This is a genomic window from Actinomadura sp. NAK00032 (assembly GCF_013364275.1).
Taxonomy (GTDB): domain Bacteria; phylum Actinomycetota; class Actinomycetes; order Streptosporangiales; family Streptosporangiaceae; genus Spirillospora.
The window spans coordinates 5,813,042-5,928,384 of record NZ_CP054932.1 but is presented as its reverse complement, the minus strand read 5'-3'; the positions used below and the strand labels follow the sequence as shown (position 1 = coordinate 5,928,384).

Annotated in this window: 88 protein-coding genes (1 of these 88 cut by a window edge); 46 read left to right on the top strand and 42 right to left on the bottom strand. The window is 73.2% G+C overall.

All coding sequences use genetic code 11. The features are described 5' to 3' along the window. Window positions 1-12 precede the first annotated feature (12 nt). On the top strand, window positions 13-1,407 hold the full coding sequence (locus HUT06_RS27530) for a CBS domain-containing protein (RefSeq protein ID WP_217711485.1): 1,395 nt from the start codon (window positions 13-15) through the stop codon (window positions 1,405-1,407). A gap of 88 nt (window positions 1,408-1,495) precedes the next feature. On the opposite strand, the gene HUT06_RS27525 is transcribed toward HUT06_RS27530, so the two are convergent. Together HUT06_RS27525 and HUT06_RS27520 are read right to left on the bottom strand one after the other, a co-directional pair. Next, window positions 1,496-3,130 carry a DNA methyltransferase gene (locus HUT06_RS27525; RefSeq protein ID WP_176198363.1) on the bottom strand — a complete coding sequence of 545 codons (1,635 nt, stop codon included), beginning with the start codon at window positions 3,128-3,130 and terminating at the stop codon, window positions 1,496-1,498. 374 nt (window positions 3,131-3,504) lie between these two features. Further along, entirely contained in the window at window positions 3,505-3,876 is a 372-nt protein-coding gene (locus HUT06_RS27520; RefSeq protein WP_176198362.1) for a helix-turn-helix domain-containing protein, read from the bottom strand. 76 nt (window positions 3,877-3,952) lie between these two features. On the opposite strand from HUT06_RS27520, the gene HUT06_RS27515 reads away from it, so the two are divergent. The 5 genes from HUT06_RS27515 to HUT06_RS27495 all read left to right on the top strand — a co-directional run bounded on the left by HUT06_RS27515 (window position 3,953) and on the right by HUT06_RS27495 (window position 9,019). Further along, window positions 3,953-4,363, top strand: coding sequence for a RidA family protein (locus HUT06_RS27515; RefSeq protein ID WP_176198361.1), 411 nt, complete (start codon window positions 3,953-3,955; stop codon window positions 4,361-4,363). Between the two features lie 148 nt (window positions 4,364-4,511). Then, window positions 4,512-6,596 (top strand): McrB family protein, encoded by a 2,085-nt coding sequence (locus HUT06_RS27510; protein ID WP_176198360.1) that lies wholly within the window; start codon window positions 4,512-4,514, stop codon window positions 6,594-6,596. After that, complete coding sequence (locus tag HUT06_RS27505) at window positions 6,593-7,825, top strand: McrC family protein (protein ID WP_176198359.1); 1,233 nt, start codon at window positions 6,593-6,595, stop codon at window positions 7,823-7,825. Before HUT06_RS27510 ends, HUT06_RS27505 begins: the two co-directional genes overlap by 4 nt. A gap of 202 nt (window positions 7,826-8,027) precedes the next feature. Further along, window positions 8,028-8,453, top strand: a complete 426-nt coding sequence (locus tag HUT06_RS27500) for an ATP-binding protein (protein ID WP_176198358.1) — start codon at window positions 8,028-8,030, stop codon at window positions 8,451-8,453. Beyond that, window positions 8,450-9,019, top strand: coding sequence for a hypothetical protein (locus tag HUT06_RS27495; protein WP_176198357.1), 570 nt, complete (start codon window positions 8,450-8,452; stop codon window positions 9,017-9,019). Before HUT06_RS27500 ends, HUT06_RS27495 begins: the two co-directional genes overlap by 4 nt. 109 nt (window positions 9,020-9,128) lie before the next feature. Here HUT06_RS27495 and HUT06_RS27490 read toward each other — a convergent pair whose 3' ends face one another. From HUT06_RS27490 to HUT06_RS27455, 8 genes are all read right to left on the bottom strand, one after another. Next, entirely contained in the window at window positions 9,129-10,190 is a 1,062-nt protein-coding gene (locus tag HUT06_RS27490) for a zinc-binding dehydrogenase (protein ID WP_217711484.1), read from the bottom strand. Between the two features lie 139 nt (window positions 10,191-10,329). Continuing rightward, window positions 10,330-10,863, bottom strand: coding sequence for a hypothetical protein (locus tag HUT06_RS27485; protein WP_176198356.1), 534 nt, complete (start codon window positions 10,861-10,863; stop codon window positions 10,330-10,332). Window positions 10,864-11,186: 323 nt separating this feature from the next. Beyond that, window positions 11,187-12,956 (bottom strand): hypothetical protein, encoded by a 1,770-nt coding sequence (locus HUT06_RS27480; RefSeq protein WP_176198355.1) that lies wholly within the window; start codon window positions 12,954-12,956, stop codon window positions 11,187-11,189. A 724-nt stretch (window positions 12,957-13,680) separates the two neighbouring features. Then, window positions 13,681-14,538, bottom strand: a complete 858-nt coding sequence (locus HUT06_RS27475; protein ID WP_176198354.1) for a hypothetical protein — start codon at window positions 14,536-14,538, stop codon at window positions 13,681-13,683. Window positions 14,539-14,729: 191 nt separating this feature from the next. After that, complete coding sequence (locus HUT06_RS27470; protein WP_176198353.1) at window positions 14,730-15,530, bottom strand: hypothetical protein; 801 nt, start codon at window positions 15,528-15,530, stop codon at window positions 14,730-14,732. 1,057 nt (window positions 15,531-16,587) lie between these two features. After that, window positions 16,588-17,157 (bottom strand): snapalysin family zinc-dependent metalloprotease, encoded by a 570-nt coding sequence (locus HUT06_RS27465; RefSeq protein WP_176198352.1) that lies wholly within the window; start codon window positions 17,155-17,157, stop codon window positions 16,588-16,590. Window positions 17,158-17,188: 31 nt separating this feature from the next. Continuing rightward, window positions 17,189-17,911: a trypsin-like serine protease gene (locus HUT06_RS27460; RefSeq protein WP_176198351.1), complete on the bottom strand. Its 723-nt coding sequence runs from the start codon at window positions 17,909-17,911 to the stop codon at window positions 17,189-17,191. Between the two features lie 445 nt (window positions 17,912-18,356). Further along, window positions 18,357-19,328: an NAD(P)-dependent alcohol dehydrogenase gene (locus HUT06_RS27455; RefSeq protein ID WP_176198350.1), complete on the bottom strand. Its 972-nt coding sequence runs from the start codon at window positions 19,326-19,328 to the stop codon at window positions 18,357-18,359. Window positions 19,329-19,511: 183 nt separating this feature from the next. Here HUT06_RS27455 and HUT06_RS27450 point away from each other — a divergent pair, with 183 nt between their 5' ends. Together HUT06_RS27450 and HUT06_RS27445 are read left to right on the top strand one after the other, a co-directional pair. Further along, window positions 19,512-20,384, top strand: a complete 873-nt coding sequence (locus HUT06_RS27450) for a hypothetical protein (RefSeq protein WP_176198349.1) — start codon at window positions 19,512-19,514, stop codon at window positions 20,382-20,384. A 190-nt stretch (window positions 20,385-20,574) separates the two neighbouring features. Then, window positions 20,575-22,110, top strand: coding sequence for a sigma-70 family RNA polymerase sigma factor (locus HUT06_RS27445; RefSeq protein ID WP_217711483.1), 1,536 nt, complete (start codon window positions 20,575-20,577; stop codon window positions 22,108-22,110). Here HUT06_RS27445 and HUT06_RS44790 read toward each other — a convergent pair whose 3' ends face one another. Then, window positions 22,111-22,869: a CAP domain-containing protein gene (locus tag HUT06_RS44790; RefSeq protein WP_176198347.1), complete on the bottom strand. Its 759-nt coding sequence runs from the start codon at window positions 22,867-22,869 to the stop codon at window positions 22,111-22,113. It lies immediately after the preceding gene. A gap of 261 nt (window positions 22,870-23,130) precedes the next feature. Between HUT06_RS44790 and HUT06_RS27435 the strand changes: the two genes are divergently transcribed. After that, window positions 23,131-23,814, top strand: a complete 684-nt coding sequence (locus HUT06_RS27435) for an excalibur calcium-binding domain-containing protein (protein WP_217711482.1) — start codon at window positions 23,131-23,133, stop codon at window positions 23,812-23,814. Between the two features lie 500 nt (window positions 23,815-24,314). Further along, window positions 24,315-24,764, top strand: a complete 450-nt coding sequence (locus HUT06_RS27430) for a CBS domain-containing protein (RefSeq protein WP_205719076.1) — start codon at window positions 24,315-24,317, stop codon at window positions 24,762-24,764. Window positions 24,765-24,806: 42 nt separating this feature from the next. Here HUT06_RS27430 and HUT06_RS27425 read toward each other — a convergent pair whose 3' ends face one another. Both HUT06_RS27425 and HUT06_RS27420 read right to left on the bottom strand, forming a co-directional pair. Continuing rightward, entirely contained in the window at window positions 24,807-25,199 is a 393-nt protein-coding gene (locus HUT06_RS27425; protein ID WP_176198346.1) for a PPOX class F420-dependent oxidoreductase, read from the bottom strand. An 18-nt stretch (window positions 25,200-25,217) separates the two neighbouring features. Beyond that, window positions 25,218-25,712 carry an NUDIX domain-containing protein gene (locus HUT06_RS27420; protein WP_176198345.1) on the bottom strand — a complete coding sequence of 165 codons (495 nt, stop codon included), beginning with the start codon at window positions 25,710-25,712 and terminating at the stop codon, window positions 25,218-25,220. A 144-nt stretch (window positions 25,713-25,856) separates the two neighbouring features. On the opposite strand from HUT06_RS27420, the gene HUT06_RS27415 reads away from it, so the two are divergent. Further along, the gene (locus HUT06_RS27415; protein WP_254715806.1) at window positions 25,857-26,216 is read left to right on the top strand and encodes a PGPGW domain-containing protein; all 360 of its coding nucleotides are present in this window, start codon (window positions 25,857-25,859) and stop codon (window positions 26,214-26,216) included. 55 nt (window positions 26,217-26,271) lie between these two features. On the opposite strand, the gene HUT06_RS27410 is transcribed toward HUT06_RS27415, so the two are convergent. Continuing rightward, window positions 26,272-29,136 carry a DUF262 domain-containing protein gene (locus HUT06_RS27410; RefSeq protein ID WP_176198344.1) on the bottom strand — a complete coding sequence of 955 codons (2,865 nt, stop codon included), beginning with the start codon at window positions 29,134-29,136 and terminating at the stop codon, window positions 26,272-26,274. A 347-nt stretch (window positions 29,137-29,483) separates the two neighbouring features. Here HUT06_RS27410 and HUT06_RS27405 point away from each other — a divergent pair, with 347 nt between their 5' ends. The 5 genes from HUT06_RS27405 to HUT06_RS27385 all read left to right on the top strand — a co-directional run bounded on the left by HUT06_RS27405 (window position 29,484) and on the right by HUT06_RS27385 (window position 39,914). Beyond that, the gene (locus HUT06_RS27405) at window positions 29,484-35,396 is read left to right on the top strand and encodes a hypothetical protein (RefSeq protein ID WP_176198343.1); all 5,913 of its coding nucleotides are present in this window, start codon (window positions 29,484-29,486) and stop codon (window positions 35,394-35,396) included. Next, complete coding sequence (locus tag HUT06_RS27400; RefSeq protein ID WP_176198342.1) at window positions 35,393-37,399, top strand: MBL fold metallo-hydrolase; 2,007 nt, start codon at window positions 35,393-35,395, stop codon at window positions 37,397-37,399. The genes HUT06_RS27405 and HUT06_RS27400 overlap by 4 nt, the downstream gene beginning before the upstream one ends. Window positions 37,400-37,638: 239 nt before the next feature. Continuing rightward, window positions 37,639-38,415 (top strand): SGNH/GDSL hydrolase family protein, encoded by a 777-nt coding sequence (locus HUT06_RS27395; protein WP_254715413.1) that lies wholly within the window; start codon window positions 37,639-37,641, stop codon window positions 38,413-38,415. Between the two features lie 127 nt (window positions 38,416-38,542). Next, window positions 38,543-39,115 (top strand): TetR/AcrR family transcriptional regulator, encoded by a 573-nt coding sequence (locus tag HUT06_RS27390; RefSeq protein WP_176198340.1) that lies wholly within the window; start codon window positions 38,543-38,545, stop codon window positions 39,113-39,115. Further along, the gene (locus HUT06_RS27385) at window positions 39,105-39,914 is read left to right on the top strand and encodes an amidohydrolase family protein (RefSeq protein WP_176198339.1); all 810 of its coding nucleotides are present in this window, start codon (window positions 39,105-39,107) and stop codon (window positions 39,912-39,914) included. Before HUT06_RS27390 ends, HUT06_RS27385 begins: the two co-directional genes overlap by 11 nt. Before the next feature lie 18 nt (window positions 39,915-39,932). Here the strand turns inward: HUT06_RS27385 and HUT06_RS27380 are convergent, their stop codons facing one another. Next, on the bottom strand, window positions 39,933-40,952 hold the full coding sequence (locus HUT06_RS27380; RefSeq protein WP_176198338.1) for a lysylphosphatidylglycerol synthase domain-containing protein: 1,020 nt from the start codon (window positions 40,950-40,952) through the stop codon (window positions 39,933-39,935). Window positions 40,953-41,196: 244 nt separating this feature from the next. Here HUT06_RS27380 and cqsA point away from each other — a divergent pair, with 244 nt between their 5' ends. After that, window positions 41,197-42,348 carry an alpha-hydroxyketone-type quorum-sensing autoinducer synthase gene (gene cqsA / locus HUT06_RS27375; RefSeq protein WP_176198337.1) on the top strand — a complete coding sequence of 384 codons (1,152 nt, stop codon included), beginning with the start codon at window positions 41,197-41,199 and terminating at the stop codon, window positions 42,346-42,348. A gap of 4 nt (window positions 42,349-42,352) precedes the next feature. Here the strand turns inward: cqsA and HUT06_RS27370 are convergent, their stop codons facing one another. The 5 genes from HUT06_RS27370 to HUT06_RS27350 form a co-directional block, all read right to left on the bottom strand. Next, the gene (locus HUT06_RS27370) at window positions 42,353-43,210 is read right to left on the bottom strand and encodes an oxygenase MpaB family protein (protein WP_254715412.1); all 858 of its coding nucleotides are present in this window, start codon (window positions 43,208-43,210) and stop codon (window positions 42,353-42,355) included. A 357-nt stretch (window positions 43,211-43,567) separates the two neighbouring features. After that, window positions 43,568-44,758 (bottom strand): beta-ketoacyl synthase N-terminal-like domain-containing protein, encoded by a 1,191-nt coding sequence (locus tag HUT06_RS27365; RefSeq protein ID WP_176198335.1) that lies wholly within the window; start codon window positions 44,756-44,758, stop codon window positions 43,568-43,570. A gap of 99 nt (window positions 44,759-44,857) precedes the next feature. Further along, on the bottom strand, window positions 44,858-45,913 hold the full coding sequence (locus tag HUT06_RS27360) for a low specificity L-threonine aldolase (RefSeq protein WP_176198334.1): 1,056 nt from the start codon (window positions 45,911-45,913) through the stop codon (window positions 44,858-44,860). Window positions 45,914-45,950: 37 nt separating this feature from the next. Continuing rightward, the gene (locus tag HUT06_RS27355; protein ID WP_176198333.1) at window positions 45,951-46,517 is read right to left on the bottom strand and encodes a hypothetical protein; all 567 of its coding nucleotides are present in this window, start codon (window positions 46,515-46,517) and stop codon (window positions 45,951-45,953) included. Between the two features lie 78 nt (window positions 46,518-46,595). Further along, complete coding sequence (locus HUT06_RS27350) at window positions 46,596-46,772, bottom strand: hypothetical protein (protein WP_176198332.1); 177 nt, start codon at window positions 46,770-46,772, stop codon at window positions 46,596-46,598. Between the two features lie 306 nt (window positions 46,773-47,078). Between HUT06_RS27350 and HUT06_RS27345 the strand changes: the two genes are divergently transcribed. Continuing rightward, window positions 47,079-48,521, top strand: a complete 1,443-nt coding sequence (locus HUT06_RS27345; protein WP_254715411.1) for a helix-turn-helix domain-containing protein — start codon at window positions 47,079-47,081, stop codon at window positions 48,519-48,521. On the opposite strand, the gene HUT06_RS27340 is transcribed toward HUT06_RS27345, so the two are convergent. Continuing rightward, window positions 48,505-49,272, bottom strand: coding sequence for a histidine phosphatase family protein (locus HUT06_RS27340; protein ID WP_176198330.1), 768 nt, complete (start codon window positions 49,270-49,272; stop codon window positions 48,505-48,507). The genes HUT06_RS27345 and HUT06_RS27340 overlap by 17 nt on opposite strands. A gap of 97 nt (window positions 49,273-49,369) precedes the next feature. Here HUT06_RS27340 and HUT06_RS27335 point away from each other — a divergent pair, with 97 nt between their 5' ends. Both HUT06_RS27335 and HUT06_RS27330 read left to right on the top strand, forming a co-directional pair. After that, complete coding sequence (locus HUT06_RS27335; protein ID WP_176198329.1) at window positions 49,370-49,735, top strand: hypothetical protein; 366 nt, start codon at window positions 49,370-49,372, stop codon at window positions 49,733-49,735. Window positions 49,736-49,898: 163 nt separating this feature from the next. After that, window positions 49,899-50,306 carry a hypothetical protein gene (locus HUT06_RS27330; protein WP_176201650.1) on the top strand — a complete coding sequence of 136 codons (408 nt, stop codon included), beginning with the start codon at window positions 49,899-49,901 and terminating at the stop codon, window positions 50,304-50,306. Window positions 50,307-50,363: 57 nt separating this feature from the next. On the opposite strand, the gene HUT06_RS27325 is transcribed toward HUT06_RS27330, so the two are convergent. Then, on the bottom strand, window positions 50,364-50,951 hold the full coding sequence (locus tag HUT06_RS27325) for an NERD domain-containing protein (RefSeq protein ID WP_254715410.1): 588 nt from the start codon (window positions 50,949-50,951) through the stop codon (window positions 50,364-50,366). A 468-nt stretch (window positions 50,952-51,419) separates the two neighbouring features. On the opposite strand from HUT06_RS27325, the gene hrpB reads away from it, so the two are divergent. Beyond that, window positions 51,420-53,909, top strand: a complete 2,490-nt coding sequence (hrpB, locus tag HUT06_RS27320) for an ATP-dependent helicase HrpB (RefSeq protein ID WP_176198328.1) — start codon at window positions 51,420-51,422, stop codon at window positions 53,907-53,909. Here the strand turns inward: hrpB and HUT06_RS27315 are convergent. Continuing rightward, on the bottom strand, window positions 53,896-54,645 hold the full coding sequence (locus HUT06_RS27315) for a TetR/AcrR family transcriptional regulator (protein WP_176198327.1): 750 nt from the start codon (window positions 54,643-54,645) through the stop codon (window positions 53,896-53,898). The genes hrpB and HUT06_RS27315 overlap by 14 nt on opposite strands. A 93-nt stretch (window positions 54,646-54,738) precedes the next feature. Here HUT06_RS27315 and HUT06_RS27310 point away from each other — a divergent pair, with 93 nt between their 5' ends. Continuing rightward, complete coding sequence (locus tag HUT06_RS27310; protein WP_176198326.1) at window positions 54,739-55,743, top strand: ATP-binding cassette domain-containing protein; 1,005 nt, start codon at window positions 54,739-54,741, stop codon at window positions 55,741-55,743. Further along, window positions 55,740-56,534, top strand: a complete 795-nt coding sequence (locus HUT06_RS27305; protein WP_176198325.1) for an ABC transporter permease — start codon at window positions 55,740-55,742, stop codon at window positions 56,532-56,534. Before HUT06_RS27310 ends, HUT06_RS27305 begins: the two co-directional genes overlap by 4 nt. On the opposite strand, the gene HUT06_RS27300 is transcribed toward HUT06_RS27305, so the two are convergent. From HUT06_RS27300 to HUT06_RS27290, 3 genes are all read right to left on the bottom strand, one after another. Continuing rightward, window positions 56,531-57,235 (bottom strand): hypothetical protein, encoded by a 705-nt coding sequence (locus tag HUT06_RS27300; RefSeq protein ID WP_254715409.1) that lies wholly within the window; start codon window positions 57,233-57,235, stop codon window positions 56,531-56,533. The genes HUT06_RS27305 and HUT06_RS27300 overlap by 4 nt on opposite strands. A 72-nt stretch (window positions 57,236-57,307) precedes the next feature. Next, entirely contained in the window at window positions 57,308-58,030 is a 723-nt protein-coding gene (locus tag HUT06_RS27295; RefSeq protein ID WP_176198324.1) for an anti-sigma factor, read from the bottom strand. After that, complete coding sequence (locus HUT06_RS27290) at window positions 58,027-58,515, bottom strand: sigma-70 family RNA polymerase sigma factor (protein WP_217711826.1); 489 nt, start codon at window positions 58,513-58,515, stop codon at window positions 58,027-58,029. The genes HUT06_RS27295 and HUT06_RS27290 overlap by 4 nt, the downstream gene beginning before the upstream one ends. A gap of 428 nt (window positions 58,516-58,943) precedes the next feature. Between HUT06_RS27290 and HUT06_RS27285 the strand changes: the two genes are divergently transcribed. The 3 genes from HUT06_RS27285 (at window position 58,944) to HUT06_RS27275 (ending at window position 60,690) form a co-directional block, all read left to right on the top strand. Continuing rightward, complete coding sequence (locus HUT06_RS27285; protein ID WP_176198323.1) at window positions 58,944-59,645, top strand: hypothetical protein; 702 nt, start codon at window positions 58,944-58,946, stop codon at window positions 59,643-59,645. Between the two features lie 64 nt (window positions 59,646-59,709). Continuing rightward, complete coding sequence (locus HUT06_RS27280; protein ID WP_176198322.1) at window positions 59,710-60,135, top strand: PPOX class F420-dependent oxidoreductase; 426 nt, start codon at window positions 59,710-59,712, stop codon at window positions 60,133-60,135. Window positions 60,136-60,243: 108 nt separating this feature from the next. After that, window positions 60,244-60,690, top strand: coding sequence for an SRPBCC family protein (locus HUT06_RS27275; RefSeq protein WP_176198321.1), 447 nt, complete (start codon window positions 60,244-60,246; stop codon window positions 60,688-60,690). 156 nt (window positions 60,691-60,846) lie between these two features. On the opposite strand, the gene HUT06_RS27270 is transcribed toward HUT06_RS27275, so the two are convergent. From HUT06_RS27270 to HUT06_RS27235, 8 genes are all read right to left on the bottom strand, one after another. Beyond that, entirely contained in the window at window positions 60,847-63,318 is a 2,472-nt protein-coding gene (locus HUT06_RS27270) for a GMC oxidoreductase (RefSeq protein ID WP_254715408.1), read from the bottom strand. Between the two features lie 66 nt (window positions 63,319-63,384). Further along, entirely contained in the window at window positions 63,385-64,479 is a 1,095-nt protein-coding gene (locus tag HUT06_RS27265) for an alpha/beta hydrolase (protein ID WP_176198319.1), read from the bottom strand. 134 nt (window positions 64,480-64,613) lie between these two features. Next, window positions 64,614-67,547 carry a LuxR family transcriptional regulator gene (locus HUT06_RS27260; protein ID WP_176198318.1) on the bottom strand — a complete coding sequence of 978 codons (2,934 nt, stop codon included), beginning with the start codon at window positions 67,545-67,547 and terminating at the stop codon, window positions 64,614-64,616. Window positions 67,548-67,801: 254 nt separating this feature from the next. Then, a complete protein-coding gene (locus HUT06_RS27255) occupies window positions 67,802-69,235 on the bottom strand; it encodes a rhamnulokinase family protein (protein WP_176198317.1) in 1,434 nt (477 codons plus the stop codon). Continuing rightward, complete coding sequence (locus HUT06_RS27250) at window positions 69,232-69,852, bottom strand: lactate utilization protein C (RefSeq protein ID WP_176198316.1); 621 nt, start codon at window positions 69,850-69,852, stop codon at window positions 69,232-69,234. Before HUT06_RS27250 ends, HUT06_RS27255 begins: the two co-directional genes overlap by 4 nt. Next, the gene (locus HUT06_RS27245; protein WP_176198315.1) at window positions 69,849-71,303 is read right to left on the bottom strand and encodes a LutB/LldF family L-lactate oxidation iron-sulfur protein; all 1,455 of its coding nucleotides are present in this window, start codon (window positions 71,301-71,303) and stop codon (window positions 69,849-69,851) included. The genes HUT06_RS27250 and HUT06_RS27245 overlap by 4 nt, the downstream gene beginning before the upstream one ends. Beyond that, the gene (locus tag HUT06_RS27240; protein WP_176198314.1) at window positions 71,300-72,013 is read right to left on the bottom strand and encodes a (Fe-S)-binding protein; all 714 of its coding nucleotides are present in this window, start codon (window positions 72,011-72,013) and stop codon (window positions 71,300-71,302) included. Before HUT06_RS27240 ends, HUT06_RS27245 begins: the two co-directional genes overlap by 4 nt. Beyond that, window positions 72,010-73,071, bottom strand: a complete 1,062-nt coding sequence (locus tag HUT06_RS27235; protein WP_254715407.1) for a LacI family DNA-binding transcriptional regulator — start codon at window positions 73,069-73,071, stop codon at window positions 72,010-72,012. Before HUT06_RS27235 ends, HUT06_RS27240 begins: the two co-directional genes overlap by 4 nt. A 303-nt stretch (window positions 73,072-73,374) precedes the next feature. Between HUT06_RS27235 and HUT06_RS27230 the strand changes: the two genes are divergently transcribed. The 10 genes from HUT06_RS27230 (at window position 73,375) to HUT06_RS27185 (ending at window position 88,128) form a co-directional block, all read left to right on the top strand. Next, window positions 73,375-74,913, top strand: coding sequence for a sugar ABC transporter ATP-binding protein (locus HUT06_RS27230; protein ID WP_176198313.1), 1,539 nt, complete (start codon window positions 73,375-73,377; stop codon window positions 74,911-74,913). A 5-nt stretch (window positions 74,914-74,918) separates the two neighbouring features. Further along, window positions 74,919-76,028, top strand: a complete 1,110-nt coding sequence (locus HUT06_RS27225) for an ABC transporter permease (protein ID WP_176198312.1) — start codon at window positions 74,919-74,921, stop codon at window positions 76,026-76,028. After that, window positions 76,025-77,023, top strand: coding sequence for an ABC transporter permease (locus tag HUT06_RS27220; protein ID WP_176198311.1), 999 nt, complete (start codon window positions 76,025-76,027; stop codon window positions 77,021-77,023). Before HUT06_RS27225 ends, HUT06_RS27220 begins: the two co-directional genes overlap by 4 nt. A gap of 57 nt (window positions 77,024-77,080) precedes the next feature. Continuing rightward, window positions 77,081-78,166, top strand: coding sequence for a rhamnose ABC transporter substrate-binding protein (rhaS, locus tag HUT06_RS27215; protein ID WP_138634444.1), 1,086 nt, complete (start codon window positions 77,081-77,083; stop codon window positions 78,164-78,166). Window positions 78,167-78,223: 57 nt separating this feature from the next. After that, the gene (locus tag HUT06_RS27210) at window positions 78,224-78,553 is read left to right on the top strand and encodes an L-rhamnose mutarotase (RefSeq protein WP_176198310.1); all 330 of its coding nucleotides are present in this window, start codon (window positions 78,224-78,226) and stop codon (window positions 78,551-78,553) included. 10 nt (window positions 78,554-78,563) lie between these two features. Further along, window positions 78,564-79,730 (top strand): L-rhamnose isomerase, encoded by a 1,167-nt coding sequence (gene rhaI, locus HUT06_RS27205; protein WP_176198309.1) that lies wholly within the window; start codon window positions 78,564-78,566, stop codon window positions 79,728-79,730. Window positions 79,731-79,752: 22 nt separating this feature from the next. After that, a complete protein-coding gene (locus HUT06_RS27200; RefSeq protein ID WP_176198308.1) occupies window positions 79,753-81,804 on the top strand; it encodes a bifunctional aldolase/short-chain dehydrogenase in 2,052 nt (683 codons plus the stop codon). A gap of 135 nt (window positions 81,805-81,939) precedes the next feature. After that, entirely contained in the window at window positions 81,940-84,471 is a 2,532-nt protein-coding gene (locus HUT06_RS27195) for an alpha-L-rhamnosidase C-terminal domain-containing protein (protein ID WP_176198307.1), read from the top strand. A gap of 9 nt (window positions 84,472-84,480) precedes the next feature. Continuing rightward, on the top strand, window positions 84,481-86,691 hold the full coding sequence (locus HUT06_RS27190) for an alpha-L-rhamnosidase C-terminal domain-containing protein (RefSeq protein WP_176198306.1): 2,211 nt from the start codon (window positions 84,481-84,483) through the stop codon (window positions 86,689-86,691). 18 nt (window positions 86,692-86,709) lie between these two features. Next, window positions 86,710-88,128, top strand: coding sequence for an L-fucose/L-arabinose isomerase family protein (locus tag HUT06_RS27185; protein ID WP_176198305.1), 1,419 nt, complete (start codon window positions 86,710-86,712; stop codon window positions 88,126-88,128). Window positions 88,129-88,404: 276 nt separating this feature from the next. Here the strand turns inward: HUT06_RS27185 and HUT06_RS27180 are convergent, their stop codons facing one another. After that, complete coding sequence (locus HUT06_RS27180) at window positions 88,405-88,752, bottom strand: DUF1801 domain-containing protein (protein WP_176198304.1); 348 nt, start codon at window positions 88,750-88,752, stop codon at window positions 88,405-88,407. 137 nt (window positions 88,753-88,889) lie between these two features. Between HUT06_RS27180 and HUT06_RS27175 the strand changes: the two genes are divergently transcribed. From HUT06_RS27175 to HUT06_RS27155, 5 genes are all read left to right on the top strand, one after another. Next, the gene (locus HUT06_RS27175) at window positions 88,890-92,084 is read left to right on the top strand and encodes a family 78 glycoside hydrolase catalytic domain (RefSeq protein ID WP_176198303.1); all 3,195 of its coding nucleotides are present in this window, start codon (window positions 88,890-88,892) and stop codon (window positions 92,082-92,084) included. A gap of 5 nt (window positions 92,085-92,089) precedes the next feature. After that, window positions 92,090-95,254, top strand: a complete 3,165-nt coding sequence (locus HUT06_RS27170) for a family 78 glycoside hydrolase catalytic domain (protein WP_254715406.1) — start codon at window positions 92,090-92,092, stop codon at window positions 95,252-95,254. After that, on the top strand, window positions 95,255-98,212 hold the full coding sequence (locus HUT06_RS27165) for a glycosyl hydrolase (protein ID WP_176198301.1): 2,958 nt from the start codon (window positions 95,255-95,257) through the stop codon (window positions 98,210-98,212). Window positions 98,213-98,266: 54 nt separating this feature from the next. Further along, window positions 98,267-98,740: a MarR family winged helix-turn-helix transcriptional regulator gene (locus HUT06_RS27160; RefSeq protein WP_254715405.1), complete on the top strand. Its 474-nt coding sequence runs from the start codon at window positions 98,267-98,269 to the stop codon at window positions 98,738-98,740. Between the two features lie 107 nt (window positions 98,741-98,847). Continuing rightward, window positions 98,848-99,639: an aldo/keto reductase gene (locus HUT06_RS27155; RefSeq protein WP_254715805.1), complete on the top strand. Its 792-nt coding sequence runs from the start codon at window positions 98,848-98,850 to the stop codon at window positions 99,637-99,639. Here HUT06_RS27155 and HUT06_RS27150 read toward each other — a convergent pair. After that, complete coding sequence (locus tag HUT06_RS27150) at window positions 99,636-100,271, bottom strand: TetR/AcrR family transcriptional regulator (protein ID WP_176198299.1); 636 nt, start codon at window positions 100,269-100,271, stop codon at window positions 99,636-99,638. The genes HUT06_RS27155 and HUT06_RS27150 overlap by 4 nt on opposite strands. 105 nt (window positions 100,272-100,376) lie before the next feature. Between HUT06_RS27150 and HUT06_RS27145 the strand changes: the two genes are divergently transcribed. From HUT06_RS27145 to HUT06_RS27135, 3 genes are read left to right on the top strand one after another with little or no spacing between them, the layout of a single operon-like run. After that, window positions 100,377-101,732 (top strand): MFS transporter, encoded by a 1,356-nt coding sequence (locus tag HUT06_RS27145; protein ID WP_176198298.1) that lies wholly within the window; start codon window positions 100,377-100,379, stop codon window positions 101,730-101,732. Window positions 101,733-101,742: 10 nt separating this feature from the next. Continuing rightward, window positions 101,743-101,967 (top strand): hypothetical protein, encoded by a 225-nt coding sequence (locus HUT06_RS27140; RefSeq protein WP_176198297.1) that lies wholly within the window; start codon window positions 101,743-101,745, stop codon window positions 101,965-101,967. Between the two features lie 54 nt (window positions 101,968-102,021). Next, a complete protein-coding gene (locus HUT06_RS27135; RefSeq protein ID WP_176198296.1) occupies window positions 102,022-102,918 on the top strand; it encodes a ribokinase in 897 nt (298 codons plus the stop codon). Here the strand turns inward: HUT06_RS27135 and HUT06_RS27130 are convergent. Then, a complete protein-coding gene (locus tag HUT06_RS27130; protein WP_254715404.1) occupies window positions 102,915-103,298 on the bottom strand; it encodes a PH domain-containing protein in 384 nt (127 codons plus the stop codon). The two genes, HUT06_RS27135 and HUT06_RS27130, sit on opposite strands and share 4 nt — an antisense overlap. A 108-nt stretch (window positions 103,299-103,406) precedes the next feature. Here HUT06_RS27130 and HUT06_RS27125 point away from each other — a divergent pair, with 108 nt between their 5' ends. After that, window positions 103,407-104,336, top strand: a complete 930-nt coding sequence (locus HUT06_RS27125; RefSeq protein WP_176198294.1) for a Ppx/GppA phosphatase family protein — start codon at window positions 103,407-103,409, stop codon at window positions 104,334-104,336. 9 nt (window positions 104,337-104,345) lie between these two features. Here the strand turns inward: HUT06_RS27125 and HUT06_RS27120 are convergent, their stop codons facing one another. The 4 genes from HUT06_RS27120 to HUT06_RS27105 all read right to left on the bottom strand — a co-directional run bounded on the left by HUT06_RS27120 (window position 104,346) and on the right by HUT06_RS27105 (window position 112,113). After that, window positions 104,346-106,349 carry a protein kinase gene (locus HUT06_RS27120; protein WP_176198293.1) on the bottom strand — a complete coding sequence of 668 codons (2,004 nt, stop codon included), beginning with the start codon at window positions 106,347-106,349 and terminating at the stop codon, window positions 104,346-104,348. A gap of 124 nt (window positions 106,350-106,473) precedes the next feature. Beyond that, on the bottom strand, window positions 106,474-109,617 hold the full coding sequence (locus HUT06_RS27115) for an error-prone DNA polymerase (RefSeq protein ID WP_302931836.1): 3,144 nt from the start codon (window positions 109,615-109,617) through the stop codon (window positions 106,474-106,476). Window positions 109,618-109,789: 172 nt separating this feature from the next. After that, on the bottom strand, window positions 109,790-111,301 hold the full coding sequence (locus tag HUT06_RS27110) for a DNA polymerase Y family protein (RefSeq protein ID WP_176198291.1): 1,512 nt from the start codon (window positions 111,299-111,301) through the stop codon (window positions 109,790-109,792). Further along, window positions 111,298-112,113: a hypothetical protein gene (locus HUT06_RS27105; RefSeq protein WP_254715403.1), complete on the bottom strand. Its 816-nt coding sequence runs from the start codon at window positions 112,111-112,113 to the stop codon at window positions 111,298-111,300. Before HUT06_RS27105 ends, HUT06_RS27110 begins: the two co-directional genes overlap by 4 nt. A gap of 146 nt (window positions 112,114-112,259) precedes the next feature. On the opposite strand from HUT06_RS27105, the gene mtnA reads away from it, so the two are divergent. Next, on the top strand, window positions 112,260-113,288 hold the full coding sequence (gene mtnA, locus HUT06_RS27100) for an S-methyl-5-thioribose-1-phosphate isomerase (protein ID WP_176198290.1): 1,029 nt from the start codon (window positions 112,260-112,262) through the stop codon (window positions 113,286-113,288). On the opposite strand, the gene HUT06_RS27095 is transcribed toward mtnA, so the two are convergent. After that, window positions 113,278-115,343 carry the 3' portion of a M28 family peptidase gene (locus HUT06_RS27095; RefSeq protein WP_176198289.1) on the bottom strand. 115 nt of this gene lie beyond the right edge of the window, so 2,066 of the gene's 2,181 nt are visible here — the last part of the coding sequence; its start codon lies off the right edge, out of view — the gene reads right to left on this strand; its stop codon occupies window positions 113,278-113,280. The genes mtnA and HUT06_RS27095 overlap by 11 nt on opposite strands.

Here is a 115,343-nt window from a genome sequence, read left to right as displayed (position 1 = left end):
CGGAGGTTTGCAGTGTCTGAAGGCGCTAATTCCAGGTCCGAATATCTTCTTGACGGCCGGCGCGTCACGATCCCGGATCTCATCAAGAGAGGTCTCATCGAAGCTGGTACCCGCCTGCGATTCGATCGAGTCCGCCTTAATGAAACCCACTATGCCGAGATCTCCGCTGATGGCCAGATAGTGCTCCAAAACGGGCAGATCTTTAGGTCGCCCTCACGTGCGGCGGTCGTGGCGGCTGGCGTGAGCGCTATCGACGGGTGGCACGCCTGGGTGGTCGACTCATCGAATCGCTCCCTGGACTCCCTTCGTCAGAAACTCCTCGATGAGGTAGCCGCCGAGTCGCCTGCCGCGCAGCCTGTGGACGGGGACGAGTCGGGCGCGACCACCATTCCTGCTCTCCAGCGCAGGCACGAGTTCCTCAAAGATGCCCGCGCCAGAGCCGATAGCGGAGACCCCGTCGAGATCACGGTAAGAGATCTTCTCGCACTCTGGGGCGCCGCCGCCCGCGGCTATCGGATCAGCCAGCACATCGAAGCCGACCTCGCCAACCACGGGCTGGCCACCGTCCCAGGGTTTCGCAAGGTCACTGTCGATGCGACTGTCAAGCTGGAAGGCGTACCGGAGGAGGCCACCGATGAAGCCGCAGGCGCCGAATCCGCGCTCACGGAGGCGGACGACTCCGAGGAAGCCGGGATGGTGCTCACTGTTGGGAACCTCCCGTCGGCCCTCGGCGGGGTTGTGGCGGTGAAGCCTGAAGCGACCTTCGAGGAAGCCATCACCCTCATGCTCCTGAACGACTACTCACAGGTTGCGGTCATGAGCGGTCCGCGGAAACTGTGCGGGGCAGTGACCTGGAAATCAATCGCCCAGGCACGCCATGCCAGCCCTGCTGCAAGTTTCGCCGACGCGATCATCGAGGCCCAGGTAGCGCGCTATGACACAGAACTCATCGATATTCTCCAGACGCTGGAGGCGGCAGAGTTCGTTTTTGTTCGAGATGACAAGGACCTGATTTCGGGGATCGTCACCACGACCGATGTCGTGCGCGCTTACGGAGAGCTCGCCACTCCGTTTTTCCTGATCGGTGAGCTGGACCAGGCACTTCGGCGTGTCGTCGCGAAAACCTACAGTATCGAGGATGTCATCAAGCTCTGCGACCCCGACTCGACGCGAAGAATGACGTCCTATGACGATCTGTCCATGGGGGACTATCAGCGTGTGCTGGAGAATCCCGGCATGTGGGAGCAGCTCGGCTGGCCCCTGGATCGCCCTACCCTCGGCAAACGACTCAACGAGCTCCGTGAAATACGCAACGATGTCATGCACTTCAACCCCGATCCACTGCCCTTGGATGCCGTCGGAAAATTGCGCAACGCTTTGAAGCTTCTGCACGAGTACGGCGACTGAGGTTGACGGGCCACGTCGGCACTGCGATCGCCTGCCACCATGCGCATCTCAAGGTGCCGCCCGCTCGAGCTCCGATCGCAGTGACCGTCTACGCGCCCAGCATGAGCTGGTCCGGATTGGCGGGCCTGCGCTGTGCCTGGACGTACGGCAGCAGTACGGGCGGCAACTCGGGGCGCCTCCCCTGTAGCAGTTCCGGGACGGTGATGAGCTGAAGTTTGGGGTACGCCCGCCCATGCCGCTCGACCTCGAACAGACCGGAATGGTTGGCGGCGTCGAGCATGCCCTGCGTCGGCTGCTCCAGCGTGATCAGAACTCCGCCTGCCGCCTGGTGGTTGTGGACGGCGCCCATGAGGTCGCGGACCATGTGCGGCCCGAGCCGCTTTCCGCCCTTAACCGACACGAGAATTCGGTTGGTACCGCCCTTCCCGTCGATCGGGAACCTGATGATGCCGTCGAAGCCCCGGTCACCCACCTGCCGTTCGTTCGGCTGCGCATCGATCTGGGACACGGCCCAGCGCTCGAACTCGAAGGGCGACCGGTTCCAGAGAGCCTGCGCCGCCTCCACGTCCTTCGGGATGCCGTTCACCGTGAACTCGTTCATCACCGAGTTGCCGTAGACGCCTCTCAGGCGTTTCTCGATCAGGTCGACGGCCAGGTAGGTGATGTCGATCCCCATCCAGCGCCGACCCAGTTTCTGCGCGGCATCGATGGCCGTTCCGCACCCGCAGAAAGGGTCTAGGACGATGTCGCCCGGGTTGCTGCTGGACGTGATGATGCGCTCGAGCAGGGCTATCGGCTTCTGCGTCGGGTACCCCAGGCGTTCGGCCGCCTGCGAATTGATTGGTGGGATGTCGGCCCACACGTCGCCCAATGGTGCGCCGCGCAGTTCGTCCAGGTACCTCTTGTAGCGCGGAACACGCCCCGGCGCGGTCTGTACGATCAGGCCGTCATCGTACGCCCGCTGCATTCGGTCCCTTGTCCATCGCCATACTCGCGTGACACCGAGGAACTCGTAGGTCAGGTTCGGACGGTCAGGGTTCGGGCTCGTGATGTCCTTGAGTTCGTATCGCCGTCCATCGGCATCGCGGTGGCAGTACTTCGCGGCAGTCTTCGGCGGTAGGTTCTCTGGATCGTAGGGAATGAAGGCGGCATCGTCGTTCCATGTTGCCGACTCGCTTTTCCGGTAGGCCAGGATGACATCGTGGTTGGTGGGGAAGCGTCGGGTGAAGAGTCCTTTTGCGGACGTTCGGCACCAGACAAGCTCATTGCTAAACCTGGACGGGCCGAATATGGAGTCCAGGATCGTTTTGAGGTAATGGCTTGCCGTAGGGTCGCAGTGTAGGTACAGGGAGCCTGTCGGCTTGAGGACGCGATGGAGCTCCACCAGCCGGGCTGTCATCATCACCAGGTAGGCAAGGACATCATTCTCGCCGACGAGCCGGCGCATCGCATGGATGGCCTCCCCGACCCTGGGCGGGGCACCGCCGTTCACCAGTTCCAGATACGCCCGCTCACTTTCCTGGCTCCAGGCCCAGGTGTCGTCGAACGCCTCGATCTGCGCCTGCGATTCCTGGCCGCTCTTGTGTCGGAAGAGGACATTGTAAGAGCGGTTGGAGTTGAACGGCGGATCCAGGTAGACGAGATCGACGCAGCCTTCATCGAAATGCCGCCGGAGGATGTCGAGGTTGTCGCCGTAGTAGAGTTGGTTGCGCCAACCGCCCATGCAGTTCCCGCTCCTGCGGCCGGGAGCGATGCCGCACTAGACATGATGCTTACAGTGAGACCGTAGACACGGCCCACGTCTGTGAGTAGTGCCGTGCGGGTAATAGACGCCATCCCCGCCGTGTCCGCTATCGGACTCGGCTTTGGGAGGCGTTTTGTAACGTACGGTGATGCTGTGGTGATGGAGGGTGAAAGGCGCCTTCACCTGTCCTTCGCCCGCCCCACGCGCGTGTTCCATGGCCGCCTCAGGTGGTCGGGCGGATGCCCGCTGGCCTTCAGGGCCCTTCGATCACTGCGGAAGCCGGCCGCGCCTATACGGAACTACGTCCTCCCCATTGACGAGATCGGCCGGGCGATCTCGCAGGAGCTTCGAATTCAGCTTTCTGCATCCTCCTGGGCGTCGAAGGCGTCGCGGGCGCGTTCGATGGCCGCCATGTGCTCGGAGGCCCAAGCCTGCAGGACGTCGACGGGGTGGCGGAGGGTCTTGCCGAGCGGGGTGATCCGGTAGGTGATCGCGACCGGGCGGGTGGAGGTGACCTGGCGTTCGACGACGCCGTTGCGCTCCAGGCGCCGCAGAGTGGCGGTCAGCGACTTCTGGGTGACCGCGGGGATGGCCCGGCGGAGCTCGTTGAAGCGGCAGGGGCGCTCGCACAGTTCGCTCAGGACGCTGAGCGACCACTTGTCGAGGACCTGGTCGAGCAGCTCACGGTGCCCGGCCTCGATCTGGATCTCGCGGTCGGTATCCATGGTGAAACCTGGTTTCGTTGAAGTGTCCTTCTTGCACTAAGTATCTTAGTGATACCTAACGCAAGGAGGAAACCCCATGTCCGTCCAGTACCTCACTCCCGAAGGCATGCTGCGGCCCGCCCCCTACCACCACGTGGCCGTGGGCACCGGGACCCGCCACGTGCACGTCAGCGGACAGGTCGCCCGCCAGGCCGACAGCACCCCCGTGGCTCCCGGCGACCTGGCCGGGCAGGTCGCCCATGCCCTGCGCAACACCGCGACCGGCCTGGCGGGAGCGGGCGCGACGTTCGGCGACGTGCTGCGCCTGACCTTCTACGTCACGAACTGGAGCCCCGACAAGATCGGCGACTTCATGGCCGGCGTGGAGGCCGTCGCCGACGAGATCGGGCTGCGGCTGCCGATGCCCCCGGCGTCCCTCATCGGTGTCGACTCCCTCTTCGAGGAGGACGTCCTGGTCGAAGTCGAAGCCACCGCCCTCCTCGACTGACCCCGCCGCGGCCGGAGAAGCCGGTGCCCCGCCCGGAGGCGCCGCCCCCGCCGGCCACGGCCGCCGACGGTGCGGGGGCAGGACCGCGCGGGGGCCGGAAGCGGCGAATCCCCGGCGAGGCCGGCATGCGGCTGCGAACCTTGATCGGGTGACCGACCGTACCGATGCCGTCGCGGAGATGGCCTTCGCCGCCGTGCGAACCCTGGTGGCCCCCGACCCGTTCGCCCCCGACCCGTTCGCCCCTCCGGAGGGGTTCGGCACCACCGCGCTGTACGACCGGGTCTTAGCGGCGAATCCGGACCTGGAGACCCGTTGGCGTGCGCTGTCGGGCGACGAAGGCTGGGAAAGCGGCTCGAGTCTCCAGTTCCGGTTCGCGACCGTCAGGCTGCAGCGGGCCGGATACATGTACAGGCACGCCAAGAAATGGTGGGCGACCGGCCTCGGGCGCGCAGCCTTGCGCGAAGACCCCGACCCCGTGGCGTTCTACCGAAAAGCGCGCAGCGCCTACAACTACTGGAAGCGGAACAAGGTCCGGTTCCAAGCCGCGGTCGACTGCCTCGACGTCCTGCCGGACGGGGTGTGGGCATCGGTGGCGGACGTGGCGTCCGAGGCCGGCATCGAGACGGCCGCCCTGGTCGGGCTGCTTCGCGGCAACCGGCCGGAAGGCTGGCACCGGCTGCTCGCCGACGACGGAAGCCTGCCGCGCGAAGCGCACCTCACCGAGCGGGAACGGGAGGAATGGCTCCGGCTGCTGGACGACGACTCCGTCCCCCTGGTGGACGGCCCGGCCGGCGGCCGGGCCGACGCGCACCACCGGCTGCACGCCACCGAACTCCAGATCATGGCCATTCCGGACGGCGATGAGGAGGCACGGTCCCGCCGCGCGTGGCTGGTCCGGGCGCCGGACGAACTGATCCTCGACCTGTGGCTGGCCGAGGGAGTGTGCTCACTGCCGGCGTCCCGGCTGCGCGACCTGCCGCCCGGGGCGTCCCGCGAGGACGTCGAGGAAGCGGTGCGGGACGACTACTCCGATGTCGGCACGCAGGATCGGCGGCGGCTGACCACCGCGTTCCACGCCTTCCTCTCCCGCATGGGAGAGGACGACATCGTCGTCACCAACAACGGCAGCGACATCTACCTCGGGGAGATCGCGGGACTTCCGTCCTTCGTCAGCAGTGTGGGAGAGCGCGCCAATCTGCAGCGCGCCGTGGAATGGCGCAACACCGACCGGCCCATCGATTACGAGGACCTTCCCGACGAGTTCTCCGTCCTGGTCGGCAATCCCGACACCGAGATCGTCGAGCTGACCATGTTCGTGCCGGAACTCGAGAAGCTGCTCGGTGCGCACGTCGAAGTGGCCGAGCGGACGATGCGCGTCCCCGACGCGACCGACGATCTCGCAGCGAAGCTGCTCATCGGCCGGGACTGGCTGCAGGAGTGCGTCGAACTGCTCCGCGAGCGCCCGCAGCTCATCCTCTACGGGCCGCCCGGCACCGGGAAGACCCATCTGGCGCGGCGGCTCGCCCGTCACCTCACCTCCGGACGGCCGGAGTGCGTCCAGCTCGTCCAGTTCCATCCGGCCTACTCCTACGAGGACTTCTTCGAGGGGTACCGGCCGGCGAGGTCCGAGGACGGGACGATCTCGTTCGACCTCGTGCGCGGCCCCTTCCGGCGGCTGGTCAGCGCGGCGCTGGCCCACCCCGGACGCCCCTACGTCCTGATCATCGACGAGATCAACCGGGGCAACCTCGCGAAGATCTTCGGGGAACTGTACTTCCTGCTGGAGTACCGGGGCGAACCCGTCAACCTGCTCTACGGTACCGAGGACGACCAGGGATTCACGCTGCCGCGCAACGTCATCATCATCGGCACGATGAACACCGCCGACCGCTCCATCGCCCTCGTGGACGCGGCCATGCGGCGCCGCTTCTGGTTCGTCGAACTCCACCCGGACGAGCCGCCGACGAACGAGATCCTCCTGCGCTGGCTGCGGAGGGAAGGGCTGGGCGACGAGCCGGCGCGGCTGCTCGCGGAGCTGAACGGCCGCATCGACGACCGCGACTTCAAGATCGGCCCGTCCTACCTGATGCGGGAGAGCGCGGCCACCGAGGCCGGCCTCCAGCGGATCTGGCGGACGCAGATCCTGCCGCTCCTGGAGGAACACCACTACGGCGACGGCACCGACGTCCAAGCGAGGTACGGCCTGGACGCGCTGCGGCGGCGACTGACGTGACCGTCGTCCACCTGGGCGAGGGCGGCGCCTGGACGGAGTATGAACTCACGGCGGAGCAGGCGGCGATCCTGGCCGCCACCGACATGGTGCGTATCGCGCCCGGCCCCCGCGCCGGGCTCTGGAGACTGCGCGACAACGGCCTGGTCGGCGCCGCCCGGATCGGCCCCCCGCATGGCCAGGTGGAGATTCGCGTCCGGCCGAAGACGCCGATCGACCGCCTGTTCCACCTGCTCGGCTACGCGCGGAAGGCGCGCGGCTGGAGGCGGGAGGAGGTCGACGCCGGCGAGCGGACCGAGCTGCTGCCCGCGCTCGCCCACGCGTTCGCCCGGGCCGCCGAACGGGCCCTCGGCCAGGGCGTCCTCCTCGGCTACCGCGAGACGGAGGAGGCGCTGCCGGTGGTGCGCGGCCGCATCCGCGTCAAAGAGCAGATCCAGCGGCGCCACGGATTCCCGGTGCCGGTCGAGGTGCGCTACGACGACTACACCGTCGACATCCCCGAGAACCGGATCCTGCTCGCCGCGACTCACCGGCTGCTGCGCCTGCCGGGCGTCCCGCAGGGCACCCGCCGGCTGCTGCGCCACCTGCCGCTGCGGCTGGACGGCGTGGAACGGCTCGTTCCCGGGCGCCCGCCGCCGGCCTGGACACCGTCCCGGCTCAACAGCCGCTACCAGACCGCCCTGGGGATCGCCGACCTCGTGCTGCGCGGCGCGTCCTACGAACTCGCTGATGGTATCGCCGTCCGTGTGGACGGGCTGATGCTGGAGATGTGGCGGGTCTTCGAGGACTTCGTCTGCGTCGCCCTCGCCGAGGCGCTCCGACCGTACGGCGGGACGGTGAGGCTCCAGGACGAGCGCCACCATCTCGACCTCGCGCACCGGGTGCGGCTTCGCCCCGACCTCGTCCTCTCCACCGCCGAAGGCAGTCCTCTCGCGGTCGTGGACGTCAAGTACAAGACCGGGGACACGCCGCAGCAAGACCTCTACCAGATGCTCGCCTACTGCACGGCGATGAGGCTGAACCGCGCCTACTTGGTGTACGCGTCGAAAACCGAGACCCACAGCCACGTCGTCACCGGCACCGGGGGCGTTCAGATCGTGGAGACCGCGCTCGACCTGTCGGCGCCCCCCGAAGGTCTCCGGGGTCAGGTCACCGCGCTCGCCCGGCAGATCGTCGCGGACGGGCCGGACGGGCCGGACGGGCGGGGCACGACGGCCGCGGCCGCTCCATGACGGGGTCATCCGATGCGCGCACGCGAATATCGCGCGTGCGGGATTTGAGTCGGTGAGCTCCGTCCGTGCCGATCCACCGTGCAGGCCCCCGAGTGAGCCGATTTTGCGTGACCGTTAGGCGACTTCCTGTGACGATCGGTGTGCGGAGCAGGGGAGACCCGAGCGCTCCGCAACCTCCACGCCCATGATCAGGAGTGTTCCGATGTCTCTGACGATGCTTCCGGCGGTGCAGCCGGCGCCGCTGCGGTGGCGGCGTTCCTTCCCCGGCGGGCCCGAGCAGGCCCGCGACGTCCGCCGGTTCGTCGGCTGCCTTCTGGCCGGCTGCCCCTACCTCGACGACGTCCTGCTCGCCGCCGACGAACTCGTCGTGAACGCGCTGCGGCACACGAAGTCCGGTCAGGACGGTGGCTTCTTCACCGTCGAGATCGCCCAGGACGGCGGCCTCGTCGCCGTGTCGGTCACCGACCAGGGTGGGCCCGCCGAGCCCGCCGCCGTCGACGCCGGTGAACTCGCCGAGTCCGGACGCGGGCTGCGCACGATCGCCCTGACCGCCGCGACCTGGGGCTGGCACGGCAACGGCGAGGGCCGCACGGTCACCGCCGTCTTCACGGGGGAGTGGGCCGCGTGACCGAGCCCGCCTCCTGGACGCATGTCCGGGTCCAGCGGCGCGTCCACGCCGCGATGACCGCCGCGATGCGCGCGGACGTCCACGCCATCGACGCCGCTCTCGTCCAGCACGGGAGCGGGAGCCTTGATGCCCACAGCCGTGAGTTCCTGGGAGCGTCCCGCCGTCTCGTACTGGCCTGCACGGCTGCGCTGACCTGCGTCCTTTCGACACACCGCCCCGGCACCGATGCGCGCGGACGGGACATCTGCCACGGGTGCGGGACGCCCGGCTGCCGCACGCTGCAGGGGATCGCCGACGTTCTCACCGCCTACGCCGTCCGCCCAGGCCCGATCGACCGTGCCGAGGCGTGGCGCCGCGCCGACAACCATTTCGCGCACGGTGCCCGCCCTGTCCCGGTGATCGTCGAAGAGTTCCCGGACGGCTTCATAGCTCGCGCCGCGACCGCCGCCGACGGCCCCCGCCCGATTCTGATCGTCGACCGGCTCACCGGCGCCTTGAGCCGCTGGCCGTCCCTGCCCCACGACACCCTCGTCCGCGAATACGCCCGCCATCACGCCGGCCGTTGATCCAGGCACACCCGGCGGGACGCCGACTCGGCCGTCCGGACGGCCGGCAGCGGTCGGCCAACGCGTCCGGTCCGCGGCAGTAACCGTTGATCCCGCTCGTACCCGGATATCAAGGCAAGATCACGATCTTGCCGACGCGCGAGCCATGGCGGAACTCCTCCTGAGCCGCGTGGATGTCGCTGAGCGGGTACCTGGCGGCGATGCGCGGTCGCAGGGCGCCCGTGCGGGCCAGGCCCGCCAGTTCCGTGAAATGGGCACGGGTGTGCATCGAGGAGCCGATGAGGCTGAGGTTGTGCAGGTAGAGGCGACGCAGGTCGAACGAGACCACGGGCCCGGCGACCGCGCCGGCGATGACCCAGCGGGCACCGTCGCGCAGTGCGGGCAGCACCCGCTCGAGCCAGGGGCCGCCCGCCACGTCGGCGACGGCGTCCAACCCACCGGGTGCCGCCGCCCGCAGCCTGCCCTGCAGTTCAGCCGGATCAATGTCACGGGAGAGAGTGACTTCCGCGCCGGCGTCGCGCACCGCTTCGGCCTTGGAGCCGCTGGTCAAGGCCAGTACCCGCGCGCCACGCGCGGCCGCGAGCTGAACGAGGGCGAAGCCGACACCACCGGACGCGCCAGTGACGAACACCGTCTCACCCTTGTTGATGCGGGCGCGCTCCAGCATGCCCATCGCTGTGCCATAAGCCACGGGCAGCGCAGCGAGTTCTTCGTCGGACAGCGGTGAGTCGGTCATGTCGTGGAGCCGGACGGCGTCGACCGCCACATAGGTGGCGAAGCCTCCGTCCCCCTCGCTGCCGAGCAGACCGACCGGCATCGCGTCCTCGCCCTCATCGGCGTAGAACGCCGGATCGACCAGGACTCGACGCCCCACCCATCCGTCGGAGACACCGTCGCCGACCGCAGTGACCGTGCCGGCGATGTCCCCGCCCTGCACACGAGGGAAGTCCAGCGGGCCACGCCATCCGGCCTTCGCGTCCGGGCGGCCCGGCAGCCCGTAGGCACCTTCCCGCGTCCAGATATCGGTGTTGTTCAACGCTGCCGCAGCCACCCGAACGAGCACCTGACCTGGACCGATCTCTGGAAGCGGCCAGTCCTCTCGTACCTCCAGGGCGTCCGGCCCGCCGTGCCGGTGCAGAACAGCCGCGGTCATCAAAGAATCGTCGCCCATACGTCCTTCCTGGCTCACCACCACTTCCGGACGGGCTTCCCCGACCGCACCTGCGTAATCCCACCAGCGGGACGGGGCTACGAGCTGCAGACGAGGACGGTCGCCGCGCGGCCCGGGCCGAGCTGCTCGAAGGGCGGCTCTACGGGATCAGTGCGACCTGGTGTTCGTGGCCGGGGTCGATCACGACCTCTCCCTCCGCCAGCACGTCATGGCCGCGCACGGGTTCCCACGCTGCGGTGATCCCCCTGGAGGCCTCCAACGCCAGGAGCGATGTGAACACCGCGCGATCGCCCTCAGACCGGTAGACCAAAGCGTCGGGGAACTTCTCGCGCAATTGCTCCATGGAGCCGTCTTGCATCATGCGGAACAGTGGGAAATTAAAGTTCTGGAGTGACCTGATGGGTAGCAAGGGACCTTTTCTGTCGACGTACAAGAACACGTCCTCAGGGACGGCTTCGACGAGCTCCTCAAGGCGACTGATCCCCCAGCTTTGAAAGTTCTCCGACTCGAGGAAGTCCAATTGGAAGGGGCCTGTACGGCTTACGCCCAGCATGCGGAAGTCATTCAGATCCCAGATGAGCGGTTTCGAGTCACGGCGCACTGGGATGGTGAGCTGATCTGCGTCAAGGAGACGCGCGACTAGGTTGAGTCGGCGGCCTCTCAGTTTCACCATACTGCGCATCCATGCTCGGGCGCTCGACGTTACGTCTCTGGTGCGAACGTCGATGGAAGTCTCTTCCTCGAAGGCAGTTAGAAGATCCTCGGTGCCCGGCCGTAGTTCATGGCGAACCCCTTCGTCGGTCGGATAGGGAAGCCTGTGATCGAATCCATGAAACCTTATATCATCCGGGATTCCATCTGGAAAAGCCGTGCAAAAATATATCGTTCCTGCTCTCGGTAGGTCACTGGCCTCATGTGGATTCCAGTCGGGATCTGGAACCTTTTTCAACAGATTGCAAGAACTGCAGATGCTGGATGGCAAGATAATGCTTGTCATTATTTTCCTTTGAAATGCTTATCGATAAATTGTCCGATAGTTGCAGATATGGGGCGCGAGTGGGCGTTGAGGCGCCACTCTGCAAACCCTTCGGCGATCATCTCGCTCGCGTTCGTCGTGCCGTATTCGCCGAGTCCGGCGGCTAGTCGCTGCTGACCGAAGGGAACGCCGACTTGCAGTGAGAATTCGTCTACTGAAACTCCGACTTTCCTTAGTTCTCTGGCGAGCTCTTGGCAAAGTCTTGGGTCCGCCAATATCCGGTGGCCGATTTGGTGGCCAAATTCGTGATAGAAGGTTCCCCTGGCTGTCAGGCCCTTGGGTACCGACCACCCCTCCTCGGTTCTTTTGATCGCAACCGCGTCGGTGACGGCCTTGCTCATGAGGTTGGTCTGGTTTAAGTATATACCTTGTGGTCCTGGTCCACTGCCGTCGTTGATGGAGTGTGCCATGGTATTGGGTCCTGCGCTGGGGTTTGTTTTTCTCATTTCGTCGAGGCTTTGAACCTTGACGTTTTTCATGTCTCGAAAAATGGACGGGTAGTCGTTGGCTGCTCCCTCGAGGGCCTCAGTGATGCCGCGTGCATTCGCGGGATCGATCGGATGGCTGCTGAAATCGACTTTCACTCCGAACCTTGCGGCGATGCGTTGTGCTGCATCCTCGACGTTGCGCAGCGCCGAAAGTGCCTTCTCCGACAGCACCGGTGCGGCGGCTGATGCTCTCTCATCATCGAAATGCGAGCCCGGGTGGTCCGAATTGGAAGGTTGCCGTGGTGGGGCAGGATCGGCGCGGACCGCAGTCTCAAGATCGGGCTTCGTGCCTTTTCTAGCGGCGTTTCGAAGCGCGGCGCCGATCTTGGAGCCCACTCCGGCACCTGAACCGGTGCCCATGGTGGCAGCTGTGATCGCGATGCTCGGTGCGGTCTTGCCGAGCGCGTGTACGGGATCGCGCTTCCAATCCTCCCAGTTGACGATGGCCTTGGCGAACTCGCCAGGATGCTGGACGCCCAGGAAAAGTCCCTTGATCTGGCCGACGGGCCCGCGCTCCATCCAACTCTTACGGTTGATACCAAAGTAGAAGGGTGCGCTGAAGGGGTTTATGGCCAGCCCGCCAAGACCTATGTCTTTCGCGCCTTCCCACACACCTGGGAGGTAGCGGTGCGCGTAGGTGTCCCAGAGACTGCCGATCGCTTCCTTGACTCCGGGGGATTTCGGCAAGATTCCCTGAATCGTCTTGACGGCGGATTGAACAATTTGCTGCTGGTCTGTTTTGAGGAGCTCAGCCCTACGTCGGTCAACATCGGGTTTCAGTGCCCGTACATGGTTGGCGGAACGGGATATGGACCGTACCGGCGCAGTGCTCAATCCGAGGTCGGCCAGGATGCGTGACAGGGTCGCGGCTGCGTCGTTCCAGGACTCGGCCGCGCTGGATAACGCCCGGCCGAGTTGATCCAGGCCTGCCGGGGAGCCGCTGCGTTCGGCAGGCGAGCCGGGAGGGCGGCCGCGCGGAGGCCCGGGGATGTACGGCTCACCGATCCGAGGCGGAGGCCCGTCCTCGCCGGCGAGATGGTGGACGGCGTCGAATGCCGCGTAGAAGCCAGAGCGGGCGTCATCGTGGGCCCGGACGAGAGTCTGCTGAAGGCGTGTACCGGCCGGGCCGACCAATGCACCGCTCTGGAGCAGGGCGAATGCTTGTTTGAGCGCGGGCCCCCGCTCCTCGGCAAGTTGCTTGACGCGCGGCAGGCGGGCGGCCGCCAGGGAGGCACGCGTCATAGTGCCGCCCCCTCACCTCCGCGCGGAATGGTTCGGGGGCTCACGGCGCCCCGGCCTCTCGGTGCTGCTGTTCGACGCCCACGTGCTCAACCCTTCGCTGGCCGCCCGGATGGCATCCGAGTAGTCGCCGGTTCGTCGGCATGTTCCGGGACGTGCGGGGCCGACGCCTGCCATGCCGGTCCCTATTCAAGCGCGCACGTCCGGGCATTGCACGTCGCGATATTCGGCCCGCGCCGTCCGGTGCTCCGTATCTTTAGTCATCGCATCGATCACTCCCCTGCTTCGTTCAGTGCCGCGAGCAGCATGAAACGATGGTTACTTTGGCGAGGAGCTATCCAAGCGAGATGGCCATGACGCATGTGTCCGGGATCAGTTGATATGAGACCGCCTGTGGCGGCTCGCTGTCTTCCCTGCGGCAAGCAGGCTGCTTGCTAGACCGGACGTGCGCGGCGCCACGGCGGTGTGTGAAGCGGGGTGGCGCTACTGTTCGGGGAAGGCGTCTCTCGAATGGGAGTTGGTGTGAGGCCGCCGATCTGTTTGATCTGCAGGAAGTCCCCTCGGGACGGCCTTTCGTACGAGTCGTTCACGGCTGTGCGGTTCGAGATCGACGCCGAGGCGGAGGCCGTCCGGCGGGTATGGGAGCGGGAGGGGTGGACCGGCCAACCCGGCCAGGGGATGAGGGCGGTCGTCGCGCAGCCTGGCGCCCCGGTCTGATCGGTGAGCTCTACGGGACCAGCGTGACCTGGTGCTCGTGACCAGGGTCGATGATGACTTCTCCCTCCGCCAACACGTCTCGGCCACGCACTGACTCCCACGCCGTGGTGATCCCTCTGGAGGCCTCCAGCGCCAGGAGTGATGTGAAGACCGCGCGTTCCCCCTCAGGTCGGTAGACCAAGGATTCGGAGAACTCTTCGCGCAATTGTGCGGCGGAGCCATCCTGTATTATGCGGAACAAAGGAATATTGAAACTGTGGAGGGCTCGGACGGGGAAAAGGGGGCCTCGCTTGTCGACGTACAGCAGTACGTCTTCGGGAACGCCGGCGGCGAGTTCCTCGGGGGAGTAGGTCCGCCAGCCTTGAAAATCGTCTGACTCGGTGAAGTCGAGTTGGATTGGTCCAGTGGTGCTCACTCCGAGCATGCGGAAGTCGTCGAAAATCCAAATCGCCAGTGTGTCATCGCTGCGCACCGGAACGGTGAGTTGATCCGCGTCCAGCAGGAACGTGGCAAGTTCGAGCCGGCGTGCTCTCAATGCGGCCATCTGGCTCATCCAGGCTTGCACGGTCGACGTAACGTCTCTGGTCCGGACATCTATGGGAGTCTCCTCCTCGAAGGCGGTCAGAAGATCTGCCATGCCCGGCCGCAGTTCGTGGCGGATCCCGCCGTCGGTCGGGTAGGGGAGCCGGTGATCAAACCCATGAAAGCTGATATCATCGGGAATTTCGTCCGGGAAGGCGGCGCAAAAATTTATTGCTCCGGCTTTCAATGGATTGGTGATCTTATTTGGGTCCCAGTCGGGGTCCGGGACGCTCTTCAAAAGCTTGCAGGAATCGCAGATGCTGGTTGGGGGTATGATGGTGGTCATTACTTCCCCTTGAAGTGCTTGTCGATGGAACGATCTTTCGTCCGCGTCGTTCATGGCCGTGCGGTTCGAGATCGGCGCTGAGGAGGAGGCCGTCCGGCGCGTATGGGATCGGTAGGGCTGGACCGGCCAACCCGGCCAGGGGATGGGGGCGGTCGTCGCGCAGCCTGGCGCCCCGGTTTGATGGGTGAGTTCTACGGGACCAGTGTGACCTGGTGCTCGTGACCAGGGTCGATGACGACCTCTCCCTCCGCCAACGCGTCTCGGCCACGCACTGGTTCCCACGCCGTGGCGGCCCCCCTGGAGGCTTCCAGCGCCAGGAGCGATGTGAACACAGCGCGTTCGCCCTTAGGCCGGTAGACCAAGGAGTCTGGGAACATTTCGCGCAATTGCTCGGTGTGGCTTTCTCGCATCATGCGAAACAGTGGAATGTTGAAACTTTGGAGCGCATGGACGGGAAGCAGAGGGCCTCGTTTGTCGACGTACAGCAGCACGTCTCCGGAGGCACTTGCGGCGAGCCCCTCAAGGGTGCCGGACCGCCAGCCTTGAAAATCATCCGACTCGACGAAGTCAAGTTGGATGGGGCCTGTGCTGCTCACGCCGAGCATGCGGAAGTCATCGAACGTCCAGATCACCGGTGTCCCGTCACTGCGCACGGGAATGCTGAACTGTTCCGCGTCCAGGAGTAAATTGGCAAGTTCGAGTCGGCGGGCTCTGAGCGCGGCCATCTTGCCCATCCAGGTCCGGGCGCTCGATGTCACGTCTCTGGTTCGGACGTCGACGGTGTTGTCTAGCTCGAAGCCGGCAAGGATGTCCGCCTTACCTGGTCGCAGTTCATGTCGTATGCCACCGTCGGTGGGATAGGGGTAGCGGTGATCGAAACCGAAGTATCTGATGTCGTCGGGTATCTCATCGGGGAACGCTTCGCAGAAGTAGATCGAACCATCATCCGACGGGCTTCTGGGGTTGTCCTGATCCCAGTCCGGATCCGGCACCCACTTCAACCGGGTGCAGGAGTCGCAGATGCTCCACGGTGGTATTACTATTGACACTACTTCCCCTTGAAGTATTCGTCAATGAACCGCCCAATGGCCGTGGATATCGGGCGGGGATGCGGGCTGATTCGCCACTCCGCGAAGCCTTCGCTGATCATCTCGCTGGCATTTTTTTTGCCGTACATTCCCAGGCCCTCTCCAGTGCCTTTCTGTCATGTGGAACATCGTGCTGCAGCGATCCTTCGTCGATCGCGACCCCGATTTTCCTGAGTCTCTCAGCCACTCGGGCTCACGATGACGCGTTCCGGCTTCTACGCGGCGTTCGACGCTGTCCACCACCTCGCCGGCGAGGACGGGCTTCCGCCCCGGATCGTTGAGCCGTACATCCCCCGGCCTTCGCGAGGCCGACCTCCTGGCTCGTCCGCTGAACGCAGCGGCTTCCCACGGGGCTGGATCAGCTCGGCCGGGAGTTATCCGGTGCAGGCCGGTCGTGGGACGATGCTGCCGCAGCTCTGTCACACATCCTCGCCGACCTGGGATTGAGTACCACGGCAGCACCGAACGTCTCCCGTCCCGCAGGTCGCGTGAGGGCACTGGAACTCGACATTGACCGGGAGGTGTCTCTCGGAGGGGAGTTGGTGTGAGGCCGCCGGTTTGTTTGATCTGTAGGAAGTCTCCTCGGGACGGCCTTTCGTACGAGTCGTTCACGGCCGTGCGGTTCGGGATTGACGCCGAGGAGGAGGCCGTCCGGCGGGAATGGGATCGGGAGGGTTGGACCGGCCATCCTCCGGAAGTGGAGTGGTTCTGCCGCGAGCACACCGCGCTGGGCGAAGAGCATGCGCATCTGCATTGGCGTGCGGCCTTGACGCGTTTGCAGGCGCACCTGCGATAGGCCTGCATGGGTGGGCTGGCGATGGCACGTCGCGCAGACGGCGCTTGTGCGGCTTCGCTACGGAGACTCCTCCGGCGGTGGAAGCGCGGCGCGGCACCGTCACAGGGGTTGCCGGTGACGGTGCCGCGCCGGGGGTCGGCGTCCAGGGACGTCGCGGGAGAGCGGTCAGAAGACGAAGCAGTCCGGGTACGTTGCCTGCCGGGCGGCTGCCGCGCGCGCTGCGGGGACCCAGGAGCCCGCGTTGCGCGACACCTGTGCGGCTTCGGTCGCGTGCGGAGTGGTGCTCTGGCACGAGACCGGGGAGCTGTGGCCCGACATCAGGTAGTCGCAGCGTCCGTTGCGGTTGTCGGGCAGGCTGAGGGCGTGCCCGAGTTCGTGGGCGGCGATCCTGGGCGGGTAGAAGCCGTCGTTGACCGCTTCACGTCCCATGTAGATGACGGCCTGGCCGAAGCCGTACATGTAGGTGCGCGGCCAGCCGTTGTCGGCGTACACCTTGACGGTGGCCTGGCCTCCGGTCGCGGGGACGAGCCGGATCGCGGGCACGGCCGCGTTCCATGCGGCGGCGCCTTCGTCGACGGCCGCCCGGAACTCCTGGGCGCCGCCGGCGTCGTAGTAGATCGTCCGGACGGCGAGCGGGGCGGGGGCCGTGGCGGACGCGGGAGCGGCGGCCAGCGCGGGCACCAGGAACGCGAGCCCGAGGGTGGCGGCCAGCGCCGCCGTGATCTTACGGAACATGCGGGAACTCCTGCGGGGTGGGGGCGGAGGGTCAGCCGCCGATTTGCTGGTTGATCCAGGACAGGTACGGCGCGATGCCGGTGTAGAGGGTCGTGGTCGCGCACTCGCCGCGGTTGTCGCCGGGGCCGTGGGTCTCGCCGACGAGCGTCCAGTTGCCGCGCGATCCGACGACCGCCGGTCCGCCGGAGTCGCCGTGGCAGGCGGAGTGCGACCGGTCGCCCGACACGCAGACGTCGTTCGCGGTACCGCCGCCGGCCCAGCACTGGCCGCTCGGCAGGACGGTCAGGTCGATCTCCTGGAGGATGGTCGGGGTGCTGCAGTACGGCCAGCTCGTGCAGCCCCAGCCGAGCAGCCGCACCGGGGTGTTCGGCGCGGGGTTTGACTGCGCCATCGCGACCGGGGCCGCCTGGACCGGCGAGGACAGGTGCATCAGCGTGAGATCGGTGCCCGGCCTGGTGGTGCGCCGGTCGATCGACCGGAGCTCACCGCCGGAGTTCTTGTAGGTCGAGCCGATCCGGGCCTGCGACGCCGGGCCGCAATGGTTGGCCGTGACGATCCACTGGGACGCGACCAGGCTGCCGCCGCATCCGTTGCTCAGCGCCGCCATCCAGGAGTACGTCTCGGTGGCGTTGTGGCCGCCGATGATGGGCTGGCCGCCGCCGTCGGGAGGTCCGGCGGCGGACGCGGCGGTCGCGCCGCACATCGTGAGCGCGGCCGCGCACGCGACCAGCGCCGCTTGCATCAGTCTTCGCATGGTGGTTCTCCAATCTGGGGTTCGGGCCGCCGGCGGGCCTCTCCGGGCTCCGCGACCGGAGCAGGAGGCGCGGCGCCGGAACGGTCGGGTTGCCGGGAGTTGGAGCCGCTTCCCGTACTTCGGACGCAGTCGCGTCGCGCTATGGCGGTGCGAGGCGTGCACAGAGAATTCTCTGGCGGCGTGGATCGGGCTCCATGAGTGGCAAAGGAATTGCAGAACCGCATACCCTGGTGCATGCGGTTTCTCAATGATCCCTTCGCGGATGCCACATCTACCGGAGGGTAGTTGAGCGAACCATCTCGCTCTAGCGCATGAACGGTGTTAGATGTTCAATGTTGATTTCTAGACGCGTAGAAATCCGATGGCGCTCCGTGCCGCGATGTGCCTGGTCTTCAGGGGAGACGGCCCAGACCAGGGTTCAAGGAATGAATCGGTGGTCGGACTCTCAGGGGTGTGGTGCGACGTCGATGACGACGTTGCCGATCTTCTGACCTGTTTCGACGTATCGGTAGGCTTCGACGATCCGGTCCAGCGGGTATCGCCGGTCGATGACCGGGCTGAACTGCCCTGACTCCATCAGGCCGCGGATGTGCTCCACCATTTCCTTGTTCTGGGTGGGGGCGCCGAACTTCACTCTCCTGCCGCGGAACAGTGGCGTGAAGAGTGCCAGGGGAATGTTCTGCCACCCCGGCCCGAGGTCGGACGACATGTAGAGCCCGCCGGGTTTCAGCAGCCGGCGGCAGCGGCCGAACGTGCTCTTGCCGACCGCGTCGAGCACCAGGTCGTACCGCTGTTCGTCCGCGGTGAAGTCCTGGGCCGTGTAGTCGACGACCCGGTCGGGCCCCAGACCGCTTACCAGTTGCAGATTCGCCGTGTCGCAGACCGCGGTCACCGTGACGTTCATGCTTTTCAGCAGTTGTACCGCGGCCGAACCGATGGCGCCGGTCGCGCCGTAGACGAGGACGTCCTGTCCGGCTGTCGTCCGTGCCGTGCGGATCGCCGAAAGCGCGTAGTGGGCGCCTTCCGTTCCGGCGGCGGCCTCCCAGAACTCCGCGCCCGCGGGCATGGTCGTGATCATGCCGTCCTCCGGGACGGACAGGTACTCGGCGTGCGTCCCGAAGGCGCCCTCGTTGTACCCGAAGACCCGGTCGCCGGCGGCGAAGGACGCGACGCCGCCGCCGACCGCCTCGACCACTCCGGCGAACTCGGTCCCCAGGACCTTGCGGCGCGGCCGGGCGAGGCCGGTGAGCAGCCGCATGAAGAAGGGCCGGGCGGCGCGGTAGGCGCAGTCCGTCCGGTTCACCGTCGTCGCGTGCACCTTGACGAGGACGTCGCCGTCTCCGGCCGTGGGCTCGTCCAGTTCGGCGATCTGGACCACTTCGGGCGGGCCGTACCTGGCATGAACCGCTGCTTTCACAAATGCACCATAAGGCAGGTGTCCACTTTCTCACATGCGATCAGCCGAAACGGTGGTCGGGATGTGAATCCGGGGACGCCCGCCGCATTCGTCGGGGCGCCCGCTCGGACCATTCGGTTCGCGCGGCCCGCCGCCTCGGGCACCCTTGCGTCTCGTAACCGGAGGATCAATGCTGGGGAAGTGGTGACCGAGCCTCCCGCCTCAAATCCCGTGCTGTGGGAGAGATTCCTGCAGGTCCTTCGGGATGCGGCCGGTGCGGCGAAGGCCGCTGACCAGCCTCCCTCCGGCGCCTGCGGTGAAATGCGGATGCTGGTGCACCATGCGGAGTCGCTCACGAATGCCGACCCGGATCTCTTCCATCGGAGCGCGCTGGCGATAGGCGCGCACGACTGTGATCAGTGGCATGGCGTCTGGGCAGGGGTGTTCGGCGGCTGCAAAGTCTACGCCGACGTGATTCATGGCCGCCGGGACGACTGGGAGCGCGACGTCGGTGAATGGCTCGACCCTCAAGCGCGGTGGGATCCCTCGGATTCACCGCCGTCGGCCGTCCCGCCCTACGCGCCGCAGCCGCCGTATCTCCCGCCGTCTCCGGCCTCTTCGGCGGCGCCGGTGCAGCCTGTGCCCCATCCGTCGCAGCCCCAAGCCGGGAGCTGGCCTGCGGGCGCACACGACATTCTCGACCACGCGCTGCATATCGGCACGTACGTGGGTGCGGCGGCTGCGGGAGGAGTGATCGGCAATCGGGCGGACGCCGGTGTGGTCGCGGCCGTGAAGCGCCTGTTGCGCGCGATGCGCAGGCGGCTGCCCGGAGGGCGCGGCGCCGAACCGCCCCTGGGCAGGGAAGAGGCCATCGAATCCGCGTGCTCCGCCGTCTACGGCCGAGGCTATCTCGGTGGGACGTTCGTCGCCGTGCGCGCTGATCGGGAAGCGGACTGCTGGATCGTCCACTGCCGAGCCCTGCATCTGGAAACCGGCATGGAACTGATGAGGGTGAGGGTTCCGTTCGCTGACGCCGCGTCCCCCAGCATCCTGCTCGTGAATCGCGAGCCTGGATAGCCGTCCGGCTGGAAGGAACCGCGCCTGCCGGCTCCGCATGCCGACCGCGCCTGTCGGCCCGCCCGCCCGGCCATCGGCGGCGCGGCGCGTCCAGAGACGAGGCAGAATTGGCGGGTTTCCTGTTATCTCTGGTGGTTTCGGAGGTCTCCAGAGGGACCGGCGGCGACTCTCTGGAGGGCGAAGGATGCGTGTGGGCACGGATGTGGACGTGCTGGTCCGGGCGGCGCAGGACGGGGACGCCGGCGCCCGGGAGCAGCTGGTCGCCGACCATCTGCCGCTGCTCTACAACGTGGTCGGCTGGGCGCTCGGCGGCCATGCCGACGTGGACGACGTCGTCCAGGAGTCGGTGCTGCGCGCCCTCGGCGGGCTGGGCGGGCTGCGCGAGCCGGCGCGGTTCCGGTCGTGGCTGGTGTCCATCGCCATGAACCAGGTGCGCCGCCGCTGGTCGGCGCAGCGCGCCGGGACGCCGATGGATCCGCAGGCCATGGCCCAGGTGGCGGGTGCCGAGGACGACTTCGCGGGGCTGGCCGTCCTGCGGCTGGAGCTGTCGGAGCAGCGCCGCGAGATCGCCGAGGCGACGCGGTGGCTGGACGCGGGGGAGCGCGAACTCCTCGGGCTGTGGTGGCTGGAGGCGTCCGGGCATCTGACGCGGCGGGAGCTGGCGGACGGGCTCGGGGTGCCGGCGGCCCACGCGGCCGTGCGGGTGCAGCGGATGAAGAAGCAGCTGGCGACGTGCCGCGCCGTGGTGCGGGTGGTGAGCGGGCGGCGGTGCGGCGGGCTCGAGCCGGTCCTCGCCGAGTGGGACGGGCGGCCGTCCCCGCTGTGGCGCAAGCGGATCGCCAAGCACATCAGGGACTGCCGCTCCTGCACCGCCCGCCAGCGCGACCTCGCCCCGCCCGAGGCGCTGCTGGCGGGCCTGGTCATGGTGCCGATGCCCGCCGACTCCTCCCTGCACGCGGCGCTGGCCGGCGCCCAGTCCCTACTGGACGCCGCCAACACCGCAGCGGGCGTCGGTAACGCGGCCCCCGGCGCGAGCACGACCGGATCTGGCGCGGGCAGCGCCTCGTCCGGAGCGGGCGCTTCTTCGGCTGGTGCGGGGCACTCCTCCTCAGCGGCTGCGGTGAAGTCGTCTGGCGGCGCCGCGCGCTGGGTGGCGGGGGCGGCGGCGGCCGGTGTCGCCGCGGCGGTCGTCTACTGGGCACTGCCGGAACCGGACGGTCCCGCGCGTCCCGCGCCCGACGCCGCGGCCCCGGCGCCCGTCCGGCGGACGGCCCCGTCCACCCCGCCGCCCACGCCCGAGGCCGCGCCGGACAAGGCCCGGGTCACCCCGCGGCGCGCCCCCGCCACCGTCGAGCAGCGGGTCGTGACGCTCGTCAACGCCGAGCGGGCGGCGGCCGGGTGCCGCCCGCTGCGCGTCTCGCCGGCGCTGCACCGGGCGGCGCAGCGGCACTCCGCGGACATGGCGTCCCACCGCGTCCTCGACCACCGGGGCTCCGGCGGCGACGGGCCGTGGGAGCGGATCACCGCCGCCGGGTTCCGGTGGAACGCGTGGGCGGAGAACATCGCGCGCGGCCAGTCGGGCCCGCCCGCCGTCGTGGACACCTGGATGGGCAGCCCCGGCCACCGGGCCAACATCCTCAACTGCGGGTTCACGATGGTCGGGATCGGGCTCGTGCAGGGCTCCGGAGGCCCCTGGTGGACGCAGGTGTTCGCGACGCCCCGGTGATCAGCGGGAGGCGCCGAAGACCTGCGTCCAGTACGGTCCGCCCGATTTCACCACCCCCACGCCGATCTCGCGGAAGCCGCAGTTCAGGATGTTCGCGCGGTGCCCGGGGCTGTTCATCCAGGACTTCATGACGCTCGCCGGGGTCGGCTGGCCCTTGGCGATGTTCTCGCCATAGGTGGACCAGCGGTATCCGGCGGCGGTGATCCGGTCGCCGGGGCTCTTGCCGTCCGGGTTGGTGTGGTCGAAGAAGCCGCGCCGGGCCATGTCGGCCGAATGCCTCTGCGCCGCCGCGGCCAGCTTGCCGTTGGACGTCAGCGCCCGGCAGCCGTTCTTGGCGCGCTCCTTGTTCACCAGCGAGATGACCTGAGCCGCGGCGCCCCCGGCCGCCGGTGCGGACGGCGCCTTCGACCGGGCGGGCGGGGGCGCGGCCGGACGCGACCGTGTCGCGCGCGGCGTCGGCGTGCGCGGCCTGGCGGTCTTCCGGGTCTGCTTGGGACGGGCCGTCTCGCTCGGCGACGGCTCCGCGGCGTCGAGCGGGGCGGCCGGGGCGGACGAGGGGGACACCGAGGTGCCGTTCGCGGCGGGCGCGGCACCGGGGCCGCCGCCGAACGCGCCGCTCGCCATGCCGGCGATCCCGCCGATCACCAGCACCCCCGCCGCGCCCGCGGCCGTCCACGCCGCCGCACGCCCGGACACCGTCCGCTGCTGCCGCCGCCTCGGGCCCGGCCCGCCGGCCCTGGGGGGAAGGGGGTTGCTCATGGCGATGCCACGTCCTCTCTCGTCGGATGTCCGTAGATACGGTGCAGACCCCCGACAGGACGGGCGATAACAGAAAAATCAGAGTCGATCGCGAAATCTAGCCGCTCGTCCGCACGCTCCCGCGTCGTGCGAGCGAGGCCCGGCCGGCGAGATTTGGACGAGTATTGGCCTCGCTCTGCGTCCCCGCTGATATGGATATCGCCCCGTTTCGGGTGGAATGAACTGCGATGCGGCGGACCTCCGCAGAACGAAGGCCACGCCATGACCGCCGATTCCCGCCCACCCGCGAAGCGCTGGATCCTCGCGGCCCTCGCCGTGATGGCCACGATGCTGCTTCTCGCCGGCCTCACCTCCTCCTGCGGCGGCGAGACGCACCAGAGGACGTCGCAAGGCAGCCGAGGGTCAGCGCCGCCGTCCTCGACGGAGCCGCCGGACGAGGGCGGGCCGCCGTCCTCCGAGCGGCGGGGCGAAAGCGGCCTGGATCCGCGCTTCCGCACGTGCGCGGAGGCGAACGCCGCCGGGTACGGCCCGTACGTGAAGGGCACGGATCCCGAGTACGGCTGGTACCGGGACCGCGATCACGACGGCGTCGACTGCGAAGGCGACGCGGCCCGCACCCTTGACCCCCACTTCCAGACCTGCGCGGAGGCGAATGCCGCCGGGTACGGCCCGTACGTTAAGGGCACGGATCCCGAATACGGCTGGTATCAGGATCGCGATCACGACGGCGTCGACTGCGAGTTCGCGCACGGTGGCGGGCCGTCGAGCCCGGCTCCCGCCCCCTCGCCGACTGCGGAGCCGTCGACCTCCGAGGAGCCGTCCGCGCCGAGCGAGGAGCCATCGGACTCGGGGCCGAGCCTGGAGCCCGCCCCCAGTGAGGAGCCACCGACCTCGGAGCCGAGCGGCGAGCCGTCGGTGCCCGATTCCTCCGGTGGGCGGCCCTGACCCGAGCGGTGCTGAAAATCGAATGGCAGGCGCCGCTGCGCGCGAACGTCCAGAAGTTCCTGCTGCGCTCGGGCGGCTCCACCGGCGGCTTCAGAATCGCGAGCGGTAAGGCCGGTGACCTCGCCCAGTGGAGGGACTGGCGGACCCCCGCACTCTCGGACGGCCCGTCCACCCCACCGACCACCACGCCGCCGGCCAGTCAACGGAGTTCGGCTTCCAGGGGACGGCACCGGGCCGGGATGGCTGCCACCTGCTCCGCCGGGTGATTCCCGGGGGCCGGTGCGGAGAATCGGCGCCTCCGCACCGGGCCGGGATCATTCCCGCGATATCGGGAAGACTGATACCGACCTGCCGACGAGCGGCACGTTCCGGCCCGGTGCGAACCGGAACGACTGCGACATCTAAGGTCATATGGGAGGACGACGGACGGGGCCTCTTCCACCGGCGGTGGCGGGAGCCCGCGCGATTCTGGGGCGGCAGCAGTGAAGGTCAAAGAGATCATGACGAGCCCGGTGATCACCGTGGAGCGGGACGCGGCCGTGCCCGACGTCGCGGCCCTGCTGCGCGCCCGCCGGATCAGCGCCGTCCCCGTCGTCGACGGGCACGGCGCCGTCGTCGGCCTGGTCAGCGAGTACGACCTGCTGGCCCGCGAGGGGCGGACCGCCGCCGACGTGATGACCGCCGCCGTCATCAGCGTCACCGAGGACACCGATGTCGAGGAGGCCCGCCACCTGCTCCTGGAACGGCGCATCCGCCGCGTCCCGGTGCTGTCGGGCCGCGAACTCGTCGGCATCGTCGCCCGCTCGGACGTCATGGCGCTGCTGACCACCGAATGGGCGTGCGAGGTCTGCGGCGAGGTCGTCCGCGGCGAGCACGCGCCGCCCCGCTGCCCGAAGTGCCACGCCACCGCCGACAGGTTCGAGCTCCAGGAGCCCCTCCCGGGCGCCTGAGCCGCTCCGGGCGCCTGAGACGCCCATCGCCGCGGTGCCCGCTCACGGAATGGTGCGCTTGGCCATCCCCTCCGTGTCCGGGTCGATCCCCCAGGAGAAGACGACGCGCGGGTGGATGCGGATGACGTCGTCGCCGCCCTGCGGTCCTTCGGCGACCGCGGGCTCGGCGCGCCCCCGGATCTCCACGCCCCGCACCCGCCATGGCTGGACGGACGCCAGGTCGTCGACGACGAACGCCACCTGGTCGTTGTCGCGCAGGTTCCGGTACTTGCGGCTCTTGGCGAGGTGCCAGCCGCGGATGTCGATGGTGCCGGTCTCGGCGTTGTAGGCGAAACCGACCGGGTTGTTCTGCGGGTCGCCCTTGGGGCCCACGGTGGCGAGGCGGCCGAGCCGCTGCGTGGACAGGTATTCGCGTTCGATGTCGGTGAGGCTCATACCGTCCAGCCTGCGACCTCAACCGGGCTTGAGGTCAAGCGCCTCGATGACGTTCCGGAGCCGGGGCGACATCCGCTCCGGCAGTTCGTCCAGGGGGAACCAGCGCGCTTCGAGGATCTCCGCCGCGTCCAGCGCGAGCAGCCCGCCGACGACCCGCGCCTCGTAGTACGCCTCGACCCGGTGCCGGAAGCCGCTCGCCAGCCGCAGCGGAGGGCCGGCGACCTCGACCTCCAGCGCCGTCTCCTCCCGCACTTCCCGGACGACCCCGTCCTCCAGCCGCTCGCCGGCGTTGACGTACCCGCCGGGCAGGCCCCACGCCCGGTACGGCGGCCACAGCCGGTGCCGCAGCAGCAGGATCCGCCCCCGCTCGTCCCGGACGATCCCGCCCGCGTACACCAGGAACGTGTGGTGGCGGAACCGCGCGACGCGCCACTGCGTCCGCCCGCTGAGCCGCCGCCACACTGGCGCGGCCAGCGCCCCGAAACGCGCGCGCACACCGGACGGGATCTTCATTACCGAGATGCTAGCCGCCGCCGCGCGGGCCGCCGTCCCTCGGTGTGGTCCTCGTCACAAGCCGCCCCGGGCGGGATCTCGCGCGGCGCCGTCGTTCGTCGGACAACACAAGGACGTGCCCCGGGGGAGGACGCAGTGACGACCATGATGGAACGCCCAGCGCCGCAGAAGAAGCCCGCCGACGGCACGCCCGGCACGCCGGAGCAGGGCGCGACCGAGCAGGGCGCGGCCGAGCAGGGCGCGGCCGAGCGCGGTGCGGCCGCCCGCCGCGCGCCCGTCCGCCTGCTCCGCAAGGTGGCGGTGGCGATCGCCGGGGCCGCGCTGATCGTCGCGGGCGTCGTCATGCTCGTCCTGCCGGGCCCGGGCGTCGTCGCCATCCTCGCCGGCCTCGGCCTCCTCGGCACCGAGTTCCCGACGGCCCGCCGCATCAGCACCCGCCTGAACGGCTACGCCAAGACCGCCTGGCACAAGATCCGCGCAGCGGCCGCCCGCCCCAAGGCCTGATCAGCGGCCCGGCCGGGCCGGTCCGGGGGCCCGGCCCGCTCCGGGCGGCGCGGCGTCACGTCCTGTATCCGGACTCGGCGAGGCGGTGCGCGGCGCGGGCCCGCTCGTCGTCGGTGAAGAGCGCGGCGAAGCGCTCGTCGACGATGTGGGCCTCCACGGAGAGGTCCAGGCGGCCGCGCTCGTGGAGTGCGGTGAAGCCGTCCGAGATGTGCGGCGAGGCGATCAGGAGCTTGGCGGCCCCGACGCCGCCGTGCTCCGTCACCATGCTCAGGAACCCGGACGCGTTGTAGTCGGCCTCGGACTTCGTCAGGGCGTAGAGCAGCAGCATCGCACTGTGGAACTCGGCGGCGAGGTCCGCGCCGCCGTCCGCGCCGCCGTCCTCGGCGTCATCCGCCGGCTCGGGCGGACGGGCCGTGCCCACCTGGTCCATGAACCAGTCGAGCGTCTCGAGGAAGTGCCCGAGGCCGTCGCCCGCGAGGACCTTGATGGGGACGCTGGGCCGCTTGTCCAGGCGGTCCTCGGAGATGTCGACGCCGTCGATGCGGTTGAGGCGCCGCCGGAACTCCTCGCGGTGCGCGGTGTCGTCGAACGGCGGCCGTTTGGCGAGGTGCTGGAAGACGACCTCGATGGTGGCGCCGCGCGGGTAGAAGACGACGGGCCAGATCCAGCCGCGGGCGTCCGCGCGGTCCAGCCACGGGTAGCAGCTGGTGTCGGTCTTGCCGCCCCCGAAGTCGATGCTGCCGCCCTTGCCGATCCAGTGATCGAGGACCCGGGTCACCAGTTCGACGGCCTCGTCTCCGTGGACGGAGAGCTGGCCCTCGAATCGGCCGAGGAGTGCCTGCGAGTCCTCTTCCTCCTCGTCGGGGGCGTCCATGCCGATGAGCTTCGCCAGCTGCGTGCCGGTGAGCCGCTGGGTGGGGTCGGCGGCGCCGCCGTCGGAGAAGGTCACGCCTTCGGCCTCCAGGACGGCGCGGGGCGTGTCGGCGCGGTCGTCCTGCCAGCGGAACGACGGCGACACCGTCCCCTCGGACATGAGGACCCGGTGCGCGTTCTCCAACCCGGGGCGGGACGCCATGTAGCCGCCCACGCCGGCGGGATTGGAGCCGATGACGGCGGCCAGGTCGCCGAACGTCGTCCAGGAGCCGGTGGGGAGTTCGGCGAGCAGGCGCCGGAGCTGCACCCAGGTGCGGCGCTCGTCCTCAAGGTCGGACCCGCCGGGCAGCGGTGCCGGCCAGAGCGCGACGCAGCGCTCGGTCAGCCGCCCGGCGCGGGCCAGGATCTGCGCCTTGCCCCACCGGGGCTCGTCGGCGATCTCGCGGTTCATGTGCAGCGCGCTGGAGTCGAGGATCTCCTGCTTGCGCTGGAACGGGTGGTTGGACAGCTTCGAGTTGTCGCCCGTCAGGGTGAGGTTGCCGAGGGTGTGCAGCAGCTCGGCGTGCAGTTCGGCGGGGCCGTCCTCATCGGTCACCTCGGCGGACAGCAGGTCCAGCCAGTCCTGCGTGGCGGTCTGCGGCATGACGTGCTCGATCGTGAGCCTGGCCGCCGCGAAGTCGACCGGTTCGCTGGACCCGTGGCTCTGCTCCAGGCGCTTGAGGACGAAGAAGCGCTGGTTCGGGCGGCCGGACCAGTAGAACGGCCGCGTCCGGACGGCGGTGCGGAGCTGGTCGTCGGACGGCCAGTAGCGGCGCTCACCGGAGAGGTGGCGGTGCACGGCCTCGTCGATCGGCCGGTCCGCCTCCAGCTCCTTGGGCGCGCTGTTGAGGATCCGGTTCAGGTTGTTGGTGGGGATCCCGGCGATCATCCGCCGGACGAGGAAGCTCTCGACGTACGACAGGGCGCGGGCGACCTGCGCGGCGGTGGCCTTCCCGTGGTCGAGGAGGTCGAGCATGTGCAGCGTGATCGGGAAGGTGGTCTGCCCGCCCCATTCCTGCAGCCGCAGCAGGGCGGCGCGGAGCCCGGCGTCCCCTTCCCGGGCCGGCTCGATGACCCGCATGAGCAGCCGCCCGCGCCGGTACAGCTCCGCGATCTCCCCTTCCAGCGCGCTCTCGCCGCCCCGCTGGACGATCTCGCCGAGGCGCCGCTGCTGGGCCCGGTAGATCTCGCTCTGCCTGGCCCGGTGGTCGCCGCGGATCACCAGGTCGAGCCAGGCGAGCAGTTCCAGGTTGTCGGCGCCCAGCTCCCGCTGCATGGGCAGCCAGATCTTCGTGTACACGCGCTCGCCGATCGTCGGGAGCAGCATGAAGACGTAGTTGCGGAGCAGGTCGGTCTGGCTGAGCTTGACGCCGGTGTTGTTGAGCGACTCGAAGATCCGGTAGACGTTGTCGCCGTGCTCGGCGGTGATCTCCACGACGGACAGCCGGCCGCGCAGGACGGTCTCCAGCCGCTTGAGCGCCGCCACGTCGCCGTCGGGGTCGTAGTCGATGAGGGCCTGCCTGAAGAACCGGTACGCGGCCCCGATGCCGTCGCCGCCGCCGGCGCTCGCCCCGCTCTCCACGCAGGCGGCGAACGCCTCGCGGTCGGCCTGCGTCGGCAGCAGGCGGAAGTGCTCCGGCCCCTCGCGGTACTCGTTGACGAGGTACTGCTTGTGGACGCGCCCCGCCTCGCGGGGCGAGACGTCCTTGAGGCGGTCGCGCAGGGCGCAGCACGCGAGCATCAGCGTCGTCAGCCGCTGCTGCCCGTCCACGACCAGCCACCGCTGGATGTCGCCCGCCGACATCGCCCCCGGCGCGAGGACGACCGAGCCGATGAAATGCGCCGGCCGGTCCTCGCCGGCCGCGATGGTCTCCGCGTGCTCCAGGACGTCCGCCCACAGCCGCGCCCACTCCCGGTGCCCCCAACTGTAGGTCCGCTGGTACAGCGGAACCTGGAACTGCTTCTCGCCCTCGATGAGCTTGAAGAACGCGACTTCATGAGCCTGCATGGAGCGGACCTTCCCGAGGCGGCGGAGGCGCGGTGGGCCCGTGCGGCGCCCTGCGTGAACTCGATCAACGCGCACAGTAGCACCGATGGCGGGGACGGGAGAGCCGGTCGCAGGTTAAGGATGCGACAAAGTGGGATTTCTCGGCGTGTGGCCGTTACTGGCCGCGGGACCGCTGCGTGAGGTGCTCTCGCTGGTCGAGGGGGAGATGGCGGCGAACGGACAGTGTGATCGCCGTGAACTCAATCAACATGATCTTTGCGTTTTGATGATGTGCGCTTGAGGAGCGCGTTACCTTTGTCGTCGGGTGGTCGCACACGGTGAGTCGCACACGGTGAGAGGCGGACGACATGGGGCATGGGTCTCGGTGCGAAGGGTGCCACGAAGGGGCCGCGCCTTTCGGCGTTCTGGGCGAACTGGTCGGTGACCTGACCGGGCTCGAAGACGCGGCGCTGGCGGCGGTGTCGGCCGAGGACGTACGGGAGGTCCTGCGGCTCGTGCCGCCCGAGCTGCAGCGGGCCGTCCTCGACGTGGTGCGCCTCGGCGGGGCGAAGAAGATGCCCGCCGGGGCGCCCGAGCTGGTGCTGCGCACCATGCGCCATGGCGACCGGAGGCGCAGCGGCCGCCTGCGGGCCCTCCTCGGCGGAGTCTTCACGCAGGGCTTCCGGAACGCCGACGAGTTCGGCCGCGACGACTGCGTCGAGCTGCTCGGCGCGGCCACGGCGGGGGACGTGCTGGAGCGTGCTCCGGGGCTGCGCATCCTGCTGGCATGGGACGTCCCGGTCGCGTTCCTGCGCTGGGGGCTGGTGCGGGTCCTCGTGGAGGACCGTCCGCTCGCGGTGGTGGCGCTCGGCCTGCTGGCGGCCGAACCGGTGGAGCGGATGCCCGGAGCCCGGGACAAGTGGGACGCGCTCCGCGAGCAGCATCCCGGGCTGCCCGAACGGCCCGCCGATGTGCTGGAGCTGCGGGCCGTCGCCGCCGGGGAACTGGAGTCCGTGCCCGAGCCGGAGCAGCTCGCCGTCGAGCTGGACGAGCTGCGCGGACGGTTCGCGAGCGCGGCCGACGCGGCGGACCGCGTCGCCGGGCGGTTGCGGGACGGGCGGCGTCCCGAGGACGGCGATGTGGTGAGCGTCCAGCTCGTCGCCGCCGCCTTCGACGGGCTCGCCACGCGGCTCCTGCCGGACGGGCGGCCGGACGGGCTCGACGAGCTGGCGAGCGCGGTCCAGGCCGCGCTGGAGGCGGGCCGCAGGGACGGCCGGGTGAGCGCCCTGCGGCGCATCGAAGGTCCCGACACCGTGGCCGGCCTGCTGGCGGAGGTGCGGGAGTCCGCGGCCGGCGGCGGCGACGGGCTGGCGGCCTTCGCCGAGCTCATCGAGGCCTGCGCGGACGACCGGTCGCGCGCCCCCGCCCTGGCGAAGCGGGCGCGCGCGGCGCTGCCGGAGCGCTGGGTGGAGCTCGTCGACCGCGCGCTGATGGGGCAGCTCGCGATCGCGACCGAGGAGCCGCCGGCTCCATCCGCTCCGCCGGCTCCGCCCGCCCTGGTGGTGAACGCCGGCGAGCCCGACGGCCCTGAGGAGCCTGAGCCGTCCGCCCCGGTGGTGGTCGCCGGTGCGCCCGACGACCTTGAGCCGCCGGTCGTGCCCGCTCCCCGGCCGGCGCCCGAGACCGCGGCCGTCCGGGCGGACGATCCCGAGCTGACCGCCCTCGACGCGTACCTGGAAGGAGCGGTCGCCCCGCGGCCTGAGCCGTCCGGCACGCGGGTCAGGCGCCGCCGCGAGCAGGCGGCACCGCCGCCGGCCGAGCCCGAGGCGCCTCCGGAGCCCGGGCTCGCGGACGGGCTGGCCGAGGCCGAGGCCGCCGCGCTGCGCACCCGGCGGTTCGGGCTCGCGGGCTGGCTGCGCAAGGCGGCCGGGCGTCCGGACGCCGAGGTCGACGCCCGCCGGTGCGCGGCGCTCGCGCCGGAGATGGGGGTGTTCGCCGGGCCGCTGTCGGCCGAGTTCGCCGCCGCGGCCCGCGCGCTGGACGCCAAGGCGCTGGCTGACGACCCGGCGGGGGCGGTGCTGGCGTGGGCGGCGGCGATCAGGGCGGGCCTGGTGTATCCGGAGACGGCGCGGCTGACGGAGTCCCTGAACGTCGTGGTGTCGGGGCAGGCGGTCCTGCGGGAGTGCGGGGAGGCGTTCGCGCAGGCGGCGCGGTCCGGGGTGTACCTGAGCCCGGGCATGGACGGCTGGATCCGGGGTGCGGCGAGGCTCGCGCAGGCGCGCGAGGACGCGTCCAAGGAGGCGGCGCGGCTGCTGGAGGAGGCACCGCGCCGCACGATCAAGCTGGCCCGTGCGACGGAGGTGTGGAAGGCGCTGCTGCTGGCGGACGGGGAGATCCGCCGGCTGCTGCGGCCCGCCGCCGAGGACGACGCGGCGCGGGCGGACGAGGTGGCGGCCGAGGTGGTCCGGCTGCGCGGCGGCACGGCGATCGAGCGCCTCATCGAGGACACCGACCGCCGTGTCAACGGCCCGAAGAAGGGCAAGCCGATCATCGCGGGCGCGCGGCGGAAGCTGCACGAGCGGATCGACGACGCGGTCGGAGCCGCCGGGCGGTGGGCGGCGGCGGTGAAGGAGCACGAGGACGCCGCGTCCGGTGACCGCGACTGGCGGGCGGGGCCGCTGCGGCAGCTGCGGGACGCCGTCACGGGGCGGCGCGCGGAGGTCGGCGCGGCGCTGGCCGCGCTGGCGGGCACCGCGGGCGAGGAGGCCGTCGCCGCCGCCCGCCACCTGCTCGACGGCGCGTTCACCCTGCTGGACGGGGAGCGGCCGCCCGAGTCCGAGCCGCCGGCCGCGCGCGTCCTCAACCGGGACCTGCTGCCCGCCGCCGGCCTCACCCTGGACCCGCGCACCCTCCAGCCCACCGGCGACATCGCCCTGGCCGACCTCGTCTCCGTCGCGCACGCCGGCCCGCCCGACTGGACCGAGGTGTTCCAGGCGCGGGCCGCGCGGCTCGACCACGAGGGCACGGCGACGGTCGTGTCCGTCCTGGAGGCGGTCGACGCGCAGGCCGCCGCGCGGCTGCGGGCCCGCCGGGACGACCTGGTCCGGGACGCCCGCGCCGCCCGGGACCAGCGCGTCGAGCGGCTCCGCGACCTGATCGCGATGTCGCGGCGGGACGGGCTGCTCGGCGAGGGCGAGGAACGCGAGGCCGAGGAGGCGGTCCGGCTCCTCGGCGCGGCCGGCCGGAGCGACTTCGACCGGATCGGGCGCGAACTCGACGCGCTGCACGCCCGGCTGGAGAGCTGGTGCGAGACGAGCGTCCAGGCCGCACGCGAGCTGCTCGCCGAGGCGCGGGAGTCCGGAGACCTGCGCGCGGCGGACGTGCGGCGCGTCGAAGGCCACATCGAGAGCCGCGACCTGACGACCGCCCGCGAGTTCATCGCGCAGCTCAAGGCCGGCAAGCAGCTTCCAGAGAAGGCCGACAACCCCGACTTCGAACGCTTCTACCCGGCGTTCCCCGACGTCTTCCACCGGCACTCCCGGCAGACCGGGAAACGCGCCCGCAAGCAGGAGACCAGCGGGTACATCGAGGCGCTGAAGGACGCCCTGATCGCCGGGCGGGACGTCGCCGACCCGCAGCTGGAGGTCCTGCTGGCCGGCGCCGGCCTCGACATCCCGCCGATGCGCGAGGCGTCCCGCCGGGTGGCGGGGGAGGGGCTGCGCAAGTGGCTGAACCTGCGCGACGGCCGCAGCAAGACGCCGGGGAACCTGCGCTCGCTGATCGACGCGATCCTGAAGATGGTCGGGCTGGAGGGCACGCAGGGCGAGGCCGACCAGGGCCCGGACCGGATGTGGATCGTGCTCGACGGCGTCCGGCACGTCGGGTCGGTGGGCGGGGCGCTGCTGCCGGCGTTCGGGTCGCAGAAGAGCCCGTCCGGCGGGCGGCTGCGGCTGCTGCTGCACTGGGGGCGGCCCGGCCCGCAGCAGCTCGTCGACCTGCTGGGCGGGCAGCCCGAGGGCGAGACCGTGCTGGTGCTGTACTTCGGGGTCCTGTCGGCCGACGACCGCGCGCAGCTCGGGCAGGCCGCCCGCAAGCGGCCGGCGCCGGTCGCCGGCGTCCTGGACGACGCCGCGATCGGGTACCTGGCGTGCCGGCCGCAGGACTGGTCGGTCGCGGTCGCGCTGATGGCGCCGTTCACCGCCACCGACCCCTACGCGCCGATCGGCGGCGTCCCGGAGGAGATGTTCTACGGGCGGTCCGAGCAGCTGCGCCAGGTCACCGACCGGCGGGGCCCCTCGTTCGTGTTCGGCGGGCGGCAGCTCGGCAAGTCGGCGCTGCTGCGCAAGGCCGAGCGCGACCTGGCCGCCGACCCGAACCGGACGGTGATCTTCGAGACGATCCAGACGGTCGGGAAGGTCCGCTCGATGTCGCTGTGGCCGATCCTCGGCGACAAGCTCGCCAAGGCCGGCGTGGTGCGGGCCGGGCTGACCGGCCGCGACCAGGTGCTCGACGCGGTCCGCGCGTGGGCGGACGCCGACCGGAACCGGCAGCTGCTGATCCTGCTGGACGAGGCCGACGCCTTCCTCAACCGCGACGCCGAGCGGGGCCGCTTCGAGGACGTCACCGCGCTGCGCGCCCTGATGGAGGACACCGGCCGCCGCGTGAAGGTGGTGTGGGCGGGCCTGCACCAGACCGCGCGGTTCCACGGCCTGCCCAACCAGCCGCTCGCGCAGCTCGGCGAGCCGATCGCGGTCGGCCCGCTGGACCCCCAGGACGCGTTCGACCTGCTGGTGCGGCCGCTGGCCACGCTCGGGTTCACCTTCCCCGAGACGCTCGCCGCGCGGGTGATCGCCGAGGCCAACAACGCCCCGGCGCTCGTCCAGCTGTTCGCCGGGAAGCTGCTCGCGCTGCTGCGGGACGCCCCGCGCCCCCTCCCGTACACGGTCACCGCGCAGGACGTCGCCGAGGTGTGGCGCGACCAGAACCTGGTCGAGGGCTTCCAGCAGCGCTTCGACTACACCCTCACCCTCGACAAGCGGTACAAGGTCATCGCCTACACGGTGGCGCTGCACGCACTCGAAGGCGGCGCCGACGAGGCCCTCACCGTCCGGCAGCTGCGGGAGGAGTGCCGGTACTGGTGGGAGCGCGGGTTCGAGAACTGCAGCGGCGACGACTTCCGCAGCCTGCTCGCCGAGTGCGTCAACCTCGGCGTCCTCGGCGTGGACGAGGGCCGGTACCGGCTGCGCACCCCGCACGTGCTGCGGCTGCTCGGCGGCGTCCGGGAGATCGAGAGCGTCCTGGAGGGCGCCGCCGACTTCGACGGCCCGGACGAGTTCGACGCGCACTCCTACCGGATGCCGCACCTGGACGGGCCGGACCGGGCGCCGCTCAGCATCGGGCAGATCACCGGGCTGCTGCGGCCCGGGCGGCTGGTGCACGTGGTGGCCGGGTCGGCGGCGCTGCACGCCGAGCGGGTGGCGGCGTCGCTGCAGGCGATGCCGTCCGACCGGCCGGACCTGGAGATCCGGGTCGTCCGGCCGGGAGAGGGCACCTTCGACAGCGCGGTGCTGCGCGCCCGCCGCCACCCCGGCCACGACGTCATCGTCGTCGACCTGCACGTGGCGCGCGACGGCGAGCAGTTCGAGCGGCGGTTCGCCGAGGCGCGGCACGCCGTCGCCGACCCCGCCGGGGAGGGGACCCTGTCGGTCGTGCTCGTCGCCGGCCCCGCCTCCGCCGCCGGCTGGCTCCGGCACGCGGCCGACGACGACGTCGAACTGGTGCCGCTGCGGCGGTTCGACCCGCCCGCGATCCGGCAGTGGATGCTGGAGGACTCGCTCGGCTTCCCCGACGACGCCGGGCAGCGCGACCTCCTGCGCCGCACCGGCGGCTGGCCCACGCTCGTCGGACGGGTCGTGACCGCCCTCGGCGGACGCGACCGCGACCAGGCGATCGGCAATGTGCTGCGGCAGGTCCGCGCCCGGCCGGCGGCGTTCGTGGACGACACCGGCGTGCGCGCCGACCCGTGCCTCGCCGCCGCGTGGCACGTCCTCGTCGAGGCCGACGACCGCGGCACCGCCGCCGACCTCACCGCACTCCTCACCCTCTACGAGGAGGAGGAGACGCCGGGGCTCACCCCCGCCGACCGCCGCGAACACGGGTACGGCGGGACGGCCGACCTGGTGGAGGCACTGCGCGTGCTCGGCGCGCTGGAGCCCGTGGACGACGGGCTGGGCTGCGAGCCCGTCCTCGCCGACGCGACCAAGCGGGCGGCGGCCGGATGACCGCCCCCGAGCCCGCCATCACCGACGACGCGCTCATGGCGGTGCTGCGCGCGGTGGCGCGGGCGGTGCTGGAGCGGCCGTCCGCCGCCCGGCTCCCGTCCGACCCCGCCGCGCTGGTGGAGGAGCACACCCCGCTGCTGCTGGAGGCGGTCGAGCGGTTCCCGGCGCTGCGCCGCCGGGCCGCCGGGCACCTGACCGGCGCGGGCGACGAGGCGCGCGCGCTGGCCGCCGTCCTGCTGCATCCCGAGGACGGCGTCGTCCGGGCCGGGCTGGGCTGGATCAGGCGGCGCGACCGGGCCGCCCAGCGCGCCGGGCGGGAGGCCGAACGCGCGAGCCGGGACGCCGAGCGCGCCGCCCGCCGCATCGACCACCTCCGCGACCGCCTCAGGACCGAGCAGGGCCGGCTGGAGTACGCGCGGAGCGACCTGCGGGAGGCGTCCGAGCGGCTCGCGGCGACCCGGGAGGCGCTGGCCGAGCGGGCGGAGCAGGCGGAGGCCCTGGCTCTGCGCCTGGCGACCGAGCGCCACCGCTGGACGGACCGGCGCGCCCTCGCCGCCGCCCTCCTCGCCGTCCTCGAACGGTCCCCGGCCGGCCGCGGCGGCACGGTGCCGGGGGAGGCGCTCGGGTTCCTGCGCGACCTGGTGGATCCGGCGCCGCCGCCGGTCGCCGTCACCGCGGAACTGGACCTGCGCGTCGTCCCGCTCGGCGGCGACGACCACATCGGCGGGTCCTGCGTGCTCGTCGAGGCGGGCGGGACGCGGATCCTCGTCGACGCGGGGCTGCGGCCCGGCGACCGCGCCGGTCCGCCGCGCGACATCGGCCGCGCGCTCGACGGCCCGCTGGACGCGGTCATCGTCACGCACGCGCACAACGACCACTGCGGCTACGTGCCCGCCCTGGTCGCGCGGCGCCCGGGGCTGCGGGTGCTCGCGACGCCGGAGACCGCGGCGCTGATGCCGGTGATGTGGGCCGACACCGCCAAGGTGCTCGCGGCGCGGGAGCGCGGCCGGGCCCGGTGGGGCGACGGCGGCGACGTCCTCTACGGGGCGCCGGACGTCGAGGCGGCGTCCCGGCGCCGCGAGGAGCTGCCGTTCGGGGTGCCGCGCCGGATCGGCGCGCTGACCGCCGAGCTGTTCCCGGCCGGGCACATCCTGGGCGCGGCCGGGGTCGTGGTGCGCGCCGGCGACCGCCGCGTCGTCGTCACGGGCGACATCTCGGGGTTCCGGCAGGAGACGGTCGGCGGCTACGCCGTCCCCGAGTCCGCCCGGTCCGCCGACCTGCTCGTGCTGGAGTCGACCTGCTGCGCCGACGACCACGACGACCGGGACCTGCGGGCGAAGGAGCTGGTGCGGACGGTCGCCGAGGTCCACCGGGGCGGCGGCCGGGTGCTGGTCCCCGCGTTCGCGCTCGGCCGCGCCCAGGAGGTCGCGCTGACCCTGCGGCGGCACCTGCCGGAGGTGCCGGTGCGCGTGGACGGCATGGCCGCCGACCTGGCCGCGGTGTTCGCCTCCCTGGACCCGGCGCTGCGGGTGTTCGGGGGCACCGCCGCGGTCGCGGACCGGCCCGCCGAGCTGGACGCCTTCCGGACCGGCGTCGTCATCTCCACGTCGGGCATGCTGACCGGCGGCCCGGCCGTCCAGTGGGCGGCCCGGATCCTCCCCGAACCGGGCAGCGCGCTGCTCATCTCCGGCTACCAGGACGAGGAGTCGCCGGGCCGGGCGCTGCTGGACCTCGCGGAAAAGGGCGGCGTTTTCCCGCTGCTCGACCGCGGCCGCGAGATCACCGTTCCGGTGCGCGCCCGCGTCGGTGTGATCCGCCTTTCCGCGCACGCCGACCGCCGCGGCCTGCTCGACATCGCCGACGAGGTCGCCGCGCGCGAGGTCATGCTCGTCCACGGCGTCCCGGGACGGCAGCGGACGTTCGCCGAAACCCTCCGTGTCCACGGCGGACGTCCGGTCGCGACCGGCCCTTGGCGACCGGACGGCACGGCCGGGCGGAAGTGATTCCTGTGCTCGATGAGACGGCCGGGAAGCGCCGGATAATGGTCGTCACATGCTGGTCTTGTCGGCATGGAAATTTCGTGCTATCTCGGATTGCAACGGCGAATTCTGACAAACAGTGTTGATCAGTCTCAGGGCTTGGAAGAATGGCGGGCCGGGTATAAGGCGAACGGCATAATCCGTTACGACGCTCCGGAGTGCAGATGCGCCTCACCCGCCCCTGTCCGGCCGCTCTCGGTGCGGTGACACTCGCCGCCACATCACTGCTGTGGTCCGGTTCCGCCGCGGCGGCCGGGACCAGCTACGTCGCGCTCGGGGACTCCTACTCGTCCGGCACGGGGGCCGGGAACTACGATCCGGCGAGCGGATCGTGCAACCGCAGCGCCAACGCCTACCCGAACCTGTGGGCGGCGGCGCACTCGACGAGCTCGTTCAAGTTCGTGGCCTGCTCGGGGGCGACGACCGCGACCGTGGCGAGCGGGCAGCTCGGCGCGCTCAGCGCGTCGACGACGCTCGTCAGCGTCACCGCCGGCGGCAACGACGCCGGGTTCGCCGACGTCATGCAGACCTGCGTCCTGTCCTCGACCACGACCTGCCAGAACCGGGTGGCCCAGGCCGAGACCTACATGCGCGACACGCTGCCCGGCCGGCTCGACTCGCTGTACTCCAAGATCGACGCGAAGTCGCCGTCCGCGCGGGTGGTCGTGCTCGGCTACCCGCGCCTGTACAAGATCGTGAGCGTGTGCGCGGGGCTGAGCAACGCCAAGCGCACCGCGCTCAACGACGCCGCCGACACCCTCGACGGCGTCATCGCCAAGGCGGCGGCGCGCGCCGGGTTCACCTGGTCGGACGTCCGGGACGAGTTCGCCGGCCACGAGCTGTGCTCGGGCGACGACTGGCTCAACTCGGTGACGTTCCCGCTGGAGTCGTCCTACCACCCGACCGCGCTCGGCCACCGGCTCGGCTACCTGCCCGCGCTGACGGGCTCCGCGAGCCCGGCCCTGCAGCAGCAGGGCTGACCCGCCCTGCAACAGCAGGGCTGACCCGCCCTCGGCCCCGGCCGCACGCCCACCCCGGCGGCCGGGGCCGTCCGCTGCCCTCGTCCGCCGCCCAGAATGTTGTTCTGTTGTGGCAGAATAATGTTCTGTGAGTGAGGCGGGACGGGACAGGATCCTGCGGGCGGCGCTGGAGGCGTTCGGCCGCGACGGCGTCGCCGGCACGACGCTGAGCGCGCTGCGGGCGGCGAGCGGGGTCAGCGTCGGCAGCTTCTACCACCACTTCTCCGGCAAGGAGCAGGTGGCGGAGGCCCTGTTCGTCGAATGCGTCTCCCTGTACCAGGACGCGTTCCTCGACGAGTTGAAGGCGCATGCCGGCGCGCGCGGGGCGGTGACCGGTGTCGTGGCGTTCCATGTGCGGTGGTGCAGGGAGCATGCCGCCAGGGCCCGGTTCATGTTCACCGAACGGCCTGCGGCGAGTGACGCGCTGGCCGGGCGCAACCGCGCGTTCTACCGGGAGGTGCGCGCCTGGTGGCGCGTCCAGGCGCGCCATGGCGCGCTGATCGATGTGGACACCATGACCGCGTTCGTGCTGTGGCTCGGCCCCGCGCAGGAGCTGTGCCGGTTCTGGCTCAACGGGCAGGGCGCCGAGCCGGACGGCGGGCAGGTCGAGGTGCTGAGCGAGGCCGCATGGCGGTCGGTGGGGAGCAGCCGTGGTGATTGACGCGTGGATGCAGCACGGGACCGTGCGGTTCCTGCAGCACGAGATGCTGGACTCGCTGTGGCGGTGGCTGGGCCGCAAGCCCCCGGCGGAGGAGGTGCCCGTCGCGGAGACCGTCGCCGCCATGGACGCCGGGGGAGTGGACGCCGGCCTCATCAGCGCCTGGTACGGGCCGGAGGGCGACCTGGTGAGCAATGAGGAGGTCGCCTCGTTCGTCCGGCAGGCGCCCGGCCGGCTCATGGGCGTCGCGTCGGTGGACCTGCGCAAGCCCATGGAGGCCGTGCGGGAGCTGCGGCGGTGCGTGCGGGACCTCGGTTTCAAGGGCCTGCGCGTGGTGCCGTGGCTGTGGGAGGCGCCGCCCACCGACCGGCGCTACTACCCGCTGTTCGCCGAATGCGTGGAACTCGGCGTGCCCTTCTGCACGCAGGTCGGGCACACCGGGCCGCTGCGCCCGAGCGAGACGGGACGGCCGATCCCCTACATCGACCAGGTCGCGCTCGACTTCCCGGAGCTGGTCATCGTCGGCGGCCACATCGGCTACCCGTGGACGGAGGAGATGGTCGCGGTCTGCCGCAAGCATCCGAACGTCTACATCGACACGTCCGCGTACACGGTCCGCAGGTATCCGCCCGAGCTGGTGCGGTACATGGCGCAGGACCGGCACCACAAGGTCATGTTCGGCACCAACTACCCGATGATGACCGCGGAGCGGGCGCTGCGGGGCCTGGACGGCCTGGGCCTGGGCGAGGCGGCCCGGGAGGCGTTCCTGTCCGGCAACGCCGCGCGGGTCTTCCGCATTTAATGATCTACAACGTAAAGGTCACCGGCGGAGCGTCCGGCAGGCGAGCAGCCCCAGCGGCACCGGCGCCCAGAACGTGACCGCGCGGAACAGCAGCACGGCCTGCAGCGCCGGGCCGGCCTCGACGCCGAGCGCGGCCAGCGCGGCGACGAGCGCGGTCTCGGTGGGGCCGACGCCGCCGGGCAGCGGGACGGCCCCGCCGGCCGCGGCTCCCACCAGGTAGGCGGCGAGGAGGGGGAGGACGTCGCCGGGGCCCACCGCCGTGCCGGGGACGGCGAGGACGCTGAGCGCGAACGCGACCGCGAGGGCGAAGGTGGTCCCGGCGGACGCGGCCAGGGTGACCAGCAGGTCGCGCGGCCTGCGGCACAGGTCGGCGAACCCGGCGGCGGCCCGTCCGACGGCGGCGGACCGGGCGGCGCGGCGGCCCCACAGCAGCGCGGCGGGCAGCAGCACGCCGCCCGCGATGAGCAGCGGGACGGGCGGGACGAGGCCGGCGGCACGGGCGGCGTGCTCGCCCAGCGCGTCCAGCATCCGGCCGTTCCCGCCGCCGGCGGCGAGGACGGCGCCGAGCAGCAGCAGGTCGGCCGGGACGCCCGCCACCTGCAGGACGGCGACCGCGACCGCGGCGCGGGGGAGCGGCAGCCCGCGGCAGACGAGGTAGCGGGTGTTGACGGCGACGGCGCCGAGCCCGCCCGGGGTGACCCGGTTGGCGGCGGACGCGGTGAACTGGGCGAGCGTCGTGGCGACCAGCGGCAGCGGGCGGCCGGCGGCGCCGCGCAGCGCGACCGCGGAGCAGACGTAGTGCGCCAGGCACAGCAGGACGAGGGCGGGGAGGAACTCCCAGCGCATCTGGCCGAGCGCGGCGGCCGCGGGGCGCAGCGGGCCGAGGGCGGCCAGCAGTGCGGTGGCGAGGGCGGCCAGCAGGGCGCCGGCGATCGTCCAGCGGGCCCGGTGGACCCGCTGGAGGAGCGGAGGCGGTGCGGCGCCGGTGCGGAGGTCGGCGGCCACCGCGGGTTCGGCGCCGGCGGCGATCGTGGTCACACTCCAGTGATCGGTGATGGGAGTGACGGGCGTGCGACCTGCTGATACCCGGTGAAGCGAACGATATGGGACGTTTATCCGACAAGCCGGAGAAGTCATGTGAGTGCGGGGTGGGCGCCCGGCCGCGGTACGGCGTTTTCTCCGGCGGCACGCCGGAATTGGTCGCCATCCGAGATTCTTTTAACACTATGATTAGGACTCGCTACAGGACGTGACGATCATTTGACCGGGGAGTGTGACGACCATGACCAGCGCTCACCAGCGGCTGGGCGAACGCATCCGGGTGTTCCGGGGCACGCGGGGCGGCCGCCGGAGCGTCCCCGCGACGGCCCCCGGCGACCGCGCGATCATCCTGACCTGTAGCGACTACCTCGCCCTCGCCGAGCATCCGGCGATCACCGCGGCCATGATCGCCAGCCTGCGGGCGGCGGACGGCGCGGCGGCCGCGCCCGGCCCCTGCCTGCCCGACGACCATCCGCAGCTCGTCCTCGGCGCCCGGTTCGCCCGGCACCTGGGCGCGCGGGCGGGGGTGCTGTGCCCGTCCGGCTGGGCCGCCAACACCGGGCTGCTGCAGGTGGTCGCGGGCCCCGACGTCCCGGTCTACCTGGACGTCCTCGCGCACATGTCGCTGTGGGAGGGGGCGCGGGCGGCGGGCGCGGAGCTGGCCTACTTCCGCCACAACGACCTCGACCACCTGCGCCGCCGGATCGAGGTGGGCGGCTCCGGCGTGATCGCCGTGGACGCCGTCTACAGCACCGACGGCTCGGTGTGCCCGCTGCCCGGCCTGGTGGAGGTGGCCGACGAGCACGACTGCCTCCTGGTCGTGGACGAGTCGCACTCGCTCGGCACGCACGGGGAGCGGGGCGAGGGCCTGGTGGCCGCGTCGGGGCTCACCGGCCGCGTCGACTTCCGCACGGCGAGCCTGGCGAAGGCGCTCCCGGGGCGCGCCGGGCTGATCGCCTGCGACCGTCCCGGCTTCGCCGACTACTTCGCGCACACCGCGCTCCCGGCGGTGTTCAGCTCGACGCTGCTGCCGCACGACGTCGCGGGCCTGGCGGCGGCGCTGAAGGTGGTGCGGCGCGAGGGCCGCCGGCGCGACCGGCTCCGTACGGTCGCGGCCCGGCTGCGCGCCGGCCTGGCGGAACTCGGCTACACCCTGGTCGAGTCCGACTCGCAGATCATCGCGCTGGAGGCGGGCTCGGAGGCCGAGGCGACCCTGCTGCGGGACGCGCTGGTCCGCCGCGACATCTTCAGCGCGGCGCTGTTCCCGCCGGCGGCGTCGGTGGGCCGCACGCTGGTGCGGCTGTCCGCCCACGCCGGCCTGACGGACGGGGACGTCGGCCGCGTCCTGGCGGCGTGCGAGGAACTGCGCCCGCAGGTCGCCGCCGCCGTGTGACGGGTCACGCGGCGGGCCGGTACCGGTCCTCGCGGGTCTGCGCGCCGATGTAGCGGAGCATGCTGCGCAGGGCCCAGTGGTTGATGCCGCTCGGCATCATCCGGTAGCCCTGCCGGTTGGCCAGCGCGAGCGCGGCGAACCGGGCCTGGTCGAGCGCGGACCAGGGGACGGCGAACCGCTCCCGGACGAGCGGCGGCAGGCAGCCGAAGGTGATCAGGCGCAGCGGGCGCTCGATGACCATGCGTCCCGCACGGTCCAGGCGGGGCCCGCCGACCGGCAGGATCGTGATCGTCTCGGAGCCGTGCTTGGCGATCTCCAGGGCGCGGGCGGCGGCGGGCGTGAGTTCCAGCGTCCGGGCGCAGACGTGCCAGAACTTGGACTGGAACGCGGCGTAGTCGGCGGGGACGGGCCGCATGCTGACGCCGTACCGCGCGTACCAGGTGACGGTCTCGGCGTACATCTGCTCGTGGTCCTCGGCGGTGAGGGTGCCGGGGTGGAAGGTCTCGGCGGCCTTGAAGATCTCCCACGTGAAGGTGGCGTGCGCCCACCAGAACGTCTCGGGTTCGAGGGCGTGGTAGCGGCGGGCGTGCTCGTCGACGCCGCCGATGCCGCGGTGCAGGTCGCGGATGCCGCGGGCGCGGGTGACGCCGTCCGGCGCGAGGATCGTCGCCCAGATCTGCGGGACGGACCGGTGGATCCGGTCGAACGGGGCGTCGAAGAACGCGGAGTGCTCGCCGACGCCGGCGCCGATGCCGGGGTGCATGAGCTGCATCAGCCCGGCCGCGGCCCCCGGGAGCAGCGAGCGCAGATCGGCGGCGTGCCGCCAGAGCAGCGTCCCCGGCACCAGCGGCGCCCGCGCCACCGTCCGAGACGACCGAGCACGAGGCGGGGACGAGGCGGGCATGGCACCTCCAGGCCGGCGGCACTTGCCATGAGCATAGATTCACCGTGAGACAATGGTCAATATTTGTCGCACGTCCATGCCGCGATGACCCAGGGTCCCGGCCGCTCGGAATGAACCGCCTTTCGGAGCGGACCCCGGCCGCCGGAGCACGGGCAGGCACGCGGAGGGCGCTCCAGTGCCCGGAGCGGGCCTGCCCGACGACGCAGGCGACCGCAGCGACGCCGCGCACGTCCGTACCGGACGAGACGGACCGCAACGGCGGCGTGAGGATCGCCTGCGTCGTAACGGGGGTTCCAGGGGGTCGCCCCCCTGGACTCACACAGCGGGCTTGTAGACGGCCACGGCGCAGGCGCTGCCGAGGCCGATGTTGTGCTGGAGGGCGACGCGGGCGCCTTCGACCTGGCGCTTGTCGGCCTTGCCGCGCAGCTGCCAGGTCAGCTCGGCGCACTGGGCGAGGCCGGTGGCGCCGAGGGGGTGGCCCTTGGAGATGAGGCCGCCGGAGGGGTTGACGACCCACTTGCCGCCGTAGGTGGTGGCCTGGTCGTCGATGAGCTTGTGGCCCTCGCCGACCTCGGCCATGCCGAGGGCCTCGTAGGTGATGAGCTCGTTGGCGCTGAAGCAGTCGTGCAGTTCGATGACGTCGACGTCGTCGATGGAGACCTGCGCCTCGTCCATCGCCTTGCGGGCGGCGAGCCGGGAGACGCCGAACCCGACGACCTGGATGGAGGAGTGGTCCTCGAAGCTCTGCGGGGTGTCGGTGGCGATGTGGTGCCCGGCGATCTCGACGGCCTGGTCCCACAGGTCGTTGTCGTCCAGGAACCGCTCGCTGACGACGAGCGCGGCGCCGGCCCCGTCGGAGGTGGGGGAGCACTGCAGCTTGGTCAGCGGGTCGAAGATCATCGTGGCGTTCTTGACGTCGTCGAGCGAGTACTCGGTCTGGAACTGCGCGTAGGGGTTGTTGACCGAGTGCTTGTGGTTCTTCCAGCCGATCCACGCGTAGTGGTCGGGGGTGGAGCCGTACTTCTCCATGTGCTCGCGGCCGGCGTTGCCGAACATCTGCGGCATGGGCGCCTTGTCCAGCTCCCACTCGCGGCCCGCGGTCATGGAGCGCAGGTGGTGGTCGATGATGGTGACCTTGGACTCGCCGACGCCGGCGCCGAGCGAGCCCTTCTTCATCTTCTCCATGCCGAGCGCGAGCGCGCAGTCGGCGAGGCCGCCGCGGACGGCCTGGCGGGCGAGGAACAGCGCGCTGGACCCGGTCGCGCACGCGTTCATCACGGTCATGACGGGGATGCCGGTCATGCCGGTCTCGTAGAGGGCGCGCTGGCCCATCGACCCGTACATCGAGCCCGCGTAGGCCATCTCGATCTTGTCGTAGCCGACGCCGGCGTCCGCCAGGGCCTTGCCGACGGCCTCCTTGGCCATGTCGGGGTACTCCCAGTCGCGGGAGCCGGGCTTCTCGAACTTGGTCATGCCCACGCCGACGACGAAGGTGCGGTTGGCCATCGGGCTCGCCTCCTGTAACCGAATGATGTTCGGTGACACGATAACGCGCCGCCGCGGCGGCCGCCGGGGCGCTCTCGATGATCGGGACGAAACCGCCGGTCAGCCGGGCATCTCGGCGGCGAGGGCGGCGGCGAACGCGGCCACGTCCCGCTCGGTGGTGTCGAACGAGCAGACCCAGCGGACCTCGCCGGTCGTCTCGTCCCAGGTGTAGAAGGCGAACCGCTCGCGCAGCCGCTCCGCGACGTCCTTCGGGACGACCGCGAAGACCGTGTTCGCCTGCACCGGCCGCGTGACCTCCACGCCGGGGACGGCGCGGGCGGCGGCCTCCAGGCGGCGGGCCATCGCGTTGGCGTGCGCGGCGTTGCGCAGCCACAGGTCGCCGTCCAGCAGCGCGACGAGCTGCGCCGACACGTACCGCATCTTCGACGCCAGCTGCATGCTCGACTTGCGCAGGTAGCTCACCCCGCGGACGGCGTCCGGGTTCAGCACGACGATCGCCTCGCCGAGCAGCAGGCCGTTCTTGGTGCCGCCGAACGACAGCACGTCCACGCCCGCGTCGGTGGTGAGGGCGCGCAGCGGGACGCCGAGGGACGCGGCGGCGTTGGCGATGCGGGCGCCGTCCATGTGCACGGTCAGGCCGCGCTCGTGCGCCGCCGCCGCGACGGCCGCGGTCTCCTCCGCCGTGTAGACGGTGCCGAGCTCGGTGCTCTGGGTGATGGACACGACGGCGGGCTGCCGCCGCTGGACGTTGCCGAACCCGGTCGCGTACCGCTCGACCAGCCCGGGGGTGAGCTTGCCGTCCGGCGCCGGGACGGTGACCAGCTTCAGCCCGGCGAGCTTCTCGGCGGCGCCGCACTCGTCGGTGTTGATGTGCGCCGACTCCGGGCACACCACCGAGCTCCACCGCTCCGACATCGCCTGCAGCGACACCACGTTCGCGCCCGTCCCGTTGAACACCGGGTACACCTCGGCGCGGTCGCCGAAGTGGCGCCGGACCATCGCGCGGAGCCGGCCGGTGACCGCGTCGTCGCCGTAGGCGGGCTGGTGCCCGGTGTTGACCTCGGCGAGGGCGGCGAGGACGTCGGGGTGGACGCTCGCCTGGTTGTCGCTGGCGAAGCCGCGCGCGGCGGGACGGTTCTCGGGCGGGTGAGTCATGCGCCCATTCTCCCGGACGCCTCCGGCCTCCCGAAAGCTAGGCCGGGCGGTCGGTGATGTTCTGCACCGGCGCGGGCGCGGCGTCGGCCGGCGGGTGCTCGGCGGCGCGCAGCGCCATGCGGGCGCGCATGGCGTCGAGGTCGTCGCCGAACCGGGCCACGGTGGACTGCAGGTCGCGCCACAGCCCGGTCCGCTGCTCCAGCTGCGCGACCTTGGTGCGCAGGTCGCCGAGGCGCCGCTCGGCGGTCTCCAGCCGGGCGCCGTGGCCGGCGGTGTCGCGGCCGGTGCGGATGAGGCTGGTGGCGACGGCGGCCAGGTCGCGCTCGGTGTCGTCCATCCGCTCGTCGATGCGCGGCAGCAGCCGGTCGTTGAGCTGCCCGACGAGGGAGTCCAGCTCGGTGCGGACGGTGCGCAGCTCGGCGTCCTGGTCGCGGACGGCCTGCTCCAGGACCGCGATACGCTCGATGACGGAGGGGAGCAGCCGGCCCAGCTCCGCCGACCGTTCCAGATCTCGTCCCACCTTGGCGAGCAGGCCGACGCCCTCGCGCAGATGGCGCTCCGCCTCGGCGGCGGCGCGGCGGACGAGACCCGGGATCACGGTCATGGCGCTCCCTCCAGGGGCCGGTCGGGTGTCCTTAAACTCTAGGCGAACCGGGCATGAACGTTTTGTGAACCGGGATGTTTATTTCGGCGACCGCGCGCGCTTGCGGGCGGTCGGCGGGCGCCGCGTCCGGCCCGCCGCGGGCGGCGGTACGGCGCAGGTGCACAGGCCCCGGCGGACGATGAGCCAGGCGCGTTCGGCGGTGTAGTCCGCGCGGCTGAGGGCCGGGCGGACGCGGTGGCAGGTCAGGCAGAGCATGGTCGGTCGTCCTCCCCGTAGCGGCCGGAAGCCCCCCGCGCCCGGTGGGTCGTGTCCGGCCCGCCGCCCCGCGCGCATTCCCCCCGGATGCGCGGTCGGGGCGGCGGGACCCACAGGATGGCCCTTCGTCTCCCAGCCGCCGGTAACGCTAGGCGCCCTCACGTTGCATGCACGTTGCGACCGTTCGCTCACGGAACGTGTCCCCATCCGGCCGTGCGGGATCGGTGGAATCGGTTGCGCGGAACCCCGCGGTGGGCGGATCCTCAGACGGGCCGAGGTTCTCTCCGGGGGAAGGGACTGATGGTGGTGCGCGATCCGGTGGCCGTCCGTCTGCCCATCTCCGAGTCCTGGCGGCGTTCCCGGGACGCCGGCGTCGACGCCGGCATGGAGGCGGCGCCGCTGGTGTACGAGCGGGACGTCCTCGCCGACGCCCGCGACGTCCACCCGCTCCAGCCGCACCTGCCGATGCTGGAGGCGCTGCTGCGGCGGGTGGCGGACGAGACCGAGCACCTGATGGTGATCACCGACGCGGACGGGCACGTGCTGTGGACGCAGGGCCCGCCGGCCGCGCGCCGGGCCGCCGACGCGATCGGGCTGACCGAGGGGTTCCGCTGGGCGGAGGACGCGGTCGGCACCAACGGGATCGGCACCGCGATCGCCGCCGGGCGGCCCGAGTACGTCTACGCCTTCGAGCACGTCGCGCACGTCCTGCACCGCTGGTCGTGCGCGGGCGCGCCGATCATCGACCCCGACTCGGCGCGGGTGGTCGGGTGCATCGACGTCAGCGCGACCGTGGCGGCGCTGCATCCGGCGACCGTCGCGCTCGTGGCCGCCGCGGCGCGGCTGGCCGAGTCGCGGCTGGAGAACGAGATGCTGGTGCGGGACGAGCGGCTGCGCGAGCGGCTGCTGCCGCACCTGCGCGGGCTCGGCGGGGCGGGGCTGCTGGTCACGGCCACCGGCCGGGTGCTGGCGGCGGGCGCGGCCGGGCTGCGCGGGCTGCGGCTGGCCGCCCCCGAGCCCGGCGGGACGGTCGCGCTGCCGGACGGCCGGGTCGCCGTGGCCGAGCCGCTCGGCGAGGCGTTCCTGCTGCGGTCCGCCGACCGGGTCGGCGCGCGGGTGGTCTCCGACCCCGGCGCGGAGGCGGCGGCCCGGCCGGCCGCCGGCGGCGGGCCGCTGCTGACGCTGTCGCTGCTCGGCGACGGGCAGCCGCACGCGCTGCTGGACGGCCGGCGCTTCGACCTGACGCTGCGGCACGCCGAGATCCTCGCGCTGCTGGCGCTGCATCCGCGCGGGCTGAGCGGCGACCGGCTCTCGCTGTACCTGTACGGCGACGACGGCAGTCCCGCGACGGTCCGGCCGGAGATCCACCGGCTCCGCCAGCAGTTCGGCGACATCGTCCGGGCCCGCCCGTACCGGCTCGGCTGCGCGGTCGAGGCCGACTTCATCACGGTCCGGCGGCTGCTGGACGACGGCGACGCCGGCGGCGCGGTGCGGCTGTACGGGGGCGAGCTGCTGCCCCGCTCGGACGCGCCGGCGATCCGCGCGGAGCGCGACGAGCTGGCGGTGCGGGTGCGGCGCCAGGTGCTGGACCGCGGCGGCGCCGAGACGCTGTGGGCCTACGCGCAGACCGAGCCGGGCCGCGCCGACCTGGAGGCGCTGGAGCGGCTGCGGGCGGTGCTGCCCGCCGGCGACCCGCGGCGGGCCGCGGTCGCCTCGCGCAGCGACCGGCTGCTCAGTGGCGAGCTGTAGAGCGCGGCTCCGCCGGGCCGGCGGGGGGCGGGGCGCCGAGGCCGGCCAGGTGGGCGCAGTCGTTGTAGCAGACGGCCTGGAGCCCGGAGCCGTCGCCGCGCCAGCGGGTGACCGAGGCGTTGGCGACCGGCTCCTTCTCGATCCGCATGATCTCGGCCTCGGTGAGCTCCTCGACCAGGTAGCGGGTCATGACGATGATCGCGTCGTGGGTGACGACGAGGACCCGGCCGCCGGCGGCGTCGGCCTCCAGGTCGCGGTAGAAGCTGCGCAGCCGCAGCGCCAGGTCGGCCCACGACTCCCCGCCGGGCGGGCGGTAGTAGAACTTGCCGAGCTGGTCGAGCCGGGCGGCCTCGGCGGGGAACCGGCGGCGGACGCCGAGGGCGGTGAGGCCCTGCAGGGCGCCCTGCTCGCGGTCGCGGAGCCGCTCGTCGACGCGGAGCCGGAGGCCGCCGGGGGCCCGCGGGGCGGCGTAGGAGGTCTGGGCGAGGGCGATCTCGGCGGTGTCGACGGTGCGCAGGTAGGGGGAGGCGATGACGTGCGTCGGGCGCTCGTCCTCGGGGAGGGCGGCGAGCCAGCGGCCGAGGGTGGCGGCCTGCGCGCGGCCGGTGTCGGACAGGGGGATGTCCGCGTCGCGCTCGGTGATGCCGGCCTCCTCGGCATCGGTGCCGAGGACGGCCTGGTAGGCGAGGTTGCCGGTGCTCTCACCGTGCCGGGTCAGGTTCAGCCACTGCAGCGCTCTCACGCCCGCCATGCTGCCATGCCCGGGGGACGGGCCGGTCCCGGTGTGCGCGGTCCCGCCCGTCCGAGGCGGTTCCGCCGTCCTCTACGACCGGTAGTAGTCTCGTTCCGTGACCGACGTCCTGGGCACCGTGATCATCGTGGTGGCGCTGCTGACCGCCGTCTACGCGCTGGTGTCGGCGCTGCGCAACCGGGCGATGGACGCCGGGCAGCTGATCGCGCTCGGCGTGCTGGAGGCGCTGCTGGTCGCGCAGGCGGTCGTCGCGTTCGTGAAGCTGTCGGACGGCGAGGGGCCGGACGGCACCGCCACCTTCGTCGGCTACCTGCTGGGCTCGCTGCTGATCCCGGTCGCGGGCGCCGGGTGGGGGCTGCTGGAGCGCACCCGGTGGGGGTCCTGCGTGATCGTCGTCGCGGGGGTGGCCGCGGCCGTCATGGTCGTCCGGATGGACCAGTTGTGGAGCGGTACCGGTGTCTGAGCCCGAGGGAACCGAGCCGATCGCGCGGGCCGAGCAGGCCGGGCAGGCCGGGCAGGACGGGCCCGTCCGGCCCGGGACCCGCGCGGACGGCGGCGCCCGCGCCGGCACCCCCGCCCGCACGGGTGGCGGGGCCCGGCCCGGGACCGCGGGCGGGCCGGGCCGGCTGCTGGTCGCCGTCTACGCGATCTTCGCGCTCGCGGCCGGTGCGCGGGCGGCGGTGCAGATCGCCACCCAGTACTCCGAGGCGCCGCTGGCCTACGCGCTGTCGGCGTTCGCCGCGGCCGTCTACGTCCTGGCGACGGTGGCGCTGGCCCGCGGCGGCCGCACCTCGTTCCGGGTCGCCGTCGCGGCCTGCTCGACCGAGCTCGCCGGGGTGCTGGTCGTGGGCACGCTGAGCCTCGCCGACTCCGCCGCGTTCCCCGACGAGACCGTCTGGTCCCTGTACGGGCGCGGCTACGGCTTCGTCCCGCTGGTGCTGCCGGTCGCGGGCCTGTGGTGGCTGCGCCGCACCGCCCGCGCGGGCGGCGGAACCCGCGCGGGCGGTGGGCGCCCTGTGGGCGGCGGCGTGTGAGCCCTCCGGCCACAGGTGTCGGGTGGTCATCGCTGCCCCTTCCGGCGGGCCCGCCGCCTAGGCCGCCGCGGACAGCGCCGACCGGCCGCCGATCGGGAGGGCCTGCACGGCGGCGCGCATGAGCCCCTCGACCTCGTCGGGCGACAGGTCGGCGGTGGGGTTGCGGGACATCCAGCGGACCAGCTTCAGCGGCGGCGCGAACACGATGCCGTCGGCGGCGAACGGGGTGCGGACGAGGTCGCCGCCGTGCACCGCGAGCACGGGCGTCACCTTCACCGGGACCTCGGCGACGCGGGAGACGGCCACGGCGGCGGCCTCGGCCCGCGCGGTCAGCGCGCCGACCAGCTTGGACTGGGTGCGGCCGTCGATGAACAGCTTCCCGCCGTGGTGGGAGATCTCCGCGTCGGGATGCCACGCCTCGTTGTGGACGAGCCAGAGCCCGCCGGGCCCGATGACGAGCTGGTCGGCGGAGCCGTGGCCGGGGACGGTCCGCGCGTGCAGCACCCGGTGACCGCGGCGCTCCAGCGTGTGGCGCAGCACCCGGTTCATGCGCTCGTCGCCGCGCAGCCCGAGCCGCCATACCCGGGACGAGTGGTACACGCGCCAATGCACGTACACGTCCGCGGACGCCACCGCGACCGCCATGATGATTCCGAAAAGGGGGTTCACGAGCAGTCCGCACAGTATGAGCGTCGCCGTCGCCAGAAATGCGCGGGTCCGCAATCTCCCTTTTCGGCCGCGCTGCCAGAGCTCCTCGTACACCGCCTGCGGCGAACCGCCGGTGAACGCCGGCCTGTCCCTGAGGTAGATGGAGCTGCCGAACATGCCGAACCTCCCAGCACCTGCGATGACGCCATCATTATGGGGACGCCGATGCGATTTGCGCCACACTTTGGAAGGTGACTTATATCAAACTGCCAAGTCAGTTCCAGGGCTTGAAGTCATTGCTCACCTGCTCTTTCGCCAGGATTGGGAGGGTGTGGTGGCGGGAAGAATCCGGAACGTCCCGGAGAATGCAATGAAAGGCTCGATGCAAGTATCACCGCAACGAACAGAGCCTTTTTCGGTGCAATGGATTTCCGCTGCGGCGGGCGGGCGCGGCAGACTGGGGCGATGCAGCTGAGCGCCGCCGAGAGCCTGCCCGTCCACCGCGCCGTCCCCGCGCTGCGCGCGGCGCTGGACGGGCACGGCGCCGCGGTGCTGTCGGCGCCGCCGGGCACCGGCAAGACGACCCTGGTGCCGCTCGCCCTGGCCGGGCTCGCGCTCGGCGGCCCGCCCGCGGCCGGGAAGGTCCTGGTGCTGGAGCCGCGCCGGCTCGCCGCCCGCGCCGCCGCCCGCCGGATGGCCTGGATCCTCGGCGAGCGCGTCGGCGGCGCCGTCGGCGTCACCGTGCGCGGGGAGAACCGCCCCGGCGCGCGGGTGGACGTCGTCACGACGGGCGTGGTCCTGCAGCGCCTGCAGTCGGACCCGGAGCTGGACGGCGTCGGCACGGTGATCCTGGACGAGTGCCACGAGCGGCACCTGGACGCCGACACCGCGCTGGCGTTCCTGCTGGACGTCCGCGCCGCGTTGCGCCCCGACCTGCGGCTGGTCGCGGCGTCCGCGACCGCCGACACCGGGCCGTGGGCGCGGCTGCTCGGCGGCGCGCCCGTCGTGGAGACCGAGGCCGCGCTGCACCCGGTGGAGACGGTGTGGGCGCCGCCGGAGCGGCCCGTCCCGCCGCCGCACGGCCTGCGCGTCGACCCGGCGCTGCTCGCGCACGTCGCCGCGACCGTCCGCCGCGCCGTGGCCGAGCGGGACGGCGACGTGCTGTGCTTCCTGCCCGGCGTCGGGGAGATCGCCCGCGTCGCCGGGATGCTCGGCGGCGTCGCGGCCGATGTCCTGCAGATCCACGGGCAGGCGCCCCGCGCCGTCCAGGACGCCGTGCTCGCGCCCGCGCCGGGCCGCCGGGTCGTGCTCGCCACGTCGGTGGCCGAGTCGAGCCTGACGGTGCCGGGCGTCCGCGCGGTCGTCGACTCCGGGCTGGCCCGCGAGCCCCGCACCGACCACGCGCGGGGGCTCGGGTCGCTCACCACCGTCCGCGCGTCCCGCGCCACCGCCGAGCAGCGTGCGGGCCGCGCCGGCCGGGAGGGCCCCGGCACCGTGTACCGCTGCTGGACGCAGGCCGAGCACGACCGCCTCCCGGCCCGCCCGCGCCCGGAGATCGAGCTCGCCGACCTCACCGGCTTCGCGCTCCAGGCGGCCTGCTGGGGCGACCCCGGCGCGGCCGGGCTGGCGCTGCCGGACCCGCCGCCGCCCGCCGCGATGGACGCGGCCCGCGCCGCGCTGCGCGCCCTCGGCGCCGTCGCCGGCGGCACGGTGACCGACCGGGGGCGCCGCCTGGCCCGGATCGGCCTGCACCCCCGGCTGGCCCGCGCGCTGGTGGACGGCGCCGCCACGGTGGGCGACCGCGCCGCCGCCGAGGTCGTCGCGCTGCTGTCGGAGCCCCCGCCGCGCGCGGCCGGCGACGACCTCACCGCCGCCTGGCGCGCCCTGCGCCGCCGGGACCGGCCCGCCGACGCCCACGCCGCCCGCTGGCGCGACGAGGCCGCGCGCCTGTGCCGGGCGCTGGACGGCGCCGCCGGCCCCGCCGAGCCGGCCGGTGACCGCGCGGCGGGGACGGTCGTGGCGCTGGCGTTCCCCGAGCGGGTGGCACGGCGGCGGGGAAGCGGCTACCTGATGGCGTCCGGGACGGGCGCGGCGCTCGCCGACGGGTCGGCCCTGGCCGGGGCGCGGCCGGAGTGGCTGGCGGTCGCGGCGGCCGACCGCCCGGCCGGGTCGGCGTCGGCGCGGGTGCGGCAGGCCGTGGTGATCGGCGAGGACGTGGCGCGGTCGGCGGCGGCGCCGCTGCTGGAGGCGGCCGAGGAGGTCGCCTGGCGGGACGGGGACGTGGTGGCGCGGCGCGTCGAGCGGCTCGGCGCGATCGAGCTGGCCGCCCGGCCGCTGCGCGACCCCGACCCCGCCCTGCTCCGGGCGGCGCTGCTGGACGGCCTGCGCGCCGAGGGCCTCGGGCTGCTCACCTGGACGCCGGGCGCGGTCGCGCTGCGGGAGCGGCTGGCGTTCCTGCGCGGCGCGCTCGGCGAGCCGTGGCCGGCCGTCGACGACGCGGCGCTGCTGGAGCGGGCCCCCGAGTGGCTCGCGGGGGCGCGGCGCCGCGCCGACCTGGCCCGCGTCGACGTCGCGGGCATGCTGCGCGGCCTGCTGCCCTGGGAGCAGGCCAAGCGGCTGGACGAGTACGCGCCCGAACGCGTCGAGGTGCCGACCGGGTCCCGGATCCGGGTCGACTACTCGGGGGAGCGGCCCGTCCTGGCGGTGAAGCTGCAGGAGCTGTTCGGCTGGGACGCCGCGCCGGCGCTCGCGGGCGGCCGGGTCCCGCTGGTGGTGCACCTGCTGTCCCCGGCGGGCCGCCCGGCCGCCGTCACCGCCGACCTGGCCTCGTTCTGGCGCGAGGGGTACCGGGCCGTGCGGGCCGAGCTGCGCGGCCGCTACCCCAGGCACCCCTGGCCCGAGGACGCGTCCACCGCGGTCCCGACGAGGCGGACCAAGCGGGCTAGCGGGCGCTGATCAGGACCTCGATGCCGTCCAGCACGCGGGCGAGGCCGAACTCGAACGCGCGGCTCGGTGCGGCGGGGGCGCTGTACTCCTGCCCGGCCGCGGTCCCGACCCGGGTCCCGAGCGGGTAGTCGGCCTCGTCCACGAGGGTGTCGAGCACGGGGGCGACCGACTCCCACCACTGCTCGTCGCTCATGCCGGTGCGCCGCTCGGCCTCGGCGGCGCTGACCGAGGCGCGGGCGGCGCTCTCGGCGAACCCGGTGACGAGCGCGACCACCGAGTCCATCTCCAGGTCGGTGAGGCCGAGGCCCTCCACGGCGCGCAGCTCGTACTCGTACTTGCCGAGGGTGTTCGGGCCCATGGGCGGGCGCGCCATCGTGATCTGCAGCAGCCACGGGTGCCGGTGGAACAGCGCCCAGTTGTCGCGGGCGATGCGCTCCAGCCGGTCCCGCCACGCCGCGTCGGCGGGCGGGGCCAGCTCGCCGAACGCGCGGTCGACCATGACGTCGACCAGCTCGGCCTTGCCGGGGACGTAGGTGTAGATCGACATGGGCGAGACGCCCAGCTCGTCGGCGATGCGGCGCATGGACACCGCGTCCAGGCCCTCGGCGTCGGCCAGCGCGATCGCGGTGCGGACGATCTCCTCGGCGGTCAGCCGCGGCTTCGGCCCGCGCCTGGGCGGCGCCTGGACGCCCCACAGCAGCTCCAGGCTGCGCTTGGGGTCGCCGCTCCCGCTGTACTCGGTCACCCGCCGATCCTTTCAGGGATGAAACTCTGTACGTCGTACGTTATATTGGCCGCGATGGTAAATCCGTACGACGTACATAGTTTTGGAGGGCGCATGGCCGGACCACCGCTCGCGGTCGCCGCCGAGGGGCTGCGCAAGCGCTACGGCGACAAGGAGGCCCTCGCCGGGCTGGACCTGCGGGTGCCCGCCGGCATCGTGCACGGGCTGCTCGGCCCGAACGGCGCCGGCAAGACCACCGCCGTCCGCGTCCTCACCACGCTGGCCAGGCCGGACGGGGGCACCGCCCGGGTCGCCGGGCACGACGTCGTCCGCGCGGCGGGGGAGGTGCGGCGCAGCATCGGCCTGGTCGGGCAGCACGCGGCGGTCGACGAGATCCTCGGCGGGCGGCAGAACCTCGTCATGTTCGGCCGTCTCTACCACCTCGGCGCCAAGCAGGCGCGGCGGCGGGCGGACGAGCTGCTGGAGCGCTTCGGGCTCACCGAGGCCGCCGGCCGGCCCGCCGGGGAGTACTCCGGCGGCATGCGGCGCCGCCTCGACCTGGCCGCGTCCATGATCCTCGCGCCGCCGGTGCTGTTCCTGGACGAGCCGACCACCGGCCTGGACCCGCGCGCCCGGGGCGAGGTCTGGGACGCCGTCCGCGCGCTGGTCGACGGCGGCACGACCGTCCTGCTCACCACCCAGTACCTGGAGGAGGCCGACCGGCTGGCGGCCGGCGTCTCGGTGATCGACCGCGGCCGCGTCATCGCCGAGGGCGCGCCCGAGGAGCTGAAGAAGCGCCTCGGCGGCGACCGGATCGAGGTCGTCCTGGACGACCCCGGCGCGCTCACCGCCGCCGCGGAGATCGTCGGCCGGGTCGCGGACGGGGAGGCCGACGTGGACGCCGAGGCGCTGCGGATCGGCGCCCCCGTCTCCGGCCGGGCCGCCGCGCTGACCGACGCCCTCCGCGCCCTGGACGCCGCGGGCGTCGCGGTCGCCGACATCGGGCTGCGCCGCCCGACCCTGGACGAGGTGTTCCTGCACCTCACCGGCGAGAACGAGACCACCGAGAACGAGACCGGCGAGAACGAGACCGACGCGAAGGAGGAGGTGCGCGCGTGAGCGTTCAAGCGCTGCGCTGGGCGGTCGCCGACGGGCGGACGCTGACCGGCCGGGCCCTCGCCCACTGGGCGCGCCAGCCCGGCCAGATCGCCATGGGGCTGCTGTTCCCGGTGATGGTCGTGCTGATGATGGGCTACCTGTTCGGCGGCCAGATGGACGTCCCCGGCGGCGGGAGCTACCGCGCGTTCATCGTCCCCGGCATGTTCGCCCTGACCATGGTGTTCGGCGTCGAGGAGACGTTCGTGCGGGTCGCGGGCGACGCGGCCAGGGGCGTGACCGACCGGTTCCGCGCGATGCCGATGTCGCCGTCCGCCGTCGTGGCCGGCCGCGCCGCCGCCGACATGATCCACTCGGTGGCGGGGCTGGCCGTGATGGCGGTGTGCGGCGTGCTGATCGGGTGGCGCGTGGAGGACGGCGCCGCCAAGGCCCTCGCCGGGTTCGGGCTCCTGCTGCTCCTGCGGTTCTCGCTGATCTGGCTCGGCGTCTTCCTCGGCCTCGTCGCCAAGGGGCCGGAGTCGGTGGCGGCCGTGCAGGTCCTGGTGTGGCCGATCGGGTTCCTGTCCAGCGCGCTGGTCGCGCCGGACACCATGCCCGGCTGGCTGGGCGCGATCGCCGAGTGGAACCCGATGTCGGCGACCGTCACCGCGTGCCGCGAGCTGTTCGGCTCACCCGTCGCGGGCGACTCGTGGGCCGCGCGGCACAGCCTGCTGATGGCGCTGGTGTGGCCGCTGGTGATCGCGGCGGTGTTCGTCCCGCTGTCGGTGCGCCGCTACCGCGCCATGGGCCGCTAGGGCAGTACTGAGGCCCGGTGCCGGGCCAGCGGAAGCGCCGGGTAGCACCCCTCGGGAAGGGGCTCCGTGCCGTTCAGCGCGGCGCGGAGCCTGCCCCCGGCGGCCGCCGCCTCGTAGGGCTGGACGACGCACAGTTCGGCCTGCATCGCCTGCCGCGCCGCGCCCATCAGCGCCGGGACGTCCCCGACGATCACGACCTCGGTGGGCGCGCCGCCGTAGGACAGCCGGACGGCCACGGCGTGCATCCCGGCGGTGCCGGCGCCCTCGTAGCGGAACTCGCAGACCAGGCGGTCGCCGTCCAGCGGCCCCTCCTGGATGAGCCACGCCTGGCCCGGTACCACCGCGCCGAGCGACCCCTCCCAGGGCGCCGCCGGAACGGCGCCGAGCGCACCGGCCGCGCGCCCCGCCGCCTTGCGGCCCTCCACCGGGCCGATCGCGGCGATCGCGGCCAGGAACGCCCGCGCGCCCGGCGTCGCCGCCGCCCGCAGGCAGCCGATCAGGTCGCCGAGCGCGGCGCGCCGCCCCTGCGCGTGCGGGGCCGCCGCCTCCAGCGCGCCGAGCTGCGCCGACGCCCACACCTCCGCCTGCAGCGGACCGGGCAGCGCCGGGAGGGCGTCCGCCTCCCGGACGTAGGCCGCGTACACCTCGCGGAGCCCCGGCAGCATCAGCTCGGGGCCTGTCGAAGACCGGCTCGCACTCACCCCGCCAGCCTATGAGACGCGGGGGAGCGGACCGTCCCGCGCCTGCCCCGCGCCGCGCTCCCGTTACGCCCCCTACGCGGGGACGGTGAGCAGCGTGCGTCCCGTACCGATCGTGCGGACCTCGAACCGGCTGATCTCCCCGGGCCGCAGCGCCGTCCCGCCCTGCAGCGCCAGCGCCGGCTGCGGCGACCCGGGCAGCCCGTACCCCTTGGCGGGGACCGACCAGCCGACGACCGTGTGCGCCTCGCCGCGCCGGTCCACCGCGACCAGCTCGCACTCCAGCGGCCCGCGGACCCTGCCGAGCCGCATCGCGATCCGGCTGCCCCACGCCTTCTCCTGCGTGGCGACCGTCCCGGTGACGCCGGTGCCCGCGTCGGCGGCCGACGTCCGGTGGCCGTCGCGCAGCAGCGCCGCCGTCCCGTCGTCCTGCGGGGCCGGGGGCGGCTCGCGGTCGGCGCCGAGCGTGAACCCGGTGCCGAGCGCCCCGCCGAGCAGCACCACCCCGGCGGCGGCCGCGGCCAGCGCGCGGGCCGCCCGGTGCCGGCGCCGCCGCGCGGTCCGGTGCCGCATCAGGTCGGCGACCACGGCGGGCTCCGGCGGGACGGGCGGCGCGCCCGCCGGCTCGGCGATCGGGCCGATGCCGTCCAGCGTCCGCGCGACCCCGCGCAGCGTGCCGAGCTCCGCGTGGCAGGACGCGCAGGACGCCAGGTGCGCCTCGAACGCGCGGCGGTCGGGCTCCTCCAGCAGCCCGAGGGCGTAGGCGCCGACGTCGATGTGCAGCATGTCCGCGGTCAAGGCGTCACGCCCCTCTCCTCCAGTGCGACGCGCAGCGCCCTGAGCGCGTAGTAGACCCGGGACTTCACGGTGCCCACGGGGATGCCGAGGTGCTTGGCGGCCTCGTTGACCGACCGGTCCCGGAAGAAGGTCTCGTTGAGGACCTCGCGGTGGGCGGGGGACAGCGCGAGAAGGGCCTCGGACACGACGACGGAGCGCAGCAGATCCTCCAACCCGTCGGGCACGCGCATGTTCTCCAGCGGGCCCTCGCCCGCCTCCTGCGGCCGTGCGTTCTTGCGGCGCTGGTCGTCGATGACGATCCGGCGCGCGACCGTCGCCAGCCACGGCAGCAGCGAGGCCGCGTTCTCGTCGAGCTGGTGCGCGCTGCGCCACGCGCGGATCATGGTCTCCTGCACCACGTCCTCGGCCCAGTGCCGGTCGCCGCCGGTCAGGCGCAGCACGAACGACAGCAGCGGGCGCCCGTAGACGCGGTACAGCTCGGTCACGATCACCTGGTCGTCGACGCCGCCCGCGGGCTGCGGGCCGCGGAACCAGCTCCACGGTCCGGGCGGGCGTTCGCGGGTGGCCGAGGCGGCCGGCGATCTGTGGGCCATCGGGGTCTCCGGGCGGGTGCGGGGGCGGGACGGCGCGGTGACCGTGCGTCGGGTGTCACGCTGGGAGGCAGTACGCGATCCCGGCGCCGCCCGGTTCAACCTCGGCCCGGTTCACCCCGGATATTCCGGAAAGTCCCTTACTTGTTCGCGACGTTCTCCTTACCTTTTGGTGCCGACGATCACCGGCGTGCGTCCAAGGGGCGTAAGGGACGGCGACACGATCCGGCCGCCGGACGCGGGCAACGCTCACTCCACGCTTGGAGCGAATGCGGGCATCGGGCCCATTTGCCCAGAAGAGACCGAGGGGCGGGATCGGCACAGTGGAAGGAAACGGGGACGCACAGCTCAGCTACCGCCTGCTGGTGGCGGTGGACATCCAGGGGTACAGCAGGCGCGACGCGCGCGAGCAGCTGCGCGCGCAGCGCCAGCTGACGGGCGCGCTCGACCGCGCCGCGCGCGGCGTCGGCCTCGACCGCGCCCGCTGGGACAAGCAGGTCGGCGGGGACGGCGAGCTCGCCACGCTGCCGGAGGGGACCGACCCCGCGCCGGTGGCCGGCGACTTCGTGATCCTGCTGGACGAGGCGCTGCGCGAGATCAACGAGGGCATCGGCGGCGCCGGCGAGGGGGGCGGGTTCCCGCTGCGGGTGCGGCTGGCCCTGCACCACGGCACGCTGACCGCCGGGCCGTTCGGGCCCGCCGGCGACGCGCCCATCACCGTCCAGCGGCTGCTGGACGCGACGCCGCTGCGCCGGCTGCTGTCCGGCGACACCGGCCGCGACCTGGCCTACGTCGTGTCGGACTCGCTGTTCGACGACGTCGTGCGCACCGGGTTCTGCGCGCTGCCGCCGCGTGAGTTCCAGGCGGTCAAGGTGGCGGCCAAGGGCGCGGTGTTCCGCGGCCACATCCACACCGGCCGCGCCGCCGGCCGGGCCGCCGGGGCGCGGGGCGGGCCGGTCTCCCGGCCCGCCCCCGAGGCGCCCGAGGCACGCGTCCTGACCCTCCCGCGGCTCGCGGCGCGGTAACGGGGAACGGAACGGGGCGGCCGGGGGTTGACCCCGGAAACGGATCTCATCCAGGAGGCGGACGATGGCGGACGACGCGGCGCTGGCGAAGCTGCTCAAGGAGCGCGACCTCGGCGTGCTGGCCACGCTGAAGCGGGACGGGCGGCCGCAGCTGTCCAATGTCAACTACCACTTCGACGAGGCCCGCCGGCTCGTGCGCGTCTCGGTCACCGCCGACCGCGCCAAGGCCCGCAACCTGGCCCGCGACCCGCGCGCCAGCCTGCACGCCAGCGCCCCCGACGGCTGGTCCTGGGTCGTCGCCGAGGGCACCGCCGAGCTGTCCGCCGTCGCCGCCGACCCGCACGACGCGGCGGTGGAGGAGCTCATCGAGGTGTACCGCGACGTCCGCGGCGAGGAGCACCCCGACTGGGACGACTACCGGCGGGCCATGGTCGAGGACGGCCGCCTCGTCGTCCGCCTCCACGTCGAACGGCTCTACGGGCAGGTCTGACACGGGCAGGTCTGACACGGGCAGGTCTGGTACGGGCGGGCCCGGCCGGTCGCGGCCAGGGCCGGGACCGCCTTGTGCGGGCGGAGCGCGGGTGGCTACGGTGCGGTGATGATCCAGGTCACCGCCACCACCAGCGCCGCGCCCGAAGAGGTGTTCCGGCACCTGGCCGTCCCCGAGGCGTGGGGCGCCTGGGGCAGGTTCCCGACGCCGGCCAGGCAGACGCGCAAGGGCGACACCACCACCTACGGGGTCGGGGCGGTCAAGAAGATCTGGCCCGCCAGAGAGCAGACCGTCGCCTACGAGCCGTACACGCACTTCGCCTACATCGCCCTGGCCGGGTTGCCGGTGCGCCGCTACCGCTCCGACGTGTACCTGGAGGCCCGCGACGGCGGCACCGCCATCCGCTGGGAGGCGGTGTTCGAGCCGCTGATCCCCGGCACCCGCGTGCTGGCCGCACCGCTGCTGCGGCTCATGCTGAAGATGTTCACCCGCTGGCTGCCCGCGCACCTGGAGCACTGCCCGGCCGACTGCCCCGCCCGCCGCGCCGCGATCTGACCCCGCCGCGATCCGGCCCCGCCGCCATGCGGCCCGCGCACGAATGAGCCGGAGACCGCGCGACCCCCCGCGCGGCCTCCGGCGAAAAGGTGCAGGCCGAGAGCACCCCGCAGTTCCCTCGGCCTGCACGAACTTGGCCCCCCGCAACGGATCCGGTCAGACCGGATCCGGGCCGTACACCTCCCACAGCTCCCCGGCGAAGAACCGGCCGAAGTCGAGGAGCTTGCCCGCCCCGTCCGGGCCGGCGGTGCGGAACGTCGTGAGCTGCCGCGCGAAGTCCGTCAGCCGGATGTGCAGCACCCCCGCCGCGACGACGTCCGCGCCGTCCTCCCCGTCCGCGCCGACATGGCCGTCCAGCAGCCGCACGTAGAGCGTCGAGGTGTCCGGCCAGATCCGCGTCGGCGGCCCGTGCAGGACGTCCTTGTACCCGCTCAGCGTGCGCGGCCGGTCCTCCCCGTCGGTGTAGAACAGCCGGTACTTCATCAGCCGCCGGTCGTCCGGGCCGTCCGCGACGAACAGGTTGAACGTGCCCCGCTCGACCGGGCAGCGGCCCCCGTGCCCGCCGGCGTCCACCCACCCCTCGGCCTTCGCCTCGTGCTCGGGGTCGGCGAGGAACCGGTCGGTGTCCGCCGCGGTGATCGTCAGCCGGAACGACAGGGGCTTGCGCCCCTCCGCCAGCTCGCCGATCCGCGCGTCGGACTCCCCGTAGGTGACGAACCCCTTCATCTCCTCGGTGAACGACAGCGACGTACGGCCCGCGACCACGGTGGACGGTCCCCGTGTACCGCCGTGGTCCCCCGAGACCGGGCGGGTTCCCCGCGGGGGGGCGACCCCCCACTCCCCCCGCCCCGGGCCGTACGCCGAGCCGTTCCCCGCCCCGTCCAGCGAGCCGGCTCCCCCGGCCGGCTCGGCCCCCGTGGCAGACGGGACGGTCGCGGCCGGGGCCGCCGCACGACGCTGTGCGGACACCCCGTCCAGCAGCCGCGTCGCCATCCGGTCGGCGTGCGCGGCGATCGTGAGCGAGGGGTTCGGGCCCACCGGTCCCGGCATCGCCGCCCCGTCGGCGATGTAGAGGCCCGGGAACCCGAACACCTCGCCGAAGGCGTCGCAGACGCCTTCGCCCGGGTGGCCCCCCATCGGGGCGCCGCCCAGCGGATGGACGGTGATGATGCGCTTGCGGAACCACATCGGGTTGTCGGCGTAGTCGGCGCCGAGCACGTCCGCGATCCCCTGCATCGTCTTGCGGACGCGGTTGAACAGCGCCTCGCTGGTCTCCGCCGTCCAGTCGGCGGCGAGCCGGCCGCCCTTCAGGTGCAGCCGCCCGTCCGCGGTGTCGCGGCCCATGCCGAGCAGCGGCAGCGAGCTGACCGTCAGGGCGCCGTCGCCGATCAGGTCGGACAGCTCCTTGGACAGGTTGGTGTCGGGCGCGTCCTTGAAGAACTCGGTGAACCGGTTCCACAGGAACTTCACGGCCCGCTCGAAGTCGTTGCCGAGGTCGAGGCTGTCGACGATCCAGTCGGTGAAGCCCGGGTAGCCGCCGTCCTCGATGTAGGCGCCGCGGCCGGCGCCGGGGACGCCGTCCAGTTCGTCCGGCAGCCGGATCGCGGTGGTGATCACCGGCCCGCGGCTGGCGTTCAGCGGCCGGACCCGGTTGCGGTCCTTGGCGCGCAGCAGGAACGTCAGCAGGTCGCCGTTGCCGCTGAACCGGGTGCCGAGCGCCTGCGACAGGCCCGGGAAGGCCTCCCGCGACTTCAGCAGCAGGAACGTCGTGCCGTAGGTGCCGGCGCCGAGGATGAGCCGGTCGCAGGTGATCGTCCGGACGCGCGGGCGGCTCTTCTTCGCGGTCGGGTCGGCGTGGTGGACGTAGTCGACCTCGTACCCGCCGCCGGCGCGCGGCCGGATCGCCTTCACCTCGCGGGAGGTGCGGATGTCGGCGCCGTGGTGCGCCGCCGCCGACAGGTAGGTGTGGTCGAGGCTGTTCTTGGCGCCCTCGTTGCAGCCGATGTCGCACTCGCCGCACAGCTTGCACGTCCGCCGCCCGGCGCCGTGGATGTTGCCGTAGCCCGCGTCGGCGATCGGCAGGCTCAGCCCCGGCGTGCCGCCGGGCCGTGCCGCGAAGCTGACCGCGAGCGGCGGCAGCGTGATCTGCAGGCCGAGCTCGGCCGCCGCGTCCTGCATGGCGTGCGTCTTCGGGGTGTCGTCGAACGGGACCTGCTCCAGCGGGTACGGCGTCGCGCCGAGCATCGCCTCGACCGCGTCGTAGTGCGGGTCGAGGTCGGCGCGGGAGACCGGCCACGGGTGGTGGCCGCCGCCGGGCAGGTCGGTGACGAACCAGCGCTCGTCCTTGCGCAGCAGCACGTTCGCGTAGATCAGCGACCCGCCGCCGAGCCCGGACGACACCACCGAGTCGCAGCCCTTGAAGCTCCAGACGTCGAACATCCCGTACAGGCCCGCGGCCGGGTCCCAGAACGCGCGGCCCATCTCGGCGGGCGTGCGCGGGAAGCTCCCCGGCGGGTACGGCTGCCCGCGCTCCAGCAGGACGACCGACTGCCCGGCCTCCGCCAGCCGGTACGCCGCGACGGACCCGCCGAACCCGGACCCGACCACGACCGCGTCGGCGTGCTCCACGCCACCCCCGGAATTGGGGGCTGAGCGATGACCTCCGCCCCGCTGGCGCTCCGCTCCGGTCATCGCTCAGCCCGCCTTCCGCTTCAGGAAGTCCACGACCTGCGGGAACACCTCGGTATCGGAGGTGGCGCCCATGAACGGGTCCTGGTGGCCGTAGCCGGGCAGGACGGCCAGCTCGTGCAGGCCGGGCGTGATCTTCTCGAGCGTCCGGTGGCAGACGATGTTGGAGTCGGTGAACACGTGGTTGCGGTCTCCGGTGAGGAACAGGATCGGAGTCGTGACCGTGGCGGCGCGCGACAGGTAGTCGTCCGGCAGGGCGGCGAGGCGGGGGTCGCGCGGGCGGTGCTTGATCGCGCGGCCGGCCTTCACCATCGCGTGCAGGTGCCGGTAGTAGTTGACGTTGCAGGCCCCGAACAGGTCGGGCAGCCGGCCGTGCGTGACCGGCGACATCTTCTCGTGGGTGTAGATCGGCTTGCCGCCGCCCCACATGAAGCTGAGCATGTGGCAGGCGGGCTCGTCGCAGCCGCGGTGGAACGGGGCGACGGCCTTGGCGAGCATCCAGCCGCGCGTGAGCACTGGAGCGTTCCCGTACCTCGGGTCCAGGTGGCAGGGCCCGAGCACGTACTCCATCAGGGCCGGGCCGTAGCCGAGCTTGATCCTCGACCAGCGCGGCGTGCGCGGGGTGACCGAGACGCTGTTGCAGACCAGGCTGGTGACGCCGGTGGCGGTGCCGGCGAACAGCGCCATCGAGAACGAGATCGCGCCGACGCAGTGGGAGATCACGTGGACCCGGCGGTCCCCGATGTGCCGCCGCAGTTCGGCGAGCGCCGCCGGGTGGTCGTGGAGCGCGATGACGTCGAGGTCGTGGCGCGCGGTCTCGGAGTTGTAGGGGAACCGGCCGCTGATCCGGAAGTCCAGCGCCCACACGTCGCCGAACCCGGCGTCGTGCAGGTAGTTCACCAGGTTGGTGTGCTCGGGCATGATGAACATGTCGCTGGAGGTCGTCAGCCCGTGCACCAGCAGGACGACGTCGTCGCAGTCGTCCCGGCGGAACCGGGTCAGGTTCAGGCCGAGGCCGTCGCCGGTCGCGAAGGGGTGCACGGACACCTCGGCGTCGGCGACGCCCGCGTGCGTGAAGCGCGCGATCCGCTGCTGATCCATGTCCATCTCCTCCGCTTCCTGACGCCCCAACCCTGCCAAACGCGGATATCGGCGCGGCATCGTGGAGAACCCGTACTTACGGGTGCGCGCCGGTCCGCTGGACGTACGGGACGTACGTGAACTAAGAGTCTGATCTACTCGGAACGGTTCATGGCGGTCGCGACACCCACCCGCGAGGACACGCCGATCTTGGCGAAGACGCGGGACAGATGGGTCTCGACCGTCCGGACGCTGAGGTAGAGCCGCTCGGCGATCTGCTGGTTGCTGTTGCCCTCGGCGACCAGCAGCGCGATCTCGTGCTCGCGCGGGGACAGCCCGAACGGCAGGTCCCGGCGGTTCTTGGCGCCCTTGGCGGGCGCGCCCGCGGCGGGCACCCGGACGCCGAGCCGGCGCTGCTCGCGGACGACCTGCGCCAGCAGCCCCCTCATCCCGCACGCCTCGAACACCTCCGCGGCGGCGCGCAGCCGGTCGCGGGCGCGGGACCGGTCGCCGGCGGCGGCGTGCGCGAGCCCGGCGGCCAGTTCGGCGCGGCCCGCCTCCGGCCGCCGCCCGGCCTTGGCGAGCAGGTCGGCGGCCTCGGCCGCCAGCGCGGCGGACGCGGCGGGGTCGGCGGCGCGCAGCGCGTGCGCGCGGGTCAGCTTCGCCAGGCCGGTGTCGCCGGTCAGCAGCGGTTCGGTGATCGCCTCGGCGATGTCGGCCCAGTTCGCGGCGTCGGCGGCGTCGTCCTGCGCGGCGCGGACGGCGGCCAGCGCCTCCGCGCAGATCAGCAGGGTGCTGAAGTCAAGGCCGGCGGTGCCGTCGCCGCACGCGGCGATCAGCGCGGTCGCGCCCTCCTCCAGCCGTCCCTCGTTGATGACGGCGAGGGCGCGGGCGACGTGCGCCATGTGCGTCCACCACTCGCCCGAGCCGGTGTCGTTGGCGACGGCCTCGTCCCCGGCCCGCAGCGCCCGCTCGTGGTCGCCCATCCAGGACGCGGTGAGGCACTGCTGGATCAGCCCGTAGGCCAGCACCTCCTGCGAGCGCAGGTCGCGGCCGACCGCGGTGGCCTCGTCGGCGACGGCGGCCGCCTCCTCCAGCCGGCCCAGCTGCGCCAGCACGCGCGACTGCCCGGACAGCATGTAGCCGAGCACGAACGTCTGCCCGGTCGTGCGGGTGATCGACACCAGCCGCTCGGCGTGCCGCAGCGCCTCGTCGTACATGCCGAGGAACGACTCGGCGAACACCAGCCAGGCGAAGCAGTCCAGGCAGTCGGTGAACTCGTTGTCGGACGCGGCCGAGAACAGCTGGTCGGCGGTCTGCGCGTAGGCGATCGCCTCGCCGACCTCGCCGCGCCCGTAGGCGACCATCGGGCGCATCGCCGCGACGGCCGCGGTGAGGCCGGGGCCCCATCCCGGCGCGGTGCCGGGGATCGTCTCCAGGATGGCGTGCGAGCCGCGGGTGTCGATGCGCTGGATGCGGTCGGCGACGAGCCGGATGCGCAGCAGCACCGCCTCGGGGGTCTGCCGGTCGGTGATGCGGCGCAGCTCGTCCAGCACCAGGGCGCGGGCCTCGTGGATGCGGCCGAGCTGCCGCTCCATGATCGCGCACATGTGCACGGTGCGGGCGCGGCGGACGGTGTCGCCCGGCGGCAGCAGCCCGAGCAGGGTGCGCGCGGCCTCGCGGCCCTCCTCGGCGTGGCCGCTGAGGGCCTGCACCTGGGCCAGCTCGACCAGCAGCTCCACCCGGTCGGGGTAGGACTCGTCGGCGGCGCCGGGCATCAGGTCGAGCGCGGCCTGCAGCCAGTACGCGGCGGTGGCGGGCGCCTGCCGCGCGACGGCGCGGGCGGCCTCCACCAGCGTCCAGATCGCGGCGGCGTCGCCGAACCGCGCCGACCGCACCACGTGGTGGGCGCGCACGGCCGCCGGGGCGCCGAGCTCGGCCAGCCGCTCCGACACCCGCGAGTGCGCGGCGATCCGCCAGCCCGCGGCCGTCGAGGCGTAGGCGACGTGCCGGACGAGGGGGTGGCGGAACCGGAACCGGCCGCCCGGTGCGGCCCGCACCACGTCGTGGCCGGTCAGCACGTCCAGCGCGGTGAGCGCGGTGTGCTGCTCCATCTCCGCGGCGACCGCCGCGAGCGCGGGCTCGAACACGTCGGCGGCGACCGCGGCGCCGCGCGCCATCAGCAGCGCCTGCGGCGGCAGCGCGCTCAGCTCGACCTGCAGCGCCGCCCGCACCGCCGGCGGCACCTCGGTCAGGTTCGCCACGCCCTTCTCCCAGTGCCGGTCGAGGCCGCCGCCGGCCGCCGGCGCGGCCCCGTCGGCCATCTTGGCCAGGGCCTCCAGGTAGAACGGGTTGCCGCCGCTGGCCTTGAACAGCGCCTCGCACCGCGCGTGGCCGACGTCCGGGCCGAGGAACTCGCGGACCTCGCTCTGCGTGAGCGGCGAGACCGCCACCCGCGCGCCCTGCGGGCCGGCGGCGTCCACCAGCGCCATCAGGCGCGGCGACGCCTGCGCGGGCCGGTAGGCGACCGCGACCAGCACCCGGGCGCGCGGCGGGTGCCGGACGAGGTGGTCCAGCAGCTCGATCGTCGCGTCGTCGGCCCAGTGCAGGTCGTCCAGGATCAGCACCAGCCCGGACGGCTCGGCCAGCGCCTCCAGCAGGTGCCGGACCGTGCGGTGCAGCTGGTATCGCGCCACGTGCGACTCGGGCGAGGCGGCGGGCGGGGCGCCCGACAGGTCGGCGAGCGCGGGGAACACGGTGCCGAGCAGCCGCAGCGCGCCGGGCGGCAGGTCGAGCGAGTGCTCCTCCAGCCGGTCGTCGAGCGCGTCGACGACGGCGCCGAACGGCATCTCCTGCTCGAACTCGGCCGCGCGGCCGGCCACGAACGGCAGCTTGCGGGCGATCGCGCCGTCGGCGAGCTCGTTCAGCAGCCGGGTCTTGCCGGCACCGGGCTCGCCCACCAGCGCGACGAAGCCGTAGCCGCCCTCGGCCGCGTCGAGCGCGCGGTCGATCTCCTGCAGCGCGTCCCGTCGCCCCACGAGCGGAGCGTTGCCGGAGCCCCCGGCGTCGCGGGCCGCACGACCCTCCATGTCCACACCCCAACAGCGACAGGCGGCCGATACGCCGTGACGATGCTTCTTTGTTGCGGTCCTGAGAATTGGCGGGATTCACCCTATCGGGTAAAACGTCAATAAGGTGGGACAACACGCCCCTGCCTGCGTCTTACCCGTTCGGGCCGGCCTCCTTCTTGCCGTATGTACATAGCTATGAACGTCCCTCGCGCGCCCCATGTCAACCTCGGGTGGGTAAACCGTCCCGTGACCGTGACATCGCGTGACCTGGGTCATATCTCCAGGCCCAGGCGGGCGGCGGCCTCCCGCCAGCGGGCCTCGTCACCGGACGGGGCGTAGCGGCGGAGGTCCTGCGTGGCGGCGACCAGCGCGCGGGCTTCGGCCAGGTCACCGACCACTCCCCGGGCACGGGCCTGGGCCAGCACGTTGCCGAGGGCGGTCGCCTCGACCGGCCCGGCCACCACCGGCAGGCCGCTGGCGTCGGCGGTCAGCCGGCACAGCAGGTCGTTGCGGCTGCCGCCGCCGACCAGGTGCACGACCTCGATCTCCCGCCCCGACAGCCGGGCCGCCGCGCGCAGCGTGGCGCGGTGCGCCAGGGCGAGGCTGTCCATGACGCAGCGGACGGTCTCGGCGCGCGTGGCCGGCACGGGGAACCCGCGGCGCCGGCAGTGCGCCGCGATGCGGGCGGGCATGTCGCCCGGCGGCAGGAACTCCGGGTCGTCGGGGTCGATGAGGGAGCGCAGCCCCGGCAGCCGCGCCGCCTCGGCGAGCAGGGCGGGCAGGTCCGGGTTCCCCCAGGTCCGCAGCGACTCCTGCAGCAGCCACAGGCCCATCACGTTGCGCAGGTAGCGGACCGTCCCGTCGACGCCGCCCTCGTTGGTGAAGTTGGCGGCGCGGCTCTCCTCGGTCAGCACGGGCGCGTCCAGCTCGACGCCGACCAGGGACCAGGTGCCGCAGGAGATGTAGCCGAACCGCCCGGTCGCGGCGGGCACGGCGGCGACCGCCGACGCGGTGTCGTGCGAGCCGACCGCCGTGACCTGGAGGCCGGCGTGGCCGGTCTCGGCCACCACGTCCGGGCGGAGCGTCCCGATGGCCGCGCCCGGGTCGCGCAGCGGCGGCAGGATCTTCGCGGGCAGGTCGAGCCGGTCCAGCAGGTCCTGCGACCAGGTGCCGTCGCGGACGTCCAGCAGCCCCGTCGTCGAGGCGTTGGTGCGCTCGGCGCCGGTCTCACCCGTCAGCCAGTAGGCCAGCAGGTCCGGGACGAGCAGCAGCGTGGCCGCCCGGGACAGGTCGTCGGCCGCCAGCTGGTAGATCGTGTTGAACGGCAGGAACTGCAGCCCGGACGTCCGGTACAGCAGCTCGTCGCCCAGGTCGGCGCGGACCCGGTCCATCACGCCGTCGGTGCGGGCGTCGCGGTAGTGGACGGGGTTGCCGAGCAGCCGCCCCTCCGCGTCGAGCAGGCCGTAGTCGACCGCCCACGAGTCGATGCCGACCGACGCGAGCCCGGCCGGCGCCGCGCGCAGCCCGTCCAGGACGTTGCCGTACAGGCCGAGGATGTCCCAGTACAGGGTGCCGCCCGCGCGGACCGGCCGGTTCGGGAAGCGGCGGACCTCCGCCAGGTCCAGGACGCCGGGCCCGACGCGTCCGGCCATCACCCGGCCGCTCGACGCGCCGAGGTCGACGGCCGCGAAAGTCTCCTCGCTCATGTGATGACCAGAACCTCCAGCGTGCGGGGCCCGTGCACGCCCTCGACCCGGGACAGCTCGATGTCGCTCGTCGCCGACGGCCCCGACACGAACGTCAGCGGGCGCGACGGGTCGAGCCGTTCGAGCCCCTCCGGGACGTCCGGGGCGACCTGCTCGGCGCGGACGACGATCAGGTGGTAGTCGGGCACGAGCGACAGCGCGCGCGGCCCCTGCGCCGCGCCGTGGTCCAGCACGATCGTGCCGGTCTCGGCGATCGCGGCGGCGCAGCCGGTGACCGCGCCCGCGAGCCCGTCCAGGGACGCGACGGAGAAGTCGCGGACGAGCGGCGCCGCCACCTGCGACGTCCACTGCGCGGGCAGGTCGGCGGGCGCGCCGTAGGAGCCGGGCCGGGCCGCCAGCCGCTCCGCGACCGCCGGCGCGACCTCGGACGCCGGCACCCGCAGCACCGTCGCGCGGTAGTCGGCGACCCGCTCGGCGAACAGGTCGAGGACGCCGTCCTCGTGGTGGCGGCGCAGGTAGCCGCGGTCGATCCGGGCGTAGGACGCCGCGACCTCGGCGGCCGGGCGGGTGGGCGTGATCGCCGCGATGCGGCGCAGGATCTCCTCGCGCGCGTTCACTCGTTCCCCTCCTCGCGGCCGCCGTCGGTCCGGGCCCACCAGGCGCGGAACGACTCCGGCGGCGGCGCGGGCGCGTCCCGCGTCTCGGTCCAGGCGTTCAGCGGCCCCGGCAGCCGCCGGATCCGGCCGCCGCGCCCCACCACCCTGCGGCTCGCGGACGCGGCGCGCTGCGCGAGCCCGAGCCGGGTGGGGGAGCGCAGCGTCCACCCGGCCGCCGTCATCGCCACCCGCTCCAGCGGATGGCGCGGCCCCTGCTCCACGGCGCGGGCCCGCAGGTGCACCAGCACCTCCGGGATGTCGATCGCGACCGGGCACGCCTCGAAGCACGCCCCGCACAGCGACGACGCGTACGGCAGGGACGCGTCCACGTCCGAGCCGATGCCCCGGATCTGCGGGGACAGGATCGCGCCGATCGGCCCCGGGTACGGCGACCCGTAGGCGTGGCCGCCCGCGCGCTGGTAGACCGGGCACACGTTCAGGCACGCCGAGCAGCGGATGCAGCGCAGCGCCTGCCGGCCCACCTCGTCGGCGAGGGTGTCGGTGCGGCCGTTGTCCAGCAGGACGAGGTGGAAGTCGCGCGGGCCGTCGCCGGGCGCGACGCCCGTCCAGGTGGAGGTGTAGGGGTTCATCCGCTCGGCCGTCGACGAGCGCGGCAGCAGCTGCAGGAACACCTCCAGGTCCTGCCAGCTCGGCACGATCTTCTCCACGCCCATCACCGAGATGAGCGTCTCGGGGAGCGTCAGGCACATCCGCCCGTTGCCCTCCGACTCCAGCACGACGAGGGTGCCGGTGTCGGCGACGGCGAAGTTCACGCCCGACACCCCGACCTTCGCCGACAGGAACTTGGCGCGCAGGTGCCGCCGCGCCGCCTCCGCGAGCGCGGCGGGGGAGTCGGTCAGGCCTTCGGGGGCGTCCTCCATCGCGCGCAGGAAGATGTCGCGGATGTCGGACCGGTTCCGGTGGATGGCCGGGACGAGGATGTGCGACGGCCGGTCGTCGCCGAGCTGCACGATCAGCTCGGCGAGGTCGGTCTCGTAGGCGGTGATGCCCTCCTCGGCGAGGAACTCGTTGAGGCCGATCTCCTGCGTCGCCATCGACTTGACCTTGACGACCTCGGTCTCGCCGGTCGCCTTCACCAGATCGGCGACGATCCGGTTGGCCTCGGCGGCGTCCCGCGCCCAGTGCACCGTGCCGCCGGCCGCGGTGACCTTCTCCTCCAGCAGCGGCAGGTAGTGGCCGAGGTTCGCCAGGACGTGGTCCTTGATCTGCTTGCCCGCCTCGCGCAGCGCGGGCCAGTCGGCCAGTTCCGCGACGGCGCCGGCGCGCCGCCCCCGGATCGTGGTGGTCGCGTGCGCGAGGTTGCCGCGCAGCCGCGCGTCGGCCACCGCCCGGCGGGCGGCGTCCGGGAACGCGGGCATCCCGACGTAGGTCGGCATCGCGGACGAGGTCATGACGGGTCCTCCTCGGTGGACGCGAGGATCTCGGCCAGGTGCACCGTCCGCACCCCGGCGCGGGTGCGGGTGAGGGCGCCGCCGATGTGCATCAGGCAGGAGTTGTCGGCCGCGCACAGCGCCTCGGCCCTCGTCTCCCGGACGGCGGTGACCTTGTCGGCGCACATCGCCGCCGACACCTCGGCGTTCTTCAGCGCGAACGTCCCGCCGAAGCCGCAGCACTCGGCGGCGTCCGGCAGGTCGACCAGGTCGATGCCGCGCACCTCGCGCAGCAGCCGCAGCGGGCGGTCGCCGACGTGCAGCATCCGCAGCGAGTGGCACGTCGGGTGGTAGGTGACGCGGTGCGGGAAGTAGGCGCCGACGTCGGTGACGCCGAGGACGTCCACCAGGAACTCCGACAGCTCGTACACGCGGGACGCGATCCCGGCCGTGCGGGGCGCGAGCCTCGGATGCCAGTCGCGGATCATCGCGCCGCACGACGCCGACGGCGTCACGACCGCGTCGTAGGGCTCGAAGGTCTCGGCGAACCCCTTCACCAGGTGCAGCGCCTGCCGCCGGTACCCGGTGTTGAGGTGCATCTGCCCGCAGCACGTCTGCGACTCGGGGAACTCGACATCGTGGCCGAGGCGCCGCAGCAGCCGCACCATCGCCTTCCCGGTCCCCGGGTACATCGTGTCGTTGACGCAGGTGAGGAACAGCGCGACTTTCAAGGAGCGCCTCCAATGGCCGACCGGCTGGACTCGCGCACCACCAGCTCGGGCTGGAACATGACCTGCTGGTGGGCGTGCCCGCCCGACTCGTCGCACTCCTCCAGCAGCAGCTCGGTCGCGATGCGGCCGAGCTGGTAGGTGGGCTGCCGCACCGAGCTCAGCGGGACGGCGGCCGCGGCCGAGAACTCGATGTCGTCGTACCCGATCAGCGCCACGTCACCCGGCACCTTGATCCCCGCCTGCAGCAGCACGCGCAGCACGCCGAGCGCGAGCAGGTCGTTGGCGCAGAAGATCGCGTCCGGCAGCGCGCCCGCCTCCAGCAGCCGCCGCGCCGCCTCCTGCCCGCCCCGCGCGTTCATCGCGCCGACCGCGACCTCGCGCAGCGCGTCGCGGCCGAGCCCGGCGGCGCGCAGCGCCCGCAGCGCGCCCTTGCGGCGGTCGGCGCACTGGCGCAGCACCGTCGGCCCGGTGACGAACGCCAGCGTGCGGGCGCCGGCCTCCAGCAGCTCCCCGGCCGCCAGCTCCCCGCCCGCGACGTCGTCGACGGCGACCGAGCACTGGTTGGCGCGCGGGGTCGGATGGTCCAGCAGCACCACCGGGACGCCGCGGTCGCGCAGCCGGTCGGCGGTCTCGCCGTCGTCGCCGACCGGGGTCAGCAGGACGCCGCGGACCCGCTGCTCGGCGAACACCCGCAGGTTGCGCTGCTCCCGCTCGTCCGACTCGCCCGACGAGGACAGGATGACCGCGTAGCCGCGCTCGCTGGCGGCCTCCTCCACGCCGCGCGCCACGTCGGTGAAGAACGGGTTGGCGAGGTCGAGGACCATCAGCCCGATCGTGCTGCTGTGCCCGGCGCGCAGCGTGGACGCCGAGCCGTTGCGGACGAAGCCCAGCTCGCGGATCGCCTGCTCGACCCGGGTGCGGGTCGCGACCGCCACCCGCTCGGGCCGGTTGAGCACGTTGGACACGGTGCCGGGGGAGACCCCGGCGTGCGCCGCGACCTGCTTGATGCCGACCGTCCTGCTCAGCGGCTCGGGACGGCCGGTGTCGTCTGTGCTCAATCCGTGTGCCCCCGGTCCGTCAGCCGCCTGTGTCGCCGCTCACTCTGGGTCATGTCATTAAAACGTGTCAACCCCGGATCCGGCCCGCCGGACGGGCAAACCTCGCTGGCCGGTCCCGGCCGGAGGCGACTTCGAAAAACGTGCGGTCCCTTGCCCGGACGGGGTTTTCGCAGCCTCGGGAGGGGCCGGTCGGCAGGTTCCCTCTTGACGGGTGTCCCGGCTCACATCTAGCGTCCTCCGCAACATCAAGTTAAAACGTTTTTCATATCCCGGTAACCGACGTCCCCCGCGAGGAGGGCCGACATGAGTGCACCCGGCCGGTCGGCACCGCCGACATTGGCCCTGGTCAACGTCAGCAAATCGTTCGGCGCCGTGCGCGCCCTGCAGGGCGTCACGCTGGAGCTGCACGCGGGCGAGGTGCACGCGCTCGCCGGCGAGAACGGCGCCGGCAAGTCCACGGTCGTAAAAACGTTCGCAGGAGTGCACCGCCCCGACGCGGGCGAGGTGCGGGTGGACGGGGAGCCGGCGGCCTTCCACGGCCCCGCCGACGCGCAGGCCGCGGGCGTCGCCGTCATCTACCAGGAGCCCACGCTGTTCCCCGACCTGTCGGTCGCCGAGAACATCTTCATGGGCCGCCAGCCGCGCGCCGCGCTCGGCCGCATCGACCGCCGCGAGATGCACGCGCGGACGGCGCGGCTGTTCGAGCGGCTCGGCGTCGCGCTGGACCCGCAGCAGCCCGCCCGCGGCCTGTCGATCGCCGACCAGCAGGTCGTCGAGATCGCCAAGGCCATCTCCCGGGACGCGCGCGTGCTCATCATGGACGAGCCCACCGCCGCGCTCACCGGCCAGGAGGTCGCCCGCCTGTTCGCGGTGACCCGCACGCTGCGCGAGCAGGGCTGCGCGGTGCTGTTCATCTCGCACCGCCTGGAGGAGATCTTCGAGCTGTGCCAGCGCGTCACCACGCTGCGCGACGGCACCTACGTCGGCACCGACATGGTCGCCGACCTCACCCCCGACGACCTCGTCCGCCGGATGGTCGGCCGCGACCTCGACGCGCTCTACCCCAAGCAGGACGTGACGCCCGGCGAGGTCGCGCTGACGGTGCGCCGCCTCACCCGCGAGGGCGCCTTCACCGACGTCTCCTTCGAGGTCCGCCGCGGCGAGATCGTCGCGCTGGCCGGGCTGGTCGGCGCCGGCCGCAGCGAGGTCGCCCGCGCGATCTTCGGGGTGGACCGCTGGGACGCCGGCGCCGTCGAGGTCGAGGGCCGCGCGCTGCCGGCGGGCAGCCCCACCGCCGCGATGTCGGCGGGGCTCGCGCTCGTCCCCGAGGACCGCCGCCAGCAGGGCCTCGTCATGGACATGTCCATCGAGCGGAACATGGGCCTCACCCAGCTGAAGACGCTCCGCCGCGCCACCGGCCGCGGCGGGCTGATCTCCCGCCGGGTCGAACGGGACCGCGCCGCCGACTGGGCGCTGCGGCTCCAGCTCAAGTACGCCCGCCTCAGCGACGCCGTCGGCGTGCTGTCCGGCGGCAACCAGCAGAAGGTCGTGCTCGCCAAGTGGCTGGCCACCGAGCCCGCCGTGCTGATCGTGGACGAGCCGACCCGCGGCATCGACGTCGGTACCAAGGCCGAGGTGCACCGGCTGCTGTCGGAGCTGGCCGCGCAGGACCTCGCGGTGCTGATGATCTCCTCCGACCTGCCGGAGGTGCTCGGCATGGCCGACCGGATCCTCGTCATGCACGAGGGCCGGCTCACCGCCGAGATCGCCCGCGCGGACGCGACCGAGGAGAACGTCATGGCCGCCGCGACCGGCCGCGCCGGGACCGGGAAGGCGGCCTGAGCCTGATGACCGTACTCACGCAGAGCCCGGCGCGGCCGGGCGGGGCGGGCGGGTCCGCCGGCGGCGGCCGGCGGCTGGTCGAGCTGGTGCTGCGCGCCCGCGAGATGAGCATCCTCGGCGCCCTCGTCGTGCTCGTCGTCGCCACGACGATCGCGAACCCGCGGTTCCTGTCCGGGCAGGGCGTCAAGGACATCTTCCTCAACGCCTCCATCCTGGTGCTGCTCGCCGTCGGGCAGACGCTCGTCGTCGTCACCCGCAACATCGACCTGTCGGTCGGCTCCCTGGTGGGGCTCGTCGCGTTCAGCGCCGGCAAGTTCGCCGCCGGCGGCGACCGGCACGTCGTGCTCGTCCTGGTGTTCGGCGTCGCGATCGGGCTCGTCTGCGGGCTGGTCAACGGCCTGCTCGTCAGCTTCCTGCGGGTCCCCTCCCTCGTCGTCACCCTCGGCACCCTGTACGTGATCCAGGGCCTGGACTACCGCATCGCCCACGGCGAGCAGATCGGCGCCGCCGACCTGCCCTCCTCGGTGCTGAGCCTCGGCAACGACGGGATCCTCGGCGTCCCCTACCTGCCGATCATCACCGTCGCGGTGATGCTGGCGGTCGGGTACTACCTGCGGTCCTACTCCTCGGGCCGGGAGTTCTACGCGATCGGGTCCAGCCCGGAGGCCGCGCGCCTGGCCGGCGTGCCGATCCGCCGCCGGATCCTCACCGCCTACCTGGTCAGCGGCGCGCTCGCCGGCCTCGCCGGGGTGCTGTGGCTCGCCCGGTTCGGCACCGTCGTCGCGGACGCCGCGAACGGCTGGGAGCTGAAGGTCGTCGCCGCGGTCGTCGTCGGCGGCGTCGCCATCACCGGCGGCGTCGGCACCGTGTGGGGCGCGGCGCTCGGCGGGCTGCTGCTCACCACCATCGGCAGCGTGCTGGTGGTGCTCAAGGTCAACTCGTTCTGGCAGGACGCGATCACCGGCGTCCTGCTGCTGCTGGCCATCAGCGTCGACCGGCTGCTGGCGCTGCGCGTCACCCGGACGCTGAAACAGCGGTCGCTGGAATCGTCCGCGCACCGCGACGTCGCCGCCCCCGCGGACGCCGCCCCGGTGGAGAAGGAGGGACGGTCATGAGCCGCCTCGGAGGGCTGGTGCGGTGGGAGACCGCCGTCACCGCCCTGCTGGTCCTGGTGTTCGCGAGCGGCGCCGGGTTCTCGCCCGACTTCGCGGGCAACGACAACCTGTCGTTCGCGCTGGACGACCTGTCGGAGATCGCGCTGATCGCGCTGCCGATGACGCTGCTGGTCGTGTGCGGGCAGGTGGACCTGTCGGTCGCCTCGATCCTCGGCCTGTGCAGCGCGCTCACCGGCAAGATGTGGGACGGCGGGATGGCCATCGAGACGATCATCCCGATCGTGCTCGCCGTCGGCCTGGTCTGCGGCCTCGTCAACGGGCTGCTCGTGACGAAGCTGGGGCTGCCGTCCCTCGCCGTGACGATCGGCACGATGACCCTCTACCGGGGGCTCGCCTACGTCACGCTCGGCACCGGGGCCATCTCGGAGTTCCCGACCGCCTACACCGCCCTGGCGACGTCCTCGATCCCGGGCACGCCGATCCCGTACCCGATCGCGCTGTTCGTCGTGCTCGCCGTCATCACCGGTGTCGTCCTGCACGCGACCGGCATCGGGCGGTCGCTGTTCGCGATCGGCGCGCAGGAGGACGCCGCCTACTTCGCCGGCATCCGCGTCAAGCGCATCAAGCTGCTGCTGTTCGTGGTGTCCGGGCTGGTCGCCGGGTTCGCCGGCATCGTCTACACGCTCCGCTACGGCAGCGCCCGCGCCGACAACGGGCTCGGGCTGGAGCTCACCGTCATCGCGGCGGTGCTGCTCGGCGGCATCGACTTCGACGGCGGCAAGGGCACCCTCGGCGGCGTCATCGCGGCCGTGCTGCTCATCGGCCTGCTCCGCAACCTGCTGATGCTCAACGACGTCCCCACCGAGGTCCAGTCGATCGTCACCGGGCTGCTGCTCATCATCAGCGTCCTCACGCCGCGGCTGATCGCCGTGGTCCGCGAGGCCCAAGGCAGGCGGCGGGGCGCGCGACCCGCGGCTCCCGCCGCCGCCCCCTGACCCTCCATGAGACACGTCCCCCCGCCGCGTCCCACCGCACCCCCGAAAGGCATCGTGATGACCATTCGTCCGCGCGTCCCGCGCCGGCTGGCGGCCGTCGCCACGGCGAGCGTCCTGGCCCTCAGCATGGCCGCCTGCGGCGGCACCACCAAGAACGACTCCGACTCCGGGGACGCCAAGGCCGCCGGCGGCAACGCCACCGCGAACCCGAACGCGCCCCTGAAGAAGGGCCTGAAGCTGGCGTTCCTGCCCAAGCAGGTCAACAACCCGTACGAGACGATCGTCGACAAGGCCGGCATCGAGGCGGCCAAGGAGTTCGGCGGCGAGGCCAAGGAGGTCGGCCCGTCCGACGCGTCCGCGTCCTCGCAGGTCTCCTACATCAACACGCTCGTCCAGCAGCGCCACGACGCGATCCTGATCGCCGCCAACGACGAGAACGCGGTGTGCGGCCCGCTCAAGCAGGCGATGGCCAAGAACATCAAGATCGTCGCCTACGACTCCGACACCAACCCCGAGTGCCGGGACGTGTTCATCAACCAGGCGAGCTCGGAGGAGATCGGCCGCAGCGAGGTCAAGCTGCTCGCCGAGCAGATCGGCCACGAGGGCGAGATCGCGATCCTGTCGGCGACGGCGAACGCCACGAACCAGAACACCTGGATCAAGTTCATGCAGGACGAGCTGAAGAAGCCCGAGTACGCCAAGATGAAGCTCGTCAAGATCGCCTACGGCGACGACGACGACCAGAAGTCGTTCCAGCAGACCCAGGGCCTGCTGCAGGCGTACCCGAACCTCAAGGGCATCATCTCGCCGACGACGGTCGGCATCGCCGCCGCGGCCCGCTACATCTCCGGCTCCAAGTACAAGGGCAAGGTCGCGCTGACCGGCCTCGGCACCCCCGACCAGATGCGCAAGTTCGTCAAGGACGGCACGGTCAAGGAGTTCGAGCTCTGGGACCCCAAGAACCTCGGCTACCTGTCCTCCTACGCGGCGGCCGCGCTGGCGTCCGGCCAGATCACCGGCGCGCAGGGCGAGAAGTTCACGGCCGGCAAGCTCGGCGAGCGCACGATCGGCGCCAACGGTGAGGTGATCCTCGGCCCGCCGACGGTGTTCGACGCGAAGAACATCGACCAGTACCACTTCTGATGAGCGGAGCGAACCGGGGGGTGCGGGGGGTCGTCCCCCCGCAGAAGGACTGATCGCATGTCCGAACGCACGAAGCGCGTCTGCTTCCTGCTGAAGGTCAGGCAGGACCGCCTGGAGGAGTACAAGCTGCGCCACCAGGCGGTCTGGCCCGACATGCTCAACGCCCTGCGCGACACCGGCTGGCACAACTACTCGCTCTTCCTGCGGGAGGACGGCCTGCTCGTCGGCTACCTGGAGACCGACGACTTCGAGGCCGCCCAGGCGGCGATGGCACGCACCGAGGTCAACGCCCGGTGGCAGGCGGAGATGGCGCAGTACTTCGAGGACCTCGACGGCCGCCCCGACGAGGGCATGTGGCCGCTCACCGAGGTCTTCCACTTGGATTGAGAGGTAACTCGTGACAGACACCCGCGCGGTCAAGGACGCCTTGCGCCGCCAGCAGATCGAGACTCCCTCGTGGGCGTACGGGAACTCGGGGACCCGGTTCAAGGTCTTCGCCCAGCGGGGCGTGCCGCGCACCCCGCAGGAGAAGATCGACGACGCCGCGCAGGTGCACCGGTTCACCGGCGTCGCGCCGAGCGTGGCCGTCCACATCCCCTGGGACAGGGTGGACGACTACGCCGCGCTGGGCGCGCACGCCAAGGAGCGCGGCGTGCGGATCGGCGCGGTGAACACCAACGTGTTCCAGGACGACGACTACATGCTCGGCAGCGTCACCAACCCCGACCCGGCCGTCCGCCGCAAGGCCCTGGACCACCTGCTCGAAGCGGTCGACATCATGGACCAGACCGGGTCGCGCGACCTGAAGCTGTGGTTCTCCGACGGCACGAACTACCCGGGGCAGGACGACATCCGCGCCCGCCAGGACCGGATGGCCGAGGCCCTGGCCGCCGTGTACGAGCGGCTCGGCGACGACCAGCGGTTCCTGCTGGAGTACAAGCTGTTCGAGCCGGCGTTCTACATGACCGACCTGCCGGACTGGGGCGCCTCCTACGCGCACTGCGTGAAGCTCGGCCCGAAGGCGCAGGTCGTGGTGGACACCGGGCACCACGCGCCCGGCACCAACATCGAGTTCATCGTGGCGTTCCTGCTGCGCGAGGGGAAGCTCGGCGGGTTCGACTTCAACTCCCGCTTCTACGCCGACGACGACCTGATGGTGGGCGCCGCCGACCCGTTCCAGCTGTTCCGCATCATGTACGAGGTCGTGCGCGGCGGCGGCTACGCGGCCGAGACGGGCGTGGCGTTCATGCTCGACCAGTGCCACAACATCGAGCCGAAGATCCAGGGCCAGATCCGCTCGGTGATGAACGTGCAGGAGGCCACCGCGAAGGCGCTGCTGGTGGACGCCGGCGCGCTGCGCGCCGCGCAGGAGTCCGGCGACGTCCTCGAAGCGAACGCGGTGTTCATGGACGCCTACAACACCGACGTCCGGCCGCTGCTCGCCGAACTGCGCGAGGAGATGGGCCTGCACCCCGACCCGGTCGCCGCCTACAAGGCGTCCGGCTACTACGAGCGCGTCGTCGCCGAGCGCAAGGACGGCCAGGCCGCCGGCTGGGGCGCCTGAACAGGTGAAGGAGACCGAACCGATGACTTCCACCCCGCCCGAGGTGGAGCAGCTGCTGGACCGCGCCAACACCCTCGGCGCGGACCCCCGCAACACCAACTACGCGGGCGGCAACGCGTCCGCGAAGGGCACGGTCACCGACCCGGTGACGGCCCGCGACGTCGAGCTGATGTGGGTGAAGGGCTCCGGCGGCGACCTCGGCACCCTCACCGAGAAGGGCCTGGCCGTGCTCCGGCTGGACCGGATGCGCGCCCTCGCGGACGTCTACCCGGGCGTCGAGCGCGAGGACGAGATGGTCGCCGCGTTCGACTACTGCCTGCACGGCAAGGGCGGCGCCGCGCCGTCCATCGACACCGCCATGCACGGCCTCGTGGAGGCCGCGCACGTCGACCACCTGCACCCCGACTCCGGCATCGCGATCGCGACCGCCGCCGACGGGGAGGAGCTGACCCGGCGGATCTTCGGCGACCGGGTGGCGTGGGTGCCGTGGCGGCGGCCCGGCTTCCAGCTCGGCCTGGACATCGCCGCGATCAAGAAGGCGAACCCGGGGGCCATCGGCGTGGTCCTGGGCGGGCACGGCATCACCGCGTGGGGCGACACGAGCGAGGAGTGCAAGGCCAACTCGCTCGACATCATCCGCACCGCCGAGGCCTACATCGCCGAGCACGGCAAGGCCGACCCGTTCGGCGAGGTGGTCCACCCGACGCTGCCCGAGGACGAGCGGCACGCCCGCGCCGCCGCGCTGTTCCCGCTGATCCGGGGCCTGGCGTCCACGGACCGGCCGCAGGTCGGGCACTTCACCGACGGCGAGGCCGTCCTCGACTTCGTCTCCCGCGCCGAGCACCCGCGGCTCGCGGCGCTCGGCACGTCCTGCCCGGACCACTTCCTGCGCACCAAGGTCGCGCCGATGGTCCTGGACCTGCCGCCGGACGCGCCGCTCGACGCGGTGAAGGCCCGGCTGAGGGAGCTGCACGCCGCCTACCGCGAGGAGTACGCGGCCTACTACGCGCGGCACGCCGCCGCCGACTCCCCGGCGATGCGCGGCGCGGACCCGGCGATCGTGCTGGTCCCCGGCGTCGGGATGTTCTCCTTCGGCGCGAACAAGCAGACCGCGCGGGTCGCCGGCGAGTTCTACGTCAACGCGATCAACGTGATGCGGGGCGCGGAGGCGCTGTCGTCGTACGCGCCGATCGACGAGGCGGAGAAGTTCCGCATCGAGTACTGGGAGCTGGAGGAGGCCAAGCTCCGCCGGATGCCGAGGCCGAAGCCGCTCGCGACCCGCGTCGCGGTCGTCACCGGCGGCGGCTCGGGCATCGGCGCCGCCACCGCCCGCCGGCTCGCCGCCGAGGGCGCCTGCGTCGTCGTCGCCGACCGGGACCTCGCCGCCGCCGAGAAGGTCGCGGCGGAGATCGGCGCCGGCGCCCTGCGCGCGTCGGACGCCGCCATCGCGGCCGCCGCCGACGTGACCTCCGAGGACGAGATCGCCGCCGCCGTCCGCGCCGCGGTCCTGGCGTTCGGCGGGGTGGACCTCGTCGTCAACAACGCCGGCCTGTCGATCTCCAAGCCGCTGCTGGACACGACCGCGGCCGACTGGGATCTGCAGCACGACGTCATGGCGCGCGGCTCGTTCCTGATGTCCCGCGAGACCGCCCGCGTGATGGTCGAGCAGGGCATGGGCGGCGACATCGTCTACATCGCGTCCAAGAACGGCGTGTTCGCCGGGCCGAACAACATCGCCTACGGCGCCACCAAGGCCGACCAGGCGCACCAGGTGCGGCTGCTGGCCGCCGAGCTCGGCGAGCACGGCATCCGCGTCAACGGCGTCAACCCCGACGGGGTGGTGCGCGGCTCCGGCATCTTCGCGGGCGGCTGGGGCGCCAAGCGCGCCGCCGTCTACGGCGTGGAGGAGGAGAAGCTCGGCGAGTTCTACGCCCAGCGGACGCTGCTGAAGCGCGAGGTGCTGCCCGAGCACGTCGCCGCCGCCGTCTTCGCCCTCACCGGCGGGGACCTGACCCACACCACCGGACTGCACATCCCCGTGGACGCCGGCGTCGCCGCCGCCTTCCTGCGCTGATCACCGCTGACAAGGGCCGGCCGATGGCCCGGACCAGACCGCCGCGGTGCTGACACACCGCGGCGGCACCACCCGTCCGAGCCACCGGCCGTCCCGTCGGGCCCGCTCTACCAAGAGGAACCCGGAAGGATAACGATGTCACCAGCGAAAAGGTTCGCCCGATCCCGTCTGTCCGTCATCACGTCCCTGAGCCTGGGTGCCGCCGCCCTCGTCGCGGTCCCGTCCGGCGCCGCCGCGGCGGCGCCCCGGGATCCGCTCGGGCTGCCGTCCCTGTCCAGCGCCGACCGCTACATCCTCGCGCCCTCCGGCCGGACGGTCCGCCCGGTGAAGGCCGCCGAGTCGTACGGGCTGAACGCCGACCACGTGACCGCCGCGTCCGAGACATCGGAGAAGGAGGGCCACGACCTGGACGCCGGATCGTCCACGACCGCCAAGGCGGACGGCGTCATGACCCGCCAGACGGGCGACAAGGCGGGGGCGAGCTTCGGCTACCGCATGCGCGTGGCGCCCGGGCACGGTCCCCTCACCCTCCGGGTGGAGGAGGCGGGCAGCGCCACCGCCCACTACGAGGTGCTGGTGAACGGCGAGGTCGTCCACGAGCGCAAGCCCGACCCGGCGCAGGCGGGCGTGTGGAGCGGCGACAAGGCCGGCCTCGTCCACTACGACGTCGCCGTCCCGGCCCGGCTCGTCCGCTCCGCCGGCGACATCAGGGTCACCTTCCGCAACACCGCGAAACCCGGGCCGGGCGCCCGCATCCACGCCGTCTGGACGCTGCACAAGAACGGCCGCGCCCCGGCGGCCCCCTACGGCGGAACGGTCCAGAACCCGTCCGGCGCGTTCCGGCACGGCGGCACCACGCTCACCTCCAACGAGTACGGCCGCCCCTACGTCGTCTACGACTTCGGCAAGGAGGTCGGCGGGCAGATCCAGGTCACCGCCGACGTCCGCAAGGGCGCGCCCAGGCTCGGCCTGGCGTTCAGCGAGAGCGCGCAGTACCTCACCACCGCGTCCGACTACAGCCAGGACCCGGTCGGCCTCGCCACCGAGACCCACTACCTCGACACCGAGGCCGGACGCTCCGCCATGACCGACCCGGTGATCCGGGGCGGGTTCCGCTACCTCATGGTCTTCCTGGACGGCCCCGGCGAGGTGAAGCTGTCGGACCTGCGGCTGAAGTTCACCGCCGACCCCGCCAACCCCGACCTGGACGGCTACAAGGGCGCGTTCCTGTCCAGCGACGACACCCTGAACCGGCTCTGGTACGCGGGCGCCTACACGGTGCAGATGTCGACGATCGACCCGACGACCGGGCGCCCCTACCCCGGCAAGGAGGGACCGGTCCGCAACGACGCGATCGTCGGCGAGGGCGACAGCATCATCAGCGACGGCGCCAAGCGCGACCGGATGATCTGGGGCGGCGACAACGCCGTCGCCGACGCGGTGTCGTACCTGACCACCGGGCAGGCGGCGCCCTCCGCCAACGCCGTCGCCTTCATGGCCAAGGGCCAGGCGGCCAACGGCCAGATCCCCGGCCTCTACCTGACCGACGCGCTCGGCTACAACATGAACTGGGGCGAGTACGCGGCCTGGTGGGTCCACAACTACTGGACGCACTACCTCTACACCGGCGACGGCGACTTCCTCGGCAAGTGGTACGGCGCGCTGAAGAAGAACGTCGCGTGGCTGGAGTCCAACGCCGGCGACGACGGGCTCCTCACCATGAAGGGCGCCGGCGGGACGTGGGGCTACGGCAACGACGCCGGCGGCACGTACATCTCGTCCCTGTACGTCAAGGTGCTCGGGGAGGCGGCGCAGGCGGCCGAGGCCAAGGGCGAGCCCGAGCTCGCCAAGACCTACCGCGCGCACGCGGCCCGCACCGCCAAGGCGGTCAACGACCACCTCTGGGACCCGGCCGCGGGCGCCTACAAGGTCAGCAGGGCCGACGGCAACCACCCGCAGGACGGCAACGCCATGGCGGTCGTGGCGGGCGTCGCCACCGGCGACCGCGCCCAGGCGGTGCTGAAGTTCTTCGGCGACGGCCTCGCCAACCCGTACGGCGACCTGACCGTGGACAAGCCCGGCGGCGTCGTCCCGCAGTACATCAGCCCGTTCGTGTCCTCCCAGTCGCTGCTCGCGCACTCCGCCGAGCAGGACATGGCGGGCGCGATGTCGCTGCTGCGCCGCACCTGGTACCCGATGCTCGGCAAGGCGCAGCCCGGCACGCTCTGGGAGAACGTCAGCCCGGCCGGCGCGCCGCAGCTCGGCTCGTACACGAGCCTGTCGCACGGGTGGGCCGCCGCGCCGACCTCGTTCCTGACGAACCAGGTCCTCGGCGTCGCACCGACGTCGGGCGGCTTCGGGACGTTCACCGTCCTGCCGCACCCGACGAGCGGCCTGCGCTGGGCGCAGGGACGCGTTCCCACACCGCGCGGCGACATCACCGCCGCGTGGAAGCGGCACGGCGGGACGTTCACGCTCCGCGTCGCCGCGCCCGCCGGCTCCACCGCCACCGGCGGAGTCCCCGCGCAGGGCGCCTCCGAGGTCCGCGTCAACGGAAAGGTCGTCTGGCGCGACGGCCGCCCGGTGAAGCCGGGCGTCACCGTCCGCGACGGTCTCGTGCAAGTCCCCGGACTGACCGGTACCTCCATCCTGACCGCCTCCCGCTGACCTGGAGTGATGATGGTTCCCCCCAAGACCGTCCGCCGTTCCCTCGTCCGCGCCGCCGTGGCGGCCGCCCTCACGATCACCAGCACCGCCTCGCTCGAGCTCCCCGCCACCGCCGCGCCCCACCCGAAGGGCCCCTGGCAGGACGACTCCTACACCCCGCGCCCCGGCCAGTGGCGGCCCTACGTCCTCGCCCCGTCCAGCCGTGACGTCAAGCCCGTCAAGGTGTTCAAGGCCGACCCGCGGCAGGGGAGCATCAAGGGCTCCCCGGACGGGGCGCTGAAGAAGGGCGGGGCGTCGGTCCGCCTCACCGGCGCCGCCGAGCGGGCGGGTTCCCCGCTGCTGATCGTCGACTTCGGCAAGGAGGTCGCCGGGCACCTCAAGGTCCGCGTGAAGGGCGCGTCCGGGAGCCCGAAGCTGCGCGCCTGCTTCTCCGAATCGGTGCAGTACATGGCGCTGACCCCCGACGCCAACGGCGGACAGGGCAAGATCGCGCCCGGCTGCGACACCGCCAACATCTGGAACGGCTTCCCCGGCCAGCCCTACACCGAGGACACCGACAGCCACGCCCTCCCGCTGGACGGCGTGAAGCTGCCCGGCACCGTCCGCGACGGGGTGCTGCGCGGCGGGTTCCGCTACGCGACCCTCTTCCTGGACGGCCCCGGCAGCGTCGACATCGACGCGATCTCGCTGGACTTCACCGCCGCGCCCGACCAGCGCGACCTGGACGGCTACCGCGGCCACTTCCTCTCCAGCGACGACCTGCTCAACAAGGTCTGGTACGCGGGCGCCTACACGGTGCAGATCAACACCGGCGCGCCGGACACCGCGAAGAAGTGGCCGTACGTGCCGGGCGAGGGCGACCACGCCGACGCCCCCGTCCCGCACGCCGACCCGAGGACGTCCGTCATCTACGACGGCGGCAAGCGGGACCGGATCGTCTGGCAGGGCGACCTCGCCGTCCAGGCGCCCGTCGCCTACGTCAGCACCTACGACATGGGCGCGGTCGACAACTCGCTGTCGTCGCTCGCCGCCCAGCAGCTCCCGGACGGCTACGTGCCCGCCGCCAGCCTCGTCGGCCAGCACAACCAGAACGAGCTGCGCACCTACGGCGAGTACGTGGCCTGGTTCGTCACCAACATGTACGACCACTGGTGGTACACCGGCGACCGCGCCTACCTCGACAAGTGGTGGCCGCAGCTCACCAAGGCGACCGCCTGGCTGGAGTCGGTGCGCGCCGGGGACGACAAGGGACTGATCGCGTTCCAGGAGTCGGGCTCGTGCGGCCACTACGGCTACTCCAACTGCGGCCACGAGACCTACGTCAACGCCCTGTACGCCCGCAACCTGGAGCAGATGTCGGCGATGGCGAAGGCGCGCGGCGACGCGTCCGCCGCGCGGACCTACACCGCCCGGTCCGCCGAGGTGAAGAAGGCCGTCAACGACCAGCTGTGGGACGAGAAGGCCGGCGCCTACCGGCTGTCCCGCGAGATCCCCGGCGCCTACCCGCAGGACGGCAACGTCACCGCCGTCCTCACCGGCATCGCGCAGGGCGAACGCGCCGAGCGCGCCCTGGCCTACCTGCGCGCCAACAACTGGACGGACATCGGGTCGCTGACGGTCTCGCAGTCCACCCCGAACGCGAGCCTGCCGCCGTTCTACGCGCCGCTGCCGAGCGGGTTCGAAGCCGACGCGCGCCTGGAGACCGGTGACGCGTCCGGCCTGCAGCTGATCCGCAACTACTGGGGCCACCAGCTCCGGCAGGACCCGGGCTCCACGTTCTGGGAGCACATGCAGCCGGACGGCACCCCCAACCTGAAGCAGTTCTCCAGCCTCGCGCACGGCTGGGCGGCGCAGCCGACCGTCACGCTCAGCACGAAGGTCCTCGGCGTGCGGCCCGCCGCCCCCGGGTACGCGTCCTGGGCGGTGGTGCCGTTCACCGGGAACCTGGCCTGGGCCGAGGGCACGGTGCCGACCCCGCACGGCGACATCGCGGCGTCCTGGCGCAGGAGCGGCCGCGGCTTCCAGCTGAAGGTCACCGCGCCGCGCGGCACCAAGGGGCGGCTGGCCGTCCCGGTCGACCGGTCCACCCGCCGCGTCACCTTCGACGGCCGGACCGTCTGGGCCGGCGGCAAGGCGACCGCGCGCGGCGTGTCCAGCGACGGCGACTACGTCTACGTGGACGGGGCGTCCGCCGGGCGCCACACCCTCACGGCCCGTTAGCCCGAGAAGAGGAGAGGAATGGCAGACAACACAGCGCCGCCGCCCGTCAGGGTCGGCCTCGTCGCCGGGGGGCTCGGCGCCTACTGGCCGCAGTTCCCCGACCTGCTGCCGCAGCTGAAGCGGTCCGCCGAGCGCGTCTCGGAGCGGATGCGCGGGCTCGGCGCGGAGGTCGTCGACGTCGGCTTCATCTCCGACGCGCAGGAGGGCGCGGCGGCGGCCGAGCGGCTCCGCGCGGCCGGCTGCGACGTCATCGTCGGCTTCCTCACCACCTACATGACCGCGTCGATGCTGGTCCCGGTCGCGCAGCGGGCCGACGCCCCGGTGCTGCTGATCAACCTGCAGCCGACCGAGTCGATGGACCACGCCACGTTCGACACCGGGCAGTGGCTCGCCTACTGCGGCGCCTGCCCGCTGCCGGAGATGGCGAACGCGTTCGAGCGCTGCGGCGTCCCGTTCCGGTCCGTGTCCGGGTACCTGGAGGACGAGCGGGCCTGGGCGAAGATCGGCCGCTGGGTCCGCGCCGCCGGGGTCCGGGCCGCGCTGCGCAGGGGCCGGCACGGCCTGATGGGCCACCTGTACCCGGGGATGCTCGACGTCTCCACCGACCTGACGCTCGTCAGCGCCAACTTCGGCGGGCACGTCGAGGTGCTGGAGTTCGACGACCTGCGGGTGCGGGTGGAGAAGGTCACCGACGCCGAGACCGCCGCGAAGCGGGCCGAGGCGGAGAAGATCTTCGAGCTGGACGCGTCCGTCAACGACGAGGACCTGACGTGGGCGGCCCGCGTCGCGGTCGGGCTCGACCGGCTCACCGCCGACTTCGAGCTGGACAGCCTCGCCTACTACCACCGGGGCCTGGACGGCGAGATCCACGAGCGGCTCGGCGCCGGGATGATCCTCGGCGCGTCGCTGCTCACCGCGCGCGGCGTCCCGGCGGCGGGGGAGTACGAGCTGCGCACGTCGCTCGCCATGCTGATCGCCGACCGGCTCGGCGCGGGCGGCTCGTTCACCGAGTTGCAGGCGCTGGACTTCCGGCGCGGCCACGTCGAGATGGGCCACGACGGGCCCGCGCACCTGGCGATCAGCGCCCGCCGCCCGCTGCTGCGCGGCCTCGGCGTCTACCACGGCAAGCGCGGCTACGGCGTGTCGGTGGAGTTCGACGTCAAGCACGGCCCGGTCACCGCGTTCGGGATCGTGCAGCGCCGCGACGGCCGGTTCGCGCTCGTCGCGTCCGAGGGCGAGACCGTGGACGGGCCGCTGCTGCGGATCGGCAACACCACCTCCCGCGTCGACTTCGGCTGCGACCCCGGCGAGTGGACCGACGCGTGGTCCGCCTCCGGCATCTCCCACCACTGGGCCCTCGGCACCGGCCACATGGTCGCCGATCTGAAGGCCCTGGCCGACCTTCTGGAGATCGACCTCGTCCACGTGAATCCCTGACCGACCACCTCTGACGGCGTGATCGGGGGATCCGCGCCAAGGCGATGACGGGCGCAGGCCCGCGACCGGCCCGGCCGGCCGCGGGCCCTGCTCGGCATGCCCGCACGCGGACGCCGCCCCCCGCCCCACCTCCGCGCAGTTCAGAGAGGACGCCATGCTTCACCGGCATGAGGGACGGCTACGCCGTCTTCAGCGCGGGCTCCGGCCGGCTGCTCTTCCACGCGGGTCAGCGCTGAGGCGCCCCGGATGAGCGGGCGGCCGGGAGGAGGCCCCGCGTCAGGCCCGGTCCAGCCGGACGGCCTGGCCGATGTAGTCGCGCAGCGCCTGCTCGTCGATGCCGCCGAGCGTCTTGATCTTGACGTGGCGGGTCTTCTTCCCGACGCCCTGCAGCAGCCCGTGCGCGTCCTCGAACTCGGCGCCGCGCTCGAAGGCGAAGGTGAGGTGGGTCTTGCTCTGGCTGATCACCGCGAGGACCTTCGTCCCGCGCCAGGCGGGGGAGCCGTAGGTGAGGCACTCGGCGGCGTCCGGGGCCTCCTCGGACATCAGCGCGCGCAGCGCCGCCAGGATCTCGGCGTACTTCGGGTCGAGCTTGGTCGCGGCGTAGGTGTCGATCTCGCTGCCCATGGCGTGGGTCCCTTCGAGCCGGTGGTGCGTTCCGTGTGCTCCACTTTATAGTCACGAAGCTTGACGGTCAATATCTATTACTAAATCCCGCCCTCGTCACCCCACCCCCCGTTCGAACGACGGCTGAGGAGCCCGAGATGAACGAGTTGTCCAGAAGAAGGTTCGTGCAGGCCGGCGGCGTCGCCGCGGCGGCGGTCACGGCGGGCGGCGCGGTCGTCGCGCCCGCGTCGGCGGCACCCGCCCCGGGGAGGGGCAGGACGCTGCGCCCCGCCGATCTGCGGGTCGGCCACCTGCCGTCGCCGCTCGGGATCGACGCCGCGCGGCCGACGCTGAGCTGGCGGTTCGCCGCCGGGCCGCGCAACGCCGTCCAGTCGGCGTACCAGGTGCGGGTCGCCACCTCGCGGGCGCGCCTCGCCCGCCCGGACCTGTGGGACTCCGGCAAGGTCGGCGGCGCCGCCGTGTCGGCCGTCTACGCCGGACGGGCGCTGAAGTCCCGCGAGCGGGCGTCGTGGCAGGTCCGGGTATGGGACGGGCACGGCCGCGCGTCCGCGTGGAGCGAGCCGTCCCACTTCGAGATGGGCCTGCTCGCCGCCGCGGACTGGACGGCCCAGTGGATCGGGAACGCGGCGTGGTCCGCCGACCCCGAGCCGGTGGCGGCGGTGATCACGTTCCCGGCCCGGTCGGCGCGGTACGTCCGGCTGGACGTGACGCGGCTCGGCCTGCCGATCAAGGAGGGCTGGCCGTACAAGGTGTCGCGGCTCCAGCTCGCCGAGATCCAGGTGCTGGACGGCGCGTCCGGCGCGAACGTGGCGGCCGGGGCCGCCGTGACCGCGTCCGAGAGCTACACGGTCGGCGGCCAGTGGGAACCGAAGGCCGTCACCGACGGCTCGCTCACCAGCGACGCCGCCCCCTTCGGCTACACGAGCATGGAGCGGCGGGAGCAGGACCTCGCCGACCCCGTCTGGATCCAGATCGATCTCGGCGAGGAGAAGGCGTTCGACCGCGTCCTGCTCTACCCGCGCACCGACGTGACGACCGACGACGGGAAGACGGCCAACTTCCCGGAGGACTTCACCGTCCGGACGTCCGGCGACGGCACGGCGTTCGACACGGCCGCCACGGTGGAGGGGCAGGAGGCGCCGCCGCCGCTGCACCGGCAGCCCGAGGCGCTCCCCGTCTTCAGGCGCGAGTTCACGGTGGGCAAGCGCGTCCGCACGGCACGCCTCTACGCGACGGCCCTCGGCGTCCTGGACATCGCGGTGAACGGACGCCCCGTCAGCGACGCCGTCCTCGAACCGCCCTACAGCGCGTACAAGGAGCGGATCGTCTACTCCACCTACGACGTGACCAGGCTGCTCCATCGCGGCGGCAACCGCGTGCAAGTGGAGCTGGGCACCGGCATGGCGCACGTGCCGCCCACGCCCGGCCGCTACGAGAAGCTCACCCGGTCGGACGGCAAGCCCGTGTTCCTCGGCCAGCTGGAGATCACCTACACCGACGGGTCGCGCGAGGTCGTCGCGTCCGACGCGTCCTGGCGCACCGCCCTCGGCGCGACCACCTTCACGAACTGGTACGGCGGCGAGGACCACGACGCGCGCCGCGCCCCGAAGGACTGGTCGGACGCGGTGAAGGTCGCCGCGCCCACGGCCCGGCTCGCCGCCCGCACCGCGCCGCCGATCGTCCCGGCCGGCACCTTCCGCACCAAGAAGATCACGCGGCCGAAGGACGGCGTGTACGTCGTCGACCTCGGCACCAACTTCGCGGGCTGGCCGAAGCTGCGCGTCAGCGGCCCGGCCGGGACGAAGGTCACCATGCGTCCCGGCGAGCTGCTGAACGACGACGGGACCGTCAGCCAGCACACCACCGGCTCGCCCATCTGGGACACCTACACCCTGTCCGGCGAGGGCACCGAGACGTGGCATCCCCGGTTCGTCTACCACGGCTTCCGCTACCTGCAGCTCGAAGGGCTGCCGTCCGCGCCGGACGAGGACACGGTCACCGGGATCGCGCTGCGCGCCGGCAACGCGGAGGCGGGCTCGTTCACCAGCTCGCACGGCCTGCTCAACGACATCCACCGGATCATCGACCGCGCGGTGCAGAGCAACATGTACTCCGTCCTCACCGACTGCCCGCACCGGGAGAAGCTCGGCTGGCTGGAGCAGGCCAACCTGGTGTTCCCCGCCGTCGCCCGCAACTACGACGTCGCCGCCTACTACGGCGCGATCGTCCGCGACATCGCCGAGGCGCAGACGGCGGACGGCCTCGTCCCCGACATCGCGCCCGAGTTCACGGTGTTCTCCGGCGGGTTCAGGGACGACCCCAACTGGGGCAACGTCATCGTCTTCGCGCCCTGGCAGATGTACCGCGCCTACGGGGACACCGCAACGCTCCGCACCTACTACCCGAACATGGTGCGCTACGTCGACTACCTGTCCGGCAAGGCGGACGGGCACCTGCTCGACTACGGCCTGGGCGACTGGATCACCTTCGACAACAGCACGCCCAAGGGCGTGACCGCGACGTTCGGCTACCACCGCGCCGTGTCCGCCCTCGCCCGCATCGCGAAGGTCATCGGCAAGGACGCCGACGCGGCCGGGTACGAGGCCCTCGCCGGGAAGATCGGGTCGGCGTTCAACGCCAAGTACGCCACCGGCGACACCTACGGCTCCGGGAGCCAGGCCTGCGACGCGCTCGCCCTCGACATGGGCGTCGTCCCGGACGGCAAGAAGGACGCCGTCCTCGCCCACCTGGTGAACGGCATCGAGGCGAAGGGCTACCACCTCACCGTCGGCGAGATCGCGCTGCCGTCGGTGTTCCACGTCCTGTCGGCGGCCGGACGCGACGACGTCGTCCACGCGTTCGCGACGCAGACCGGCAACCCCAGCTACGGCTACCAGGTCGTGCACGGCGCCACCTCGCTGACCGAGAACTGGGACGGGCCCACCTCCGGGAACTCCCAGAACCACTTCATGCTCGGCGCCATCGACGAGTGGTTCCACGCGGGGCTCGCCGGCCTCGGGCAGACCGACGACTCGATCGCCTTCGAGACGCTGCTCGTCCGGCCGGCCGTCGTCGGCGACGTCACGCGCGCCGCCGCCACCTACGAGACACCGCGCGGGCACGCCGCGGCGTCCTGGCGCCGCACCGGCAGGAAACTCCGGCTGGACGTCACCGTCCCGCCCAGTACCAGGGCGCGCGTGGAGTTCCCGGTGGCCGGCGGGGCCGCCAGGCCCACGGCGCCCCGGGACGCCCGCTGGGTCGGCGTGGAGAACGGCCGCGCCGTCTTCGAGATCGGCTCCGGCGACTGGACGTTCGAAGGGCGCACCTCATGAGCGGGATGAGCAGGCGGCACTTCCTCGGGGCGTCGGCGGCCGGCGCGGCGGGCGCGGTCGTCCTCGGCGGGGGCGGCACGGCCTCGGCGGCGCCGCGCGCGGCGCGCACCCCTTCCGGGCTGCTGGCGTCGCTGCTGCCGGACGGGCTCGGCGTCGGCGCGGCGAAGCCCCGGCTGAGCTGGCAGGTCGCCGACCTCGGCCCCGGCACGAAGCAGACGTACTACCAGGTGCAGTTCGCCACCACCCCGGCCCGGCTGGAGCAGGGGCCGCGCCACTGGGACAGCGGACGGGTCGCGTCCGCCGAGTCGGTCGCCGTGCCCTACGGCGGCCCGGCCCTGGCGCCGCGGACCGCGTACTGGTGGCGCGTCCGGACGTTCGACGGCCCCAGGGCATCCCGCTGGTCCGAGCCCGCGCTGCTGGCCACGGGCGTGGAGGAGTGGGCGGCCGACCCGGTCTGGGCACCGGCCGCGCAGGCGCCCGGCGACGGCGTCCTCACCGCCCGGGTGCAGATCACCTCCGTCGCCGCGAGCCTGTGGTTCCGGGCGTCCGGGACGAGCGCGAACTACCTGTGGCAGCTGCGCGCCGGGACGCCCGGCGTGCTGAAGAAGCACGTGTGCGTCAACGGCTCCTACCGGGTGCTGGAGGAGAAGCGGCTCGCGGTCCCCGTCGAGACGGGCCGCTGGTACGAGGTGACGGTCGAGATGACCGGGTCCACGTTCCGGACGTCCATCGACGGCGCCGAGGTCGACACCACCACCGACGCCACGTACCGGACGGGCACGGTCGGGATGCGCAACGGCTCCACCGAGGCGAACGTGTGGGACCGCGTCGCCTTCACCGCCCCCGGCGGCAGGGCGATCATCGACGAGGACTTCACCGATGGCCGGGGCACCTTCGGCGCCGGGACGGTCGCGGACGGCGCGCTGACCCTCGCCAAGGGCCAGTCGACACTGTCGTCGGCGGGCTCGCCCGACGACGACTGGGCGCTGCTGCGCACCGAGTTCACCCCGCACGCCGAGCGGATCGCCGCCGCCGTCCTGCACGTCGCCGCCCAGTCGCCCACGCCGATCCGCCAGTACCCGGCGAAGGTGTGGGTGAACGGCGAGGTGGCGGGCTTCGCGTCCATGCCCGGCGGCGCGGGCGCGCCGCGGTACCACTCGTTCGACGTGACACGCGCGCTGCGGCCGGGACGGCGCAACGCCCTCGCCGCGCTCGCGTTCACCACCCAGGACAAGCGGTTCCTGGCGCAGCTCGTCGTCACCTACGCCGACGGGACGACGTCGGTGCACGGCAGCGGCGGCGGCTGGAAGGCGCGCCGCCAGGCGGGGCTGCTGCCCGACGCCGGGACGATCGGCACCGGCTACTACATCGGCCGCCAGGAGTACTGGGACATGCGGCACGAGCCCGCCGGCTGGACGAGCCCCGGCTTCGACGACTCCGGCTGGGAGTCGGCGCTGGTCAAACCCGCCATCGCCGGCCTGGAGCCCGCCCTGGTCGAACCGGCCGGGCTGCACGACGTCCGGCCCGCGTCCGTGCGCAGGACCGCGCCCGGCACCTGGCTGGTCGACCTCGGCCGGGAGATCGCGGGCGGCCTGCGGCTGTCGGTGCGCGGCAGGGCCGGGCAGACGGTCGAGGTCAGGCTCGGCGAGGAGCTGAACGAGGACGGGACCGTCCGGTACGCGCTCCGCGCCGGCGTCACCTACAAGGAGACCTGGACCCTCCGCGACGGCCGCCAGACCATCGAGCACTGGGGCTACCGCGGATTCCGCTACGCGCAGCTCGTCTGCGACGACGACCTCGACCTCACCCGCGCCGTCACGGGACGCGCCTGGCGGGCGGGCTGGCGCGACTCCGACGCCGCGTTCGCCAGCTCCAGCCGCGACCTCGACCGCGTCTACGAGATGTGCCGGTACTCGATCGAGGCGACGCGCGGCCACCTCTACGTCGACACCCCGACGCGCGAACGCGGGCCCTACGAGGGCGACGCGCTCATCAACCAGGCGTCCGAGTACGCGGTGCAGCGGTCGTTCGCGCTGGCCCGCGCGTCCGACGCGTACCTGGCGCGCAACCACACCTGGCCGACCGAGTACCGGCTGATGAACGTCATGTCGGCCTGGGAGGACTACCTGCACACCGGCGACCCCGAGCAGCTCGCCGCCGACTACGGCCTCCTCGCGGGCAAGCACCTGACCGAGTACCTCGGCGCGGACGGGCTCGTCCACAAGGACCCCGGGTCGTCCAGCCGCGACCTCGGCGACCTGGTCGACTGGCCCGTCTCCAACCGGGACGGGTACGTGTTCACCGACGTCAACACCGTCGTGAACGCGTGCCAGTACGCCGCGTTCGCCGCCATGGCCAAGATCGCCGCCGTCCTCGGCAAGACCGCCGACGCGAAGACCTGGCAGGGACGCGCCGACACGCTGGCGGCCGCGATGCGCGAGAAGCTCCTCGACGCGTCCGCCGGCCGCTTCACCGACGGCATCGGCACCTCCCACAGCGCGCAGCACGCCACCGCGTTCCCGGTCGCGCTCGGCGTCGCGGGACCCGGCACGGTGCCCGACCCCGTCGTCCGCGCCTTGGGCAAGACCCTGGCGGACGGCGGCATGAAGGTCAGCGTCTACGGCGCCCAGTTCCTGCTGGACGCACTGTTCGCCACCGGCCGGGCCGACGCGGCGATCGGCCTCATGACCGCCAAGGGCCTCAGCTCCTGGCTGCACATGATGGACGACCTCGGCGCCACGATCGTCGCCGAGGCGTGGGACCCGTCGCTGAAGCCGAACATGACGTTCTCGCACGCCTGGGGCTCGGCGCCGGCCAACGCCATCCCGCGCCACGTCCTCGGCGTCCGGGTCACCGCGCCGGGCGCCGCCGAGATCGAGGTCCGGCCCCGGCCCGGCGGCCTGGCCCGGATCTCCGGGCGCGTCCCCACGATCCGCGGCCCCGTCTCCGTCGCCCTCGACCGGGAGCGGCGGTACCGGCTCGACGTGGACGTGCCGCCCAACACCGCCGCCCGCGTCGTCGTCGAGCTCGGCGCCGACGACCCGCGCGCCTTCCACGTCACCGGGCCCCACGCCCGCGCCCCCCGCACCACGGGCCGCGACGCCACCGGCCGGCTCCTCACCATCGGCCCGGTCGGCTCCGGCCGCACGACGCTCATCAGGAGGAAGTAAGTGAACGACCGCAACGGACAGGGGATCTCGCGCAGGCGCGCGCTGCAGCTCGGCACCGCCGCCGCCGTCGCGGCGGGCGCGGCCCCCGTCCTCGGGGGCGCGCCGGCGGCCCAGGCCGCGCCGCGCCCGGCGGCCGGGCCGGGGGCCGCCGGGTTCGCCCGGCCCGGCGCGGCGGTACGGCCGCGGTTCCGCTGGTGGTGGCCGGACGGGCTGGTCGACCCCGCCGAGATCCGGCGCGAGATCGACCAGATCGCCGCCGCCGGGTTCGGCGGCGCGGAGATCGTCGCCGTGCACCACAGCATCCGCGACAAGTCCGTGCTGGACCCGGCGGGCCACGGCTGGGGCACCCCGGCCTGGAACGCCGGCGTCGAGGCCGCCCTCGACCAGGCGGCCCGGCGCGGCATCACCGTGGACCTCACGATCGGCCCCGCCTGGCCCGCCGCCGTCCCGACGATCACGCCGGACGACGAGGCCGCCGTGCAGGAGCTCGCCTACGGGACGGTCGCCGTCGCGGGCGGCGGCACCCACGACGGCCCGCTCCCCGAACCGGTCGCCGCGCCGGAGGACGGCGTGACGAAGCGGCACCTCGTCGCCGTCCACGCCGTCAGGACCGACCCGGCGAACGCCACCCGCAAGGAGACCGGCCTCGACCCGGCGTCCTTCACCGACCTGACCGCGCGGGCCGCGGGGGAGCGGATCACCTGGACGGCCCCGGCCGGCGGCGACTGGCTCCTGTTCGCCTACTGGCGGCGCGGCAGCGGGCAGCGCCCCGAGTCCGGCCCGCACTCGGCGCCGGACGCCTGCGTCGTCGACCACTTCAGCCGGGCCGGCACCCGCGCCGTCACCGCGTTCTGGGAGGCGCGGCTGCTCACCCGCGACATCCGCAAGCTGATCAAGCGGGCGGGCGGCACGCTGTTCGAGGACTCGATCGAGCTGGAGACGCACGCGCTCAACTGGACGCCGGACCTGCCCGCCGAGTTCCGGCGGCGGCGCGGCTACGACCTGATGCCGTACCTGCCGGTCATCGTCCGCCTCAAGGAGAACACCATGTTCGCCTACGACGCGGCGACCACGTCCCACGTGCGGCACGACTTCTGGCTGACGGTCTCCGACCTGTTCAACGAGTACCACTTCGAGGCGCTCGCCAAGTGGGCGCACTCGATCGGCCTGCAGTACCGGGCACAGCCGTACGGGCTGGAGACGGACGCGATCCACACCGCCGCGATCCTGGACGTCCCCGAAGGCGAGTCGCTCGGGTTCAAGAACCTCGACGACTACCGGGCTCTCGCCGGGGGCCGGGACATGGGCGGACGGACGATCCTCTCCTGCGAGGCAGGGGCCTACCAGGGCGGCGCCTACAACACCACCTGGGACAAGCTCCTGCGCACCATGGGCGGCGCCTACGCGGCCGGGCTGAACCAGACCGTCCTGCACGGCTTCTCCTACGCGACCGCGCCGGGTGCGGCCTGGCCGGGGTTCGCCGGGTTCACCCCCTACAACGGAGGCGTCGGATTCTCCGAGTCGTGGGGGCCGCGCCAGCCGACCTGGCGGCACGTCCCCGACATCTCCGGGTACATGTCGCGCATCCACCAGACGATGCAGGCAGGCAAGAGCCGCATCGACGTCGCGGTGTTCCGGCAGAAGGGCTACACCAAGACCGGCATCGGGGCCGGATGGTTCACCAAGGACGGCGTCCCGCTGGGCTGGACGCACCAGCTCGTCAGCGCGCCGCTGCTCGACCTCCCGTCCGCGACCGTGTCCGGCGGGCGGCTCGCCCCCGACGGCCCCGCCTACAAGGTGCTGTTCGTCGAGGGCGACCGGTTCTCCGGCAAGGAGTGCACGCTGCCGCTCGGCACCGCCCGCACCATGCTGAAGCTGACGAAGGCCGGCCTTCCACTGGTGTTCCTCGGCGACTGGTCGGCGCCGACCGTCCCCGGCCTGGCGCGGGACGGGGAGAACGAGCGGCTGCGCGCCGTCGTCAAGGAGCTGCTCGCCCAGCCGCGCGTCCGCAACGTCACCGAGGAGGCGGACGTCCCCGCCGCTCTGGACGACCTCGGACTGCGTCCCACCGTCAGTTACGCGCAGGCGTCCACGCTCCTCACCGCCCACCGCTGGGACGGCCACACCGACTACTTCTACCTGTGCAACGGCAAGCACGCCGAGACGGTGAAGCCGCCGGTGGCCGCGATCGACCACGAGATCACCCTGACCCGCTCCGACCCCAAGGCCGTCCCGTACCGGCTCGACCTGTGGACGGGCGAGACCGAGCGGATCGCCGTGTACCGCGAGGACGGCGACGCCGTCACGCTCCGGGTGGCGCTCCAGCCGTCCGAGGCCACCGTGATCATGCTGGCGCGCGGCGGGCACGCCCCGTCCGCCACGGCGTCCGAGGCGGAGCTGCGGGTCGACGGGCAGCGCCTGGTCGCCCGCGCGACCGCCGCCGGCACCTACGCCACGACCCTGCCCGGGGGCCGCACGGTCAGGACGGCGATCGGCGCCGTCCCCGCGCCGGTGGCCCTCACCTCCTGGCGGCTGCGGGTCGAGGACACGACCCCGGACGGGGTGAAGCACCACGACCTGGCGCTGGACGCGCTGAAGCCGTGGCCGGACATCCCCGAACTCGCGGACGTCTCCGGCATCGGCACCTACACCGCCACGGTGACCTGGAGCGGCGGGAGCGGCGCGGTGCTGGACCTCGGCGAGGTCTTCGACACCTGCCGGGTGACGGTCAACGGCCGCCGCCTCCCGCCGGTCTCCGTGCTCGTCCCGGCCGTGGACGTCGGCCCCCACCTGCGGCGCGGCGCCAACACGATCGAGGTGGAGGTCGCCACGACGCTGAACAACCGGCTCCGCGTCGCCGACCCCGGCGTGTACGGCGGCGCGTCCCGCCAGCGGTACGGGCTGATCGGCCCGGTCCGCCTCGTCCCCTACGGGGAGGCGGTGGTCCGCGCCCGCTGACCGGGCCGGGGCCACCGACTTGCTCGCGGTCATGAAAATTGATAGTCAGACATAGTGACTAAAATTGAGGAGAACACCGGGCGCCGGGTGCCCGACCTGGGCATGCTCGCGGGACGGCTGATGCGCGTCCTCCAGGACGAGCTGTTCCAGCGGCTCGCCGAGCAGGGGCACCCGGACGTCCGGCCCCGGCACGGCACCGTGCTCGCCTTCCTCGACGCCGAGGGCATGCGCGCCACCGAGCTGTCGGCCCGGTCGGGCCAGCACAAGCAGATCGTCGGCACGATCGTGGACGAGCTGGCCGCGCTCGGCTACGTCCGCCGCGAACCCGACCCGGCCGACCGGCGCGCGAAGCGGATCGTCCCCACCGAGCACGGCCTCGACGAGATCGCCAAGGCCCGCGCCATCCTCGCCGACATCGAGGACCGGCACCGGCGCACCCTCGGCGACGCGGCGTTCACCGCCTTCAAGGACGCCTTCCAGCGGATCGCCCGCGACCAGAGCGCCTGGCGGGAGCAGGGCGGGGGGTGATGTTCGGGGGCCGGTCTCGCGGGCAGGATCGGCTCGGCAGCGCACCAACAGGGAGGGGGACGGTCACCGTGACGGTACCGAAGGTCGACCTCATCGACGGGGCCGCGATGCCGCGGCTCGGCTTCGGGGTGTTCCAGGTCGGCGACGACGAAGCCGAGCGCGCGGTCGCGACCGCGCTGGAGAACGGCTACCGCAGCATCGACACGGCGAGCGCCTACCAGAACGAGGAGGGCGTCGGGCGCGCGCTGCGCGCCTCGGGCCTGCCCCGCGACGAGCTGTTCGTCACGACCAAGCTGTGGAACAGCGAGCAGGGCCACGACAACGCCCTGCGCGCCTGCGAGGCGAGCCTGTCCCGGCTCGGCCTGGACCGGCTGGACCTCTACCTGATCCACTGGCCCATGCCCGGCCGCGGCCTCTACCTGGAGACCTGGCGGGCGCTGGAGAAGCTCAAGGCGGACGGGCGGGTCCGCTCGATCGGGGTGTCCAACTTCACCGTGGAGACGCTGCGGCGGATCATCGGCGAGGCCGACGTCGTCCCGGCGGTCAACCAGATCGAGCTGCACCCGTACTTCCAGCAGGACGGGCTGCGCGCGTTCCACCGCGACCACGGCATCCGCACCGAGGCGTGGGCGCCGCTCGGGCAGGGCCACGGCCTGCTGGACGACCCGGCGCTCGCCCGCATCGCCGAGGCCCACGGGCGCACCCCGGCGCAGGTCGTCCTGCGCTGGCACCTGGACATCGGCAATATCGTCATCCCGAAGTCGGTCACGCCGTCCCGGATCGCCGAGAACATCGACGTGTTCGGGTTCGAGCTGACCCCGGACGACCTGCGCGCGATCGGGGAGCTGGACAAGGGCATCCGCGTCGGCCCCGACCCGGCGACCTTCGAGTCGGCCTAGCCGCCGGCGGCGGGGCCGCCGGGCCCGCTCACGAACGTCGCCTCGTACATCGCGGCGAGGTGGTCCGCGAGGGCCTCGCGCGTCCATTCGCGCCCGGTGAGCAGCCGCTCGAAGACGTCCGTGGCGATGAGGCCCCAGAGCATGTCGGCGGCCGTCCCGGGCGTCCAGTGCGGGGCGAGGCGGCCCTCGGCGGCGAGACGCTCGGCGAGGCGGCGGCAGGTGCCGAGCTGCTTCTCGTCGACGGTCGCCCGGTGCCGCGCGGCGTCGGGGTCGGTGTGCCGGACGCGGTCGATCGCGCGGTCCACGGCGATCAGGCGCGGGTGGTAGGAGGCCAGGTGGCGGGCCCAGGCGCGCAGCGCGCAGACCGCGTCGGGCGCCTCCCGCACCGGCGCGAGCGAGGCGTGCAGGCCCTCCTGCTCGGCCATGTAGCCGAACAGCGCGGTCACGAGGTCGCCGCGTGAGGAGAAGTGCAGGTAGAGGCCCTGCCGCGACACCCCGGCGCGCTCGGCGACCGCCGCCATCGTGAGCGCCTCGAAGCCGTCCCGCTCCAGGATCTCCCGGGTCGCCGCCAGCGCGGCCTCGCGGGTCCGCCGGCTGCGCGCGTTCCGCGGCCCCTCGATCGTCTTCGCCATGGTCTCCGCTCATCCCGATGCCGCGGCGCCGGCACTTGCCGCGAACTTGTCACCGTGTCTATGTTAGCAAGTGGACACGATGTCAAGTTCTTGGGGGGGTGCGTCATGAACCGCTGGCGGCTGGTGGCGGCGGCCGGGATCGCGGTCTTCATGGCCCAGCTCGACGTGACCGTGGTCAACGTCGTGCTTCCGACCATCGAGCACGAGTTCGGCACCGGGCCGAGCGTGGCCGAATGGGTCGTGCTGGGCTACGTGCTGCCGCTGATCGCCCTGACGCTGCCCGGCGGGCGCTGGCTCGACCAGGTCGGGCACCGCGCCGCGCTCACGTTCTCGGTCGCCGGGTTCGGCGCCGCGAGCGCGGCCGTCGGCCTCGCGCCCGGCATCGGCTGGCTGATCGGCGCCCGGGTGCTCCAGGGCGCGTTCGCGGCCCTGCTGCTCGCGCTCGTCCCGGTGCTCACGACGGTCGCGGTCCGGCCGGAGATGCGCGGCCGGGCGATGGCGGTCGTGATGACGCTCGGCCCGCTCGGCGGCGTCACCGGGCCCGCCGTGGGCGGCCTGGTCATCGAGCGGCTCGGCTGGTCCTGGATCTTCTTCCTGAACGTGCCGGTGAGCCTGCTGGTCATCGCCGCGGGCCGTCCCGCGCTGGCCGCGGGCGCGCGGCCGCGCCCGCCCGGCAGGGCCCGGCTCGCCGAGACGGCCCTGCTCGGCGGTGCGGCGGCCACCCTGCTGCTCGCGCTGTCGCTGAGCGCCGGGCACGGCCCGGCCTGGCTGGCGCTGGCCCCCGCCGCCGTGCCGTTCGCGCTGGCCTGGCGGCGGCTCCCCGACAGCCGCCCGGTACGCGCGCTGGTCGGATCGCCCGGGATGGCGGGCCCGCACCTGGCGCTGGCGGCGGAGATGGCCGCCGTCATGAGCGTGCAGTTCCTCATCCCGTTCCACCTGCAGCGGTCCGGGACGGCCTCGCCCGCCGAGATCGGCCTGACGATGCTCGCCTTCCCGGCGGCGGTGCTGGCCACCGGCCCGGCGGCCGGCGCGCTCGCCGACCGGGCCGGCGCCCGCGCCGTCGCGCTCGCGGGCGCCGCCGCCGTCACCGCCGGGCTCGTCCTGCTGCTCCCGATCGGCGCCGGCTGGGGGCCCGCCGACCTGGCCTGGCGGCTGGCCGTGGCGGGCGCCGGGGCCGGGCTGTTCGCCGGCCCCAACCAGGCCCTCGCGATGGCGCGGGCGCCGCGCGACCTGCTCGCCACCACCGGCGCCACCACCAGCCTGGCCCGGCAGATCGGCGTCGCGCTGGGCCCGGCGCTGGCCACCGCGACCTGGTCGCTCACCGGCTACGGCGTCCCCGGGATGCGCGCCGCGCTCGGCGCCGCCGCCGTCCTCGCCGCGGCCAGCGTCCTGGCGCAGCTCGACCCCCGCGCCCTCCGCACCGCGACCCCGCCGACCGCCACGGAACGTCACGGAGCGTAACGTTCCGTGCATGGGGGACGAGCGGGGGAGCTGGACGGGTCCCGGCGGGCTGAGCGTCACGGCGGTGCCGCTGACGGGCGCGCACCGGGTGCTGGCGGAGTACGCGGGCGTACGCGGGGAGAGCGCGTTCCTGGTGACGCGCGGCGGCGAGCTGGTCGGCCGCGGCTACTACCCGTCGGTCGACGCGCTCGCCGAGGTCGTCGACCTGGCCGAGCTGCGCCCGCGCGGCGACTGAGCGGGGTGGCCGGGGGTTGCGCGGCCCGGCGCCGCGCGTGTAGGGGATTGTTCCGTGGATGAGCGCTGGGACGTCGTCGTCGTCGGATCGGTCAACGCGGACTTCGTGGTCGGCGTCGACCGGCGGCCCGCGCCCGGAGAGACCGTCCTCGGCGGCGACCTCGCCGTCCACCCGGGCGGCAAGGGCGCCAACCAGGCGGTCGCGGCGGCGCGGCTCGGCGGCCGGGCCGCGCTCGTCGGGCGGGTCGGCGACGACGGGCACGGCGAGCTGCTGCGCGGCGCGCTCGCCTCGGCCGGGGTCGGCCTGGACCACCTGGCGGCCACGCCCGGCGTGCCGACCGGCGTCGCGCTGATCACCGTCGGGCCGGACGGCGACAACAGCATCATCGTCTCGCCGGGCGCCAACGCCCGGCTCGGGCCAGCCGACGTCGCCGCCGCCCGCGACCTGATCGCCGCCGCGCCGGTCGTGTCGTTCCAGCTGGAGGTGCCGCTGCCCGCCGTGGAGGCCGCCGCCCGCGTCGCCGGCGGGCGCGTCGTGCTCAACCTGTCGCCGCCCGCGCCCGTCCCGGCCGACCTGCTCGCCCGCTGCGACCCGCTCGTCGTCAACGAGCACGAGGCCGCGTTCCTCCTCGACGGCGCGCACGGCGACCCCCGGGACACGGCCGCCGCGCTCGCCCGCTCCGGGCCCCGCTCGGCCGTCGTCACGCTCGGCGCGGACGGCGCCGTGGTCGCCGACGGCGACGGCGCCACCGCGGTCCCCGCGCCGGAGACCGACGCCGTCGACACGACCGGCGCCGGCGACGCCTTCACCGCCGCGCTCTGCCTGCGCCTCGCCCGCGGCGACGCGCTGCGCGACGCCGCCCGGTACGCGGCCCGCGCGGGCGCCGCCGCCGTCCGGCGGCGCGGCGCGCAGAGCTCCTTCCCGACCCCGGCGGAGCTGCCCGCGCCCTAGCGGCTCGTGCGGGCCCGCAGCCGGTACAGCTCGTCGGCGACGTCGTGGACGTCGGAGCCGAGGTCGAACGCGCTGAGCAGATGCAGGTCGTCGGCGGTCTCGATCTCCAGCATCCGGGTGTGCAGCAGCAGCCGGCGCCGCTCGTCGACCCGGATCGCGGTGACGTCCTCCCACGGGATGCGGCGGTGCCCCGCGTAGCCGGCCACGACCGTGAGGCCGTCCCCGTCGGCGGCGAGCCGGACCGGCGCGACCAGGTCGCGCAGCGCGAGCCCGTTCAGCCCGATCGCCGCGGCGGCCGCGAGGAACAGGAACTGGGGGTCGTGGCTGTAGAGGACGATGAGCGCCGTGACGGCCGCGGCGGCGGCGCACTTCACCGCCACGTGACCAGGAGGTACCCGCCATCTGCGCCGAGATCCCGCTTCCATGCCCGCCACCGTAGCCGCTCCCGGCCCCGGACCGGCCCCGGCCCGTCGGGTAGCGTCGCAACCATGCGACTCGGCGTGCTGGACGTGGGATCGAACACCGTGCACCTGCTGGTGGTCGACGCCCACCGGGGGGCGCGGCCCCTGCCCGCGTACTCCCACAAGGCCGAGCTGCGGCTCGCCGCCCATCTGGACGGCGACGACCGCCTGTCGGAGGAGGGCGAGGCGCTGCTGCGCGACTTCGTCGACGAGGCGCTGCGGGTCGCCGAGGACAAGGGCGTCGAGGACCTGGTCGCGTTCGCCACCTCCGCCGTCCGCGACGCAGCCAACGGCGAGGACGTGCTGGCCCGCATCCGGGACGGCCGGGACATCGACATCCGCGCGCTGTCCGGCGAGGAGGAGGCGCGGCTGACGTTCCTCGCCGTCCGGCGCTGGTTCGGCTGGTCGTCGGGGCGGCTGCTGGTGGTCGACATCGGCGGCGGCTCGCTGGAGATCGCGTCCGGCATCGACGAGGAGCCGGACGTGGCGATCTCGCTGCCGCTCGGCGCGGGCCGGCTCACCCGCGACCGGTTCACCGCCGACCCGCCGCCCGCCGAGGAGATCCGCGAGCTGCGCCGGCACGTGCGGGCGGAGATCGCCCGGCGGGTCGGCGACGTCGCCCGGTACGGGCCCGCCGACCACGCGGTGGCCACGTCCAAGACGTTCAAGCAGCTCGCCCGGATCGCCGGGGCCGCGCCGTCCGCCGAGGGGCCCTTCCAGCGCCGCACCCTGGCGGACGCCGACGTGACCGACTGGGCGGAGAAGCTCGCGCCGATGCCGTCCGCCGAGCGCGCCGAGCTGCCCGGCGTGTCGGAGAGCCGCGCCGAACAGCTGCTCGCGGGCGCGATCGTCGCGGACGCCGCGATGGACCTGTTCGGGCTGGCCGAGCTGGAGATCTGCCCGTGGGCGCTGCGCGAGGGCGTCATCCTGCGCCGGCTCGACAAGATCACCGGCTGAGCCGGCCGGCTACCAGTCCGGGTGGCCGAGGACGCGGCCCGCGGGGGTGAGGACGCGGTCGCCGGTGCCGTCCGCGCGGACCGCGTGGATCACCGGGTCGGTGACGGCGCCGCGCACGTAGCAGAGCCAGCGGCCGTCGCCCGACCACGCCGGGTCCATGTCGCGGACGGTCCCGGACGTCAGCGCGTGCGCGCCGGACCCGTCGGCGTTCATCACCCAGATGTCGCTCTCGGTGCCCTTGCCCCGCACGTAGGCGATCTTGGAGCCGTCGGGGGACCATTCGGGGTCCACCGCGCGCACCCCGTCGGCGGTCAGCCGCGTCCAGGCGCCGCCCGGCCGGTCCGCGTCCATGGAGTAGACCTGCTCGGCGCCGCCGTCGCGCCTGCTCCAGAACACGATCCGGTTCGTGGACGACCACATCGGGTCGTCCTTCGCCGAGTCGTCGCTGGTCAGCCGGGTGATCGCGCCGCCCTCCAACGCGATCGCGAAGATCTGCCGGACGCCGTTCCGCTCGCCCAGGTAGGCGAGGCGGGTGCCGTCGGGCGACCACGTCACCCGGGTGCCGCGCACGATGCCGGCCACCTTGCGGGCGCCGGTGCCGTCGGCGTTCATCACCCACGCCTCGCCACTGCGCGCGTCCATCCGGGTGAACGCCACGCGCTTCCCGTCCGGTGACCGCTCGGGCAGCATGTCGCAGGCCGGTCCCTTGACGAGCGTCCGCACGGACCCGTCGCCGGGCGAGAAGAGGCCGATGTCGCCGTGGCACGTCTTCGGCCAGCCGGGCGCGGTGTCGACGCGCACCAGCATCGGCCCCTTCGGGAACGCGCCGTCCGCCGCGGCGCCGGTGCCGCCGGACGGCCGGGTCAGGTAGTGGACGCCGCCCGCCACGGCCGCGGCGAGCAGCACCGCCGCCGTGGTGGAGGCGATGAGCACCGGACGCCTGGAGCGCCCGCTCCGCCCGCGACCGGAGCCGCCGGCCGGTGCCGCGGTCGTGGGCAGGACGGGCGGCGGCACCTCGTACTCGCGTGCGGTGCGCGGCTCGGGAACCGGCGGCTGCGGTACGGGCGGCTGTGGGACGGGCGGCTGTGGGACGGGCGGCTCCGGGGCGGGCTGTTGCGGGACGGGCAGCTGCGGTGCGGGCGGCGTCCACGACTCGCCCAGCTCGGTCGTCACGGCGGCCTCGCCGGCGCCGCCGACCAGCGCGAGCAGCAGGTCGCGGGCCGTCGGCCGGGCGCCCGGGTCCTTCAGCAGCGCCGCCCGGACGAGCCCGGCGAGCGCGGGCGGCAGGTCGCCGACCTCGGGGTCGGCGTGCACGGCGCGGGCCGCGAGGAGCTGGAACGAACCCTGCCCGAACGGGTTGCGGCCGCTCGCCGCGTAGGCGACGAGGCAGCCCCACGCGAACACGTCCACCGCCGGGGTGACCTGCTGCGTCGTGATCTGCTCGGGCGCGATCCAGCCGGGCGTGCCGACGACCTGCCCGGTCCGGGTGTGGGCGGAGGCCATGTCCAGCGCGCGGGCGATGCCGAAGTCGATCACGCGCGGACCGGAGATGGACAGCAGCACGTTGCTCGGCTTCAGGTCGCGGTGCACCAGCCCCGCGCTGTGGATGGCGACGAGCGCGGCGGCGACGCCGACCGCGACGCCGTGCAGCATCCCCGGCGACAGCGCGCCCTTCCCGGTGACGTGCTCCAGCAGCGACGGTCCGTCGATGTACTCGGTGACCAGGTAGGCGAGGCCGAGGTCCGCGCCGTGCTCCAGGACCTGCGCGGTGCAGAACGACGCGACCCGCTGCGCGTTCGCGGCCTCGTCGTGGAACCGGTCGAGGAACGTCCGGTCGCCGGCCAGCTCCGCGCGCACGACCTTCACCGCGACGGCGCGGCCGGCCTCGTCGCGGCCGAGGTAGACGGCGCCCATCCCGCCCTCGCCGATCTTGGCCTCGATCCGGTACCGGCCGATCCGGGTGGGGTCGTCCGGCCGCAGCTCGCGCAGGGAGGGCGCCTTCGGCCCGTCCATGGAGATCACCTTTTCCCCGCGAGCCGCGTCTTGGCGGCCGCCCCACGGCGGCACGCGGCCCCGACGCCTCCTTACGATGACAGAGGGCGGCCCGAGGTTCTAGCGTCCGCCGGCCGGCCGCCGCTCAGTGGAAGTTGCGCGCCTTGACCCGGCCGGGCACGGGCAGCCGGCGCAGCCGGGTCGCGCGGATGTTCACGACCCCGTCGGCGCGCTCCAGCCGCCCGCCGACCAGCAGCGCCTGCGCATCGACCGCGAGGCCCCGGTACCGCTCGAACACCGGCGGCGGGCACACGACGTTGATGATGCCGGTCTCGTCCTCCAGCGTCATGAACACGATGCCGCCGGCGGTCGGCGGGCGCTGCCGGTGCGTGACGAGCCCGGCCACGACGACGTTGGTCTCGCCGGGCGTCCCGGCCAGCCGCGCCGCCGTGCGGGCGCCCAGCTCGTCCAGGGCCTCCCGGACGTGCGCGACCGGGTGGACGCGCGACACCCCGGTCGCCCACAGGTCGGCGAGCGTCTCCTCGACCGGCGTCATCGCGGGCAGCGCGGGCGCCGCCGCGCCCGGCGTCACGCCCTCCAGCTGCCCGGGGCCGGAACCGGCCAGCGCCCCGGCGGCCCACAGCGCCTCCCGCCGCGACAGGCCGAGCCCGTCGAACGCGCCCGCCGTGGCCAGCGCCTCCAGCGCCCCGCCCGACAGCGGCACCCGCCGGGCGAGGTCCTCCATGCTCGTGTAGGGGCGCCCCGCCGCGATCGCCTCCGCCGCGTCCCCGCCCAGGTTCCGGACGCCGGACAGGCCGAGCCGGATCGCCGGCTGCGGCTCGCCCGGCGCGTGCGGATGGCCGGAGTCGACCTCGACGGGCTCCTCCAGCGTCGGATGGACGGCGCTGGCGTTGACGTCCACGCCCCGGACCACGACCCCGTGGTGCCGGGCGTCGGCGATGAGGCTCTGCGGGCTGTAGAACCCCATCGGCTGGTTGCGCACCAGCGCGGCGGTGAACGCGGCCGGGTGGTGCCGCTTCAGCCAGGCGCTCGCGTACACCAGGTGCGCGAAGCTCTGCGCGTGCGACTCGGGGAACCCGAACCCGGTGAAGCCGAGGATCTTCTCGTAGACGCTCTCGGCGATCGCGGCCGGGATGCCGCGCTCGGCCATCCCGTCCAGCAGCCGGCGCCGCAGCCGCTCCACCCGCTCGGGGGCGCGCTTGGCGCCCATCGCCTGCCGGAGCTGGTCGGACTCGGCCGGGGTGAACCCGGCGCAGTCGACGGCGAGCTGCATCATCTGCTCCTGGAACAGCGGCACGCCGAGCGTCCGGCCCAGCGCCGGCTCCATCAGCGGGTGCGGGCACTCGGCCGGCTCCAGGCCCTTCCTGCGCCGCAGGTACGGGTGGACGGACCCGCCCTGGATCGGCCCCGGCCGGATCAGCGCCACCTCCACGACCAGGTCGTAGAACTTGCGGGGCCGCAGCCGCGGCAGCGTCGCCATCTGCGCCCGCGACTCCACCTGGAACACCCCGACCGTGTCGGCGTCGCACAGCATGGCGTAGACCAGGGGGTCCTCCGGGGGGACGGACTGCAGGTCGTAGCGCCGCCCGTGGTGCTCCTCCACCAGGTCGAAGGAGTCGTGCAGCGCGGCGAGCATCCCGAGGCCGAGCAGGTCGAACTTCACGAGCCCGGCCGCCGCGCAGTCGTCCTTGTCCCACTGCAGGACGCTGCGGCCCTCCATCGCCGCCCACTCGATGGGGCAGATCTCCCCGACCGGCCGGTCCGCGATGACCATGCCGCCGGAGTGGATCCCGAGGTGGCGCGGCAGCGCCAGCATGCGGCCCGCCAGCTCCATGACCGGCGCCGGGACGTCGTTCTCGGAGCCGACCGGGTCGCGCGGGTCGATGCCCTTGGACCAGGCGTCCTGCTGGCCGGGGGAGTGGCCGAGCGCGCGGGCCGCGTCCCGCACGGCCATGCGCGGCCGGTAGCTGATGACGTTGGCGACCTGCGCCGTGCACGCGCGCCCGTACTTGCCGTAGACGTACTGGATGGCCTCCTCGCGGCGGCGGTGCTCGATGTCGAGGTCGATGTCGGGCGGGCCGTCGCGCCCGGGGGACAGGAACCGCTCGAACAGCAGGCCGTGCCGGACGGCGTCGACGCCCGTGATGCCGAGCGCGTAGCAGACCGCCGAGTTCGCCGCCGACCCGCGCCCCTGGCACAGGATGCCCCTGCTCCGGCAGAACTCCACGATGTCGTGCACGATCAGGAAGTAGCCGGGGAAGCCGAGCTGCTCGATGACGTCCAGCTCCCTGGCGATCTGCGCGTACGCGCCCGGCTGCCGCTCCCGCTCGGGCGGCCCGTACCGCTGGAGCGCGCCCTCCGCCACCAGGTGCCGCAGCCAGCTCGCCTCGGTGTGCCCGTCCGGGACGGGCCAGTCGGGCAGCCGGGGCGCCATCACCTCGAAGTCGAACCGGCACTCGCGGGCCAGCGCGGCCGTCCGCTCCAGAGCGCCGGGGAACCGCGCGAGCCGCCGCGCCATCTCCGCGCCGGACCGCAGGTGCGCGGTGCCCGCCGCGGGCAGCCAGCCGGCCATCTCGTCCAGGCTGCGGCGGGCCCGGACGGCGGCCAGGGCCTGCGCCAGCCGCGCATCGGCCCCCGGCGCGGCGAAGTGCACGTTGTTGGACGCCACGACGTCCACGCCCACGCGGTGCGCCAGCGCGAACAGCGCGTCGTTGCGGAGGTCGTCGTCGGGCTGGTCGTGGTCGATCAGCTCGACGAACACGTTCTCGCGGCCGAACATGCCGGTCAGGTGCCGCAGCTCCCGCTCCGCCGCGTCCGGGCCGCCCGCCTCCAGCGCCGCCGGGACCGGGCCCTTCCGGCATCCGGTCAGCACCGCCCAGTGGCCGCCGTGCGCGCCGGCGAGGGCGCCGAGGTCGTAGACGGGACGGCCCTTGCGGCCGCCCGCGAGCTGCGCCGAGGTGATCGCCGAGCAGAGCCGCGCGTAGCCGGCGGCGCCGCGCGCGAGGACCAGCAGGTGCCGGCCGGCCGGGTCGGGCTCCCCGGTCTGCGGCCCCGGCAGGCCGAGGCTCAGCTCCGCGCCGAACACCGTGCCGATCCCCGCGTCGTGCGCGGCCTGCGCGAACTGCACCGCCCCGTACATGCCGTCGTGGTCGGTGACGGCCATCGCCTCCACACCGAGCCGCGCCGCCTCCGCGACGAGCGAGGCGGGGTCGCTGGCGCCGTCCAGGAAGCTGAACGACGAGTGGACGTGCAGCTCCGCCCACGGCACCTCCGCCTCAGCGCGCGGCGGGATCTCGGGAACGGGCGCCGGCTCCTCAGCCGGACTCTCCTTCCGAGTCTCGTGTGGAGGGCGACCCCCCACGCCCCCCGGCAAGAGCCCGCCGGGCCGCCATGACAGCCGCTCCTCGAACTCCCGCCAGGAGATCGGAGGGTTGTGCCAGTCAGTCATAGACGGCCTCGATGTGCCAGCGGCCGCCTTCGACGGCGAGCAGATACCCGGTGCCGTCGTCGGTGGTGACCTGGAACCTGGCGCGGCGGCGGGCGGCGGCGGGGTCCCACCAGTGCTCGTCGGCCGGCCACGGGCCCGTCCAGCCGGTGACGGCGGAGCGGGTCCCCCGGAACACGAGCGCCGCCGGCGGTGCGGAGACCTCGCAGCGGGCCGACACCACCACCGCGCCGCCGGACGCGTCGACCAGCTCCGCCGAGGGCGGCGCCGCGGGGACGACCGCCGGGGCGGGGCCGCTCACGCGCCCCGGCCACGGGCCGCCGGGCGCGCCCGCCGGGGGCAGGTCGCCGACCGGTACCCGCACGACCCGCTCGCCCGGCCCCCGGCCGCCCGCGAGCACCGGCCGGGTGATCCCCTGATGGCCGAGCAGCGCCTGGACGCGGTCGGCGGCCCGCGTGATCCGCTCGGTGACGGACGTCCGGCCCCACAGCGACTCCTGGCGGCCCTCGTCCGGGACGATCTGGTCGGGCGCCAGCTCGACCCACGTCACCCCGCCCCACACGGCGTCGGACGAGGCGCCCTGCCAGGCCGACAGCTGCCACCGCACCCGCTCGGCGACGGCCAGCGCCGACAGGCCCTCGTGCCGCCACAGCCGCCGCTGCACGTCGCCGTCCGCGAACCCGACCGCGACCTCCAGCCGGACGCACGCCAGCCCGCCCGCCGCGAGCCCGCCGTGCAGGTCGCCCGCGAGGCGCTTGGCCGCGAACACCACCTGCTCGGCGCGCTCGGCGGGCGGGTCGAAGCCGGCCCGCACCGACAGGTCGGCCGCGGTGTGGGCGGGCGCGAGCGGGCGCGGCTCCGCGCCGCGCGCCAGCCGGTGCGCGAGCGCGCCGTCCGCTCCGAACCGGCCCGCGACGTGCCCGGACGGCAGCGCCGCGAAGTCGCCGAGCGTCCGGATCCCGAGCCGGCGCAGCAGGTCGGCCAGCTCGGGCCGGTCCAGCACCGGCAGCGGGTAGGGGGCCAGGAACGCCGCCGCGCCGCCGGCCGGCACCACGACGCCGCCCTCCCCGGCGCGCGCCGCCAGCTCCGCGGCGAACAGCCCGTCCGCGACGCCGGACCCGCAGTCGTGCCCGGCCTCGACGACCGCGTCCTGCACGAGGACGCGCAGGGCCTCCTCGCCGCCGTAGAAGCGCGCCGGGCCGCGCGCCGCGATCGCGCACAGCCCCGGCCGCACCACCTCCACGCGCGGCGTCAGCTCCGCGACCGCCGCCACGACCTCCTCGAACCGCCGGCCCTCGGCGTCGGTGTCGCGCTCGCGGACGACGAGTCCGGGGCAGCGGCGCTGCGCGTCGCGGAGCCGCTGCCCGCGCCGCACCCCTTCGGCGCGCGCCGCCGCCGAGCACGCGGCCACGCGCCCCCGCACCACGACCGCCCCGGCCGTGGCCGCCTCGATCCCGACCGCGGTGAGCGGCCAGTCGGGGCACCACACCACCAGGACCCGCGTCACGCGGCCCCCTCTCCGGGCCCGTGCGCGGCCGCGCCGGTGCGCACCGGCGCGGCGTGGCGGGCCGCCGTCCTCGGCGACCGCGGCGCCTGCGGCCGGGGCGGGTGGACCGGCGCGCCCGCCGAAACGGCGCCGCCGACGAGTTCGAGCGGCGGCCGGGCGGTCTCGTCCGGCGCGACCGTGCCGTCGGGGGCGGGGAGCCAGAGCCGGGCGCCGCGGCCGGCGCCGGGGGCGTCGCGGCCTTCGGCGGTCACCCGGACGCGGCGGCCGGTCAGCCGGCCGTGGCCGTCGCCGAGGCCCTCCCAGACCGCCTCGTCCAGCCGGAGGCGGAGCCGGACGCCCGCCCAGTCGCCGGCGAACGGGCCGGTCAGCGCCAGCACGCAGCCGTGCCTGCGGGCCAGCGCCGACAGCCGCCGGACGGCGGCGGCGCCCGGCCGCTCGGGCGGGCGCAGCAGCACCAGGTCGACGGCCTCGGCCAGCGCGGCGACCACGTCGGGCCAGCGGTCGCCCGGGTCGTCGGCGAGCAGCAGCCGCTCGGGCGCGGCGCCCATCCCGGCGGCGGCGAGCACGCCGAAGTCGGGGACGCCGACGACGCCGCACCAGCCGCCGGCGCCGTCCGCGCCGCCGTGCCGGGAGACGCCGGCGACGAGCGCGAGGCCGAGGGACGCCGATCCCGAGCCGCCGAGACCCACGACCGAGCCGGGCCGCAGGCCGCCGCCGGGCAGCACGGGCCGCAGCGCCGGGAGCACGGGCACCGTGTCGCGGGGCGACGACTCCAGCATCGCCGACAGGTCTCGCAGCGCGGCCTCCGCCACCGTCGCCCTCCTTTCACGTCCCCCGCATAATTTCGAACACAGGTTCGACCCGTGTCAAGTTATCGCAGGTCACGAAGCGGAGTCGCGGAGGGTGGAAAGCCCGGTGGCGTCGGGGTTCGCGGGATTTTATGGGCATTATGGGCGGTATGACGAACGACGTGCGCACCCTGGAGTGGACGGGCGACGGGCTCCGCCTCCTGGATCAGACCGTGCTGCCCGGACGGGTCGAGTACGTCCTGGCCCGCGACGTCGGGACGCTCGTGGACGCGATCCGCCGGCTGGTCGTGCGCGGCGCGCCCGCGCTGGGCGTCGCGGGCGCGTTCGGCGTCGCGATCGCCGTCCGCCAGGCGGCCCGCGAGGGATGGGGCGACGCGGCCCGCGACGCCGCGATCGCGGAGGTCCGCGAGGCCCGGCCGACGGCGGTCAACCTCGCGGCGGGGGTCGACCGCGTCCTGCCGTTCGTCGCCGAGGGCGCCGACGCGGTGGCGGCCGAGGCCCAGGCGCTCCTGGACGAGGACGTGCGCGGCAACCGCGCGATCGGCGCGTTCGGCGCCGACTGGATCCTGCGCCGGGTGGGCGACCGGCCCCTGCGCGTCCTCACGCACTGCAACGCGGGCGCGCTCGCCACCGCCGGGTGGGGGACGGCGCTCGGCGTCGTCCGGGACCTGCACGAGCGCGGCCGCGTCGAGATCGTCTACGCCGACGAGACCCGCCCGCTACTGCAGGGCGCGCGGCTGACCGCGTGGGAGCTCGACCAGGCCGGCGTCCCGTGCGTCGTCCAGGTGGACGGGGCCGCGCCGAGCACGATCCTGCGCGGCCTGGTCGACGTCGCCGTCATCGGCGCCGACCGGATCGCCGCCAACGGTGACACCGCCAACAAGATCGGCTCGGTGGGCGTGGCGCTCGCCTGCCGGGCGGCCGGGATCCCGCTCGTCGTCGCCGCCCCGTGGAGCACCGTCGACCTGGCGCTCCCGGACGGCACCGGCGTCCCGATCGAGGAGCGTCCGGCCGACGAGGTGCTGGCCTGGGGCGGGGCCCGCACCGCACCCGAGGGCGTGGACGCGTTCAACCCCGCGTTCGACGTCACCCCCGCCCGCCTCGTGACCGCGCTGGTCACCGAGACGGGCGTGCTGGAGGTGGCGGCCGGCGCGACCCCCGGCCGGTTCAGGGCGTGAGGGTGCGGGTGGCGGCGCGCAGGCTCGCGTACAGCCGCGCCTCGTACGCCCTGGCGGTGCGGACGTCGCGGTCGACGAACAGGGCGTCGTTGAGCGCGGGGAGCCGCTGCGTGGCGTATCCGGTGTCGATGCCCGGCGCGTAGATCTGGTGCCGGTACCAGGGGCGCCCCGGGAGCCCCGCCGCCGTCAGCAGGTCCCGCTCGGTCTGCATGATCTTGGCGTTGAGGCGGCGGAACGCGGCGGTGTCGCCCGCGCGGAGCGCCTCGCCCGCGCGCGCTTGCAGCGCCTCGGCGGCGCGTTGCCACGCCTTGGCCTGCGCGATGTCGCGGGAGACGTCCACGGCGACGGACCCGAGCCGCCTGCGCTGCTCGGCGGTGAACGCCTCCAGGTACTGCGCCGTCTCCGCTGCGTACGGGCGGTAGCCCATCGGAACGACGTCGGCGTTCGCGAGCCGCAGCGTCGCGATGCCGGCCAGCCGCGACATCGCCGCGTGGTACTCCCAGGTGGGGTCGCCGAAGTGCGCCATCCAATAGTGGTCGTCGCACGCGCAGTGGTAGTTCCCGGCGCTGCCGGGCGAGGCGGCGCCGACGTCCATCGCGGGCACGCCGTAGCGCTGGAAGAACGCCTGGAAGTCCGAGCCGCCGCCGATGCGGTCGATCGGCGTCTTCCCGTCGTTCTGCGCCTTCCACGCCTCGTACAGCGTCCCGCCCGTGCCGGGCCAGGACACCGCCTTGGACGCGTCGATGACCGACTTGTCCAGCGCCGGTGTCGCCGACGCGCCGAAGTGCGAGCCCGCCGCCCCGTCCATGTTCACGTAGGCGACGGCGTTGCGGAGCTGCTGCGCGCGCTGCTCGGCGTACTCGGTGGAGCCGAAGAGCCCGTACTCCTCACCGTCCCAGGTGGCCAGGACGACGGTGCGCTTGGGCCGCCAGCCCTTCTTGAGGAGCTTGCCCAGAGCGCGCCCCACCTGGAGCACGTTCTCCGTGGCGGACAGGTTGTCGCTGCTGCCGTAGGTCCACGCGTCGTGGTGCGCGCCGAGGATGACCTCCTGCTCGGGGTGCTCGCTGCCGGGGATGCGCACGGTGACGTCCCACAGCGGGCGCACCTGGAACCTGTTCCGCAGATCGAGGTGGACCTTCGTGCCGCCCGGCCCGAGCCGGTAGGGGAACGGCAGGCCGCCCTGCCAGTCCTTCGGGGCCCGCTCGCCCTTGAGCGCGCGCAGCAGCGGCTCGGCGGCGCCGTAGGAGATCGGTGCGGTCGGGATGAGGCCCTTCAGCATCGGCGCCCGCGACGGCGGGATGCGGCGCGCGCCCTTCACCGCGGCCCAGCCGGGCGTCTGCGGGTCGCCGGCGGCGAGCTGGATCTGCGCGATGCTGCCGCGCTGGATGCCGTCCGGGGCGCGCCACGGCCCGTCCGGGTACACCGCGCCCTTCGCGTAGCCGTCGTCGGCGGGGTCGGAGTAGATGAGCACGCCCTTGGCGCCGCGCTTGGCGGCCTCGCGCGGCTTGATCCCGCGGAACACCGCCCCGTACCGGACGAGGACGATCTTGCCCTTGACCGAGACGCCGTTCTCCGCGAGCAGCGCGAAGTCCTCCGGCCGCCCGTAGTTGGCGTACACGACCTCGCCGCGGACGTCCCCGGACGGCGAGAAGCCGTTGTGCCCCGGGATGACCTGGTCGTAGTGCTGCTGCCAGGGCCGCTTCTTCTCCTTGACCGGCAGCGTCCGGTGCCGGGGAGCGGTCATGTCGATCTTCACGCGCTGGGGCATGGACAGGTACGCGTAGTACGTCCGGATCTCGGGTTCGAGCCCGTACGACCGGAAATGCCGGACGATGCGCTGGACGCGGTGCCAGTCGCCGGTCGTCGTGGTCAGCCCCGGTTCGCGCGCCAGTTCGGCGTCCAGGTCTCGGGCGACCGCCGCGGACGGCACGGCGCCGAACAGCCGCTCGTACTGCCGCTGCCACTTCGCGTGCGCGTCGGTGAAGCCCGCGATCGGGCCGGTCGGGGCGGGGGACGAGGCCGCGGCGGGGACGGCGGCCATGGTGAGTGCGAGGG

Excerpts from the sequence above, each read along its gene's own strand:
- HUT06_RS27525 (WP_176198363.1), bottom strand. The coding sequence starts at position 3,130 with ATGGGCGGTTGGCGCAACCAACTCTACTACGGCGACAACCTCGACATC.
- HUT06_RS27520 (WP_176198362.1), bottom strand. The coding sequence starts at position 3,876 with ATGGATACCGACCGCGAGATCCAGATCGAGGCCGGGCACCGTGAGCTG.
- HUT06_RS27515 (WP_176198361.1), top strand. The coding sequence starts at position 3,953 with ATGTCCGTCCAGTACCTCACTCCCGAAGGCATGCTGCGGCCCGCCCCC.
- HUT06_RS27500 (WP_176198358.1), top strand. The coding sequence starts at position 8,028 with ATGTCTCTGACGATGCTTCCGGCGGTGCAGCCGGCGCCGCTGCGGTGG.
- HUT06_RS27490 (WP_217711484.1), bottom strand. The coding sequence starts at position 10,190 with ATGGGCGACGATTCTTTGATGACCGCGGCTGTTCTGCACCGGCACGGC.
- HUT06_RS27485 (WP_176198356.1), bottom strand. The coding sequence starts at position 10,863 with ATGGTGAAACTGAGAGGCCGCCGACTCAACCTAGTCGCGCGTCTCCTT.
- HUT06_RS27480 (WP_176198355.1), bottom strand. The coding sequence starts at position 12,956 with ATGACGCGTGCCTCCCTGGCGGCCGCCCGCCTGCCGCGCGTCAAGCAA.
- HUT06_RS27475 (WP_176198354.1), bottom strand. The coding sequence starts at position 14,538 with ATGACCACCATCATACCCCCAACCAGCATCTGCGATTCCTGCAAGCTT.
- HUT06_RS27465 (WP_176198352.1), bottom strand. The coding sequence starts at position 17,157 with ATGTTCCGTAAGATCACGGCGGCGCTGGCCGCCACCCTCGGGCTCGCG.
- HUT06_RS27460 (WP_176198351.1), bottom strand. The coding sequence starts at position 17,911 with ATGCGAAGACTGATGCAAGCGGCGCTGGTCGCGTGCGCGGCCGCGCTC.
- HUT06_RS44790 (WP_176198347.1), bottom strand. The coding sequence starts at position 22,869 with ATGAGCAACCCCCTTCCCCCCAGGGCCGGCGGGCCGGGCCCGAGGCGG.
- HUT06_RS27435 (WP_217711482.1), top strand. The coding sequence starts at position 23,131 with ATGACCGCCGATTCCCGCCCACCCGCGAAGCGCTGGATCCTCGCGGCC.
- HUT06_RS27430 (WP_205719076.1), top strand. The coding sequence starts at position 24,315 with ATGACGAGCCCGGTGATCACCGTGGAGCGGGACGCGGCCGTGCCCGAC.
- HUT06_RS27425 (WP_176198346.1), bottom strand. The coding sequence starts at position 25,199 with ATGAGCCTCACCGACATCGAACGCGAATACCTGTCCACGCAGCGGCTC.
- HUT06_RS27420 (WP_176198345.1), bottom strand. The coding sequence starts at position 25,712 with ATGAAGATCCCGTCCGGTGTGCGCGCGCGTTTCGGGGCGCTGGCCGCG.
- HUT06_RS27415 (WP_254715806.1), top strand. The coding sequence starts at position 25,857 with ATGATGGAACGCCCAGCGCCGCAGAAGAAGCCCGCCGACGGCACGCCC.
- HUT06_RS27410 (WP_176198344.1), bottom strand. The coding sequence starts at position 29,136 with ATGCAGGCTCATGAAGTCGCGTTCTTCAAGCTCATCGAGGGCGAGAAG.
- HUT06_RS27405 (WP_176198343.1), top strand. The coding sequence starts at position 29,484 with ATGGGGCATGGGTCTCGGTGCGAAGGGTGCCACGAAGGGGCCGCGCCT.
- HUT06_RS27400 (WP_176198342.1), top strand. The coding sequence starts at position 35,393 with ATGACCGCCCCCGAGCCCGCCATCACCGACGACGCGCTCATGGCGGTG.
- cqsA (WP_176198337.1), top strand. The coding sequence starts at position 41,197 with ATGACCAGCGCTCACCAGCGGCTGGGCGAACGCATCCGGGTGTTCCGG.
- HUT06_RS27365 (WP_176198335.1), bottom strand. The coding sequence starts at position 44,758 with ATGGCCAACCGCACCTTCGTCGTCGGCGTGGGCATGACCAAGTTCGAG.
- HUT06_RS27360 (WP_176198334.1), bottom strand. The coding sequence starts at position 45,913 with ATGACTCACCCGCCCGAGAACCGTCCCGCCGCGCGCGGCTTCGCCAGC.
- HUT06_RS27355 (WP_176198333.1), bottom strand. The coding sequence starts at position 46,517 with ATGACCGTGATCCCGGGTCTCGTCCGCCGCGCCGCCGCCGAGGCGGAG.
- HUT06_RS27350 (WP_176198332.1), bottom strand. The coding sequence starts at position 46,772 with ATGCTCTGCCTGACCTGCCACCGCGTCCGCCCGGCCCTCAGCCGCGCG.
- HUT06_RS27340 (WP_176198330.1), bottom strand. The coding sequence starts at position 49,272 with ATGGCGGGCGTGAGAGCGCTGCAGTGGCTGAACCTGACCCGGCACGGT.
- HUT06_RS27325 (WP_254715410.1), bottom strand. The coding sequence starts at position 50,951 with ATGGCGGTCGCGGTGGCGTCCGCGGACGTGTACGTGCATTGGCGCGTG.
- hrpB (WP_176198328.1), top strand. The coding sequence starts at position 51,420 with ATGCAGCTGAGCGCCGCCGAGAGCCTGCCCGTCCACCGCGCCGTCCCC.
- HUT06_RS27310 (WP_176198326.1), top strand. The coding sequence starts at position 54,739 with ATGGCCGGACCACCGCTCGCGGTCGCCGCCGAGGGGCTGCGCAAGCGC.
- HUT06_RS27280 (WP_176198322.1), top strand. The coding sequence starts at position 59,710 with ATGGCGGACGACGCGGCGCTGGCGAAGCTGCTCAAGGAGCGCGACCTC.
- HUT06_RS27275 (WP_176198321.1), top strand. The coding sequence starts at position 60,244 with ATGATCCAGGTCACCGCCACCACCAGCGCCGCGCCCGAAGAGGTGTTC.
- HUT06_RS27265 (WP_176198319.1), bottom strand. The coding sequence starts at position 64,479 with ATGGATCAGCAGCGGATCGCGCGCTTCACGCACGCGGGCGTCGCCGAC.
- HUT06_RS27260 (WP_176198318.1), bottom strand. The coding sequence starts at position 67,547 with ATGGAGGGTCGTGCGGCCCGCGACGCCGGGGGCTCCGGCAACGCTCCG.
- HUT06_RS27255 (WP_176198317.1), bottom strand. The coding sequence starts at position 69,235 with ATGAGCGAGGAGACTTTCGCGGCCGTCGACCTCGGCGCGTCGAGCGGC.
- HUT06_RS27245 (WP_176198315.1), bottom strand. The coding sequence starts at position 71,303 with ATGACCTCGTCCGCGATGCCGACCTACGTCGGGATGCCCGCGTTCCCG.
- HUT06_RS27230 (WP_176198313.1), top strand. The coding sequence starts at position 73,375 with ATGAGTGCACCCGGCCGGTCGGCACCGCCGACATTGGCCCTGGTCAAC.
- HUT06_RS27225 (WP_176198312.1), top strand. The coding sequence starts at position 74,919 with ATGACCGTACTCACGCAGAGCCCGGCGCGGCCGGGCGGGGCGGGCGGG.
- HUT06_RS27220 (WP_176198311.1), top strand. The coding sequence starts at position 76,025 with ATGAGCCGCCTCGGAGGGCTGGTGCGGTGGGAGACCGCCGTCACCGCC.
- rhaS (WP_138634444.1), top strand. The coding sequence starts at position 77,081 with ATGACCATTCGTCCGCGCGTCCCGCGCCGGCTGGCGGCCGTCGCCACG.
- HUT06_RS27210 (WP_176198310.1), top strand. The coding sequence starts at position 78,224 with ATGTCCGAACGCACGAAGCGCGTCTGCTTCCTGCTGAAGGTCAGGCAG.
- HUT06_RS27200 (WP_176198308.1), top strand. The coding sequence starts at position 79,753 with ATGACTTCCACCCCGCCCGAGGTGGAGCAGCTGCTGGACCGCGCCAAC.
- HUT06_RS27195 (WP_176198307.1), top strand. The coding sequence starts at position 81,940 with ATGTCACCAGCGAAAAGGTTCGCCCGATCCCGTCTGTCCGTCATCACG.
- HUT06_RS27190 (WP_176198306.1), top strand. The coding sequence starts at position 84,481 with ATGATGGTTCCCCCCAAGACCGTCCGCCGTTCCCTCGTCCGCGCCGCC.
- HUT06_RS27185 (WP_176198305.1), top strand. The coding sequence starts at position 86,710 with ATGGCAGACAACACAGCGCCGCCGCCCGTCAGGGTCGGCCTCGTCGCC.
- HUT06_RS27180 (WP_176198304.1), bottom strand. The coding sequence starts at position 88,752 with ATGGGCAGCGAGATCGACACCTACGCCGCGACCAAGCTCGACCCGAAG.
- HUT06_RS27175 (WP_176198303.1), top strand. The coding sequence starts at position 88,890 with ATGAACGAGTTGTCCAGAAGAAGGTTCGTGCAGGCCGGCGGCGTCGCC.
- HUT06_RS27170 (WP_254715406.1), top strand. The coding sequence starts at position 92,090 with ATGAGCAGGCGGCACTTCCTCGGGGCGTCGGCGGCCGGCGCGGCGGGC.
- HUT06_RS27155 (WP_254715805.1), top strand. The coding sequence starts at position 98,848 with ATGCCGCGGCTCGGCTTCGGGGTGTTCCAGGTCGGCGACGACGAAGCC.
- HUT06_RS27150 (WP_176198299.1), bottom strand. The coding sequence starts at position 100,271 with ATGGCGAAGACGATCGAGGGGCCGCGGAACGCGCGCAGCCGGCGGACC.
- HUT06_RS27145 (WP_176198298.1), top strand. The coding sequence starts at position 100,377 with ATGAACCGCTGGCGGCTGGTGGCGGCGGCCGGGATCGCGGTCTTCATG.
- HUT06_RS27140 (WP_176198297.1), top strand. The coding sequence starts at position 101,743 with ATGGGGGACGAGCGGGGGAGCTGGACGGGTCCCGGCGGGCTGAGCGTC.
- HUT06_RS27125 (WP_176198294.1), top strand. The coding sequence starts at position 103,407 with ATGCGACTCGGCGTGCTGGACGTGGGATCGAACACCGTGCACCTGCTG.
- HUT06_RS27120 (WP_176198293.1), bottom strand. The coding sequence starts at position 106,349 with ATGGACGGGCCGAAGGCGCCCTCCCTGCGCGAGCTGCGGCCGGACGAC.
- mtnA (WP_176198290.1), top strand. The coding sequence starts at position 112,260 with ATGACGAACGACGTGCGCACCCTGGAGTGGACGGGCGACGGGCTCCGC.